The organism is Rhizobium leguminosarum bv. trifolii WSM2297 (genome assembly GCF_000271845.1).
Window position 1 is genome coordinate 3,836,920 of the sequence record NZ_JH719395.1, and the last position, 108,184, is coordinate 3,945,103.

The following is a 108,184-nucleotide window of genomic DNA, read 5'->3' on the forward strand; positions in this document are numbered from 1 at the left end:
ATCCGCGGAGGTCAACTCTATCGCCTTCGTGCCGTACGGCACCGGCTGACCCTTCGTGGCGATCAGTTCCTTGAGCGTCACCGGAATGCCGTCGAGGGGGCCGAGCGTTTGTCCCTTCGCCCGGCGCGCCGCTGACGCCTTCGCCTGTACGCGGGCCGCCTCCGGATCATAGAGGTAGAGTGCCGAAATCGAAGGCTCCCAGGCTGCGATGTGGTCTTCGAGAGCGAGCCAGTATTCGAGGGGCGACAGGCTTTTGTCAGTAAAGCGTCGCCTGAGTTCGCGGATGGTGAGGTCGGTTTCGGTCATGGCATGGTCTTTCGGGCTTTTCCTCTCGGGAGGACATCCGGCTCGCCTCGCGCGGGTCGAGAAGATCGCGCAACCCGTCGCCGAGCATATTGAAGCCGAAGACGGTGAGCGCGATGGCAAGGCCGGGCAGGATCGCCAGCCAGGGGGCCAGTGCCAGATAGGTTTGCGCATCGGAAAGCATCCGGCCCCAGCTTGGCGCCGGCGGCGCCATGCCGAGCCCGAGGAAGCTAAGGCCGGCCTCCGTCAGCATCGCCAGCCCGAGCTGGATCGCGGCGTGCACGATGATCTGGCTGATGATGTTCGGCAGCACATGGCGCAGTGAAATGGTCAGGCGCGTATTGCCGATCGCCCGTGCCGCCGTCACATAGTCGCGGCTCCAGGCCTGGAGCGAGGTCGCAAGCGTTACGCGGGCAAAGACCGGGATCATGAAGACGGCGATCGCGGTGATTGCGGTGAACCGCCCAGGCCCGAGAAAGGCCCCGAGCACCATGGCCGACAGGATCGGCGGCAAGGCGAAGATGACGTCGCAGACGCGCATCAGCAGCGTTTCGAAAGGACCGCGGATCGCCGCGGCCGCAATGCCTGATATCGAGCCGAGCATCCCGCCGATCGCAACCGCGGTAATGGCGATCGACAGCGAATTCCAGCATCCGGCCATCAGCATCGACAGCACGTCGCGGCCGAACTGGTCGGTGCCAAGCAGGCCGAAGGACAACGGTGGCTGCAGTTTGTGGATGATCTGCATCTTTCCCGGCGGCAGCGGCGTCCAGGCGAGCGACAGTAGTGCTATGGCGACCAGCAGGCTGACGATCACGGCGCCGGAAATCAAGTTCATTCGCCGGCTAAGTTTGAAGCCTCGCCGGCGGACGGCGAACGCGGCGGATACGATCGGTGCCATCCGTCAGGCCGCCTTTCTCATCCGCGGGTCGATCGCCAGATAGGAGAGGTCGACGATGAAATTCACCACAATGACGAGGGCTGCGAAGAACAATACGACATCCTGCATGACGATGATGTCGCGCTGGGAGAGCGCCTGCAGCGCCAGCCGTCCGAGGCCGGGCAGGTTGAAGACGTTTTCCACCAGCACCGCGCCGGCGACGAGAAAGGTGAATTGCAGCCCGATCATGGTGAGGATCGGGATCAGCGCATTCGGCACGACATGCCGCCACAGCACCGCATTGCGCGAAAGCCCTTTGGCGACGGCGGTGCGGGCAAAATCCTCATGCAATGTGTCAAGCACCGCCGACCGCGCCACGCGCGTCAACACCCCCGCCTGCGGCATCGCCAGCGCCACGGCCGGCATGACAAGCGCCTGCAATGCCGGCAGCAGGCCGGCGCTCCAGCCCGGGAAACCGCCGGCCGGCATCAGCCCGAGCATCGTCGAAAACAGGATGATCAATAGCAGTGCCACCCAGAAGGCGGGCACGGCGATGCCGATCTGTGAAAACAGCGTCGCGATGATGTCGAAGACACCGCCGCGGCGCGCAGCGGCCAGCACACCAAGCGGCAGGGCAATCGTTACCGAAAGCACGATCGCCATCAGCGCCAACGGCAGCGTCACCGCCAGCCGCTCGACGATCAATCCCGCGACCGGCACGCCATACGTCAGGGAATTGCCGAGATTGCCCGACAGCACGCCGGTCAGCCATTGCCCGTAACGCAGGATTAGCGGCTGGTCGAGCCCGAGATCATGGCGCAGCGCCGCTAAGGTCTCCGGGCTTGCGGAGGTGCCGAGCATGATCGAGGCGGGATCGCCGGGCAGGAGATCCATGACCGCGAAGATCAGCAGCGAGACGATGAGAAGGGTGAGGAGGAGACCGGCGAAGCGGCGGGCGAGGAGCGCGATCATGAGTGCCGCGCTTTCGGTGTGGCGTTTAGGGCATGGCTTCCCTGCAGGGCTTTCGAGACGATGCGACGGCCACCCCACTCTCCCTCATTCCTGTGCTTGTCACAGGAATCCAGCCACGGGGCGTCTGCGCCGTGAATGACTGTCACCCAGCCAAGAGAGCTTCCTGCGCCCAAGGACTTGGGCGCGCTGGATTCCTGTGACGAGCACAGGAATGAGGGATGGCGAGGGCTCCGATCTGCATTGAGCGTTTCGCTATTCGGTTTTCCCTCACTCATCCCGTGCCTCTCAATCCGCCCGAATCTGCCTCACTCCCCCCAAGAAACCCCAGACAACACATTCGACGGGATCGGCTCGTTCTCCCACAACCCCTTCAGCTTCTTGTCCCAGACGCCGAGTTTCGGCATGACGAAGAGGTAGAGCGCCGGCACGTCCTCGGCGAGGATCTTCTGCGCTTCGCCATAGATCGCGTTCTGCGCGGTGGGATCGGCAGTTTCCTGGACCTTCTTCATCAGCGCGTTGAAGGTCGGGTTCTTGTAATTGAAATAATAGGGATCCCTGGCATAGATGTCGATGTCGAGCGGCTCGGCATGGGCGACGATGGTCATGTCGAAGTTACGGTCCTTCATGATGTCCTGGACCCATTTCGCCGGGAATTCGGTCGGTTCGATATTCATCGTCACGCCGATCTCGGCAAACATCGCCTGCATCACCTGAGCGCTGCGCGGCGCATAAGCCATTTGCGGCGATTTGATCGTGAAGGTGAAGCCGTTGGGATAACCGGCTTCCGCAAGCAGCGCCTTGGCCTTCTCGACGTCATAGGGAAGCACGCCTGTCGTATCCTGATAGCCAGGATCGTTCGGCGTGTAGTGGCTGCCGATCGGCGTGCCGAGGCCGGACCATGCGCCGTCGATCACCGTCTTCCGGTCGATCGCCATCATCAGCGCCTGGCGGACCCGTTTGTCGTCGAAGGGCTTCTTGACATTGTTCATGCCGGCGATGACCTTGAGCTCGGTATTGCCGATCCTGGTGACGAGCCGCGCATCGCCGTCGAAAGAACTCATCAACTCGGGTGCGGCAAATTCCGGAAAGGCGTCGAGATCGCCGGATTTCAGCGCGGCCGCCTGCGCCTGCGGATCGGCGATGAAGCGGAACGTCACCTTGTCGAGCTTGGCCGCCACATCCTTGTTCCAGTAGTCGGCATTCTTTTCCAGCTCGACCTTGTCGCCCTTCGCCCAGCCGGCGAATTTGAAGGGACCGGTGCCGATCGGCGTCACCTTGTCGTCGGCAGCCGTCTTCGGTGCGACCATCACCGAGGCCGGCCAGCCGAGCCAGTAGATCAGGCTTCCCGTCGGCGCCGAGAGATGCAGCACCAGCGTTTCGGTATCGGGCGTATCGATCGAGGCGATCGAGGCGAAGAAGCGCTTCTGCGGATTGACCGAATCCGCGCCGCGGGCGCGGTCGAGCGAAAACTTGGCCGCCGTCGCATCGAAGGCTTCGCCGTCATGGAATTTGACGCCGGTCTGCAGCTTGAACGTATAGGTGAGGCCATCCGGCGAAATCTCCCAGCTTTTCGCCAGTTGCGGCTGGATCTTGCCGGACTGGTCGATCGTCACCAGCCCCTCGAACACGTTCTGCCAGGTCACCTGGCCGATTGCCACAGGTGCGGCGCTCGTCGGGTCGAGGCCGGTCGGCTCGACGCTCATGCCGATGTTGAGCGTCGTTTTTGCCGCTTCCGCCGGCGTCATCGCCGTCATCACGACGCCGGCTGAAAGTGCGGCGGCGAGGGAAAGTCGCCGGACGAAGCGCGACGGCGCAAAAGAAAGCTCGATCATCATGTTCCCTGTCTGGCCGCGCTCGCCGGCGAAGGCCCTTTTGCAAAGAGATTGACACTAGGCCGGTGCACACACAATGACAATTTTGTGTGCTCAGTGTAGCCGAAAAAGCTACACAGCAAATCCGACACCAATGCAAGCCGGGAGGCTCAGTCTTTCGTATCGGGGCGGCGGCTGGTGCGTTCGCGCATGAACCTCTCGATGAAGTCCAGCAGCTTCGTCGCCGCGAAGGAGAGCTGCCGGTCCGGCGCGACGCAGAGATCGACATGGGTGCGGATGCCGGTCTTGCCGGCGAGCGGAATGGCCAGCAGATGGCCCGCCTCGATCTCGCGGCGGACTGTCAGCGCCGGCAGCAGCGTGGCGGCAGCACCGCTGAGCACGAGTTCCTTCAGCATTTCGAGCGAACTGGTGACGAAGACAGGATCAAGGTTCAGCCCCTCTTTCTCGAACAGCGCGTCGAAGGCCTGGCGGAAGCCGAAGGATTGATCCGGCAGCGCCAATGCGTAGTCGGCGAGCTTCCTGATGGGGATTTCGGCATGCGCGGCAGCCGGATGCTGCGGCATGACGATGAGATCATAGGCGATCTCGGAGCGCAGCCGCACCTTGGTGCCTGAGATGACAGGCGCAAACAACGTTACCGCAATATCCGCCTCGGCACTGTTGACGGCGTCGACCGCCTGCCGCGCGCTGGTGATCGTCACGCTAAAACGCAGCTGCGGATATTTCAGGCTGAATTCGGCAAGCGCCGGAGCCAGGAGATTGGCGACGGTCGCACCGTTGGCATAGATGCTGACCCGGCCGCGCTGCAGGCCCTTCAGGTCTTCGATCAGCTGCTGCACGTGGTCGAGTTCGCGCAGCGTCCGCCCGGCGCGAGCGGCAAGCAACTCGCCGGCCGCCGTCAGCTTGACGCCGCGGGCGCTGCGTTCGACGAGCGGCGCGCCGAAATGATATTCGAGGTTCTCGATCTGCCGGCTGATTGCCGTCGGCGCGACGTTGAGGTTCTCGGCTGCCTGGCGCATCGAATTGGTCCTGACCAGTTCGTCGAAATACATCAGCGCCCGGATCTGCATTCACGTTTCTCCGCCATTCGGCATATTCGATCTCTCGGATTCCCACCCTATTCAATCAGTCGCCGGTAAGGTAGCGGTCGCGCCATGCCTTTTGCGCGCCCTCGACCGGAAGGGCACTCGCCATGTAGACGCCGCGGGCGATCGCCCGGGCCATGACGATGGTGGCAAGATGGCAAAGCTCCATCAGGCTCGCCATGTCGTCTCGGCGATGCCCGGCCGTCGAAGCGGCAAAGACGGTGTCGCCGTCGAGGGGCAGGTGCGCCGGCAGCAGCGCCCGGGCAAGACCGTCATGGCCGGCGAGCGAAAGCCGATGCGCCTCGGCCTTGGTCAGCTGCGCGTCGGTCACCACCGCGCCGATCGTCGTCGCCGGCCCGTCCATGCCCTTGAGCCGCATCCGGTGATCGGCGATCGCAGGCATGCCGAGGCCGCCGAATTCGGCGTCTTTTTCGAAGGGTGCCGCCCAGAAATGCGGCCCGTCACCGATCGTTGCGGAGCCGAGCGCATTGACGGCGACGATCGCCGCGACACGATGGCCGGCGCTGCTGACGGCGCTGGCCGAGCCGAGCCCGCCCTTGCAGGTGGATGTCGTCGCCCCGGTCCCGGCGCCGGCGGTGCCGAGCCCAAATGCGCCCTTTGCGGCAGCCTTCAACGCAGCATAACCCATGTCGCGATAGGGTGAGTGCAGCCCCCAATCCTTGTCGCCGCCGTTCAGCAGGTCCATCAGGATCGCCTGCGGCACGATCGGTATGCGCACTGGCCCGACGGTGAAGCCGCGGCCGAGTTCGCGCAATCCCGCCTGCACGCCGCCGGCGGCATCGAGCCCGAAGGCCGAGCCGCCGGAGAGCACGAAGGCATCGACGGCGTTGACGGTCATCGACGGGTCGAGCAGGCTCGTATCGCGCCCGCCCGGCGCACCGCCGAGCACCGTGCCGGATGCAACGGCCGGTTCGTCGAAGACGATGACCGTGACGCCGGAACCGAGCACGAGATCGGTCGCATGGCCGACGGAAACGCCGTCGATGTCGGTGAGCAGATTGAGAAGATCGGGCAAGGGCGGATCCTTATGCGGAAAGGCCGCCGATAGGACTGCAATTGCCCTCAAAAAACAAGACCGGCCCCTTGGCAGGACCGGTCACATCAGGAAGCCGCAAAATCGGGAGCGGCCGCATGCCGTCAGGCATGAAGCGGCTTCGGATGACGGCGGGTCATCAGATCGTGGATGGCCAGCCGCACCTCATCGGGCGAGCCGAAACGCTGCTCGTCGAGGTCGTGGACATGAAATTTCACAGCGATGAATTTCAGCCGATCTTCGTCGGGAATTACGATCCCGACGGGAACGCCTGCATATTCGATAACTTGCTTCTTCATAGATAGAACTCCTACCGCGCGACATGCGCAGCCATGGCGAATTGACTTGTCTGGTACCGTTGAAAGGAGGACGAACGTCACATTCGACAGTTCGGGCGGGAGAGGGCGCCCGGACGGTCATTGCCAAGCACAGATCGCCCAAGGAGATCGGCGAGAATATCGATGTTTATCATACTCGTTCCTTGCGTTGGCGTTGCACTTGAATGGTCCCGGAAGAACCCGGGGCCGGCGGTGGCTGCCTGAGATAATCTACTAATTTGGTAGAGATTACCCGGTAACCTGTCAGAAACATATTCCGAAACGTGTCAAAATATCGACGATCCGAAAAAATTCATTCCACCTTCAGTCAAACTTACGGAAAGAAACATATCAGCTCTTCGTAAAATTCGCATGACAGAATCTCAACTCTTTCGACCGTCGCGGCAGACATAGGAAGCCTCGCTGATTCAGGCAATGGGCCGTTTCGTTAAAAATCGAAATGCCTCGAAATGACCGATTTGGTTAATACGGGAAAGGCCCGCTCACCAGCCTTCGTCGAGCACCTTTTCCAGCATGTCTACGAAGAAATCGGCGCTTTCGATGCTGAGGCAGAGCGGCGGTTTGATCTTCAGCACATTTTGGTGATCGCCGGTCGGCTGCATGATCACGCCGAGATCGAGCAGCCGGTCGCAGATGGCGGCCGTCTCTTCCGTCGCCGGCTCCAGCGTCGTTCTGTCGCGGACGAATTCGAGGCCGAGATAAAGGCCCATGCCGTGCACGGCCCCGGCGATCGGGTAGCGGTCGATCAGTGCGGCAAGCCGCGCCTTCAGATGATCGCCGACCGTGCGGGCATTTTCCTGCAACGCCTCCTCGGCCATGATGTCGAGCACCGTCATGCCGGCGACGCAGCTGACCGGGCTGCCGCCCGTGGACGAAAAGAAGGTGCCCTCTTTCTCCAGCGACCCGGCGATCTCCCGTGTGGTGATGACGGCGCCGAGCGGATGGCCGTTGCCCATGCCCTTGGCGATGGTGATGATATCGGGCACGACGCCTTGCTGTTCGAAGCCCCAGAAATAATGGCCGAGCCTGGAATAACCGACCTGCACCTCATCGGCGATGCAGAGGCCGCCGCGGGCGCGCACTCCAGCATAGACCTGGCCGAGATACCCGTCCGGCAGTGGAATGCCGCCGGCATTACCGTAGACCGATTCGCAGATGAAGCCGGCAAGGCCCTCGCCGCCGGCATCGATCGCCTCCAGCACCGGCGTTATGGCGCCGAGATAGGCCGCCGCCGTATCGGGACCGCGGAATGCGCCGCGATAGGTATTCGGCGAAACGACGGCATGCACCCAGTCGGGCCTTGTGGTCGGCGCCTGCGGATTGTCGGCGATCGAGGTGGAGACGGCGTCGCTCGCCGCCGACCAGCCATGATAGGCTTCGAGCAGGCAGAGCATATTGCGGGCGCCGCTGTGAGCCTGCGCCAGCCGGATCGCCAGATCGTTCGCCTCCGAGCCGCTGTTGACGAGGAAGACCGTGTCGAGCCCATCCGGGGCCAGTGCGGCGAGGCGTTCCGAAAATTCCGTGATCGCGGCGTAGTGGAAGCGCGAATTGGTGTTTAGCCGCAGCCATTGGGCGCTGATCGCCGCTGCGAGCTTTGGATGGCCGTGGCCGAGAATGGAGACGTTGTTGACCATGTCGAGATAGGCGCGGCCCTCGACGTCGAACAAATGCTCCCGCCAGCCGCGCTCGATTTGCGGCGGCGCCGCGTAATAATTCTTCTGCGCCCCTGCGAGATGCGCCTGCCGCTTGGCGAGCAGCTCGGCGGTCTCAGGTTTCGGCGCATCGGCTCCGGGGTCGAGAAGCAGCGCGGGAGAAGGGCAGAGCACAGACCAGGCCGCTGCCTCGCGCGGTGTGGCAAAGAGCGGCGGCTCAAGCCCGGCGACGCTGCAAAGCTGCACGCGCAGCCCGCCGAGCGACGAAGCCTCTCCGACAACCGCGCCGAGTGGGTCGCCGCTGGCAACCTCGGCTTCATTCTCGACCGAGAGGTCGAGCCCGTCGAGGTGCAGGGTCATGCCGTCGCCGGTCAGCGTCAGATGCTGGTCCTTCCAGCCGATCCGGCCGGCAAAGGGCGCGGCGACCGCGCTGCCGGCGGCAAGGCATATGTCGACATGCAGGGCGCTGGTCGCCTGTCTTCCGGCGGTTCCGGCGCGGGAAAGCCGATATTCGCCGTAGCGCGTCGCTGCCGTACCGTTTTCGGTCGCAGCGCGGGCCAGCAGCCGCCAGTCCATGTCGGCATTCAGCCAGTTGCCGGCGGAAAGATGCGGGCTCCGCACCCCAAGATCGACATAGGCGATCGCGGCAGGATCGATGTCAGGTAGCAGCGGCAGCCATCCCGACGTTTCCGGGGTCGCAATATCCGCGCCGGCTGCCTTGAGGATCGCGGCTTCCATCAATTCGAAGGGAACGGACATTGCCGTATCGAAGATCGCCCACTCGCGGTCGAGATTGCCGCGGGCATAGTCATTATCCGGATCGACTGAAATCTGCTGTTCGCCGCTGGCGACGAGAATGACCGCGCGCGCGACGACCAATGGCCAGAGTGCCTTCAGCTCCTCCTCGGTCAGCGGATAGATCGCCTGATAGGCAGTGACGGCAGGCAGGATATGAAAAGGGTCGCCCTCTGCCTGGTGCAGCAGCGAAGCGCAGGTGACGGCGAGGTCGCCGACCAGCCAGCCGCGGATGATGTCGCCGAAATCGATTACCCCGTCGGGAATGGTGTGGCCATGGGCATTGCGGTGACCGACGACATTGTCGCCGGTGACGTCGTGATGCACCGCCTGCAGCCGAAGCGATGGCGCCAAGGGCTGGATGCGGCGAACGGCCATCACCATGGTCTTGGCGATCCGGTCGCGCGCGGCGCTGTCGGTGATGGCGGAAAGCAGCTGCACCGCGACCGGCCCGGCCCGCCGGAGATCCCATTGCAGGCTGCGGTCGAGGCCGGGATGGTTGAAATCGGCGAGCGCCTGCGCCAGCCTCGCGCAGAGCGCGCCGAGTGCGGCAACGGAGGCCGGCGCCAGGTAGGTCAGCTCCGCCAGCCCCCGGCCTTCCAGATATTCCAACAGCCGGACTTGGTAGCCCTGTCCGCGCAGGGTCAGGACGACGATCTCCCGCCCGTCATTGGTTGCGATCACATTGGGAACGCGTGGCGCATCCTGCTTGCTCTTGAGGTGGTGGATCGCGGCATTCTGCGCTTCGAGTTCGCGGGTCTCGTAGGCGGCATGGCAGACCTTCAGGACGTAGCGGCCGCGATCACTATCGACGCGGTAGTTCCGATCCTGCTGGCTGCCGAGTTCGGCAATGGTGCCGGACAGACTGTAATGGGCAAGAAGGATCTCTTCCGCGTCGGCAGCGGTCACGTCGGGACGCGGCAGCGCCATGCGATCAACAAGCGCCTCGTCGGTCATGACACCCCTCCCGCAGCATGATTCGATTACCTATTGAAAGAGATAATCAAGTACTTGCCGCTGGCAGGCAACGGGCGATTGTCGTTTGCCAGCAAAAGAGATGCCGCGCCGGACTCAACCCATGCGTTCGGACGCGTAGCTGCCGGGGCTGGCCGGGAAGACCACGGTGCGGTTGCCGTTGATGAAGGTGCGGTGGTGGATATGGGCGTGGATGGCGCGCGCCAGCACCTGGCTTTCGACATCGCGGCCGATCGAGACGTAATCGTCGGGCGACTGCGCGTGGGTGATGCGTGCCGTGTCCTGCTCGATGATCGGGCCTTCGTCGAGATCGGCGGTGACGTAATGGGCGGTTGCCCCGATCAGCTTGACGCCGCGGCCATAGGCCTGCTTGTAGGGATTGGCGCCCTTGAAGCTCGGCAGGAAGGAATGGTGGATGTTGATGATCTTGCCCGACATCTTCTGGCACATTTCGTCCGACAGGATCTGCATGTAGCGGGCAAGCACGATCAACTCGGTGCCGGTCTGCTCGGCCACATCCATGATACGGGCTTCGGCCTGAACCTTGTTGGCCTTGGTGACCGGAATATGGTGGAAGGGAATGTCGTGATTGACCACGACCTTCTGGTAGTCGAAATGGTTGGAAACGACGCCGACGATATCGATCGGCAGCGCGCCGATCTTCCATCGGTAGAGCAGGTCGTTGAGGCAATGGCCGAAGCGCGACACCATCAGCAGCACCTTCATGCGCTTCTCGCTGTCGTGAAACTCGTACTCCATCTCGAAGGGTGCTGCGACGGCTGAAAAATCGGCGCCGATCTCGCTGCCGGAAAGCCCCTCTTCCGAAATGAAGCTGACACGCATGAAGAACTTGCCAGTATCGAGATCGTCGAACTGCGAGCTGTCGATGATGTTGCAGCCCTTGTCGGCCAGATAGCTCGAAATCGCCGCAACGATGCCGCGCGTCGACTTGCAGGATACCGTCAATACATAGCTTCTCATGTCTTTCCCTCTTCCCTCTCCAAGACCGCCGCCGTGCTTAAATCAAAGCCCGGGCGGCGAATAGGTCGGCACGCTTTCATTCATGCGACAAATTGCAAGACAAACCATCACGTTCCTGCAAGTTCTCTCATCGCCGGTGTCAGCTTAGGAGAAGTTACTGGAAAAGTTGTGCCGCCAGCGCCGCCGGGATGTGTATTCTCGCCTTCAGTGGCTGAAACTAAAGCATGCCGCGCAAAGCTGTTGACCAGTTTGCGACATCGAGATGCGGGAAACCAAGGATCACGACATGTTTTAGGCCGGAGGACGGCTCGTCACCGCAACCTTCCGGCGCGGCGTGGTGATTTCATGGATGATCGCGCCGCCGATCGACGAGAGCACCAGCGCCAGGACCACGAAGAGCACCGGCTGCTTGAAGATGCCGATCGGCAGGCGGTCGGCGGCGACCCTCAGGAAAGCCAGCGTGAAGGCGTGGGTGATATAGATGCTGTAGGAGCAGTCGCCGAGATAGTTCAGCCATGCGAGGACCGGCAGCCTGGAAAAGTCGATGGAAACGGCGCCATAGACGATGAAGATCGCCGGAATCCCCCAGGCGTAGAACCGGCTTTCCGGCCGCATCAGCGCCTCGTTGATGAAGAGGAACGCAAAGCCCATGGCAAGTGCTGCCCATGCCCAGCGGTTCGGCAGAAGCATTTTCTGCCGGTAGAGCCAGCCGAGCACGACGCCGGCGAGAAACTCCAGGATGATCGGCTCGCCGTAGAACCGGGTCGCCGTCGTTTCCGACAGCAGCCGGCAGGCGATCAGGATGACGGCGAAGACGGCAAACATTGCCGGGATGCGACGGGTTTCCGAGAGCGGCAGCAGCAGCGCGAAAATGAGATAGAAGAACATCTCGTAATTCAGCGTCCAGCCTGGCACGACGACAGGGGTGATGGTGCTCGGATCGGCGGGATTGGCCCATGGCAGAAAGAGCAGCGAGGCAATCAAATGCGGCAGGTCGAACACTGTCGATTTCAGCAATGACGGGGCCACCAGCGCCACGACAGCCGAAAACAGCGTTGCCAGCCAATAGAGCGGGACGATGCGTTTGATGCGCCGGCGGGCGAAATCGATGGGGCTCATCGCCCGTCCGCTCGTCGTCAGCCACATCACGAGACCGCTGAGCACGAAGAAGATGTCGACGCCGGTCTCACCATAGACGAAGGCAGTGGCATCGAGCGCCGGATTGACCTTGGCAAGCTGCAATATCGCGTGGAAATAGACGACCATCAGCGCCGCGACGGCGCGCAGATATTGAAGCTGGACAAGCATCCGGTGTCTTGCTCCTCGGGCTCGCGCGGGCGCCGTGCCGCTGCGGTCAACTCTTTACATCCGCCGCACGATCCTGCCGGAGGCGCGGGCTGTCGTGGAAGCGCATAAATCCGACGACGAACCACAGGAGCCCGGCGATCTTCATCGAGAAAACCGCGGTGCCCCCGATCATCATATTCAGAAAAATGAAAAGAGAAAGTGAATGGGCGCAACGCCGCTGCGCCGCCGTGCGCCCGGCCGGAAAGAGGCAGACGAACAGCCATAGGGCGATGACGCCGAAGATCGTCGCCGCGTAGATCAAGTAGACATAGCCGCTGTCGGCGAATTCGGCGACCCGGTCGACCGAAAGCCCGAGAATGGCGAGCGGATCGAGCTCCATGATCTTCTTCATCGTCAGGTTGATGCGGCCGGTGAAATTGTCGCCGGTCGCATTGGGTTTCAAGGTGTAGACGATAAACCCCGCAACGACGATCAGCGGCATCAGCGCCAGATTGAAATTCCTCGGGATCTTCGGAAAGACGAAATAGCCGACGATGCAGGCAAAACAGAAGATCAGCATCGTGCGGGTGTCGTTCGTCACCAGGATCAGCACCGCCGTGCCGATGAACAGCAGCCGGTCCCAGCGGCCTATTCTTTCCCACATGGAAATCAGATAGATCGCGATCACGCCGCAGAAATTGGCGAGCGAGACCTGTTCGAGGAAGATCGACGACGAGCGGTGGTCGATGATGCCGAAGGAGAAACGCTCGGGAAAACCGAGTGCGTTCTGGAACAGGCCCGTCGTGTTGTAGCTCAGCGGCAGCAGCCCGCGCGTATTGGCGAAATAATCGGACGGATGCACGATGCTGACATAGAACGGCACGCTGACGATCTCGAAGATCAGGAAGATCATGACGGCAAGGCTTGCCCAGCGAAAGGCGAGCTTCATCGTCTTCTCGTTGCTCCAGCCGCCGAGCCCGGTAAAGCAGAAGATGATCAGCACGTTGCGGAAATGATCGACGAACAGCATGCGGTTGAGCACGCTGACATAGATCGTCACGACAAGCGTGAACAGCAGGAACAGGAAAGCCGGCAGATCGGTCTCGTAGATCCCCTTGTGCAGGATGTAGATGATGGCGCTCGCCATGATCAGCCCTTCGCTGGCGGCGACATGCGTCATCGAGAGCGGCGCGATGTTGTGGTTGACGAAGGCGAGAATGCCGTTGTAGAGCACCGACAGCAGGCCGAGCCAGAGCAGGGTATGATCGGTCCGCGCCGCTTCGCCGGCTACACTGCCGGCTGCGGGGAAAGCTGCCTTCTGGTCGAGGACCGCCACCATCAATGCCCCACCGGCTTGACAGCGCTGCAGGCGCCGGCTTTGGCTTTTGCCGAATTGGCGAGAAGCCGCATCTGCGGCCGTTCCGTGCCCTTTCGCGGCTGGACGTTGAACGGCTCATCGGGCGGCCACCATTCGCCCCCGGCCCAATAAGACCAGCCGAGCCAGGCGTCGCCATTATCGGACATGGTGGAATAGATCTCGGTCAGCCCGCTCATGCAGTCCTTGTCGGCAGAGACGCCGAATTCGCCGAGAAAGCCGCGCTTGTGGTTCTTCTTCAGCCAGGCGGTGACGCCGGCGATCGCTTCGACCGCGGCGTTGGCACCCTCGCAGGTCGGATGCGTTCCGGAGGAATCGACGTCGAGATACTGGTGAACCTCGTAAGCGTAGAAGTCGAGCGGATCGCGCACGCCGAGCATCACCGTGCCGTTGGCGCCGCCGATCACGTCCTGTTCCCAGCTGTGAGCGCCGCTCCAGGCGGTGCCTGGCACCAGGATGAGGTTGCGGGCGCCGACGGCGCGGATGCTGCGGATCGCCGCATTGGCGGCATCGAGCCAGTCCGTCGCCTTGATATCGTGCGGCTCGTTCATCAGGCCGAAGAGCACGCCGTCCTGATTGGCGAATTCGACCGCAAGCCTTGCCCAGAAATCACCAAAGGCGGCATCCGACGCCGGCGCCGTGCCGATCTGCGTCTTGTCGTAATAGCCGAAATTATGCGGGTCGAGCAGCACGGCCATGCCGTGCTTGCGGATCAGCCCGACGGTATCCTTGATCCGCTTGAGTTCGTCCTCGTCGAGCCGGCCGCCGAGCGCCGGCTGCAGCCGCTCCCAACGGAAGGGCAGCCGGACGATCGTCATGCCCTTTTGGGCGAAATATCCGATCGTGTCTTCGCTGGGGTAGGTGTAATTCGTCCCGTAAATGCCGTCGCGCTCGCCATATTCGCCGCCGGAAAGATTGACGCCGCGATAACAGGGCGGGTCGGCCGCAAGGGTCGGCGAGGGGACGAGAGCGGCCGCAAGCAGCAGCGCCGTCAGATGTCGTCTCGTCCTCATGGCACTCCTCGCAATCGCGGCAAATCGCAACATCGGCGTCGCTGAGATTATTTTAACGGTCCGTTAGCTAAGAATTTCTAAAGTCTGAGCACCTCGGCTTCAGTCTTTCACGCTGGGCAGGACACGAGTGCGCGTATGAACCAGTATGACAGGAACAGGGTAAGCCGGCTCCCTGGCTGGCGCAGTTATGAGTCGCCTCAGACTGCGCCGGAAGGCGTGCGCTTGCGCAGTCCTGTGGTCCGTCCGGATGATTTCGTCTCTCCGGCGCCAGAACCCACCCCGCCTGCCTTTGTGCCGCCGCCGGCAAGTGTTGCGCAAACCCGCCAAACCGAGCGCCAGGCGCCTCCGCCGCCGGCTGCGCCCACGAAACAGCCGGTCGTGGACACGCCATCGAGCGCAATGCCCGCGCCTGCCGCACCGCTTCTCGACCTGCGTTCCAGCGTCGCCGCGATCTGGAGCCGGCGGTTGGTCGTGCTTGGACTTGCCCTTCTCGGCGCCGCTGCCGGCGGGGTCGTAGCGCCCACCATCGGGCAGAAATTCACCGCCGTCAGCAGCCTCTATTTCGATCCGCGCCAGATCGGCCTTGCCGATGCGGGCGCGCAGTCTTCGGGGCCTTCGCCGGAAATGATCTCGACGCTGATCGACAGCCAGGTGCAGATCCTGACCTCGGGCAATGTGCTGCGCCGCGTCGTCGAGACCATGAAGCTCGACCAGGATCCGGAATTCACCGGCGGCCGCACCGATGGCGCCGCCGTGATCGGCGCCCTGCAGAAGGCGCTGGTCATTACCCGCCAGGCCAGCACCTATGTCGTCTCGCTTGCGGCGACGACCAACGATCCCGAGAAATCCGCAAGGCTTGCCAACCAGGTCGTCACCTCCTTCACCGCGGAAGAAAACAGCGCCTCGAACGGCATCTACGAAAACACCTCCTCGACGCTTGACGGACGTCTCGACGATCTGCGCCAGAAGGTGCTGGAGGCCGAGCAGGCTGTCGAAACCTTCCGCGCCGACAACGACATGGCCGCGACCGAAGGCAATCTGATTTCCGATCAGCGGCTTGTCTCGCTGAACACGATGCTGGTGACGGCGCAGGAAAAAACCATCCAGGCCAAGGCTCGCGCCGATGCCGTCGCCGATCTTCGCGTCGAGGACATCGTTGCCGGCAACCAGGCGGAGGGTGGCGTCACTTCGCCGCTGGTCAGCCTGCGTCAGCAATATGCCACCCAGGCCGCCGCCGTCGGCAGCCTCGAAAGCCAGATGGGCACGCGCCACCCGCGCCTACAGGCGGCCCGCTCCTCGCTGCAGAGCATATCAGGCGAAATCAAGGGCGAATTGCAGCGGCTCGCCACGTCGGCAAGAGGCGAATACGAGCAGGCGAAGGCTGCCGAGGACAGCATCGCCAAGGAGCTTGCCGTGCAGAAGGCGCTACAGGCGAGCACCTCGGACAAGCAGGTGGAACTGAACGAATTGCAGCGCAAGGCGACGGCGGCGCGCGATATCTACGAGACGGTGCTGAAACGCTCTAGCCAGACGAGCGAGGAGCAGAACCTCAACCAGAGTAACATTCGCGTCATCTCGCCGGCCGAGCCGCCGGTCAAGGCAGACGGCCCGGGAAAGAAAATCCTGCTGGTCGCCGGCATCATCGGCGGACTTCTCGCCGGTTTTGTCGTCGGCGCCGGCTTTGCGATCCTCGCCGGCCTCTTCAGCCACCCCGTCGTCAGAAGTTATTTCAGGAAATCGCCCGCAACCGCCGCTTGATGACCGCGATCGGTTTCCCTACATCCTGTGATGTGGCCTACTGAGGGCAGGAGAATTCCCATGCGGCTTGTAATGATGCTTCTGACGTCGCTAATTGCCGTGTCTAGCCTTGCGCCCGCGTCCGCCTTTGCCGTCGATTGGACAAAATCGCTCGATTCCGGCGTTCAGCCCCTCTACCCCTACAAGGGCCTGCCCGGCGTCAAGGCGCAGCCGGACAAGAAGGAGGAGGAATCCTATAAATGCCGCACTGAAACCGTTCAGATCCGCCGCCGCTACGACGAGATCTTCCGCTCCGGCGGCATGCCGACGCTGATGTATGTCTGCGAACGCGACGGTTTTGTCACCACGGGCGGCAAGGTGCCGTTGCGCGGTCATTACCAGCCGGTGCGGTAGGCGCTGGAGGCGTTGAGAAAGCTCCTGGATGCGCCTGCCGGAAATGTTCGACCGGAAGCTCCATCCTCAGATAGTCGAAGCCGGCATTCGCGTCCGATCGATCGACGATCGAATATTTGACGGCGCCCTGTTCCTCGGTGCGTCGCAGCGGCAGGCTTTCGGCTGCGGCAAAGCCCAGCCGCTTGTAAAGGCCGATCGCTTTTTCGTTGTGAGAGAAGACGTGCAGCTTGGCCGTTTCGGCGCCAAGCCCGGAAAACATCCACTCCAGCATTGTCATGCCGCAATGGAACATCAGATTGCGGATATCGCTCGCCCGGGCGCGGATGACGTTGTCGAATTCGGCGGCGCCAGGCCGGATGTTGCAGAGGCCGAAATTGCCGAATCGGTTTCCGCCGGGATCGCAAATGACGAACAGGATTCGGTCGGCGGCGGGCAGCGAGATGGTCTCGAGCCACTGCCGCGTGCGTTCCTCGGTGGCGCTGAACTGGGTGAGGAAAAACGGCATCGACTGGTTGCGCCACCTCGTCAGGTCGTCGATCAGGTCGGGCTCGTCGAGCATCGACCTGTCGATACATTGCAGGTCGCCCACGTGCCTGCCGCTATCGTCGCTGATCGGCAGGCGGAGCCGTCTGGCCGGATCCGCATTGTCCTTGAGGCTGACGATATCGACCTGCGCCATGAACGACGATCCCCGATTGTCCGCTCACGCCTTGCGGCAGACGCAGTAACCGCCCGGCGAGGAAGACAGCACCAGCTTGCCGTTCAGCACCGGATCGACTTCGAAACGGTCGGTTTCCGTCAGATAGTCGGTGACAGCCTTCAGCGGTTCATTGCCGCGCAGCCAGACCTTGGAGCGCTTTGTGAATGCTTGTTCCTCGGTCAGGTGGCCGATGAGCGTGTCGGCGACGACGAGGTAGCAGCCTTCCGTTACCAGCGGACCGTAGGAGCGGCATTCGGCCAGAACGTGCTCGTAGGAATGGTCGCTGTCGAGCACCACCATCACCCGGGCGCCCGGTGGAATCTCGGCCTTCACGGCGGCAAGCACGTCGTCGTCGACGGAACCGCCCTGGATCATCTTGATCCGGCTCGACATCGGATGGGATTCGATCGACTCGCGATTATGGGCGCGGATGTCGATGTCGACGCCGACAACTTTGGCCCTGTCGTTGCCCGTGGCGGCGAGGATCGACGCCATGAAGATCAGCGAGCCACCGCGCGCGATGCCGGTCTCGATGATGACGTCGGGCTTGGTCGCCCAGATGACTTCCTGGGTCGCCAGGATATCAACCGGAAGCTGGATAATTGGTACCCCCATCCATGACCACAAATAGAAGTAGTCGAATTTGTCGAGCCCGATCAGCGTGTTGAGCGATTGTTGGAAACTTGCCTCGTCCTTGCCGAGCGCAAGTGACATTTCCCGCTTGTGGGCTTCGAATTCGAGACGATCGTCCTTCGTGGTCATGACTGTTCTTTGTCCTTTGCTGTAGGGCTGTCTCAGATCGACTGCCGCAATGCCGTGCTGTTGTGGTAAATCCGCCCGGCCGCCACATCGAGCAGCGTTGCCGCCACCCGATCGATATCGGCCTCGCTCATGTCGTGATAGCTGGGCAGGTTGATCGCGCGGCCCGGAATGCTCCAGGCGTTCACGTTCTCTGGCCGATCCTCGAACATCTCGAGGCTGGACAGGGGATAGAAGAAGACGCGCGCGTCGATATTGGCGGTCTCGAAGGCCTGCTGCATCATCTCGCGGGTGGTACCCGTCGACGGATGAAAGACCGCGGTCGGCATCCAAGCGCCGTTGATCGTGCCGCTATATTCCGGGTTCATCGAGATGCCGGGCAAGGCGGAAAGCCGGACCATATAGGCCGCCAGGATCTCCCGCTTGCGGGCGACGAGTTCTTCGATGCGTTCGAGCTGTGCGCAGCCGATGGCCGCCTGGATGTTGGACATCTTGTACTTGAAGCCGATCTCGTCGGGCCAGAACTGCTTGGTTTGGCCGCGAGCCCGGCCGTGGTTGCTGAGCGTCAGCACCCGTTCGTAAAGCGCGGCGTCGTTAGTGACGAACATGCCGCCCTCGCCCGTCGTCAACGTCTTGGTGCCGTGGAAAGAGAAGGTACCGAAGGCACCCATCGAGCCGGCCCGGCGGCCATTCCAGACGGAGCCGACCGCTTCCGCCGCGTCCTCGATCACCGGGATGCCGGTGCGCTTGCCGATCTCGAGCAGCGCATCCATATTGCAAAGATTGCCGTAGATGTGGGTCGCGATAATCGCCTTGGTCTTCGGAGTGATGTGCCGCTCGACCTCGCTCGGATCGATGCACCAGGAATCCGGCAGCACGTCGGCGAAGACCGGCTTGGCGCCGAGATGGACGATCGGCGAGACGGTGGCGACCCAGTTGGTGTCAGCGAGGATGACTTCGTCACCTGCGCCGACACCGAGGGCGGCCAGGCCCATGTGCATGGCGCCGGTGCAGCTCGATGTCGCAATAGCGAAGTCACTGCCGAGATAGGTCTTGAAGTCGCGTTCGAAGCGATTGATGTAGTCGTAGCAGCGTGCGCCCCAGCCGGTCGCTGCCGCATCCGTGGCATAATCGGTTTCAAGCTGGGTGATGGAAGGCTTGGTGTAGAAGATCCTGTTTGTCATGCCGCTAATTTCTGTTGAATTGAAATCAAGACGCAGGCGCCCGCCACGACGCTAGTTTTTGAAACTGGCGCGAGGCTCACATGATGACGTGCCGGGCAAGATCGTGCTCGTGGAACACCAGATTGGGCAGGTAGCCCAGGGCTACGAAATATTCCCCGTCGCTGTTGGCGCTAACGAAGACTGCGGTGCTTTCCAGCGGGCTGTCTGCCAGTTTCTTTGTCACTTTCACCCTTTCGCTCAACCCGAGTTCCCGCATCAGATTGTCGAGGGCTGCGATTTCCGTGAAACCGGCGAGAAGCAGCGTATCGATGCCGATTGCCGAATTCACCTCGCTGACCAGCGTCTGAATTGCGACCATCAGCGGCAGCCCTTCGCGGAAGGGACGGATGTCCGGGTGGTCGAGCATCCCGCCCCACATGATGCGGGTACAGAGCTTATAGGCCTTGATAAAATTCTTGCGCACCGCCCAGAAGCGGAAGGCGGCCGCCATGCGATTAAGCGTGAAGATCCTGCACATCTCGTCATATTTGAGACGCGTCTCGGGCGTGAGGGTCAGCGCCCCGCGCTTGACGCCCGTATAATAGGAAATATTCAAGCCCGCCACGATAGCGATCCCAGCTCGTCATGACGTCATTGGTGCCTTCCTGCGGGCCGTCGCGGGCGATCGCCGAATTGGCGATCGAGCGGTAGAACGGCCGTTGCAGGAAAGTAACCGCGCCCCGTAGGTCGGGAGCAAATGCTGAGTTTGATGCCGCTCAAACGCGTGTTTCCTGGCGATAGCTTTCAAGCGCGGCGTCGCGCTCGCTAATGACGTTCGGCACGAACGGCCAGGCGATGGAAAAGGCGGGATCGTCCCAGCGGACGCCCCGGGCAAGTTCCGGCACGTAGGCTTCCGACATCTGGTAGAAGAGCTCGCAATCGTCCTCGAGCGTCAGAAAGCCGTGGGCGCATCCGGCCGGTATGTAGAAAGCGTTGCAACTGGCAGCATCGAGCTCGACGGAAGCCCATTGGAGATAGCTCGGCGAATCCGGCCTCAGATCGAGCGCCACGTCGAAGACTCTCCCGCGCGTGGCTCGCACCAGCTTGATCTCCGGCCGCGGCTCGGCTTGGTAATGCATGCCGCGCAGCGTCCCGCGCCTGTGGTTCTGTGAGGCGTTGCACTGCGGGTAGACCGGCACGAGACCGTGATCCGCAAAGGTCTGGGCGTCGAAAGTTCGCGCGAACATTCCTCGGTCGTCGAAGCGTGCGTCGACTTCCACCACAAAGGCTCCCGAAACCGCGGTCGGGAGAAATTTCATCCAAGCACCGTGAGTTCCGGCACGGCAACGGCGAAGCGTCCGCCCCAGGCGCCGACCCTGCCGTTGGCCGCGACGACTTCGTTCTTGATGTTCCAGGGCAGGATAAGCACGTAATCCGGCTGTGTCTCGTCCATCTTCTCTGGCGCGTAGATCGGCAGCTTGCTCCCCGGCAGGAAATGCCCCTGCTTATGCGGATTACGGTCGACGACATAGTCGATGAGGTCCGTGCCGACACCGCAGAAATTCAGCAGTGTATTGCCCTTGGCGGCGGCGCCATAGGCGGCGACCTTCTTGCCGCTGCGTTTGGCTTGTTTCAGGAAGGCAAGCAGGCCATCCCTGATCGGCGCCACGCGGTTCTGAAAGGCCTCGTAGATCTCGACTGTGTCGAAGCCGGCGGCCGCTTCGTCGGCGCGCACTTTGGCAACGCCGTGGCCGGTTGGGTGAGCCATGGATGTTGCTCGGCAGGCAAGCACGCGCAGACTGCCGCCATGGGTCGGCAGTTCTTCGACGTCGAATACTTTGAGGCCGTGCGCTGCGAAGACCTTTTCGACGGCCAGCAGCGACAGATAGTAAAAATGCTCATGGTAGACGGTGTCGAACTGGATGTTCTCCATCAGCCGCAGCAGGTGAGGGAATTCGACGCTGACGACACCATCCGGCTTCAGAACGGCAGAGAGCCCACCGACGAAGTCGTTGATATCCGGCACATGCGCCAGCACGTTGTTGCCGATGACAATGTCGGCGGCAAGGCCGCGCGAGACGAGATCGGCGGCCGTTTCCTTGCCGAAGAAGCGCGCTTCCGTGGGAACGCCGATCTGCCGCGCTACGTCAGCGACATTCTCAGCCGGCTCGATGCCAAGCACCGGCACGCCGGCCTCGACGAAATGCTTCAGCAGATAGCCGTCATTGCTCGCTACCTCGATCACCTGCGATGTCGGGCCGAGGCAGAAACGCTCGCGGGCCATGACGGTGAATTGGCGAGCATGCTCCACCCAGCTGTCGCTGTAGGAGGAGAAATAGGCGTAGTGGCTGAAGATATCCTCCGGCGGAACGAAGGCATCGGCCTGCACCAGCCAGCATTGCGAGCAGACGAAAGCGCGCAGCGGATAGGACGGTTCCGGCTGGTTGAGCTGCTCTTCGGTCAGATAGGCATTGGCAAGCGGCGTCGAGCCAAGGTCGACAAAGCGATGCGTCAGCGAAGCGTTGCAGAACCGGCAATTATGCGCTGTCATGATACTGTTTCCTCATAGGCCGCGATCTGGCCAAGCGAGAAGGTGCGCATGTCGGCTCCCTCGCGGTTGGCCTTGTACCAGGCGGCTGTCCAGTCGATTGTCTGCTGCAGGCTGAGGCGCGGACGCCAGCCGATCGTGTCGAATGCCAAGGCCGAGCTCAGCGTCAGTGCTGGCGCTTCCGGCAGATGTTCGCCCGGCGCCGGCCGCCATACATCTTCGACGCGGTGCGCGCGTCCGAGCGCCTCGGCAAGTTCGGAAACGGTGGCGAAGCTCTCGGGGTGCGGACCGAAATTCAAGGCGTCCGGCAGATCCCGGCCACGCTCCTCGCTCAGCACTCGGGCAAAACGGAGATAACCGCCGAGCGGTTCCAGAACATGCTGCCAGGGGCGAATTGCCTGGGGATAGCGCAGCATGATCGGCTCGCCGCCTTCGAAGGCGCGGATGAAATCCGGGATCAGCCGATCCCTGGACCAGTCGCCGCCGCCGATGACATTGCCGGCGCGCACCGTGGCGAGCCTGAGATCGCGGCCTTTGAAGAAACTGTCGCGGTAGCTCTGGCAGACAAGTTCGGTGCAGGCTTTGGAATTACTGTAAGGATCCTTGCCGCCGAGTGCGTCGGTCTCGACGAAGGGGATGCCGCTGCCATTGTTGGCGTAGACTTTGTCCGAGGTGATGACCAGCACCGTCTTGACGGAGGGCGTCTGCCTGACTGCGTCGAGGACATTTGCCGTTCCCAGGACGTTGGTCGAGAAGGTCTCCGCCGGGTTTTCATAGGAGCGCCGCACCAGCGCCTGTGCCGCCATGTGGATGACGATCTCCGGCTTGACACGCTGGGAGAGAGCAAGCAGCGTCTCGGCATCGCGGATATCGACGATGTGATGGCCGCGATCGTCCCAGGGAGCAAGCTTCTGGTAGAGCGACGGTTCGGTCTCGGGCGCCAGCGACACCGCGGTGACCTCTGCGCTGAGCCGCTCCAGCCACAGGGAAAGCCAGGAACCCTTGAAGCCGGTGTGCCCGGTGAGGAAAACCCGCCGCCCTTTCCAGAAGTCCGTCAGGCCCATAGCTTCCACGGCGCCTTTCCGGAATTCCAAAGTTCTTCCAGATGGGTGCGCTCGCGCAACGTATCCATCGGTTGCCAGAAGCCGTCATGCTTGAAGGCGGCAAGCTGGTTGTTGGCGGCAAGCCACTCCAGCGGCCCGGCTTCCCAAATCGTGTCGTCGCTAGGGATGAGATCGACCACGGAAGGGTCGAGCACGAAGAAGCCGCCATTGATACGCTGGCCGTCGCCTCTCGGCTTCTCCACGAAGGAGGTAATGTACTGGCCTTCAATATTCGTGGCGCCATAACGTCCGGGCGGGGTTACCGCGCACATCGTCGCCTTCAGGCCGTGATCGCGATGGAAGGCGACTTCAGCGGCAATGTCGATGTCGCCGACGCCGTCGCCATAAGTCATGCAGAAGGGTTCGCCCGGTGTCAGATGGTCGCGAATGCGCCCGAGGCGGCCGCCAGTCATCGAATGCATGCCGGTATCAACCACGGTCACGCGCCAGTTCGGTCGTTTGCCGCCGTGATAGTTGATGCTGTTGGCACCGAGGTCGACGGTGATGTCGCTGTGGTGAAGAACAAGGTTTACGAAATATTCCTTGATCATATACCCCTTGTAGCCGGCGCAGATGATGAAATCATCGAGCCCGTGATGGGCATAGATACTCATGATGTGCCAGAGGATCGGCATGCCGCCGACCTCGACCAGAGGCTTGGGCCGGATACTAGTTTCCTCGGCAAGACGAGAGCCAAGGCCACCGGCGAGAATTACGACTTTCATCCCAAGCGAACTCCAGAGTGCCTAGCCAAGCTTCCCGTCCATCTTGCGAGCCGCCCAGGCTCCCTTAAGGCGGAACGGCCATATGTTCATCCTTGTCCCGGTATCCGATTTCGTTCTTGTGCGAGGCTTGCAGCGCTGGAGCCGGCCTCTGGATTTTCATGGATGCCGGGTCGCGCCAGCGCAACGCCGTGACTAGCGCCTTGAACAGCGTCGACGCGATAGCCGCGGCCTAAGCTAACAGGGGTGTTGTGCAAGACTGCTTCGTGAGACCCTCCGGCGGATGCACCGGTAGGATGGATCGAGACCTTCGAAAGCGTCTCCACCGATTGACGGCACGCTTCTTGCATTGTTACTAATATTCTAACCCTTGGGGAGAAAGTGCCATGCAATGGAACACATCGGCCGATTTTGCACCTCTCGTCCTCTTTTTCGGCGGCCAGCAAAAGCGCAAGATCGTCAGGACGCTCCGCGACGCCGCCGAAGTTCTGATGGTGGACTGGCCGTTTGAAGACGGAGAAGAATATGTCGTCGCCGTCAAGGCTTGCGCCGATGCCATCACCGGGCAGGGCGGGATGAACGAACTGAGGGAATTGCTTCTCAGCGCCGCCAAGGAAGCCGGCATTGCGGTTTTGTCCGTTATACCAGACAGCAGGAGCACGACGCCCCATATGGCTGCGTGAAAGCCACGAACGACGCTGATACGCTCTGCCCAAAGCGGTGCTGATGCATATCCGCACGCAGAGGCAGCGAACGTCCGCTCGGGGAAATGCCTCCCCATCCCTGGTTTGTAGACTGCGCTCTCCCGGCTCAGGGCATCGAGAGAGGTTGGTCGGCACTTTTTAAATTGTCAGTTTCTTCGTGCCAACGCGTTTTATGGGATCGGAAGATCCGCATCACTGCCATGGGGCGCTCGAATGTGACAATGAGGAAGAGTCGACCCCTTGAAATGCTAAATGAATAACGATTTCAAGGGGGACAAAATGGAATGGTGCCCAGAAGAGGACTCGAACCTCCACACCCTTTCGGGTACCAGCACCTGAAGCTGGCGCGTCTACCAATTCCGCCATCTGGGCGACGGAGAGCGATGTAAGGGGGCAGCCCCTGACTGTCAACCGGGTTTTTGAAGTTTTTCTGACAGTTGGCAGAAAACAGCTGGTCACATCACGGAAGGCGACGGCAGGGCAGGCATAGCGCTTCCCTTGGTACGCCCTATATACAGGAAATATCGAAAGGAATGCTTCATGCCCTCTTCCCGCACGCTTCTGCTCGCCGGTCTTTTAGCTCTTCTTGCGCCAGCTATGGCCGGTGCTGATTCGCTGAAGCTGGGCAAGCCGGGGGTCGGGCCGCTCAACACCGGATCGACGCTCTGCGATTTTCGCGGCTGCTTCGGTTTCGGGCCGCAGCAATGGCATCGCCCGGCCTATGTCCAGCCGAATTATCACCCGCGCGGCGCGGGGCCGACCTATTACCTGCCGGGTGCTGCCGGGCCGCCGCAGCTGACCTACGATCGGGAGCCCGTGCGCGAGGTCCAGCCGGCGACGCGGAATATGAACAAGCATATCGCCTGGTGCACCAATGAATACCGCTCCTACAACCCGAGGACGGATCATTTCCTCACCTATGAGGGCGTCTACCGCGTCTGCCGCTCGCCCTATCGCTGAGATCTGTGCGGTCAGCTTTCGTGTGAGACACGATCGACATGGCCGAGATCGCGGCCGGGCTCGATGATGTCGCGAACCCGCTGTTTCAGCTCTTTCGGCCCGGGAAAACCGCCGTCACGCTTGCGCTCCCAGATGAGGTCTCCATTGACGCGGATCTCGAAATTGCCGCCGGTGCCGGGGATCAGCGCCACTTCGCCGAGACTGTCGGCAAAGGTGTGCAGCAGCTCCTGCGCCATCCAGGCGGCGCGTAGCAGCCAGTTGCACTGGGTGCAGTAGAGGATCGAGACACGGGCTTTTTCGGTCATGACGCTTCCTTTCGTTTGCGCCGATGTAAGCCCTTGCAGCCTGCCGACGCAATCGCGCTCGCGCAAGCATCTTGCGCGCCATTCTCCGGCATGGTCTCTTCCGCTCGTCGGCAAACGGGGAAAACCATGCGAGTCGCAGTCGTCGAAAACATGAGAAATACCGGCCTCGGCGCGCTGGCCACGGCGCTCAGCGAGGCGGGAGCTGAGATCGAATGGTTCCGGGTGTGGCAGGATGGCATCCTGCCGCAGGATATGGCGGGCCACGACGCGTTGGTCGTTCTCGGCGGCGAGCAGAGCGCGCTGGATGACGAGACCCATCCCTACCTGCCGGAGCTCGTCCGGCTGACGCGCCGCTTCGGCGACGCCGGCAAGGCGGTGCTCGGCATCTGCCTCGGCAGCCAGATCCTCGCCCGCGCCTATGGCGCCGACAATCTGTTGGGAGTCGCCCGCGAATTCGGCTGGCATAATATCGGCGTCACCGGTGAAGGCCGGGCTGATCCGCTGCTATCGGCGTTCGGCGGCGAATTCACCATCTTTGAATGGCATGCCGACACGTTTTCCCTTCCCGAAGGCGCGGTTCACCTTGCCACCAGCCCCGTTGCCGAAAACCAGGCGTTCCGCATCGGCCGCGCCGTGTACGGCACCCAGTTCCATTTCGAGGCCAATTCAGCCGTCGTCGAAGAATGGAAGGCCGACTTTCCCGAGACGATCGCGCGCATCGCCCCCGGCTGGCTGGAGAACCATGCCGAACTGGCGGCAAGACATGCCGCCGCCGCCGATGCTGCGGGCCTCGCCATCGCCCGCGCCTGGGTCCGCCTGTTCGAGCAGCAGGAGATCGTGATCCTGTCGCAGGCTTCGGCGTGAGAGGCGAAGCAATGCCGGCAAGCGAACGCCAGAAGATGGCGGCCGGCGAATGGTATTGCTGCCTCGATGATGAACTCGATCACTTGCGCCGGCAGGCGCGCATGGCCGTCCATGCGCACAACACACTGCCGCCGAACGAGCGCGGCGCCATAGCGCCGGCTCTGAGGGCGCTGTTTGCGCAAGTCGCGTCCAATGTCTTCATCGAGGCGCCGTTTCACTGCTCCTACGGCATCAACATCGTTCTCGGCGAGCGCGTCTATTTCAATGCCGGCTGCACCATCCTCGATTCCGGCCGGGTGACCATCGGCGACCGCAGCATGTTCGGCCCCGGCGTGCAGATCTATTGCGCCGAACATCATAGGGATGCAGCACTTCGCGGCCAGGGCATCGAAATCGCCCGGCCGGTCACGATCGGCAACGACGTCTGGATCGGCGGCGGCGCCATTATCCTCGGCGGAATCACGATCGGCGGCGGTGCGATCGTCGGCGCCGGCGCCGTGGTGACGCGGGACGTGCCGGCGGGCGCGACTGTCGTCGGCAACCCGGCCCGTATTCGATAGCGGCGGCAGGACTGCCCATTCCGCGATAGCCTTGGCACCTCGACAGCGGCGATCATTCCGCTAGATCATGGGCGAAACGGGAGGAAAATCATGAGCGAGCGGAATTTACCCATGCAAGGCGGCTGCCGTTGCGGTCAGGTGCGGTTGAAGGTCAGCGCGCCGCCGCTGCTCACCATGGCATGCCATTGCACTGGCTGCCAGAAGATGACGGCGAGCGCCTATTCACTGAGTGCCGCCATCCCCAGCGAAGGCTTCGAGGTCACCAAAGGCGAGCCGGTGATCGGCGGCCTGCACGGCGTCACCAAGCATTATTTCTGCCCGCATTGCATGAGCTGGATGTTCACCCGGCCGGAAGGCATGGACTGGTTCGTCAACCTGCGCGTGACCATGCTGGATGATGCGAGCTGGTTCACGCCCTTCATCGAGACATGGACAAGCGAGAAGCTGGCCTTTGCCGAGACTGGCGCGATGCACAGCTACGCGGCGCTGCCTGAGATGCAGGCCTATGAGGGGCTGGTGAAGGAGTATATGGGCAGGGAATGAGGCTCAGAAGCCCTGGAAGAGAAAGTCGACGGCGGCGACGATACGATCGCTGTCGGAGGTGAGGTCCGCAACAACACCTCCGATCTCCTTTATGGAAATTGCGCCGGTGAATTGGGTGGCCATGACATAGGGCATATCGTTGATCACGAATCGCGGATTGAGCTGGCGCATGATCTTGGGAAGAGCTTCCAACGGAAGCACTGGCGCCATGATCCGTGTTGTCAGCTCGCCATGCAGATCTGACTGCAGATCAAGCGCAAGCGCATTGGTATGCACGAGATTGTAGACATGAAACCGAGCCATCAGAACTGTCGATATTTCTGAAACGGCAGGCCGTGCTTTTCGACATAGGCGTTTGAAGCGGCAATAGCCTCGGCGTTCTCGATACGCCACAGCCGCTCGCGTTCCGCCTTTATCGCCTTGGCGATTCCATCTTCCGCCGCCCTGGATATGTTGATCTTGAGTTCACGCGCCTGGGAGACCAGACCCTCGTCAAGGGAAAGGTTTGCTGCTTTTCTTGCCTGCTGAGCCATGACGATCTCCTCGGTCTTATGCGCAAATCATATGCGCATAAGACGTTGTTGAGAAGGTCTTATTCGTCGCCCATCTTCAGCGCGGCGATGAAGGCTTCCTGCGGAATCTCCACCTTGCCGAACTGGCGCATGCGCTTCTTGCCGGCCTTCTGCTTGTCGAGCAGCTTGCGCTTGCGGGTGGCGTCGCCGCCGTAGCATTTCGCGGTCACGTCCTTGCGCAGCGCCGAGATCGTCTCGCGGGCAATGACGTTGCCGCCGATCGCCGCCTGGATCGGGATCTTGAACATGTGCTTCGGGATCAGCTCCTTGAGCTTCTCGCACATGTCGCGGCCACGCTTTTCGGCTGCGGTGCGGTGCACCATCATCGACAGCGCGTCGACCGGCTCGCCATTGACGAGGATCGACATCTTCACGAGGTTGCCCTCGCGGTGGTCGGTGAGCGTATAGTCGAAGGAGGCATAGCCCTTCGAGATCGACTTCAGCCGGTCGTAGAAATCGAAGACGACTTCGTTGAGCGGCAGGTCGTAGGTCAGCATCGCGCGCGTGCCGACATAGGTGAGTTCGATCTGGATGCCGCGGCGGTCCTGGCAGAGCTTCAGAATGCCGCCGAGGTAATCGTCGGGCGTCAGGATCGTCGCGCGGATCCACGGCTCGTGGATTTCGGAGATCTTGACGACATCGGGCATGTCGGCCGGGTTGTGCAGCTCGCGCTCCGTGCCGTCGGTCATGAACATCTTGTAGACGACCGAGGGGGCGGTGGCGATGAGGTCGAGGTCGAACTCGCGCTCCAGCCGTTCCTGGATGATTTCGAGATGTAAGAGGCCGAGGAAGCCGCAGCGGAAACCGAAGCCGAGGGCGGCAGACGATTCCATTTCGAAGGAGAAGGAGGCGTCGTTGAGGCGAAGCTTGCCCATGGCGGCGCGCAGATCCTCGAAATCGGCGGCATCGACCGGGAAGAGGCCGCAGAACACCACCGGCTGCGCCGGCTTGAAGCCCGGCAGCGCCTGGGCGGTCGGCCGCTTGTCCTCGGTGATCGTGTCGCCGACGCGGGTATCGGCCACTTCCTTGATCGAGGCGGTGATGAAGCCGATCTCGCCGGGGCCGAGGCTGTCGACATTGACCATCTTCGGCGTCAGCACGCCGACGCGCTCCACCTGGTATTTCGCATCCGTGCCCATCATGCGGATGGTCTGACCCCTGGTCAGCACGCCGTCGATGATGCGCACCAGAACCATGACGCCGAGATAGGTATCGTACCAGCTATCGACGAGCAGCGCCTTCAACGGCGCTTTCTCGCCGCCCGGGCTCTTCGGCGCCGGCAGCTTGTTGACGATCGCCTCCAGCACGTCGGGAATGCCGAGACCGGTCTTGGCCGAAATCAGCACGGCCTCCGAGGCGTCGATGCCGATCACTTCCTCGATCTGCTCCTTGATGCGGTCGGGTTCGGCGGCCGGCAGGTCGATCTTGTTGAGAACGGTGACGATCTCGTGATTGTTGTCGATCGCCTGATAGACGTTGGCAAGCGTCTGCGCTTCCACGCCCTGGCTGGCGTCGACGACGAGCAGCGAGCCCTCGCAGGCCGACAGCGACCGCGAGACTTCATAGGCGAAGTCGACATGGCCGGGCGTGTCGATCAGGTTGAGGATGTATTTCTCGCCGTTGTTTGCCTGGTAATGCAGGCGCACGGTCTGGGCCTTGATGGTGATGCCGCGCTCGCGCTCGATATCCATATTGTCGAGCACTTGCTCAGACATTTCGCGCTCGGCAAGGCCGCCCGTCGTCTGGATCAGCCGGTCGGCCAGCGTCGATTTGCCGTGGTCGATATGGGCCACGATCGAAAAGTTGCGGATATGGGACAGCGGAGTGGTGGAATTGGTGCTCATGCGCGCCATATAGCAGCGCCGCCCCCTGCCGCAAAGCGGTAATTATCCCGCTGTTTACGCTATTTTGCGGGCCGGTCGGGCGTGGCTCAGACCGGCCAGCTCTCCAGCCGCCAGGCCGAATCCCAGAACATCCATTCATATTGCGAGGCGCGCACGAAGACATCCATCATCTGAGTGCGCTCCGTCGGCGAGGCGGCGCGGGCGGCGATATCGGTCAGCGCGATCACTTCACGGGCGCCGGCGGCAAATTGCGGATCGCCATAGGTGTTGATCCAGGCCTGGAAGGCATTGCCGTCGATTGCCGGCCGGTTCTTGATCGCTTCGCCGACGTGCCAGTAGATCCAGAAGCAGGGAAGGATTGAAGAAAGCGCCACCGCGTAAGAGCTGTGATAGGCAGTGGCGAGCAGGAAGTTGGTATAGGCAAAGCAGGCAGGCGAGGGTTCGGCTGCTGTCACATCTGCCGACGTGATGCCGAACTGGGTGAGGAAACCGGCATGCAGGCCCTGTTCGACGGTGATCGCCTTCTGCGCCGAACCGAGGAAACGCAGCACTTGCGCATTATCAGGCGCCTTGGCCGCGACGATGGCCAGGCATCTCGCATAATGTTTTAGATAGAGCGCATCCTGCAGAATGTAGTGCCGGAAAACTTCCGGCGGCAGCGTGCCGTCGGAAAGCCGCGTCAGCAGCGGCAACACCTCGATCTCGGCCATCACCGGCGCAATCCTATCCCAGGCGGCGGCCGTGAAGCTTGCCGTCGTGTCCGTGCTCTGCGTGCTGGCGTCCATCATGCTCTCCTGGGATTTGGCTGCCATATATCGACGCCGTCGCGGCGAAAGCAAGGCGCAATCCGCCTCACCGGCAGCGCTTGATTCCATCATCAGATAATGTATTTCTCTTATAGTAGAATCTGGAGCGGAAGAGATGGAACACGAACTCGACCTGGCGATCGGCATCCGCATCCGCAAGCTGCGGCTGCAAAAGGGTCTGACGCTGAATGACCTTGCTGTGGCCTCCGGCGTCAGCCGGGCGATGATCTCGCGCATCGAGCGGGCGGAGGCGAGCCCGACCGCCTCGTTGCTGGCAAGGATCTGCGCCGCCCTCGGCCTGTCGCTGTCGGCCTTCTTCGCCGAAGAGGGCCAGCAGGCCTCGCCGCTTGCCCGCCGGCAGGAGCAGCAGGTCTGGCGCGATCCGGAAACCGGCTATCTCAGGCGTTCGGTGTCAGCTCCGGGCACCACCTCCGATGTCGATATCGTCGAAGTCGAATTTCCCCCAGGCGCCCGCGTCAGCTTTCCCCCGCATGCGGCGTCCCATGGCATGACGCAGCATATCTGGCTGTTCGACGGCGAGCTGGAGATGACGGCGGATGAGACCGTTTACCGGCTGCGCCCCGGCGATTGCCTCTTCATGCCGGTCGGCGAGGGCCACGTCTTCCACAATCCCGGCAATACGCCGGCGCACTACAGCGTCGTGCTCGATCGCGGCGGTTGATAAAAAATTCATTTCAGGAGAACAACATGCCGGACATTCGCATCCTTTCCGCCGAAGAGGCGCGCGCCGCCATTCCCGATCTTTCCTCGGTGCTGGCCGATTGCGTCGCCGGCGGCGCCTCCGTCGGCTTCATGCAGCCCTATCGGCCTGACGATGCCGAGCCCTACTGGCTTGAGGTCGCCGATGCCGTTGCGACAGGCGGCAACCTGCTTCTGGTCGCCGAACTGGAGGGCAGGATCGTCGGCACGGTGCAGGTGGGTGCCGCACAAATGCCGAACCAGCCGCATCGCGGCGATCTGAAGAAGCTGCTGGTGCATCGCTCTGCCCGCGGCCGCGGCCTCGCCCGGCTGCTGATGGAAGCGGCCGAACGCGAAGCGGCGAGGCGCGGCAAGACCCTGCTCGTGCTCGACACGGCGACCGGCAGCGATGCCGAGGCGATCTATCCGCGCCTGGGCTGGCAGCGCGTCGGCGTCATTCCCGATTATGCGCTGTGGCCGCAAGGCGGCTACTGCGACACCACCCTGTTCTACAAAAGGCTCGCCTGATTGCGGCGGCTTCGCTCATGCCAGCTTGGCGAATGGCGGAAACGCGCCGCCGAGTGTGGTGCCCGCCGTCCAATGCGCCGCATTCCAGCCGAATTGCCGCGCCGCTTCGATGTTTTCCGCCGTATCGTCGATGAAGGCGATCTCGCCGGGCAGCACGCCGGCGCGCTCGGTCGCCAGCCGGAAGAAATCAGGCGAAGGTTTTCGGTGTCCGAGTGCGGCGGAATAGAGGATGTCGTCGAAATGCGCGCCAAGGCCGACCTGCTCGATCAGGTAGCGCGCCCGCCTGTGCTCCTGGTTGGTCGCCAAAAACAAAGTGATACCGCTTTGCCTGAGCGCGGCCAGCTCTTCCAAGAGATTGCGGTCGAGGCGGGAATCGTTTTCGAACCCAGTAATCGATCAGCGTCGCGGCGCTGACATGCGGCGCGATCCTTTCCAGCACGCCGGCGAGTGTGGTTTCCAGCGCCGCACGGCCGACGATGATCTCGCCCCAGTGAGTCTGGAAGAATTCCCGCTGCAGCAGATCGGGCTTCAGCCCGAGATCGCGTTCCAGATAGGTGAAAAGCGGCAGGCCGTCGGCCGGGCGGCCATGAACGAGTACGCCGTCGACATCGACCATCAGCACTTTCATGCGGCAGATTCCCTCGTTCCGAAACGCGGCGAAGGTGACGTCATTTCCTTGGGCGATCAAGAGCGCCATGCCGCTTTTTTGTTGGCCTCGACCCATGTAAGTCTCGATCTCGCCGATCGATTTTCCTTAAAAGGACAGGATCCGAAATGCGCGTCATCTATTCCGAAGACCACAAGCTGCGCGATGCCAAAACGGAGCTGCACGCCGGCCAGCTGGTAACGCCCTTCGAGGCGCCGTTCCGCGCCGAATGGATCTTGGCGGCAGTTCGGGAGGCGGGCTTTGCCGATGTCGTGGCGCCCGATCCCCACGGGCTGGAAACGGCGCTGAAGGTGCATGATCCCGCCTATCTCGATTTTCTCGCCAGCGTCTGGGACCGCTGGGTGGCGGCCGGTTTTACCGGCGAGGCGATTGCCAATTCCTTCCCGGTCCGCCGCACCAGCCAGCGCGTGACCGACAATATTGTCGGCGCGATCGGCCATTACGCCAATGCCGCTGATACCTCGATTACCAAGGGCTCCTACCAGGCGGCAATCGCCTCCATGCGTTGCGCCGTCACCGGCGCCGACTGGCTGGCTAAGGGCAATCGTTTCGCCTTCGCGCTCTGCCGCCCGCCCGGCCATCACGCCGGCATCGATCTCTTCGGCGGCTATTGTTTCATCAACAATTCCGGCGTCGCTGCGCAGCGGCTTATCGATCGAGGCGCGGCCAAGGTCGCTGTGCTCGATGTCGATTTCCACCATGGCAACGGCACGCAGGATCTCTTCTATCACAGAGGCGATGTCTTCACCGCCTCCCTGCACGGCGATCCCATGCAGGCCTTCCCCTATTTCCTCGGCCACGCCGACGAGGAAGGCGTGGCGGAGGGCACCGGCGCCAACCGCAACTATCCGATGCCGCCCCACACGTCCTTTGCCGTCTGGTCTTCGGCCCTTGCCGATGCGCTCGCCCGCATCAAGGCCTTCGGCGCAGAGGCCGTCGTCATGGCGCTCGGCGTCGATACCTTCGAGCGCGATCCGATTTCCTTCTTCCAGCTGAAATCGGAAGATTTCATTCGCATGGGAGAGACGATCTCAGCCGCCGGCCTGCCGGTCGTCACCTGTATGGAGGGTGGCTATGGCGTGCCGGAGATCGGCCTCAACGTCGCCAATGTCCTCAAGGGTCTGGAAGCCTGATCACTTGATATGACCGACGAAACCGTTCCATCCGATATCCCGACATCACGCATGCTGAGCTGGGCGCGCAACTCCGCGATCTATCGTTTGGAGCGGCGGATGATGACGGAAAGGCAGCTCTTTGACGCCATCACCCGCAAGGCGAAGGAGAAGTTCGAACATATCAGTGCGGCGCAACTCAAGGCCGTTGCCGATTTCGCCGTCAAATTCGCCTATGACAACAAGGTGCTCGACGATGGCGCCTATGCCGGGATCAGCACGCGTTCTGCCATGCGCGGCGGCAAATCGAAGCGCGCTATCGCCCAGAAGCTTGCGGCCAAGGGGGTCTCCAGCGACAAGGTCGAGGCCGCGCTCGAAGAGGCTGACGATCTCTATGCTGCAGCGATATTCGCCCGCAAGCGCGCCTTCGGCCCTTTCCGCCGGGTCGAACTCGACGAAAAGCGAAAGGCCAAAGAGCTTTCGGCTTTCGCCCGCAACGGCTTCAGCTTCGACATCGGCAGGAAGGTTTTCGAGATGAGCGCCGAAGAGATCATCCTTGCCGGCCGTCTCTGATCTTGCATAAGGGCTTTTGCTGCCCGGATCAGAAGTTTGAATTTGTCGCTCGCAAGCCGTCTCCGTAAGAAGAGCACGCAATTGGGGGCGAACATGGAAGAAAAAATAGATGGCGGGGCCGGCGCGCTGACCGCAGGGGCGTCACCGGCATTCGGCGGCGTCGCGGCCGGCGGGCTGATGTGCCTGATGTCGATGTCGTCGATCCAGTTCGGCGCGGCGCTGTCCTCCTCGGCCATCGCAACCTATGGACCGGCCGGCGCTTCCTGGCTGCGCCTCGCCTTTGCCGCCATTATTCTGGCCGTTTTCGTGCGGCCGCGCATCTTAAGCTACAGCAAGGCGCAATGGACGAGCGCTCTGGTTCTCGGCACGACGACGGCTCTGATGACCATAAGTTTCTTCGCGGCGATCGAGCGTATTCCGCTCGGTCTTGCCGTGGCGATCGATTTTCTCGGGCCGCTTTCTGTGGCGACCATCGGCTACGGCCTCGGTCGGCGTCTGACCTGGCCCCTGCTTGCTGCGCTCGGCGTTCTGGCTCTCGCCCATGACGGTGAAGGCTGGGTCGGCAATATCGAGGGTGTTCTCTTTGCGCTCGGCGCAGGAACCGGTTGGGCGATCTATATCGTCCTGACGAAAAAGATCGGTGCGAGCTTCAAGGGGCTGGAAGGGCTCTCCATGTCGCTGATGGTTGCCGCCTTGGTCGCCACTCCCTTCGGTTTTGCCGGCGCCGTGCCGGCGCTCGATAGCTACGGTCTGATCGAAATGGCCGGTCTTGCCGTTCTTGTGCCGCTGCTGCCCTACACGCTGGAACTGATCGCTTTGCGGCGGATGCCGACAGCCTCCTTCGGCATTCTCATGAGCCTCGAGCCGGCGATCGCCGCACTCGCTGGCTTCGTCATCCTGGCCCAGCCGATGACCGCGCTGCAGATGCTGGGGACGGCGCTGGTGGTAGCGGCCAGCGCAGGCGCGACCGTCTCGGCAGCAAAGGCTTAGGCCACAACGCTCAGATGGACGCTCGGGCGCCCATTTCCTGTTTCACGCGCGGGGCCGATCCTCGGTCAGCGTCTGCAGCACGAATTTTCCAATCACCGTGCTCATGAAGGTCGATTGTGCGACAAGATAGTAGCCGCGTGGCGATGACAGCGGCTCCGAATCCAGGGCAACGAGCAGTTTGTTGTCGATCATCTCGTCGATAACGCCGCGCCACCCCAAGGCAATTCCATGGCCCATCAGGGTCTGATGGATGGCGATTCCATGATTGGTGACGGTTATGCCGCGATCGATTGTTTCGGTCTCCGGTGATCGCTGATTGCGCCAATCGCGCCAGGTAAACCACCGTTGGTCCTGGTCTTCCAAATGAATTAACGGCCCGTTCTTGAGAATTTCCGATCGCGAGCAATCTGCAAGACTGGCTGCCAGAGCTGGCGAAGCAACGGGTGTAACGATTTCTCCCATCAGCTTGTGGCTTTCGAAGCCCGGCCAATCGCCATCACCGAACAGGATGGCGCAGTCGACGTCTTCCAAGGGAATATCCTGATCACGCTCGGCCGTGGTCACTCTGATGGCGAGATCCGGGTTGGCCTGCCTCACCGTCGATAGTCGCGGCAACAACCAGAACATTGCAATGCCCGGATAGGTCGCCAGCGCCAGTCCGGGAGGACGTTTGCTCTTTCGAAGCGCAACGCTCGCCCGCGCCATATCCTCCAGCGCCCCGGCAATGCTGCGGTAATAGGTCAACGCATCGGCCGTCGGCACGGTGAGCGCCCCCTTTCGCTCGAACAGCCTGATGCCCAAATCGCGTTCCAGCGCATTAATTTGATGGCTGATCGCCGGCTGTCCGACGTTCAATTCCCGAGCAGCCTTGGTGAAGTTTCCGAGACGAATGCACGCTTCGAAAACCCGCAACGATTTCAATGGCGGCAGGTCGTGCATGAAGCGATTACCCCTTCTTCTGGGTGGCTGGAGACTATCCGGCGCCATACTACATTATTAGAAAAATCGATACCGAGATGAATCTTATCGGTGTGTTCAAACCGCGAATTTTGCCTGAAAAAGGAGGGGAGCCATTCGCTTGCAGAAGGGCGGAACACTGGGAGGAAATCGGTATGGCTACCAGTTCGGTGGCGCCTCATACGGGCGTCCACAGCTCGATTGCGCAAAACCGAGCAATTTGCGGGTGGGTTTTCATGCCGGTGACCTTTTCCAAGGGATTCCGGTGATGGACCAGGATCAGTTCGACTACATTATTGTCGGGGGCGGCAGCGCCGGCTGTGTGCTTGCCAACCGGCTGAGCCAAGATCCCGCAAAGCGTGTCCTTCTCCTTGAGGCCGGCAAGAAAGACAATTATCCGTGGATCCATATCCCGGTGGGATATTTATATTGCATCGGCAATCCGCGCACCGACTGGCTTTTCAAAACCGAGGCCGAGCCAGGACTGAATGGCCGGAGCCTGCGCTATCCGCGCGGCAAGACCTTGGGCGGATGTTCATCGATCAACGGCATGATCTACATGCGCGGACAGGCGAGGGACTATAACGGCTGGTGTGACCTGACAGGCGACGAGCGCTGGGCCTGGTCGAGTGTTCTTCCTGCCTTCAAGGCGCACGAGGACCATTACCGGCTCGACAAGGGAGCCGATCCGCAAACCGGCGATAACGCCCGGTTTTCCGACATGCACGGTCATGGGGGCGAATGGCGGATCGAAAAGCAGCGCCTGCGCTGGGATATTCTCGAAGCTTTCGCCGAAGCGGCCGTCGAGGCCGGCATACCGCGATCGACTGATTTCAACAGCGGTGACAACGAAGGTGTCGGCTATTTCGAGGTCAATCAGAAATCGGGCTGGCGCTGGAACACCTCCAAGGCCTTCCTGCGTCCGGCGCGAAACAGAGCCAACCTTGTCGTGTGGACAGAAGCCCATGTTCAGAGGCTTCTGATCGAGAAAGGACCGGCAGGAGACAAGCGCTGCGCCGGCGCTGTGATTTCGCGAAACGGCCGGGAAATAATTGCCCGCGCCAAACGCGAGACCATCGTTTCTGCCGGAGCCATCGGATCCCCGCAAATCCTGCAGCTCTCAGGCATCGGGCCGGCCGCGCTGTTGCAGCGGCACGGCATCGACGTCGAAGTGGATCTGCCTGGCGTCGGCGAGAACCTTCAAGACCATCTGCAGATCCGCGCAGTGTTCAAGGTCAAGGGTGCCAGGACCCTCAATACGCTGGCGAACAGCCTGTTCGGCAAGGCAAAGATTGGCCTCGAATACGCTCTCCGGCGAAGCGGGCCTATGAGCATGTCGCCGTCGCAGCTCGGCGTGTTCACGCGATCCGATAAAGACCGGGCTTATGCCAATCTCCAATACCATGTGCAGCCGCTCAGCCTGGAGGCCTTTGGTGAGCCTCTGCACCGCGTTCCGGCATTCACCGCAAGTGTGTGCAATCTCAATCCCACGAGCCGGGGAACCGTCAGGATTTCCTCCAACCGGAGCGCCGTCCCGCCGGCCATCGCACCGAACTATCTGAGCACGGACGAGGATCGCAAAATCGCCGCCGACAGCATTCGACAGATCCGCACGATCGTCTCGCAGCCGGCTCTCTCCCGTTACGAGCCCGTCGAATGGAAGCCGGGCTTGGAATTCCAGAGCGACGCCGAGCTGGCAAAGCTTGCCGGCGACATTGCCAACACGATTTTCCACCCTGTCGGCACCACGAAGATGGGCAGCGACAGCGACCCGATGGCCGTCGTCGACAGCCAGCTGCGGGTGAGGGGCGTGAAGGGCCTGCGGGTCGTCGATGCCGGCATCATGCCGACGATTACCAGTGGCAACACCAATTCGCCGACGCTGATGATCGCCGAAAAGGCGGCAGATTTGATAATTCGGGAGGCCCGCCGGCATGCTTAGTTCAGAGAAGAAAGAGGTGGCTTCGATGCGTGCACAGCTGCCGCTTGCGGGTGTCACGGTCGTCGATTTCGGCCAGTATATCGCAGGCCCGGCGGTGGCCATGGTCCTTGGCGATCTCGGGGCGACGGTTGTCCATATCGATCCTCCTGACGGCCCGCTCTGGGACAATCCGGCAAACGCCATCCTCAATCGAAACAAGCTGATCGTGTCGATCGATCTCAAAACGGAAGAGGGTCTGGCCGAGGCTCGGAAGCTGATCGAGCATGCGGATATTCTTGTCGAGAATTTCCGTCCCGGGGTGCTCGCCCGGCTCGGCATCGATTTCGCAGGGCTGCGGGCGGCCCGGCCCGAATTGATCACCCTGTCGATCCCCGGATTCGCATCCAACGATCAGTTGCGCCACGACTGGCGCGCCTTCGAGACGGTGATTGCCGCCTCGTCCGGCGTGTTCACCGATATGGGCCTCAACCGGGTTTTGATGGGCATCAACCCATCCTTCTCGCCGCTGCCGCTGGCTTCCGCCTATGGCACGATGCTGGCGGCCTCCGCCACGGTTCTGGCACTTCAGGCCCGAGAACGCACCGGGCATGGCGACCATATCGAGGTGCCATTGGCGAGCGCGGTGATGGAGGGTCTGTCCTATAATTCGATCAGGATCGACAATTATCCGCTTCGTTATCAGACCAAGCGCGAACTGGAGATCGAGCGGCGGCGGAGCGAAGGCCTGCCGATGGACATGTCCTATGACGACCTTCAGGAATTTCTTGATCCCTTCTATCGCAGCTACATGTGCAGCGACGGACGCATGTTCTACGTCGTCTGCCCGAGCCACAAGAACCATGCCAAACGTTGCCTGCAAACGCTCGGCCTCTACGAAGAGCTTGTAGCCGAAGGGCTTCGCGAGCAGGAAGACACCTATCTGCCGGTGTCGCAATGGTCGTCTGATGTTTCGCTCGGCGTTTATCCCCTCCCGAAATTCTGGGCCGACAAGATTGCGACCCGCATGAAGGACGTCTTTGTCACCAGGACATCGGCGGAATGGGAGCGGATTTTCGGTGAGGGATTGTTTCCGGGCGCGCCGCAGCGCTGGTTGAAGGAATGGATCGCCGACGACCATGCGAAGGCCGCGGGACTGATGATCGAGGTCGAGGATCCGATCTTTGGCCGCATGACCCAACCGGGGCCGGTGGCCTGGCTGGGGGAAAGCGGCGAAGCGATGCTCACGCCAAACCCGCGCCGATGGGCAACGTTCGATGACGCGCTGGCGGCGCTTTCGGCTATGAAGCGCCCGCAATTGCCTGCGCCGAGGGCGAACGCCTCCGGCGGCTGGCTTGACGGCATCAAGGTGCTTGATCTCTGCAACGTGATCGCCGGCCCGCACTCGGTTTCCTATCTGGCCCGCTTCGGCGCCGAGGTGATCAAGATCGACCCCGCCACGCCGCTTTACGACTGCTGGAATACCGTGATCTTCGGAATGTCGCACATGCGCGGCAAGCAATCGGTGCTGCTGAACATCGCTTCGCCCGATGGCCGGGTGGTATTCGAGAAACTGGTGCAGTCCGTCGATGTGGTGGTCTGGAATGCCACCGACCGCCAGGTCGGGATCATGGGGCTCGATGCCGAAGGGCTCAAGGCGCTCAATCCGAAGGCGATCTTCTGCCAGCTCGATTGCTTCGGCGGCATCCGCACCGGTCCGCGCACCGACTATCTCGGCTATGACGATCTGGTTCAGTCGGCGACGGGCATCATGCTGCGCTTCGGCGGATCGATGCAGACCCCGGAAGAACATGCCCATGTTGGCACCATCGATGTCATGTGCGGCTTCGGAGCAGCCCTCGGCGTGGCGGCCGCCCTCTACCAGAAGTCGAAAACGGGCATCGTCGGCCGGCCGCGGACATCGCTGTCGGCGCTGACCGGGCTTGCCCAGATTCCGTTCTGCTACGATTATCAGGGTCGCCGCCCGTTCGACGAGCCGTCCGGCCGCGAGACGAAGGGCTATGATGGCCTGTCGCGACTCTACGAAACGGCGTCCGGCGATTATCTGCTGCTCTGCGCATCGGAGGCCGACCTGCCGCGGTTTGATGGCGTCGAGGGCTTGAGAGGGCTTGCCTCGATGGCGCAATCCGAGCGCGAAGCCTTTCTCGCGTCGGCATTCATGACAGCGCCCGCGGAAAGCTGGCAACGGCGACTTGTAGAGGCCGACATCGGCGTGTCGCTCTGCGAAAACATCGAAACGATCAGAAGCCGGAGCGCACGCATTGCCGACGGCCGGCCGGGAACCGATCGCGGCAGCTATTCCTTCTCGATCTTTCCAGACCATCCGAGCGGGCACAGCGTGACCCAGCTCGATCCCTTCGCCGTCCGGCCGACGGTCGGCGCGATTACGGCGATTGCTCCGGCGGAAAAATACGGCACCTCCACGCGCTCCGTTCTGAAGTCCCTGGGTTATGGCGACGCGGAAGTCGACAGGCTGGTCGCCTCTGGATCGATCAGCGAGGCATGGAGCACGGAATATCTGCCGAGTTGAACGACGACGGTGGCTCCGGTTTTCTGAGGAGGACGCCGCAGCCGCCAGACAGTCCGCGGCACGAGCGGCGGACTGGAATTTCAATATCTACGGCGGCATGCAGCAGCGGGTCGGGCTGGCAAAGGGCGCTGGCAAACCACGCGCCGATCCGTTTGATGGACGAGGGCGGCAATTGACTTCCGCCCTGGTCAAATCGAATGACGCTGGGAAGCTGCCGCTATCGGCCTAGGATGGATCAGCGGGTCGTCCGCGCCGGGTCGTCGAGCGCCGGATTGTAGAACAGCGACAGCGTCAGGCTCTTGGCGATCCGCTCCGCCGTCGCCATGAACCAGGCCTTGGCCTCCGGTGACGGAGCGACATCGTCGAGCGTTGCGGCAAACAGCGACAGCCATTTCGGAAACAGATCGGGCGTCAGGTTCGAAACGCCGGTATGCGCCTGCACCGGCTTGCCGCCATAGGCGCCGCTGCGGAAGGCGACGGCCGACCAGAAGCTCTTCATCTTCGCCATATGCGCCGGCCAGCGGCCGGACAGCCTGGCGTCGAAGATGGGACCGAGATCCGGATGCGCCAGCACACGTGCGTAAAAGGTCTCGACCAGCCTGTCGATGAAGGCCGCGTCGACGCCCATTTCCCGCATCTCGGCCTCCGCCCTTTCGCGGATCGCCGCGACATGGGCAGGGCGGCCCTGAATCTCATTGTCCATTCCAAAACCCCGGCGCCGCGTGATGCGGCAGCCCCCATATAGGTGTTTACGATAGCAAGCCAAAGCCGTCCGTTCCCGCTTACGGCAATCTGTCACCGATCTCCACACGCCCTTGACCATCATTGCCTGCTTCTTTAGGTTTAGAATTATTCTAAAAATTGGAGAAAATCATGCTGGCCCGGTTTTTCGGATCCTCGAAACGGTCTTTCGAATCGCTGTCCGAGCAGGAGATTCTCGCCCTGGCGATCGCCTCGGAGGAGGACGATGCCCGCATCTATCGCGCCTATGCCGACAAGTTGCGAAATGAATTTCCTGCCTCCGCCAAGGTCTTCGATGACATGGCCGAGGTCGAGGACACCCATCGCAAGTCGTTGTTCGAAATCCATCGGCAGCGTTTCGGTGAGCGCATTCCGCTGATCCGACGCGAGCATGTGCAGGGTTTCTATGAGCGCAAGCCCGACTGGCTCCGGGCAAACCTGTCGCTCGATGCGATGCGCCAGGAAACCGAGGCGATGGAGGAGCAGGCCTATCGTTTCTATGTCGAGGCGGCAAAACGGACCTCGGACGCTTCGACTCGTGAGCTTCTCGGCGATCTCGCACTTGCCGAACAAGGGCATGAAGATATCGCCCGCATGCTGGGCGACAAACATACGCCCGAGGATGTCAAGCATGACGAGGACGAGACGGTGCGCCGGCAATTCGTGCTGACCTATGTGCAGCCGGGCCTTGCCGGGCTAATGGACGGTTCGGTTTCGACGCTGGCGCCGATTTTCGCCGCAGCCTTCGCCACGCAGGATACCTGGCAGACATTCCTCGTCGGCCTTTCGGCCTCCGTCGGCGCCGGCATTTCGATGGGCTTCACCGAAGCCGCCCATGATGACGGCAAGATCTCCGGCCGGGGCTCACCGGTCAAGCGCGGCCTTGCCTGCGGCATCATGACGGCGCTCGGCGGTCTCGGACACGCGCTGCCCTATCTGATCCCGCACTTCTGGACAGCGACGATCACCGCCGCCGTCATCGTCTTCTTCGAACTCTGGGCAATCGCCTTCATCCAGAACCGGTTCATGGAAACCCCGTTCCTGCGCGCCGCCTTCCAGGTCGTGCTCGGCGGCGGCCTGGTGCTCGGCGCCGGCATTTTGATCGGCAATGGGTGAGGCGCGGTCGGGGCGCAACGTCAGCCCTCATCCTGAGATGCTCCGCAAGGGGCAGCCCGCCCTGTGGGCTGCCCACCTCGGGATGAGGCTGGAGAGAGGAGCGACATTGCCCTTCGCCTACGCTCAGTGCATTCGCGGCCGTGCCGCTCACCCCTCATCTGCCTGCCGGCCGCTGGGGAGAAGGGATGTGCAGAAACGTCTCGCCCTCTTGAAAGCATCCTTTGGGGAAACGAGAGAATGCGCCTTGCTTATCTTCTCCCCAGCGGGGAGAAGATGCCCGTCAGGGCAGATGAGGGGGGTGAGGAGCGCTAGCGACGAACGCCTTGAGCGCAAGTGAAAGGCTGGAGAAGGCGCTGAAGCGGAAGAGTCCCCTCAAACAAAAAGGCCGGCAAATTGCCGGCCTCTTCCCCACATTCCCCCCGGAAATCCTTACCGCAGCGCGCCGACCAGAACGTCGCGGCCATTTTCGATGGTGACCCAGCGGCCGGCATTGTAGCTCGACTGGCGCTTGACGAAGGAATAGGGCGTCCCGAACCACGGCTTGACCTCGGAGGCGAGGTTGTCGAGCACGAAGTCGCCCTCGGCGGTGCGCAGCGTCAGCACGGCGTGGCCTTCGCCATCAGGCTTGCGCACCACGGTCATCAGCAGATCGGCGGCCGAAAAGCCGCGCTGGATCAGCATGCGGCGCTTGAGCAGCGCGAAATCCTCGCAATCGCCGGCGGTGGTCGGGTAGGCCCAGACTTCATCCCTGCCGTAGATTTCCTTGTCGGTCATCGGCGTGATCGTGCGGTTGACGGTGGCGTTGACCGAACGCACCAGCGACCACTTTGCCGGCGTCATCTCGACCGGGCCGGAATTGCGGTTTGCACCGCACTCGCTGCGGTGGATCTGACAGAAATCATAGTGGCCGATCGGCTGTGAGGTGGCATTGCCCGTCACCATGGAAGCATTTCTGCTGGGGGCCGGTATGGCGGCCGTCGCCATCGCAAACATGGCCATCATGGCCACAAAAATACCTTTGATCCGCACGCCCGCTCTTTCCTCGCATCGCCCCTTATTTATTAACAAAGTGTTAATGGAGAGGGCCGAGAAGAGTCAATCGTTACTTCTTGGGAGCGCCTTTCGACTCGCCGACATGGTTAAAATGCAACGGGTTGGCAGCTTACGTTAGGGGAGTTTCTACGTTGGTGCCGCTCAAATGGGCATCTGCATATTTGTTGATGAACGAATGATGCCTTTCACGGCGCTGAGGAGCAAGGCGATATCGCCGGGGCGGGAAAGGCGGTGGTCGCCGTCACGGATGAAGGTCAGCACCACGTCGTCGGCGGGAAGATGTTCGACCAGTTTCATTGCATGTGCATGCGGCACGTCGGCATCCTTCATGCCCTGGAGGATATGCACCGGGCAGCCCGTTTCGATGATGCCGTCGAGCACCCGGTTTTGCCGGCCGTCCTCGATCAGTGCCCTGGTATAGATGTTCGGCTCCGGGCTATATTGCGAACGCTCTTCGAAATAGCCGCGCTCGGCGAGCGATTTGCGCTCCTTGGCCTTGAGGTTCGGTTCGATCAGCTCGGAGGTGAAATCCGGCGCCGGTGCAATCAGCACCATCCCTGCGAGTTTCGGGCCTGCGAGCTCCGGGCGGGCAAGTTCCTGCGCCAGCCTGAGCGCGATCCAGCCGCCCATCGACGAGCCGACGAGGACCACCCGTTCGGGGGCGACATGACGGATGACGGCCAGCGCCTCCTCCAGCCAGCGCGAGATCGTGCCGTCGCTAAAGCTGCCGCTCGAAAGCCCGTGGCCGGAATAGTCGAGGCGGATGCAGGCGAGCCCAAGTTCGCCCGCCAGGCCGTCGAGCTCCACCGCCTTGGTGCCGCTCATGTCGGAGCGATAGCCGGATAACCAGACGAGCGCCGGTGCGCCGCAGCCAGCCTGCGCCGGACGGACGATCATGGCGATCTCCCGCGCAGCCTCTCCCTCGCCGACCGTCAGGAACTGCGGCTGGGCATCGGGCATCTGATCGGACATCGGCGAACCTCCTATTGTTTTGGCCTATAAACAGATTCTTGGCAGGCTGACAGCGGGTGATTTTTCCGCTAAAGGATGATATTGACTCCGTTGCAGCGATGACGCGACACGTTTGTGCACCCTGATTGGGAGCGCGAGGCTGCAACGTTCCGAAAACAACGCGAGGAGAATACGACCATTCGCAGACCTTTTAAAACCGACGCGCCCGTGAAGGACGGACCGCGCTCGAACCGTGAAATCCGCATTCCCAAAGTTCAGCTGATCGGGGCTGACGGCGAGAATATGGGCGTCGTGCCTACCGACCAGGCCTTGAGAATGGCTGAGGAAGCCGGCCTCGATCTCGTCGAAATTTCCCCCAATGTCGAACCGCCTGTGTGCAAGATCCTCGATCTGGGCAAGCTGAAATATGCCAACCAGAAGAAGGCTGCCGAAGCGCGCAAGAAGCAGAAGATCGTCGAAGTCAAAGAAATCAAGATGCGCCCGAACATCGACACCCATGATTATGAGGTGAAGATGAAGGCGATGGGTCGCTTCTTCGACGAAGGCGACAAGGTCAAGGTGACGCTGAAGTTCCGCGGCCGTGAAATGGCCCACCAGGAACTCGGCATGAAGCTCCTTCAGCAGGTCAAGGCCGATACGACCGAATTCGCCAAGGTCGAAGCCGAGCCCAAGCTCGAAGGCCGCCAAATGATGATGGTACTGGCGCCGAAGTAAGCGCCAGGCACTTTTTTGCCCCAAGGCCGTCCGCAAGGGCGGCTTTTGTGCTTTCGCCCCTTGTGCTTGCGGCCATGCAGAAGATTCCTCGGCAGCCCCGTTGCACTTTCAGGACGCTGCGGTTATAAGCGCGCGTCCGAACTGACCGGCAGGGCATGCCGTGGCAGTTTCGAATGCTTGCGGAACGGTTCATCGCCGATGCCGCAGATCAACAACAAACGCTCCCGCACCTTGTTGCGACGGCCGGAGAACCGGACTTCGCGAGAGGGCTTTTTTGATAAAGCGCGCAGGGAGGACAGAAGGAGTAGCAAAATGCCCAAGATGAAGACGAAGTCCTCTGCCAAGAAGCGGTTCAAGATCACCGCAACCGGCAAGGTCAAGGCTGCCGCTGCCGGCAAGCGCCATGGCATGATCAAGCGTACCAACAAGTTCATTCGCGATGCACGTGGCACCATGGTTCTCGCAGAACCGGATGGCCGCAAGGTTATCAAGAATTACCTGCCGAACGGTCTCTGAGACTCGTCCGCGAACGCTAGATTTAAGGAGATCATGATATGGCACGTGTAAAAAGGGGCGTCGCTGCCCATGCCAAGCATAAGAAGGTTCTGAAGGCCGCCAAGGGCTTTTACGGCCGCCGCAAGAACACCATCCGTACCGCCAAGGCCGCTGTCGATCGGTCGAAGCAGTACGCCTACCGCGACCGCAAGGTCAACAAGCGCAACTTCCGTGCGCTCTGGATCCAGCGCATCAACGCTGCTGTCCGCGAATTCGGCCTGACCTACGGCCGCTTCATTGACGGCCTGAACAAGGCCGGCATCGAAGTCGACCGCAAGGTTCTCTCCGACATGGCGATCCACGAGCCGGAAGCATTCGGCGCACTGGTCGGCGCTGCCAAGAAGGCTCTTGAGTACCTCAAGGAAGCCGGCACGGCGAACGAGTTTGAAGGCGCGGTCAAGTAACCAGCGCTTCCCAAGCTTTGAATTTATGATTTGGGAAACCCGCGCTGGTTTGGGCTAGCGCGGGTTTTTCTTTCTCTGTACCCCTTGCGCCGGCCTCTCCAGCCTGCCTTTCGAACCCCGCCTGATCTGGACGGAAAGAAGACAATGTCAGATATCGACCAGCTTAAATCGCCTTTGCTTGCCGAAATTGCCGCCGCTGGTGATGAGCCTGCGCTCGAAGCTGTGCGAGTCTCCGCCCTCGGCAAGAAAGGCTCGGTCTCCGAACTCCTGAAGACGCTGGGCGCCATGACGCCGGAGGAACGCCAGACCCGCGGGGCGGCGATCAACGCCCTGAAGAACGACGTGACGGACGCCATCGCTGAACGCAAGTCGGTGCTGAAAATGGCGGCGGTCAACGCCCGCCTGAAGGCCGAGACTGTCGATGTCAGCCTACCGGTGCGCTCCTCGCCCGCCGAGCGCGGCCGCATCCACCCGATCAGCCAGATCGTTGATGAAATCACCGCGATCTTCGCCGACATGGGCTTCTCGATCGCCGAAGGTCCCGATATCGAGAGCGATTATTACAATTTCACCGCGCTGAACTTCCCGGAAGGCCATCCGGCCCGCGAGATGCACGACACCTTCTTCTTCCATCCGGACGAGAAGGGTGAGCGCAAGGTGCTGCGCACCCATACCTCGCCGGTACAGGTGCGCACCATGGAGACGCAGAAGCCGCCGATCCGCATCATCATCCCCGGCAAGACCTACCGCCAGGATTCGGACGCCACGCATTCGCCGATGTTCCATCAGGTCGAAGGTCTGGTCATCGACAAGAAGGCCAATGTCGCAAACCTCCGTTGGGTTCTCGAGGAATTCTGCAAGACCTTCTTCGAGGTCGACGGCGTGATGATGCGTTTTCGCCCGTCCTTCTTCCCCTTCACCGAGCCCTCCTTCGAGGTCGATATCCAGTGCGACCGCTCAGGCCCGATCGTCAAGTTCGGCGAAGGCACCGATTGGATGGAGATCCTCGGCTGCGGCATGGTCCATCCGAACGTGCTGCGTTACGGCGGGCTCGATCCGGACGAATATCAGGGTTTTGCCTGGGGCATGGGCCTCGACCGCATCGCCATGCTGAAATACGGCATGCCCGACCTGCGCGACTTCTTCAATGCCGACGTCCGCTGGATGACGCATTACGGCTTCCGCCCGCTCGATATGCCGACGCTGTTCGGCGGCCTCAGCGCTTGAACGGAGAATTGGGACGATGAAATTCACGCTCTCCTGGCTGAAGGAACATCTGGAAACGGATGCCGGCCTCGATGAAATCTGCACGCGCCTCACCCAGATCGGGCTGGAGGTCGAGGATGTCGACGACAAGGCGGCGTTCAAGCCCTTCGTCATCGCCAGAGTCGTTTCCGCGGAAAAACATCCCCAGGCCGATCGCCTGAAGGTGCTGATGGTCGATACCGGTGCCGGCGCACCGGTCCAGGTGGTCTGCGGCGCGCCGAATGCGCGCGCCGGCCTCGTCGGCGCCTTTGCCGCACCCGGAACCTATGTTCCCGGCATCGATGTGACGCTTGCCGTCGGCAATATCCGCGGCGTCGAAAGCCATGGCATGATGTGCTCCGAAAAGGAGCTGGAGATCTCCGACAGTCACGACGGCATCATCGATCTGCCTGAGGATGCGCCGGTCGGAAAGAGTTATGCCGCCTATGCGCATCTCGACGACCCGGTCATCGAGATCAATCTGACGCCCAACCGGCCGGACTGCACCTCGATCCACGGCATCGCCCGCGATCTCGCTGCTTCCGGCCTCGGCACGCTGAAGGCCCGGCCCGCGCCGTCCTTCGCCGTCGACGGCGAGACGCCGGTAAAGCTGACGCTCGATCTCGACGACCCCAAGCTCTGCCCGGGCTTCAGCCTGCGCCTCGTGCGCGGCGTCAAGAACGGTCCGAGCCCGCGCTGGATGCAGCAGCGGCTTCTCGCCATCGGCCTGCGCCCGATTAACGCGCTGGTCGATATCACCAACTACATGACCTTCGATCAAGGCCGGCCGATGCACGTCTTCGACGCCGCCAAGGTCAAGGGGAACCTCACCGTCCGCCGCGCTGCCGAAGGCGAGACCGTGCTGGCGCTCGACCAGCGCGAATACAAGCTCAGTCCCAACAATGTCGTCATATCAGATGAAGACGGCATCGAATCGATCGGCGGCATCATGGGCGGCGAGCATTCCGGCTGCGACGAGAACACCGTCGACGTGCTGATTGAATCGGCCCTCTGGGATCCGATGAACATCGCCAAGTCAGGCCGCAGCCTCGGCATCATCACCGATGCCCGCTACCGCTTCGAACGCGGCGTCGATCCGGAATATATGGTTCCCGGCCTCGAACGCACGACGGAACTGGTGCTGGAACTCTGCGGCGGCACAGCCGCCAAGGCCGAGATCGTCGGCTACAAGGGTTATCAGCCGAAGATCGTCGAGTTTCCATTCTCCGAGGTCAGGCGCCTGACCGGTCTCGAAATTCCCGTCGAAGAGATGAAGCAGATCCTAAGCCGGCTAGGTTTCTCGATCGTCAAGGGCGGCGATGTCGGTTCTTGCTCCGTCGCCGTTCCTTCCTGGCGTCCCGATGTCGACGGCAAGCCCGATCTCGTCGAGGAGATCATGCGCATCCACGGCGTCGACAACATCAAGCCTGCGCCGCTCGAAAGCCATGCTGCCGTCAACGGCAAGATCCTGACGACGCTGCAGATCCGCACCCGCATCGCCAAGCGCGCGCTGGCTTCGCGCGGAATGCTCGAAGCCGTCACCTGGTCGTTCATTCCGGAGGATCAGGCAAAGCTTTTCGGCGGCGGTTCGCCGGCCCTCAAGCTTGCCAATCCGATCGCCGCCGAAATGTCGGATATGCGCCCCTCGCTTCTGCCGGGCCTGCTGACGGCTGCCCAGCGCAATGCCGACAAGGGCTATGGCGACGTCGCGATCTTCGAAGTCTCGGGCACCTACGAAAACGACAGGCCGGAAGGCCAGCGTCGCGTCGCCGGCGGCATCCGCCGCGGGACGGCCTCGCTTGCCGGCGCCGGCCGCATGTGGTCGAACGCCGCCAAGGGCGGTGGCAAGCCGGTCGACATCTTCGACGCCAAGGCCGATGCGCTCGCCGTCCTCGAAGCCTGCGGCCTGCCGATGGGCAATATCCAGATCGAGCAGGGTGGCCCGGAATGGTATCATCCCGGCCGCTCCGGCACGATCAAGATGGGGCCGAAGGTGGTGCTCGGCTATTTCGGCGAATTCCATCCGCTGACGCTCGAAGCGCTCGATGTCTCCGGCGCGCTCTGCGGTTTCGAAGTCTATGTCGACGCCATGCCGGAGGCCAAGCGCAAGGCGACGCGCACCAAGCCGGCGCTCGAACTGTCGCCCTTCCAGGTCGTGCGCCGCGACTTCGCCTTCGTCGTCGACAAGACGGTCGAAGCCGGCGCCATAGTCAAGGCTGCAACCGGCGCCGATCGCAAGTTGGTGACCGGCGTCAATGTCTTCGACATCTTCGAAGGCGCATCGGTCGGCGAGGGCAAGAAGTCGGTGGCGATCGAGGTGCAGATCCAGCCGGTCAAGCGCACGCTGACGGATGAGGATTTCGAAGCACTGACGCAGAAGATCGTCGCCAGCGTGACAAAATTCACCGGCGGCGTTCTCAGAAGCTGATTTTCCTCGGCCTTTGCCGAGAGAATGGACCGGTCGCCGCAGCGGCCGGTCTTTTCATGTGTGAAGATGGTAGAGCTTGCTGACGATCGTCCATCGGCCTTCGATCTTCAGCAGCGAGAGATAATCGGTAAAGCGCATTCCGGCGAAATCGTCGGTCACCTTGACGCTGGCCGCATCGCCCTCGACGTCGACGCTCTGGATGTCCATGAAGGGCTGCGTGCCGGGCGGAGCCGGCTCCTCCGCCAGAATGGCGGCAATGAATTCGTCCCGCGTCAGCCATTCGACGGCGTTCTGGTAATAGCCGATGATCGAGCTTTTCGGGTGAAAGGCCTTTTTCAAGGCCGCCTCATTGGCGAAGGCCATGCCTTCGACATAGAGGTGAACCGTCTGTTCGACTGCCTGCCTGTCCGACATGTTTTCATCCCGTTTTCCGAGATGGCCTTAGATAGTTTCGTCGGCCGCGAAGGCAAGCCCGGTCGGCTGCATCAGGCCGGGCTTTCGCTCTTTGCTTAGGTCGAGGCTCAGAGGTTAGTCATGGCAAGCGAGGCATCGGAATAGCGCTTGCCGGCCACCCCGCCGAGGGGGATCAACTCGCCGAGCTGCTTAAGCTCCGCCGCACTGAGCTTGATATCGGCCGCGGCGGCATTCTGTTCGAGATGGTGAAGCTTGCGAGCGCCGGGGATCGGCACGATGTCGTCGCCCTGGCCCAGCACCCAGGCCAGCGCAAGCTGTGCCGCTGTCACGGCTTTTTCGGCGGCAAGCCGCTCGAGCGTGGCGACGAGGGCGGCATTGGCGTCGAAATTTTCCGCCTGGAAACGCGGCACCTGCCGGCGGAAATCATCGGCTGCAAGATCCTCCGGCTTGCGGATCGCTCCCGTCAGGAAACCGCGGCCGAGCGGGCTGTAGGGCACGAAGCCGATGCCGAGTTCGCGGCAGGTGGCAAGCACATCCTCCTCGGGATCGCGCGTCCACAGCGAATATTCGCTCTGCAGCGCTGCGATCGGATGGACCGCATGCGCGCGGCGGATGGTGGCGCTGCCGGCTTCCGAAAGGCCGAGAGCGCGGACCTTGCCTTCCCTGACCAGCTCGGCCATGGCGCCGACCGTCTCTTCGATCGGCACGTTGGGATCGACGCGGTGCTGGTAGAAGAGGTCGATGGTGTCGATGCCGAGCCGCTTCAGCGAAGCTTCGGCGACCGCCCGCACATGTTCCGGGCGGCTGTCGACGCCGGCGATGGCGGCGGCACCGGCTTGGGCGGCGTCGATCTTGAAGCCGAACTTGGTGGCGATCACCACGCGGTCGCGGAACGGTTTCAGCACCTTTCCGATAAGGGCCTCGTTGGTAAAGGGGCCATAGACTTCGGCGGTATCGAAGAAGGTGACGCCGAGGTCGACGGCGCGATTGAGCGTCCTCACCGATTCCGCCTCGTCGCTGGCGCCATAGGCAAAGCTCATCCCCATGCAGCCAAGGCCGACGGCAGAGACGGTGAGATCGGTTCCGAGTTTCCGGGTTTTCATCAGGTGCTCCTTTTCTGAGCTGATTTTGAACCGCTTGAGCATGGTCATGCTCTCCGAGAGGTCGTTGCGGTACGGACAAACCATATCGCTGCGGCATCGGTCAGAAAATACATGTAGTTTCTAACAGGCTGTTCTATCATTTCGATCAATGAACAGGACACAGCTCTCACAACTCGCCGTTCTCGCCGCCGTCTCGGAGCATCGCAGCTTTCGCGCCGCGGCCAAGGAACTGCTCGTCGCACCTTCGGCCATCAGCCATGCCATCTCGAGCCTCGAGGAAAGCCTGGGTGTCAGGCTTCTGGCCCGCACCACCCGCAGCGTTGCGCCGACGGAAGAAGGACGCCAGCTTCTCGAAAGACTGCGCCCGGCGCTGGAGGAGATCGATATTGCCCTGGAGGCCGTTCGCGATACCCGCGCCAAACCGGCCGGAAACCTGCGCATCACCGCGCCGCGCTTCGCCTCCGATCTGCTGCTTGCCCCGCGCCTCGGCGATTTTCTCAATCTCTATCCCGATATCACCCTGGAGATCGCCAATGAGGACGGCTTCACCGATATCGTCAAGGAGGGGTTCGATGCCGGCATAAGGCTGGAGGAGAGCCTGGAGGCCGATATGATCGCGGTCAGGTTTTCACCTAATCTGACGACGGTGATTGCCGCGTCGCCCGAATATTTCGAGCGCTATCCGAAACCGCAGCACCCCCGCGATCTCGTCCATCACCGTTGCATCAAGCGGCGCTTCACCAATGGTTCGATCTATCGCTGGGAATTCGAAAAGGACGGACGGGAACTCGTCGTTGCGGTTGACGGGCCACTTGTTGTCAGCGAAGACCGGCTGGCGCTGCTGGCGGCGGTGAACGGCGCCGGCCTTGCCTATCTCTTCGATATGCGGGTGCATGCGGAACTGGCGGCCGGCAGCTTGGTCCGGGTGCTGGAAGATTGGTGCGCGCCCTATCCGGGGCCGTTTCTCTATTATCCCACCCGGCGACAGATGCGCCCGGCACTGCGCGCCTTCATCGATTTTTTCCGATATGTCGAGAAGGAGACGGGCGGCCGATAGGGGAATAGGCGGCCGCCCGTTAGCACATGCCATTAGGCAGCTTTGGCCTTCTGGTTTGCCGCGGTGGTGGCAAGCTGGGAAAGCGTCTTGTCGGTGGCCGTTTCTTCCTGCAGCGTTTGGTCGAGCAGGCGAACGGCATCCTTGAGGCCGAGCGTCGCAGCCCAGGTCTTCAGCGTGCCATAACGGGCGATTTCATAATGCTCGACCGCCTGGGCTGCCGAAATCAGGCCTGCATCGAGCGCCGCTGTGCCCTTGAACTCCTCCATGATTTCCTCGCCCTCGGCGATAATACCCTGGATCGCCTCGCAGGTCTTGCCCTGGGCGCGTTTGCCCATCAGTTCGAAAACCTGCTGCAGTCGCTCGACCTGGCCTTCGGTTTCCTCGCGGTGCTTTTCGAAACCTGCCTTCAGTTCGGGAGATTGGGCGGCGCGCGCCATTTTCGGCAGGGCACGCAAGATCTGCCGTTCGGCAAAATAGATGTCCTTCAGCGTATCGTAGAAGAGATCTTCCAACGTTTTTTCCTTGGCCATGTTCTCGATCCTTGTTCCGGGGAAGGCCGCGAATGCGGCGACACATTAAGAAGCGAGGATCGCGCAAATTGTTCCCGATCGATTTCGGGTGGACTGGAAATCTGCGCCGGGCGATGATTTCTGCCGTCATGCGAAGGAGGAGAGGCATGCGAAAGCCGGGTTCGATGAAGGGACTGGAGGATCTTGGCCGGGTGCGGCTGTCGCAAAATTTCTTTCTTCGCGATTTCCTGCATTCCGAAATTGCTGATTTCTATCGCATCCCCAATATCCCTGAGGATCCCGATCTGGCGATCGAGGCGGGCAGGAGGCTTTGCCAGGAATTGCTGGAGCCGCTGGAGGCGACCTTCGGGCGTCTGCATATCCGCTCCGGCTATCGCTCGCCTGATGTCAACAGGTTCGGCAACGAGAATAATCTGAACTGTTCGACCAATGCCGCCACCGCTGCGCATCACATTTGGGATATGCGGGACTTCGACGGCTGCATGGGCGCGGCCGTCTGCATTGCCGTGCCATGGATGGTCGACCGCTACAGCGAGGAAAGCGACTGGCAGCGGCTCGCCTGGTGGATCCACGACCACCTGCCCTATGCCTCGCTCTGCTTCTTCCCCAAGCTCTGGGCCTTCAATATCCAATGGCACGAACGGCCGAAGCGAGTGATCCAGAGTTATATCAGCCCGCGCGGAATCCTCACAAAACCGGGCATGGCGAATTGGGAGGGGCAGCATTCCGAGTGGTACGAGAGTTTTCCCGCCCTCAAAAACTGATGCGGTAGCGGATGTGCCCGTCGCTTTCGACATAGCTGTCGTAGAGCGCCCGCGCCGTCTTGTTCTGCTCGCTTGTATGCCAATAGAGCCGCGACCATCCATTTGTCTTGCCGAGGGCGATGAGATCATCCATTAGCGCCCGTCCGACACCCTGGCCGCGTGCGTCTCGATCGACGAACAGGTCTTCGAGATAGCAGTCCCTGCCGCGGATCCACGTGCCCTCATGGGTGAGATAGAGTGCAAATCCCATGAGCCCTCCATCGACCTCGGCGACGCGCATGGCGATCGAGGACGCCGGATCGAAGACCCGGCGCCATGTCTGATCGGTGATATCGGCATCGACCGTGACCTCGTAAAAGGCGAGATAATCAGCCCAGAGTTCGCGCCAGCGGACTTCGTCCTCGGGGCGGGCATCGCGGATCGTGACGGTCATTGGCTCTCTTCTTTTTAAGCGCCGGCTTCGTCGAGCAGCGCCATCGCCTCTCGGGAAAGCTGAAGTGTCGCCGATTTCGCCAGGCTTTCAAGCTGCGAAAGGCTGGTTGCGCTGGCAATCGGCGCCGTCACGCCCTTCTTGCGCAAGAGCCAGGCGAGCGATATTTCCGCGGGCTTGGCGCCGGTCTCGGCCGAAACCGTGTCGAGTGCCGCCAGGATCCGCAAGCCCTTGCCATCGAGATACTTCGAAACCCGGCCCTCGCGGGCGCGGCCCTGCGTATCGGCCTTGCTGCGGTATTTGCCGGTGAGGAAACCGGCAGCGAGGCTGAAATAGGTGATGACGCCGATATCCTGCCGGACGCAGAGATCGGCCAGCGGCCCCTCGAAGCTCGCGCGCTCATAGAGATTATATTCCGGCTGCAGCACATCGTAACGCGGCAGGCCGGCCTTTTCGGCGGCGTCGAAGGAAGCCTGCAGCAGCGTCGCATCATAATTCGAGCAACCGATGGCGCGAATCTTGCCTTGCTGTTTCAGCTTGGCGAAGGCGCCGAGCGTTTCCTCGTGCGGCGTATCGGCATCCGGCCAGTGCGAGAGATAGAGATCGATATAATCAGTCTGCAGCCGGCCGAGCGAATCCTCGACCGCCTTAAGGATATAGCGCTCCTTGAGCGTCTTCCCCTGTCCCATGTCGGAGCCGACCTTGGTGACGATGACGGCTCTGTCGCGGGAAATCCTCGCCTGCTTCAGCCAACGCCCGATGATCTCTTCGGAATCGCCGCCCTTGTTGCCGGGAACCCACGCCGAATAGACATCTGCCGTATCGATCGTATTCAGGCCGGCATCGAAGAAGGCGTCGAGAATGGCGAAGGATGTTTTTTCGTCGGCCGTCCAGCCGAAGACATTGCCGCCGATAACGATCGGCGCGACCGAAAGCCCTGTTTTTCCAAGCCGGCGCATTTCCATGACGCTCTCCAATAAGGTGATCTGATTGAAATCGTGGGACCGGCAGAACACCGTCCCGGAGCATGATGCCGAAAAGTGTCAGCGGTTTTCGGACGACATCATGCTCTCCCTATCGAAACCTAGCGCGATCCCGGCATCAGGGAAACCAAACTTCCGTGATTTCAGGTCGCGCCATTGCGCCGCAGCGGCGGCCTGAATATGGTTCGCGGACATCAGTTTGGGGAGGCAATCATGCTGCGTTTCGGTATCATTTCTACGGCGAAGATCGGCCGCGACAATGTCGTTCCGGCGATCCAGGATGCGGAGAACTGCGTCGTCACGGCGATTGCCAGCCGTGATCTCGCGCGGGCCAGGGAGATGGCCGACCGCTTCTCGGTGCCGCATGCCTTCGGCTCCTACGAGGAGATGCTGGCCTCCGACGTCATCGATGCCGTCTATATCCCGCTGCCGACCTCGCAGCATATCGAATGGTCGATCAAAGCGGCCGACGCCGGCAAACACGTGCTCTGCGAAAAACCGCTCGCGCTGAAATCAGGGGATATCGACGATGTGATTGCTGCCCGCGACCGCAACGGCGTGGTGGTCACCGAAGCCTATATGATCGCCTATGCCCCGGTCTGGCAGAAGGTACGCGCGCTGATCGGCGAGGGTGCGATCGGTTCGCTGCGGCATGTGCAGGGTGCCTTCACCTATTTCAACCGCGACGCCGCCAACATGCGCAACATTCCCGAACTCGGCGGCGGCGGCCTTCCCGATATCGGCGTCTATCCTGTGATGAGCACCCGATTTTCCACCGGCAAGGAGCCGCTCCGGATCCAGGCGATCACCGAACGCGATCCGGATTTCGGCACGGATGTCTATTCGAGCGTCAAGGCCGATTTCGGCAATTTCGAACTGAGCTTCTATATCTCGACGCAGATGGCCAACCGCCAGGTCATGGTTTTCCACGGCACAGACGGCTATATCGAGGTCAAGTCGCCGTTCAACGCCAATCGCTGGGGGCCGGAGGAGATCGAGCTCGCCGATCGCAGCCACAATGAATCGCGCATCTTCCGCTTCCAGGACAGCCGTCAGTACAAGCGTGAGGTCGAAGCCTTCGCCCGGGCGGTGAAGGACGGCAAGCAAGAGATCGTCACGCTCGAAAATTCGAAGCTGAACCAGAAGGTGATCGACGCGATCTACCGGGCCAGCGAGAAGGACGGCTGGGAAGCAGTCAGCGCATAACCCCGAAAATCGGAATCGATTTTCGGAAAGGATTATCCGCCAATTCAAAGTGTTAGAGCGTCCTTAGCGCGTCCTTTTGGACACGCGGCGCTCTAGTCATTCGGCGCGGAAGACGAAGCGCGAATAGCCGAAGAAGCTGAACACCATCGAGGCGATGCTGGCGATCACCATGGCCGCAAGCGGCTGTAGTGCCGGCAGCGACAGCAAAAGCGCGGAATAAAGTCCGTAATTGACCAGCGCTGCCGTCACCCCGACCGAGCCGTAGCGAAAGCCTTCGGCGGCAAGCGAACGACTGCTGCGCTCGAAGGTGAAGCTCCGGTTGAAAGCCCAGGTCGCCGCCATCGCGCAGGCGATCGCGATGAGCCGTGCCAGAAATGGCCCGAGCGGCGTCAGATGGAGCAAGGCCGACAGGACGCCGGCATCGACGAGGAAGCCGATGCCGCCGGCAATAGCGAAGCGGATGAGCTTTCTCATGCCGCATCCGCCTTGCCGGGACGCGCGCGCGATACCGGCGCTGTTTGGCCGAGCGGCGCCTTGACCGCGCTCGGCGTCTCCAGGCTCATATAATGGATTCGAAGCTGTTCGGCGCGGGCGCGGGCCACCGAATCCAGGATGACGCCAGCGGTAAACAGCATGAAGGAGATCATCATCAGCGCCATCGACAGCACCCAGGTCGGCATGCGGCTGACGAGGCCCGTCGCAAAATATTCCGCCAGCACCGGCGCCATGAAACCGAGGCTGGCCAGCATGAAGATGGCGCTGATCGTGCTGAAGAAGGCGAAGGGCCGGGTTTCCTTCATCAGCATGGCGAACATCCAGAGGATCTTGCCGCCGTCGCGGAATGTCGAAAGCTTGGAATGCGAGCCTTCCGGCCGGCGGCCGTAATCGAGCTCCAGCTCGCTGACCGGCAGCTTCAGCCGGGAGGCGTGCACGGACATTTCGGTTTCGATCTCAAAGCCGCCCGATACTGCCGGGAAGCTCTTGACGAAGCGGCGCGAGAAAGCGCGGTAGCCGGAAAAGATATCGGTGAAGTCGGGGCCGAAGATCGTCCGATAAAGCAGGTTGAAGAGCCGGTTGCCGAGCGCATGGCCTTGACGGCCGGCATCGTCATGAACACCGCGCCGGGTTCCCACCACCATGTCGGCGCGCTCGGTCAGCAGTGTCCGCACCAGCTCTTCGGCATCGCCAGGCGCGTAAGTGCCGTCGCCGTCGGCGATGATATAAATGTCGGCGTCGATATCGGCGAACATACGGCGCACGACGTGGCCCTTGCCCTGCCGCCGCTCGCGCACGACTTGCGCGCCGGCAAGCATCGCCTGCAGCGCGGTGCCGTCGGTGGAATTATTGTCATAGACGTGGATCGCTGCATCCGGCAGCGTCGCGCGGAAACCTCGCACCACAGGACCGATTGTCGCTGCCTCGTTATAGCAGGGAAGCAGCACGGCAATGTTCGGGTGGGTATGCGATCGGGCCATGACTCTACTCGTTACACAAAAGCCGTGGCGAGCCTAAACCACCTGGCGTTAATAAGACCCTATGACGCAGCCAAAATCGGGGCGGCGGCAAAGAGTTTTACACTTTCTTGATCGGCGGCGGCTAAGGTTTGCTCATCTGGAAACGGACCGCTAACCACGATGAACGCTGTGCAGCCGATCGCCAATGCATCATTCGCGACCGAAATCCCCAAGGGAAGGGCGTCCGACCTGCTGACGCGCCTGTGGCCAACCGTCACTGCCTATAGCGTCATTCTCGCCACCATCCTCCTCGTCGCCAGGCTTTCCACCGCAACCGATTATGTCGGTCCCGACAATGACGACGGAATGCGTCTCATCGAGGTCCGCGATTTTCTCGCCGGGCAGGGCTGGTTCGATCTGATGCAATATCGCCTCGGCCTCAGTGGCGGCACGCTGATGCACTGGTCGCGGCTGATCGATCTGCCGATCGCTTCGCTGATCTGGTTCTTCGGCCTATTTGCGCCCCACGAGACGGCTGAGGCCGTGGCGCTCGCTATCTGGCCGGTTTCGCTCGTCCTTCCCGCCATGCTCGCCATGGCGGTTGCCGGGCGGCGTATCGGCGGTATTGCCGGTATGCATATCTGCCTCGGCATGACCGGTCTTGCGATCTTCACCGGCAACCGTTTCGCGCCGGGCGCCATCGATCATCACAATGCGCAGCTGGCGCTGGTTGCGACGATGGTGGCGATGCTGTTGGATCCACAGCGGCGCGGCTGGAGTTATGCGGTTGCCGGAATGGCGGCAGCGGTCGCCATCGCCATTGGCGCCGAGACGACGCCGTTCGTCGCTGCCGTCTGTCTGACCATCGCTTTGCTCTGGGCGTGGGAAGGGGAAAAATTAGCCGTTGCCGCAATGGCCTTCGGGTTGGCGCTGGCAATTGCGATCAGCATTCTCTTTGTCGCAACGGTGCCGCCCCGGCTCTATTCGGCGGTCACCTGCGACAATCTCTCGCTCGGCTATTACAGCCTGGCGGCGATCGGCGGCGGGCTGCTGCTGTTTTCTGCAGTGTTTGCGAGCCGCCTGAGCCGGCCGTTGCGCTTTGCGGCGCTTGGCCTCGTCGGTGCCGGCGTTTTCGGCTCGGCGATCGTGATCGCGCCGCAGTGCCTGAGCGATCCGCTCGCCAGTCTTGATCCGATGCTGGTCGAACTCTGGCTGAGGAATGTATCGGAAGCGCAGTCGGCCTTCGTTCTAGCTCGCACCGATCCCTTTTCCATCGGTGGCTTCTATGCGGCCGGCCTGTTCGGTATCGCGGTCTGCATCTTCCGGATCGTTCGGCGCGACCGCATGCAGATCCATCTGGTCCTGCTCTTCCTGCTCGTCACGAGTTGGGCGATCGCGCTGGTCCAGGTGCGCGGCTCGACTTTCTCGAACCTGCTCTCCATTCTGCCACTTGCCTTACTGATCATCGATATCAGGCGGATTTCCAACAGCGACAGCGAGAACGTTGCCGCCGCCTTCGTTTATATCGTCACTGTTCTCGCCAGCGTGCCGGCCGCCTGGGCTCTCGGCGGCGGACTTGCCTCGCTGCAGATGGGCAATGGCGCGCAGAAGCAGGCGGCGGAAAAGGTGCTTTCCTGCACATCGAGGGAGGCGCTGGCGCCGCTTGCGGGGCTTCCGGCCGGGCTGGTCTCCGCACCCTCGGAAATGGGCGTGCCGATCCTGCGTTTCACGCAGAACCGGGTTCTCTCCGCGCCCTATCACCGCAATCAGGGCGGCATGCTGACGGAACTGCACATCGGGCTGGCAGAGCCGCAGGAGGCGGAAGCCTTCCTCAAGGGGGCCGGGGTGACAGTGCTTGGCTTCTGTCACGGTGATCTGCAGACGCGAGAGATTGCCAAGCTGAAACCGGATGGGCTTTATGCCGAACTCGGCAAGGGCAAAATACCGCCCTATCTGGAGCCGCTTCCGAAGACGGCGAACGTGGGCGTTCAGTTCTTTCGCTATCGGCCGGCGGCGAATTGACGCCGGCAGTTTTCGGGCAATCCTTTAGTGAGAAACGCGCGTCGCGCGGCGAAGGCGCGAATTGGCATAGAGCCCGAGTACAAAGAGCATGAGGCCGGCATTGTAGCCGAGGACGGCGTAGCCGAAGGCCAGGATCGAGACCGGGCCGGGCGAGGTTATCGCCGCCAACGCGAAGGTTATTCCAATGAGCGCGGCGATCAACGCGATCGCGGCAGCCGAGCGCGTTTGCCCGGCGCTGACGCCCAATGCTGCTGCTGTGAGAGTAATCATTTCAGCACCTTCCCAGAGATAACGAGGGGAAGCATAGGAAGCGCCAACTAACAAAGATTTACCGGCAGGCTTCACCGAAAAGCCTTTGTATTGCGGTGGTTAGCAATCCCTTTCGTCTATAACGCGTATTATAACTATGTGTTCCGCAACCAAACGGATTTGCCCGATTTAGCTGTTCATCCGCCAAGCTCCGCGACCGCATGTCGACGACGCGTGGCGCAGAGTACGGCCGCCGCCAACGATCTCGATAACCGGGAAAACAGGCTTCGGCGGCGGCCGCGACCTTCCAGTTTCCTGCCGATCGACATAGAAAGAAGGGATGAGCAACGTCTTCGACAGCGATTCGCCGACCAACCTTGCAGAATATTCGGTTTCGGAGCTATCCGGCTCGATCAAGCGCACCGTCGAAACGGCCTTCGATCAGGTTCGCGTGCGCGGCGAAATATCCGGCTATCGCGGGCCGCACTCCTCCGGCCATGCCTATTTCGCGCTGAAGGACGATCGCGCCCGCATCGACGCGGTCATCTGGAAGGGTACCTTCTCGCGGCTGAAATTTCGCCCGGAAGAGGGCATGGAAGTGATTGCCACCGGCAAGGTCACCACCTTTCCGGGCTCCTCGAAATATCAGATCGTCATCGAGACGCTGGAGCCGGCCGGCGCCGGCGCGCTGATGGCGCTGATCGAGGAGCGCAAGCGCAAGCTCGGCGCCGAAGGCCTGTTCGATGCCGCCCGCAAGAAGCGGCTGCCGTTCATGCCTCATGTGATCGGCGTCGTCACCTCGCCGACCGGCGCCGTGATCCGCGACATCCTCCACCGCATCTCCGATCGTTTTCCCGTGCATGTCCTGGTCTGGCCGGTGAAGGTGCAGGGCGAGGGGTCCGGCGAGGAGGTGGCGAACGCCATCCGCGGTTTCAACGCGCTGGAACCTTCAGGTGCCACCCCGCGCCCGGACGTGCTGATTGTCGCGCGCGGCGGCGGCAGCCTGGAAGATCTCTGGAGTTTCAACGACGAAATCGTCGTGCGTGCTGCCGCTGAAAGCCGGATACCGCTGATCTCTGCCGTCGGCCACGAAACCGACTGGACGCTGATTGACCATGCCGCCGATGTCCGAGCGCCCACACCGACCGGGGCTGCGGAAATGGCCGTGCCGGTCAAGGCGGAGCTTGAAGCGCAGCTTGCGGCTCATGCCGCGCGGCTGCAGGGCTGCATGAACCGGCAGATGGATCAGCGCCGCCAGTCCGTCCGCGCCCTGATGCGGGCCTTGCCATCGCTCGATCAGCTTCTCGCCTTGCCGCGCCGGCGTTTCGATGAGGCGGCGGCCGGCCTTGGCCGCGGTCTGCAGCTCAACACCATCAACAAGCGCCGCGGCTTCGAGCGCGTCGCCGCGCATTTGCGCCCTGATGTGCTCTCCAACCGCATCGCCGAGCGCCGCCAAACGCTGAACGAGCGCATGGTGCGGGCCGAGCGCATGGTCGAGCGGCTGATCGACCGTTCGAAATCCCGCGTCGGCCGCGCCGAGGCGGTCTTCGCCTCGTTGCCCGCCCGCCTGCAGGCCCAGACCGGCCGCACCCGCGACCATCTTGCCAATCTCATCCGGCACGCCGATACCGCGACATCGCATCAGCTAATCCGGGCAAAAGCCGCGCTTGCGGCGCAGGATCGCGTGCTGCAGTCGCTCTCCTACAAGAATGTGCTGAAGCGCGGTTACGCGGTGATCCGAGACGATGAGGACAGGCCGGTGTCGCAAGCCGCAGCTCTTTCGGCAGGTGCCGCGGTCTCGATCGAATTTTCCGACGGCCGCATCGGCGCCGTGACCACGGAAGGCGGAATAGCGCCGAAGAAGCGGCCGACAAAACCGGAGCTTGGCGGTCCGCCGAAGCAGGGAAGCCTTTTCTAGGGCGATTCCGTGACGGCGCAGAAATCAACAAAAATGCTCCAAGCGTCCCGCCTCTTGCCAATCGTAGCCCCACCCTCCGTCCTGCTCGGGCTTGACCCGAGAGGCGATGAATCCCGAGTGGAACGATCTTTATTTGACGCTGTGGTGACGCGAACGCAGTGCTTGCGGCCTGGGTCCTCGGGTCAAGCCCGAGGACGACGGAGGGTAGGGAGACTATGTGGCAAATAGCGAAGTGCGCGGCGGCTTGTTGGAGTTGCCATCGTTGTTTGCGTAACTTCGGGTCAAAACCGCTTGCGCATTTTTGCTTGAAATTGCTTCGGACGTCTCGATTGCTGCCAACCGTACCCCCACTCTCCGTCATACTCGGGCTTGACCCGAGTATCCATGCCGCAAGCATTTCACTGCATGGCAGAAATGCCCAAACTATTCGAAATCCGAAAGAAACTTCCGCAGCAACCTGTCGAGTTCCGCCTTGTCGGCCGCGCTCAGATTTGCGGTCAGCCGTTGCTGGTTGGCGGCATGGGCGTTGACCGCCTCTTCGACAGTGGCAAGCCCCTTGTCGGTCAGCGCAATCAGCACGCTGCGCCGGTCTTCCGGATTGAGGATGCGCTGGACGAAGCCCGCCTTCTCCAGCTGGTCGATCCGGTTCGTCATCGTCCCGGAACTGACCATCGTCATCTCCAGAAGCTCGCCCGGCGAAAGCCGGTGAGGCGCGCCGGAGCGGCGAAGGGTGGCAAGCACATCGAAGGCGGGGGAGGAAAGGCCGTGTTTCAGCAGCACGGTTTCCACTTCGCGGCCGAGATGGGTGCCGAGGCGCTTCAGGCGCCCGAGGATGCCCATCGGTTCAACGTCGAGGTCCGGCCGCTCGCGGCGCCATTGCGCCAGGATCCTGTCGACGTGGTCTTTCTTCTCTTCATCCATGCTTCATCGATAGCAGTCGATATCTTGGCGTCAAGATAAAACGCGTTATGCTGAATTTATCTTGAAATAGAGATTCTTGATATGAAGACAAATCCGCGATACCTCGCCGACGTCCTGACGACCGCCGTGGCGCCGGCCATCTGGGGCAGCACCTATTTCGTCACCACATCCTTCCTGCCCCAGGGCTATCCGCTGACGGTCGCCCTGTTGCGCGCGCTGCCGGCGGGCCTGCTTCTGCTGCTGATCGTTCGGAAGTTGCCGAGGGGAATCTGGTGGGGAAGAGCTTTCATTCTCGGCGCCCTGAACTTCTCGTTCTTCTGGGCGATGCTCTTCGTCTCGGCCTACCGGCTGCCAGGCGGCGTTGCCGCAACGGTCGGCGCCGTGCAGCCGCTGATCGTGATCGCCCTATCGCGGCTTTTCCTCGGCAAGCCGATCCGGCTGCCGGCCGTGCTGGCCGGTCTTACCGGCATGGCCGGCGTTGGATTGCTGGTGTTGACGCCGAAGGCGGGGCTCGATCCAGTCGGGGTGGCCGCCGGGCTCGCCGGCGCCGTCGCGATGGCTTTCGGGACGGTACTGACGCGGCGCTGGGCGCCGCCAGTGTCAAACCTGACATTTACCGCCTGGCAATTGACGGCAGGCGGCCTCCTGTTGCTGCCTTTTGCGCTTTTTCTCGAACCGGCGTTGCCGGCACCGAGCGTCGCAAACATTGCCGGCATCGCCTATCTCGGCCTGATCGGCGCGGCCTTCACCTATCTGCTCTGGTTTCGCGGCCTGTCGCGCATCGAGCCTTCGGCGGTCGCCTCGCTCGGCTTTCTGAGCCCTGTTGTCGCGACCCTACTCGGCTGGGTGGCGCTCGGCCAGAGCCTGGCGCCGGCACAGATCGCCGGTTTCGCCATGGTGCTTGCCGGCGTTTGGCTCAGTCAGCACGCGACGATGCCGGTCAGGCCCATTCGCCCTGGCGCATCACCGGAACCCGCGAACCATCCGACGTGATGCCGTCGATATCGATCTTGTTTGAACCGATCATCCAGTCGATATGGATCAGGCTGGAATTGCCGCCCTGCGCCTTGATCTCTTCCTGGCTCAGTGTCGCGCCGTCAAGGAAGCACTTGGAATAGCACTGGCCGAGCGCGATATGGCAGGAGGCGTTTTCGTCGAACAGCGTGTTGTAGAACAGAATGCCGCTGGCCGAGATCGGCGAGGAATGCGGCACCAGCGCCACTTCGCCGAGCCGGCGCGCGCCGTCGTCGGTATCGAGCACCTTGTTCAACACCTCTTCGCCGCGCGACGCCTTGGCCTCGACGATGCGCCCGCCCTCGAAACGCACCTGGATATTGTCGATCAGCGTGCCCTGGTGCGAAAGCGGCTTGGTACTCGACACATGGCCTTCGACGCGCAGCGCATGCGGCGTGGTGAATACTTCCTCGGTCGGGATGTTCGGATTGCAGGTCACGCCGTTCTTTGCAGTGGAAGCGCCACCATGCCATTCGTGTCCGTCGGCAAGGCCGACCGTCAGGTCGGTGCCGGGTCCCCTGAAATGCAACGCTGCGAAGCGCTCGCCGTTCAGCCAGGCGGAGCGCTTGGCAAGATTGGCATTGTGCTCGGCCCAGGCGGCGATCGGATCGCTGACATCGACGCGCGAGGCGGCAAAGATCGCCTTGGCGAGCTTGGCGATCGCGATCGGCTCCGGGTCGTCGGGGAAAACCACCTTGGCCCAGGACGGATTGGGGTAGGAGACGATGTTCCAGTTGATGTCGAAATTCGAGATCTTTTCCAACGCCGGCTTATAGGCGGTGGAGTTGGCGCGATTGGCGCGGCCGACCTTGCCGGCATCCTGCCCGGACAGCAGCAGCGGATTGTCGCCGGCGACCGCCAGCCGGGCCGCGCCGTTGGCATAGGCCTTGGCCATGCCCTCATAGAGCCAATCGGAGGCGCGATCGAAGCTCTCGTCGCTGCCATGCTGATAGCGCGAAAGCGTCGTTTCCTCGTCGGAATAGAAGGCGGTCACCAGCCCGGCGCCGGCCTGATAGGCGTGTTTGGTGATCAGGCGGACGAGCGGCAGCGCCACGACAGGCGCGGTGACCACCAGATCCTGACCCTCCTGCAACTGCAGCCCGACCTTGACGGCAACTTCGGCAAGCTTCTCCAGCTTGTCGGGATCAATGGTATTCTGGCTCTGGGGCATGAAAGTCATGGTTCAACCTGCCTTCTGTGATCGACGGTGGAAGGCTGGCAGACTTAGACCCGTTTGCGGCGAAAATGAAGCGCGCCGCTGCCGAATTGAAGCGGCCGGATGTCGGTCCGGCCGCTTGGGCGGGCCTCAAGCGGCGGCCGGCTGCCTGAGCAGGATCGAGCTGTGCTTCTCGAGAAACTCCATCAGCCGCAGCGGGTAATCCTCGCCGACGGCGTCCTTGACGCTCGCCCGCGCCGACAGCGCTTGGCGCCAGCGTTTGACCCGCTCGAGCCCGTCGAAAATGCCGCTATCACCAAGCGTGTCGAAAAGATCGAAATAACGGAAGACCGGCGCGAAGACGGCATCGACGAGGCTGAAGCTGCTGCCGGCGAAATAGGGTCCGTCGGTCAGCGCGCCCTCGATCGTCGCGAATTTGGAGATGAGCGCCTGGCGCTTGGCATCCAACTGCGCCGTATCCTGCGCCGTTTCATAACCCCAGAGGTCGGAGAGCACGGAGGAGCCGAATTCCATCCAGCCGCGATGACGGGCGCGGATCAGCGGATCGGCCGGGTGCAGGGCCGCACCCGCTTGGGTTTCCTCCAGATATTCGCAGATGACGCTGCTTTCGAACAGCACGGCTTCGCTGCCATCCGCCTCTTCGATCCGCAGCAGCGGCACCTTGCCGAGCGGCGAGATTTTCAGGAACCAGTCCGGCTTGTTGGCAAGATCGATGTTGATGCGCTCGAAGGCCACGCCTTTTTCGAGAAGCGCGATCGCGGCGCGCTGCACATAGGGGCAGAGATGATGGCTGATGAGGGTAAGCCTGCTCATGGAAATCTCCCGGTGACAATCTATGCAAATGCATCTAATATCGCTTGCCGCGGATTTCAAGATAGATGTAATTGCATTTATGTCGGAAAAAACAGTAGAGCCGAGCGACGCTGCCACCCGTGCGTGGGCGAGCATCATGCGCGCCCGCGAGCGCCTGCTCGGCGCGATCGAAGCCGATCTGAAAGCGGCCGGCATGCCGCCGCTTGCCTGGTATGATGTGCTGTGGGAATTGGCACGGGCGCAGGATGGCAGGCTGCGTCCCTATGAGATCGAAGAGCGGACATTGCTTGCGCAGTATAATCTTTCCCGCCTGATCGACCGGCTGGAAAGGGAAGGGCTGGTCCGCCGTGAAATCTTCACCGAGGACGCACGCGGTCGCTGGGCTGTCATCACCGAGGCCGGCCGGCAGCTGCGCGAGCGCATGTGGGCCGTCTATGCCGGATCGATTAAGACCCATATCGGCTGCAAGCTTGCCGAAAACGAAGCGAAGACGCTTGCCGGTCTGCTCGACCGTTTTCTCTGATCAGGCAATCAGCGGCGCGGCAACTGCCTTCAGGACCTTCAACGCATCCTTCGGATCGAGCCGCACCTGCAGCCCGCGCTGCCCGCCATTGATATAGACCAGCGGTTCGGCAAGGGCCGATGCCTCGATCGCCGTCGGCACGCTCTTCTTCTGGCCGAAGGGGCTGATGCCGCCGACATGATAGCCCGTCAGCCGCTCGGCATCGGCAGGCTTCATCATATTGGCCGACTTGCCGCCAAAGGCGCTCGCGAGCCTCTTCATGCTGACCTCGCGATCCGACGGCACGACGACGCAGACCGGCCTGCCGTCCACCTCCGCCATCAGTGTCTTCAGCACCCGATGCGGCGCCTCGCCGAGCGCTTCCGCCGCCTGCAGCCCGACGCGCTCGGCGTTGGGATCGTAATCATAGGCATGAACGGTGAAGGCGACGCCTGCTTGCGAAAGAAGCTGTGTCGCGCGGGTGGTTTTGGACATTGCTCAGCCCTTGAACATATCCGCGTAGATCTCCGGCTTGAAGCCGACCAGCAGTTTGCCCTTCGTCTCCAGCACCGGCCGCTTGATCATCGACGGCTGGTCGAGCATCAGCGCGATCGCCTTCTCCCGAGTGAGGTTCTCACGCTCGGCATCGGGCAGCTTGCGGAAGGTGGTGCCGGCGCGATTGAGCACGGTATCGAGGCCGGCCTGGTCGATCCAGGCCTCGAGATGGGCACGGTCGATGCCGAGCGCCTTGTAATCGTGAAATTCATGGGCGACGCCGTGCTCTTCCAGCCAGTTGCGGGCCTTCTTCATCGTGTCGCAATTCTTGATGCCATAGATGGTGACGGCCATGCCCGATCGATCTCCCTGTGATGGCGGCGAGATAGCATGCACGAAGGCCGGCGCAAATGCCGTGCGGCGTTTTATCCCCGAACGCGCCGATCTCGGCTCCGCTCAATTCTCCAGCGTGCCGGCCTTGCGCGACGCCTTGCTGGGATTGTCGCAGGCGATCTTCATTAGGTCGCCGCGCCGCCGCACCAGCCGGTCGGACGTTCGGGTCAGGATCAGCCCGTCCTGCGGCGCACGGAGGTCGATGCCGCCGCCCGGCTGGCCTGGCCGCGTGACGATCGTCGCCAGAAGATCACCTTCCGCAATCCTCTCGCCGATGTTGCGATGAAAGAGCACGGCGCCGCCTTCGGGGGCGCGAACAATCTCGATATTGTCGAGCGGCACGGCAGGGCCGGAAAACGCGGCCGGCGGCACCTTCTCCTCGCCGACGATTCCCCGAGCGGCCAGGAAACGCCAGAGCCCGTCCGCATCCTTCTTTGCCAGCAGCGGATCGACGTCGCGCTTGCCACGCAGCTCGACGGTGGCGGAAAGCTTGCCCGGCAACCGGGATCGGCGCTCGCCGGGAACCGCGTATTTCCAGGCAAAGCCGACGGCCTCCTCGAAGGCCGAGCTTTCGCCATCCGAAAGCAGCACGGCCTCCATGGCAAGCGCTGTGGCGAGATCGGCCGCCTCCGGCCAGAAGGTCTCGTCGATATAGGCATATTGCAGCGATTCGTCGTCGCAATGCAGGTCGAGAACGAGATCTGCCCCAAGCGCCATATGCAGCAGCTGACGCTTCAATCTATCGGTAGCCGGATAATCATCGAGGTCGTCAAGCAGCGTGGCGCGGTCGGCAACGGAGATCAGCGGAAAATCCCGGTTGAAATTGGTGCGCGAACCGAGGTCGAAACGGCCCTGCAACTCGCCGAAATGCGATTGCGCCGCACCGATCGGATTGGCCTGCGGCACGATGGTGATATCGCCTGCCACCCGGCCTTCGCTTTCCGCCTGCCGCAGCCGCTCGCAGAGGAAATGCAAGGCTACCGTTCCCGGTAGCTCGCCGGCATGCAGTGCCGCCTGGATATAGACCTTGGGCGCGGGATCACGGCCGGCAAAGCACAGCACCGGCAGCCGCCAAGCCGTTCCCGGCGTATCGCCTGGGATGATGATCTCGGACACGTCCATGTTTTCGTTCTCGCTTGCAATCGACAGGTTTTCCGAGTCTTACGCGCGAAAATCGGGTCAGCGCAAGCCGTAGTCGAGGGACATTGTGCGGTCAGCCGAGCAGTGGCCAGCGATCGATGATGTGGTGTTCGGTTTTTCGAGAACGCTGTGAATGAGCAGGAATTCCTGGGCTGTCCAGGAAGCCGGCCTATCGAGTACCGTCGGCGGAACCGCCTTGCGGTCGTAGAGCAGCGTCATATGCGGGGTGAAATTTGGTTTGATATTGTGCGGCAATCCGGCATTGTGCATGCCGACCCCGAGTTGGACATGAAGTCGGGTGAGCGGTTTCCGCCCGCCTTCGCCGCAGAGCACCAGAGGTCGCGCCGTGCCTTCCCGCCGGAAGCTCATGATCCTGTCGAAGCTGATTGCGATCGGCGCGCCCTCCACCGTGGCGCCGGCCTGGGGCGCCGCAAAGACCACGTCCTCCGGAAGCTCCTCATAGTCGCCGACGCCGATAACGCTCACATGCAGCGTCGTCAGGCGCGGTTGAGCGGAAAGGGAGAAAGCTTTGCCATAGTCATCGGCGATCGAAGCCGCTTGCCGCTCGACGATCGCGGGAGGGCGCAGCGCGAAGAAAAGCCTATGTCCGTCGCCGTTGTTTTCGCCCGGCTGCCCGCGCCGAGTTCGGTCATGGCCGAAATCGAAGGATATCTGGTTCATAGGCTGTCAGGTCGTCATGACCCGCCTCGTCGTTCCAAAAGAGCAATGAAAATACTCCGGCAAGATAGAATATCAAGAACAGAAAAAGAACATCGCGCGCAAGAAACGGGTTGAAACAGCGGCCGCTCCGTACGATTTTGGTGGTAATCGAAAACGCGGAGGCTGTGTCATGGCCGAGACGATCCACCACTATCTCATCTTCGAAACCGCAGGCGGGTTTTGCGGCATCGCCTGGAGCGACGCCGGCATTGCCCGTTTCCAGCTGCCGACGAAAACTGCGGAGGCGACGGAACGGCTCTTGCTGCGTCGCCTGCCGGATGCCGAAGCCGGCGCGCCGACGTCTGATGTGCTGGAGACGGTCGCCGCCGTGAAGCGATACTTCCGGGGCGAGGAAACCGATTTTTCCGGCGTCGAACTCGATCTTGCCGGCCAGGATGATTTCTTCCGAAAAATCTATGCAGCAGCCAGACGCGTCGGCTGGGGCCGCACGACCACTTACGGCGCGCTGGCCAAGGAGCTCGGCGCCGGGCCGGAAGCCGCTCGCGACGTCGGTCAGGCAATGGCGAAGAACCCTGTCGCGCTGATCATCCCCTGCCACCGGGTGTTGGCCGCCGGCGGCAAGATCGGCGGCTTCTCCGCGCCCGGCGGTTCGTCGTCAAAGACCCGGATGCTGGAACTCGAAGGCATCCAACTCGGCCCGCCGCCGCCCGCCCAGCACTCGCTGGGTTTTTAGGCGGCGGCAGGCAGTTCATGAACCGAATGTCAGCGGCTCAATGAGGGCTGGCTGTCGGGCGGATGACGATCTCGCTGACGTCGACGTCATCGGGCTGGCTGATGGCATAGAGGATCGAATTGGCGACGGCCTCGGGGCCGATCGTGACCGCCCTGAAAGCCTTCATCGCGTCCCGCGCTGTGGGATCGGTGATCGTCTCGGCCAGTTCCGACGTCGTGGTGCCGGGAGAAATGACGGTCACCCGGATGCGATCGGTTTCCTGCCGCAGCCCGTCAGAGATCGCCCGGACCGCGTATTTCGTCGCGCAATAGACGGCAGCCGTCGGCGAGACGCTGTGGCCGCCGATCGACGACAGGTTGATGATCTGTCCCGACCCCTGCGCCTTCATGATCGGAAGGGCGGCCGCAATGCCGTAGAGAACGCCCTTGATGTTGACGTCGACCATCCGGTCCCACTCCTCGACCTTGAGGGCCTCGAGCGGCGACAGCGGCATGACGCCGGCATTGTTGACGATGACGTCAAGTCGGCCGAATTCCGACCTGGCAAAGCCTGCGAAAGCTTCCACGTCGGCATGGTCGGTGACGTCGAGCTTTCGCATGCGCACCGTCCCGCCCTTGGCTTCGATTTCACCGACGAGTTTTTCGAGGCGCTCGGTGCGGCGCGCACCGATCACGACATGAGCGCCTGCCGCAGCCAATACCTTTGCCGCGGCCTCTCCGATGCCGCTGCTGGCGCCGGTAATGGCGACGACTTTTCCTTTGATATCAGACATTTCAAGCTCCATTTGCAGGTTGGGGAATTTCGGGGATTGGGTCAGTTCGGGAAATCGGCGCTGAGCGTCGTTTCCGCCCAGGCGTCGAAATTTGCGCGCAGCGCATCGAGCCGTTCGCGGGCGATCTTCAATGCGGGGGCGCCGAGCAGCAGGCGCAGCGGCGGTTCCTCCGCCTCGAAGGCCGATATGATCGCCGTTGCGGCGCGCGCGGGATCGCCCGGCTGCTTGCCCGAGACCGAGCGGGTGGCCTGGCGTCGTTTGCCCGATGTCTCGGCATAATCGTCGATAACAGTCTTCGATTCGACCATCGACCGGCCGGCCCAATCGGTGCGGAAGGCGCCGGGTTCGAGAATGGTCACCTGGATGCCGAGCGGCTTGACCTCATGGGACAGCGATTCCGACAGGGCTTCGACCGCGACTTGGTGGCGTGGTAGTAGCCGGTCGCGGCGAAGGCGACGAGCCCGCCAAGCGAAGAGACGTTGAAGATATGCCCCCGCCGGCGCGAGCGCATGCCGGGCAGAATCTGTTTGGTGACATCGATCAATCCGAACACATTGGTCTCGAACTGGGCGCGTATATTCGCATCCTCGCCCTCTTCGATCGCCGAGAGGTAGCCGTAGCCGGCATTGTTGACCAGCACATCGATCGCGCCGAAATGCGTTTCGACGGCATGAATCGCGGCGGCGATGGAGCGGCTGTCCGTCACATCGAGGGCGAGGGCAAGCGCGCGGTCGCCATGCTTTGCCGTGAGATCGCTTACGGCCTCGGGTCGGCGCGCCGTAATGGCGGCGCGCCAGCCACGGGCGAGAACCGCCTCGGCCAGTGCCCGGCCGAGGCCGGACGATGCGCCTGTTATGAACCAGATGGGTGTGATGGAAGACATGGTCGTCATCCTTTCCGGCCGCGCGACGCGGCCTGTCCTGTGTGAGTTTGCCTTTCGGGCGGGCGCCCTCTCACTTGCGGCGAAACACCATGCCGCCATGGTGGAGGGTATTGCCGTCGACGAAATCGCCGTCGGCGGTGAAGCCGGTGTCGTCCCAATAGTCGATGTGATTTCCGGTGACCTCGTAACGGCCTCGATAGGCGCTTTCCCGGTTGCCGCGAGCTTCGTCATAGCGGCCATTGGGCAGAAGTTCGTGGCGGATGCGGCCGTCATCCGTTACCCACATGCCGATATAGGGATGTTGCTGCATTCTGTTCTCACTTGGCTGTTGACGCATGGGTTTCCGGTCGTTCGGGGCATAGGCTGATGAGGCCGGGATCGCCGCGCCGACCAAGGTGGCCGCGGCGAGAAAATGCAGAACGCCGCTGTTCGAAATGTCTCGCATCGCTCTTCCTTTCGAAGCAGGTCTGCATAAAGCCGTCGGCCGTGCTTGACCTCGATAGGAAGATAGCGTTGCCAATCGGCGCGATTAAGTTGTCAATCAGCGATGCCTTGGTTAGAAATGTTAACCAATGGTCGACGATCTCGAAGGTATCTCTGTCTTTCTTGCGGTGGCGGAGGCGCGCAATTTCCGCCTCGCCGGCGAGCGGCTCGGCGTCACCCGCTCAGCCGTCAGCCAGGCGCTGCAGCGCCTGGAGGATCGGGTCGGTGTCGCCCTGGTTCAGCGCACGACGCGCAGCGTCAGCCTGACCGAAGCCGGCGAAGTGTTCCTTGATGCGGTTCGTCCATCGGTGCGGCAGGTGAGGGATGCGATGCAAACCGTGCGGGAAATGCAGGCACGCCCGAGCGGCTTGCTGAGGATCACCGTTTCCTCGATCGCCGAGAGCTTCCTGTCCGGCACGCTGCTGGCCGGGTTCATGCAGGCCTGCCCTGAGATCAAACTCGATATCACCATCAGCGATGACGAATTCGATATCGTCGAGGCTGGCTTCGATGCGGGTGTGCGGCTCGGCGAGGTGATCGAGCAGGATATGATCGCGATCTCGGTCTCCGGAGAGCAGCGGCAATACGCCGTGGCTTCCCCCGGCTACCTCGAGCGCCGCGGCCAACCCCGCCATCCCCGCGACCTGCAGCACCACGCCTGCATCGGCTGGCGGCCACGCCCCGATACGGCGCCCTATCGCTGGGAATTCATCGAAAACGATCGCGACTTCGACGTCGCCGTCGATCCCGCCGTCACGACCAACGACATGGGAATGATGATCCGCATGGCCTGCGCCGGCGCCGGGATCACCTTCGGCATGGTGGAAACCTTTGCGCCCTATATCGAACGCGGCGAACTCGTGCCGCTGCTGGAAGACTTTTGCCCGCCCTTTCCGGGCTTCTATCTCTATTACCCCAGACGCCAGCGGCAACCGCTGAAGCTGCGGGCGCTGGTGGACTATATCCGCAAGTCCGGCAGGCGGTAGATATGGTCTGCCACAGGCCGATCATGTGTCTCTGAGAGCTGCAACCCGGCTCGACGTTGCCCTTGGCCCGAGGTTTTGCTATCCCCGAGGATCGGTGGCGAGGCCTCTCTTATCGTGCTCGCCTCCATCCGTTGCCGGAGAACCCATGCTGGACGACGTCTTTCCCGTTCCGACCAGGGCCTTGATCCGCCAGGGCGGGCGCGCCTGTTTTTATCGTCTCGTCAATACCAGCCCTCTGTTGTTCCAGGTGCAATCGGGAACCAAGATCGTCATGGCGGATGACAAGCCTTTGCGCTTCGAGACCGGCGCCTTTGGCTTGCTGCCGGACCATCAGCCGTTGACGATGGAGAATATCCCGAAGGCTCCGCAGAAGTATCAGACCCTGGCGCTTCCAATTCCCCGGCAATTGTTCGAGGATGCCTATGTCAGAATGGGATCGGTTGCCGTTCCATCCCGGCCGATCCCCGCAAGTGCCTTAAGCCTGCCGAACGAGGCTGGGGCATTGTTCGAATATTGCTGCCAGCCCGGCAACTTGAGAAACCTTCCCGGCGCCATTGCCAGGGCCCGTTTGATGGAGTTGATCACCTGGTTTGCGCTCTGCGGCGCGGTGCTGGGTGAGAGCCAGAGTGCTAGGCTCGAGGATCGGTTAAGGCAGATGATCGAAAGTGATCCAGCCTTTGATTGGACACTGGCGCATGCGGCAGGCGCGTTCAACATGAGCGAAGCGACGCTGAGGCGCAAGCTGGCGGCCGAGAAGACCGGTTTCACCGAGATCCTGAGCGATACCAGAATGAACCGGGCCCTCGGGCTCATTCACACGACAACCCTGCCCATGGCGCAGGTTGCGCTTGAGGTTGGCTACGATTCACCCTCTCAGTTTTCGGCGCGGTTCAAGGAGCGGTTTGGCGTCAGTCCACGCCATGTGCGCAACGGACCTGAGCGTTTTGAGCGGATCGGGGCAGAAGTTGAGCATAGCGGGGCAGATGCGCTGCCGCAGTGACGATAGTTTTCCGGCGTCATCAACCGCAGGAAAACAGCATGCGTCTCATAACAGCAGCACTTCTCGCCGCATCCGTCTTTAGCGCCACGGCGGCCCACGCCGAAATGAAGCTCACCTCGAAAGATCTGACTTCAGGCAAGTCCATGGCCGATGCACAGGTCTTCAACAGCTTCGGCTGCTCGGGCAAGAACATCTCGCCGGAACTGGCCTGGTCGGGTGCGCCGCAGGCGACCAAGAGCTTCGCCATCATGGCTTACGATCCGGATGCCCCGACCGGCTCCGGCTGGTGGCATTGGTCGGTGTTCAACATCCCGGCAGACGCCGGCAAGATTGTCACTGGCGCAAGCGGTGACAAGAAGCTTCCCGCGGGCGCCGTCGAGGGGCACACCGACTTTGGTACGTCAGGATATGGCGGCGCCTGCCCGCCGGCCGGCGATGCGCCGCACCACTACCAGTTCACCGTCTACGCGCTCTCTGTGGACAAGCTGCCGCTTCCAGATACCGCGCCGGGCGCCATGGTCGGCTTCTATGTCAGGGCAAATACGCTCGACAAGGCCTCCCTCGAAGTCACTTACGGCCGCTGAAAACCGGCTGATCTCCGGTGGCGGGTTCAGGCCGGCCGATAGATCTGCGCCACCGCGCCGCCCGGAAAGGCCTTCGAGCTTATGAGCTTGAGAGGCTGTGGCGCGGTGAGTTCGGAGAATAACGGCAGGCCTTTGCCGAGCGCCACGGGGATCACAAGCAGGGCGAACTGGTCGACCAGTCCCTCAGCGATCAGGCTACGGGCGAAACTCACGCCGCCATGGGCGATAATCGGCTTACCCTCCCGGGCTTTCAACGCCGCGATTTCCTCCGCAAGGTCACCACCTGCCACATAGGCCTCGGCCCAGCTCTCCGCCCCGGGCTGCAGCTCCGCTGCCTGTCCGGTCCCCGCTTTGGCGCTGATGTCGTCGAGCGCCGCCGTCACATTCGCAAGGATCGCCGACCCCTGCCGCGAGAAGACGGCCTTGGGGATCTGGTTCATCGGCGGCGCAAATTCCAGGGTGGAGGTCGGCCAGAAGGGCGCCATGGCAAGGAAGCTGCGGCTCCCCATAATGTGCAGCCCCGCATTCCCTATATACTCAACGCTCCAGGCCTTCGCCTCTTGATCGGCGCCGAACATCCAGCTGTTTCGGCCGTCGAGGTCGCTGACGAAGCCGTCGACCGATATGGACATCTTCAGGATCAGCTCTCTCACGACGTTCTCCTCATTGGGTCCTGGCCCAAGGACGGATCGGATCGACAAATCCCGACAGCTGGCGATCACTTTTAGTCGCATGCCTCCGCCGTCGCCACCGCTCTCTGACGACGGCTTGTCCGACCATCACCGGAGCTGACAGACTGTCACCGTCATCGCTGAATTTTCTCAACCCCGTCAGCGACAGGGAAACTTGTGAGGTCGCGGTTCGCTGGCTATATTACCGGGAAGATATGGAGGCGACCATCAGCAAGGCTCAACAACGCGCAATTCAGAACTATCGCTCCCGGCTCGGAGAGCGCGGTCTTGCGCGCTTCGAGGTCGTTGGGCGCGACGCCGATCGCGACCTCATCAGGTCGATTGCTCGTCGGCTCGCCGAGGATACACCGGAGGCATCCGAATTGCGTTCGGTCGTTAGCAAATCCATCTCCGGAGATGGCCCGCGTAAGGGGGGCATCCTCGCCGCTCTTCGACGCTCTCCCCTTGTGGGCGCCGATCTCGACCTGACGCGACCTCAAACCGAGGGGCGCGAGGTCAAGTTTTGATGCGGTTCCTGCTCGACACCAATATCCTCAGCAATGTGACCAAGCCCGCGCCATCTGAGGCGCTGTTGGCGTGGATGGCGGACCAATCGGACGACGATCTTTTCATCTCCTCTCTTACTGTCGCTGAAATTCAGCGCGGCGTCCTTGAAAAGCCCGCCGGCAACCGCAAGCGTGAACTTGAGGCGTGGTTCTCAGGCCCGGAGGGACCGCAAGCGCTCTTTGCCGGCCGCGTTCTTTCATTCGATGAAAAGGCAGCCTTGGCTTGGGCAAAGCTCATGGCGGAGGGTAAGTCGAGCGGCCGACCGCGTAGTGCCCTCGACACGATCATCGCCGCCATCGCAGAAGCCAACGGCTGCGTTGTCGTTACCGACAACGAGAAGGACTTCCAGGGCGTTCAGATGATCAACCCTCTAAGGGCAACAGAATGAACGGGTTGCGATATCCTCGCCAAAGCCACCGTTTCCCCTGCCACCCTCACTCCCACTCGATCGTGCCTGGCGGCTTCGACGTCACGTCGTAGACCACGCGGTTGATGCCGCGCACCTCGTTGATGATGCGGGTCGCGGCGCGGCCGAGGAATTCCATGTCGTAGTGGTAGAAATCGGCGGTCATGCCGTCGACGGAGGTGACGGCGCGGAGTGCGCAGACGAATTCGTAAGTGCGACCGTCGCCCATGACGCCGACGGTCTGGACGGGGAGCAGCACGGCGAAGGCCTGCCAGATGGCGTCGTAGAGGCCGGCCTTGCGGATTTCGTCGAGATAGATCGCATCGGCTTCGCGCAGGATCTCCAGCTTTTCGCGGCTGATGCCGCCCGGGCAGCGGATTGCAAGACCGGGGCCGGGGAAGGGATGGCGCCCGATGAAGCTGTCGGGAAGGCCGAGTTCGCGGCCGAGCGCGCGCACCTCGTCCTTGAACAGTTCGCGCAGCGGCTCGACGAGCTGCATCTTCATGCGCTCCGGCAGGCCGCCGACATTGTGGTGCGACTTGATCGTCACCGACGGGCCGCCGGTGAAGGAAACGCTTTCGATCACGTCGGGATAGAGTGTGCCCTGGCCGAGGAAATCGGCGCCGCCGAGTTTCTTTGCCTCATCCTCGAAAGTCTCGATGAACAGCCGGCCGATGATCTTGCGCTTGGTTTCCGGGTCGGAGACGCCTTCGAGCTCGCCAATGAAGCGATCGGCTGCATCGACATGGATCAGGTGCAGATTGTAGTGCTCGCGGAACATGGCGACGACACCGGCCGCTTCGTCCTTGCGCATCAGGCCGTGGTCGACGAGGATGCAGGTCAGCTGATCGCCGACCGCCTCGTGGATCAGCAGCGCGGCAACCGAGCTGTCGACGCCGCCCGAAAGGGCGCAGATGACGCGTTTGTCGCCCACCTGCTTGCGGATTTCATCGACCGCCTTCTGGCGATAGGCCGACATCGACCAGTCGCCCTTGATGCCGGCGACGTTGTGAATGAAGTTGCCGATCAGCTTGGCGCCGTCGGGCGTATGCACGACCTCGGGGTGGAACTGCACACCGTAATATTTGCGCTTCTCGTCGGCGATGAAGGCGTAGGGCGCGTTGGAGGAGGTGGCGACCACCTCGAAACCATCGGGCAGCGCCGTGACGCGGTCGCCATGGCTCATCCAGACCTGGTGGCGCGAGCCGGAGGACCAGAGGCCCTCGAACAGCTGGCAGTCCTTGTCGACGTCCAGGAAGGCGCGGCCGAATTCGCGGTGATGGCCGCTCTCGACCTTGCCGCCGAGCTGCATGCACATCGTCTGCTGGCCATAGCAGATGCCGAAGACCGGCAGGCCGCTGTCGAAGATGATCTGCGGCGCCCGCGGCGATCCCTCGTCCACCGTCGAAGCCGGGCTGCCCGAGAGGATCACGGCTTTCGGCTGCAGGCGCTTGAAGCCCTCTTCGGCCGATTGGAAGGGAACGATTTCGCAATAGACACCGGCCTCGCGCACACGCCGTGCGATGAGCTGGGTCACCTGGCTGCCGAAATCGACGATGAGAACGGAGTCGGGATGTGCTGTCTGGGTCATGGCGAGGCTTTAATGAAAAGCGCTTCGCCTTGCAATCCGGGAAATCGGCGGCATCGGGTTTTTATTGTTCCGATTGTCCCAGAGTCCGAAAGACGCGTGGCGTTTTTTGCGCTTAGAACCAGAAAACCCCGTCCTCCAGCGCCGTGAACAGGCTGTCGACGCCATAGGAGAGCTTGCGGTCGACGATATGCAAATATTCGGTCCAGCCGGAAATATGCTGCAGCTCGACCGCGCCGTCGGAAATACCGCGAAGGCCGATCAGCGGCAGCTTGTAACCCTGGCAGGCGCGCAGCACCGCAAAGGTCTCCATATCGACCATGTCGGCGTCGATGCCGCCATAGGCGGGGCCCGAGATGACGTTGCCGCCGGTGGAAAGGCTGGCTTCCGGAATGCCCGGAATGCGCAGCGGCAGCTCGAGTGTCGCCGGCAGGTCGAGGAAAGGTGTCCTGCCCTTTTCGAAGCCGAGCGGCGAGGCGTCCATGTCGCGGTAGGAAACCGAGCTTACCTGGTAAATCTCGGTCTGCTCCAGTTTTGCCGAGCCGGCCGAACCGAGGGAAACCACGAGATCGGGCAGGTCGTCGGCCGCATCGAGCCGCGCCAGCGTCTTGGTCAACGCGACCGCTGCTTCGACCGGGCCGACGCCGGTCATCAACGGTTCGATGCGCGAGCGCAGGAAGGGGCCGTATTCGGCCTCCGCCGCCATGACGAACAGCATGGACTTCCCAGCGACCGACTTCAGTTCGAACTTCATCCCGTAATTCCTTCTCTGCCGCGGATCACCATCATCGTTCCGGTCATGGAGGCGATGAGTTTCGCCGGTCCGTCGCTGATCGCGTAGCCTCGCCCGTCGGCGACGATGATGGTGGAGCCCGGTTTGGTGATTTCGCCGCGAAACAGGAAACGATCGCCACGCCCCGGCGACATAAGATTGACCTTGAACTCGATCGTCAGGATCGAAGCTTCGGGGTCGATGACGCTGTAGGCGGCGAAGCCGCAGGCCGAATCCAGCGCTGCGGAAATGATGCCTGCGTGCAGGATGCCGTGCTGCTGCGTTAGTTTGACGTCGAAGGGAAGCTCGATCTCGACGACGCCGTGCTCGACGCGCGTCAGCTCCGCGCCGATCGTCTGCATCGCCGCCTGGCGCGCAAAATTGCGGCGGATTCGCGCGCGGAAATCGCCCCTGTCAGTCTCGCTCATGGCTACCCCTCTCGAAGCCGCGAAAGTGGCATGGCGCGCTGGATTCGACAAGCTGGACATCGCCGAAATCGATCCGGACGGCGATGGAAACAGCAAGCCGTGTCGCCAGCGCAACCTTTCGCCGTGCTGCCGTTGTGCAAGCCGGTGCGACGGCGATTGCAGCTTCGCGCTCAGCGCGTATTCTCCGGCACCATGTCTCGAAATGAGGGAGCGCCGGCGCATGACGACGATATCGCAATCGGTTCAAAATTTCGAGACCTGGCTGGCTGGCCAACTCGGGGCCGATCTCGTCAAGGACGATCTCCGCGAGAAACACGAGAAGATGCGCAGCGACGATTTTGTCTTCCTGCGCGCCACCTATTGGCGCTGGTGCGAAATCATCTTCGATATCTGCCCGGAACTCGCAAGCGCGCCCGAGGTGCTGGCGATCGGCGATACGCATCTGGAGAATTTCGGCACCTGGCGCGATGCCGAGGGCCGGCTCGTCTGGGGCGTCAACGATTTCGACGATGCGGCTGTCATGCCTTATGCGCTGGATCTCGTTCGCCTTGCGGCAAGCGCCATCCTGGCACGTAATGGCGACGGCCCCACGGTTCGGATGATCGGTGAACTGATCCTCGGCGGCTATCGCCGGGGCCTTGAAAATCCGCTGCCCGTCATCCTTGAGCGCGATCACAAATGGCTGCGCAAGGCGCTGATGCTGCCGAATTCCGAGCGCCGGGAATTCTGGGAGAAATACGAAATGCTGCCTGCCGGCACCGAGCCACCGCCATCGGCCTATATCAAGGCGCTTACCGACGCCATGCCATCAGGCTCCGGACCTTTCGTGGCCAGGCCGCGCAGCGCCGGCACCGGCAGCCTCGGCCGCCCGCGCTTCGTCGCCTATGCCGAATGGCTGGGCGGGCCGGTCCTGCGCGAGGCGAAGGCGCTGCTGCCGTCTGCCTGGTCGCTTTGCCACAGGCCGAAAGACGTAGCGATCCATGCGGGCGAGATCGCCGGCGGGCGGCTGCGCTCGGCCGATCCCCATTATAGCGTCTCCGGCCGTATTCTCGTGCGCCGGCTATCGCCGAACAGCCGCAAGATCGAGATCGACAAACACCCGGAGGTGCTGCTTTCGTCGACAATGCTCGAACTGATGGGCTTCGAAATCGCCAATTGCCATTCCGACGATGCGGCCGCCGCCGCCGCGATCCAGCGGGACTTGCAGGCCAGGGGCCCCGAATGGCTGCATGAGGCGGCGAGGGCCGCGGCATCGAGCATCAGCGCCGAGCAACAGGCCTATGCGCGCGCCCGCTAGAGCAATTTCAGCAAAAGTGCGTAGCGGTTTTGCGTCCTTAAAGCGTGGCAAGCGAATCTGAAGGATCGCGACACGCTTTAAGAGACCCTGACGATGTGCTGGTCCCAGGCGACCTCGCTGCGGGTCGAGAGGAAATCGCCGTCATAGGAGGAGACGGCAAAGCCGCTTCTTGCCGGCGCGATGCCCGCGGCATCCGGGATGGCCGTTTCGGCAAGCACCTTGCCGGTCTTTGCGTCGATGGTCACAGACGCTCCGCCCTTCGGCGACGTCACGCCGACGAGGCCCTCGCTGCGATTGACGGCGATCGCGCCGACATAATTGGCAAGCCTGCGCGTCGTCTGCTCCGGCAGGTCGATGAAGTACAGATCCTCCCCCTTGGCGAAATGGCCGACAAGCGGCGGCAGGTCCTTGCGATGGCCTTCGTACTGGCAGGCGAACCAGATGCGGCCCTTATCGTCGAGATCGACGTGGCGAGTGGAAAGTTCCGCCCATTGCGCCGGCAGCAGATGTTTTTCAACGAGCGCCCCGGTCGCCGCATCGATCAGTACCAGCGAAGGCTGCATCTCCCCGAGATTGAGCTTGGTGCGGCCGAAATCCGGATGTGTCTCGATGCCGCCATTGGCGACGATCAGAAGGCGTCCGTCATCGGAAACCGTCATGTCGTGCGGACCGATGCCGTAGGTTTCGAACTCGCCGATGCGGGTGAAGCGGTTGGTGGCGTCGTAGAGGCCGATCATGCCGCGATTGCCGTCGAAGTCGTTCTCGCTGGCGTAGAGCACACGACCATCGGGGGAGAAGGCGCCATGGCCGTAGAAATGCCGGCCCTCGATAGAATTGATGACGATCGGTTCGCGCTTATTCCGCGGATCGAAAATCATCGCATAGGTGCCGGGCCGGCGGGCGAAGGCGACGGTCATGCCGGTGGCGGCGCTGAAGGCCATGCCGTGGGCGCGCGCGGGAAGCGCCACCTGATCGATGAGTTCGCCGCGCTCCGTCACGGTCGCGACGGCAAAGGAACCGCTCGCTGTACGAATGCCCGAGGCATAGACCGCATCGGTCCGCTCTAGCGCCATCAGCGATTTTGGCGTCAGGGCCGCAAGGAAGCCGAGCCCGGCCGCCTTGACAAAGCTGCGTCGGTCGATTGCGGCGGTTCGCATCATCGCTTCAGTCTCCATCCGAAAAGGAAAAGCCGGCCGAAAGGCCGATGGCGGCGCCATATTCGTCGCTGATCCTGGTGATCAGGTCGCGGCTCTCGGCAAGCAGCGTATCGAGCTTGGCCTTCTCCGCATCGCTGACGGCAACGTCGATGTCGGGATTGAGCTTCGGCACGCTGTCGAGCAGCGATTTGAAGTCCTCGTCGATCGAGGCGGCAACGGCCTGTTTGTCCGGCGGCAGAAGCTCGGCCATGCCGGCCTTCTGCCAGAGCGTGCGCAGGCCGTCGATATTGGCGGCCATCGATTTCCACGTATTCTTGGAGCGCCAGTAGATCGCCATGCGCGGGCGCGGCGCGGTGTCCTTGCCCTTGTAGAATTGTTCCAGCCGCTGGTCGCGGACATTTTCGGCGCCGTGGACGAGAATGCCGAGCAGCGCGGTCACGGCTTCCTTGTTGTCCATGAAATCATTGCTCTGCGGGCCCGGATGTTTCCAGCTCGCCTGCACCCCGTCCGGCTTTTCCCAGGCGGCGACGACCTCGCCGGCCTCTCGCTGGATATTGCCGGCGACCGCCTGGCCGTAAAGGCAGCGGAAGCCGCCCTTCTGGCCGACGAGATTTTCGGAGCCATTGCCGTAAAGCACGTATTCCAGCGCCGTCAGGCCCTGCAGCGCCACGCTCTTGCCGGCGATCGCATCGACCGTCGCATCCTTCGGGTCGGCCTTGGCGATCAGCGCCTGCACCTGCTTCAGGCCGACGCCCTTGCGGTCGGGATAAAACAGGATGTGCTCGAAGAGATTGTCCTGGATGACCGGTCCGGTCTGGACGATCTCGATGATCGACCAGTAGCGGATCGTATCGTCGAAGGCGGATTTCGCCTTGTCGAGCGTCTGCTGCGTGCCGTCGCTGCAAAGATCCTTCATCGCCGTCGTCAGCCGGGCGGCCGATTGCTGCATATTGCGGTAGCCCGGGCGGATCGCCTCGTCGACGGCGCGCTGCATGACGGCGGGAACGGCATCCTCGTTCAGCCCTGCCGGAGGAGCGGCGGTCTGGGCGGCCGCCGATGTGGCGAGGCCGATCAGAGTGAGGCAGAGCAGGGGGTGCCATAGGCGCATCAAAGTGACTCCAGGAATGTAATCAGGGCCTCCCTGTCGTCTCTCGACAGGGAGGAGAAAGCGTTGCGGGCCTTTTCAGCTTCGCCGCCGTGCCAGAGGATCGCCTCGGTGAGATTCCGCGCACGGCCGTCATGCAGGAAAAAGCTGTGTCCGCTGACAGTCCGGGTCAGTCCTATACCCCATAGCGGTGGCGTGCGCCATTCACGTCCGCTTGCAAGGCCGACCTGCTGCCCGTCGGCAAGTCCGTCGCCCATATCGTGCAGAAGAAAATCGGAATATGGCCAGATCAGCTGGAAGGACTGCGCCTTGTCTGGCGCATCCCGGCGGGTGACGAACTTCGGCACATGGCAGGAAATGCAGCCGGTTTCGTAGAAAAACTTCTTGCCCTTCAGCGTCTCGGGGAAACTCGCCTTGCGGCGTGAGGGAACGGCAAGGTTTTCGGAGTAGAAGGTCACGAGGTCGAGAATAGGCCCCGGCGCTTCCTCCGCGCCCAGCCGTTTCTGCACGCCGGTCGGCATATTGAGGCATTTTACTTCCGCCTTGGTGCAATCGCCGTGCGCGTCCGGGTGGTCGGGCGTGGAGATGCCGATATCATTGGCGAAGGCATTGGCATTCTGGTCGCGCACCGTGGCGTTCTGCGCCTTCCAGCCAAAGCGGCCAAGCACGATCGCGCCGCTGCGGTGATCGCGTACGATCGCCGCCTTGCCGGAAATGCCGTCGCCATCGGCATCGTCAGGATCGGCATGGGCCAGGATATCGGCTTGAGGAATGGCCTCGATCAGCCCGAGGCCGATCATCGCAGGAGCGACACGCGCCGATATCGTCGTCGCCGGATCGAGCGGTCCGTAGGCAAGGTCGGTCACCGCGTAATGCGGCCGGCGCAGCGACACCGTCTCGCCGTCGCCAAGCGTCGCCGCCTCCTCATCATAGTCGATCGTCATCCGTCCTTCGGCGGCAAGTCCGGGAACGGCAAGATCCTGCAACTGATGGCCATAGACCGGATCGGGGAAATTGAGGATATCGGCGCTTGCGATCGTCTTTTCTTCCTCCGGCGTTCCGGCCGCGCGAGAAAGCCGCAGGAACATCGAGACGGCACTTGGGCCGCCCTCCGGCGGTTTGCCGCGGCCGTCATTGACATGACAGCTCATGCAGGAGCGGGCGTTAAACAGCGGCCCGAGGCCATCGGAGGCCTGCGTCGAGGAGGGTGAGGAAACCCAGAGCCTGCGGAACAGCGCATTGCCGAGCTTGAAATTCTGCTCTTCCTCGAAGGGGATGTTGGCCGAAATATGCGAGAAGCTATCTTCGGTGACCGGATCGATCGAGGTCGTTCCACCTGCCTGCATGGCTTCGTATTGTTCGGCCTTCGAAAAATCCGTAGTCGGCCGCGTCACGTCGGCGACGCGCTTCAGATCGGCCTCGGAAAGGTCGGTGCGTTTCGCCGGCAGATCGAAACCGGCGGCAAGAGCGACGGGCGCTCCTGCAAGGGCGGCGAAAGCGGCGATGCGGATGGATAGGCGGAATTTTGAGAAGAGGCGAATATTCCGAGCGGCAGACTCGCCGGTGCTGGTTCGCGCTTCCCTTGATGCTCCCTCATTCCTGTGCTCGTCACAGGAATCCAGTGCGCCCAAGTCCTTGGGCGCGGAAGACTTCCCTTTGACCGAGTCGTTCACGGCGCCGACGCGCCGTGGCTGGATTCCTGTGACATCCCTCGGGCAAAGCCCTGAGGACACAGGAATGAGGGAAGTAATAGATGGCATTTCAAGAGTCCGGGCCGCTCCGGCTGTCGAAGCGGCCCGCCTTTTGCTTATTTGAAGACGGCGTTAGGATTATCCAAGCTGTCGGAACCTTCAAGCTGAACCGTACCGAGATCGAGTGCGGCAATAACGCGCTGTACCGATTTCGTCTGGTCGATCAGTCCGTCGATGGCGGCCTGGACGACGGCGTTGCCGTCCTTGTTGCCCTCGGCGATCATCTGGTCGTACTTCTCGACCGTCTCGCCGCGCTTGGCCATGGCATTCATCGCATCGAGCGTCTTGTTGAGCTTGCCTTCCATCTCGGCGTCGACCGCCTTGTCCTTGGCAGCGACGAGATCGTGCAGCGACGGGCCGCTGAGCTTGGTGCCGTCGACGCGGGTATAGTTGCCAGTATAGGCGGCGGCGATGCCGATCGCGTCGTTGAGGTGCGAATTGTAGGTATTGTCCGAGAAGCAATCATGCTCTTCCTCAGGATCGTGCAGCAGCAGGCCGAGCTTCATGCGCTCGCCGGCAAGCTCGCCGTAGGAGAGCGAACCCATGCCCGTCAGGATCGCCACGAGGCCGGCCTTCGGGTCGGCTTCGACGTGCTTCGTCGCAGCGCCGTCCGCCTTCCAATTGTCGGTCATTTCCTGCAGGTCGGACACCAAGAGGGTCGAGGCGGATTTCAGATATTCGGCGCGGCGGTCGCAATTGCCGTGCGTGCAATTCTTCAGGTCGTAATCGGTTGCCGGGCGGTCGCCGGCGCCGGGGCCGGTGCCGTTCAGATCCTGGCCCCAGAGCAGGAATTCGATGGCGTGGTAGCCGGTGGCAACATTGGCTTCGATGCCGCCGGCCTCGGCGAGCGTGCCGGAGAGGAATTCCGGGGTCAGCTTGGAAGCATCGACATCCTTGCCGTCGATCTTGATCGTCTTGTTGGCAATGACATTGGCCACATAGAGAGAGTTTTCGTCGCTCTCGGTGCCATAGGAGGTATCGACATAGTCGATCAGGCCTTCATCGAGCGGCCATGCGTTGACCTTGCCTTCCCAGCCGTCGACGATCGGGTTGCCGAAACGATAGACTTCCGTCTGCTGATACGGAACGCGCGCCTTGATCCAGGCGTCCCGGGCCGCCTTCAGCGTCGCATCGGTCGGCGCCTTCAAAAAGGCGTCGATCGCGGCGTCGAGCGCCTTGGCCGTCGTCAGCGAGTCTTCGTATTTCGCATGCGCGACGTCGGCATAATGTTTCACCACGGCGGCGGCATCGGTCTCGGCCTGCGCGGGAAGGGCGAGCAGGGCGGCGGGGGCAATCGCCAGCACGGCTGCGCGGAATGTATTGAGCTTCATGATCCTCTCCTGTGACGGGATTTTCCGTCTAATCGGGCTCCGTCTCTTCGCGCAAAAGCAAACTGGTGTCAAACACTCTAGTTTGGAATAGTTTTAAGATGAGCGCTTGCTGGAAGAGCGGCTCTATTGCCGCGCATTTGCCTGAAAAATCGGCGTGTCCGCGGCGCTCAGCCCTTCCGCTGCATGCGACAGAAGAAGAAGCCGTCCGTATCGGTGGAGGCCGGCGTCAGCGTCACCGTCAGGCCGTCGGAAGAGTGCGGGCGCGGAGCGTCCTTGCCGAACAGGCCGTCCCAGGCGGGCAGGGCGCTGACGATCTGAAAGTCGGGATTGGCAGCCGTGAAGCGGCGCACCTGTTCTTCGTTCTCCTGAGGCAATACCGAGCAGGTGACGTAGATCAACTCGCCGCCTGGTTTGACGAAGCCGCTTGCCTGCGCCAGCGCGTCCTGCTGCTGGGTCGTGCGTTCGTCGAGGTTCTTTGCCGTCAGCCGCCATTTGGTGTCGGGGCGCCGGCGCCATGTGCCGGTGCCGGTGCAGGGTGCGTCGACCAGCACCTTGTCGCAGCGTCCGGCAAGGCTGGAAAGCCCCCTTGCGTCGTCATGCACCTGAACATTGCGCGTGCCCGCCCGCTTCAGCCGCTCGATGATCGGGGCCAGCCGCTTGCGGTCGGCGTCATAGGCGTGAACCTGTCCCTTGTTGTGCATGGCGGCCGCCATGGCGAGCGTCTTGCCGCCACCGCCGGCGCAATAGTCGAGAACCTGTTCGCCGTCCTTGGCGAGCACCAGATCGGCGACGATCTGCGAACCCTCGTCCTGAACTTCGAACCAGCCTTTTTGGAACGAAAGCTCGGCTGTCACGTTGGGAAGACGCGAGGCGCCTTCGCCGGCGGCAATCCGGATGCCGTAGCGGGCGATCTTCGCAGCCTGTGCGCCTGATCTTTCGAGCGCCCTGACGGCCTTGTCCTGGGAGGCCTTCAGGATGTTGGCGCGCAGATCGAGCGTCGGGCGGGCGGCGAGCGCCTGTGCCTCGCCGAGCCAGTGGTCGCCGAAGGCTTGTTCGAAGGAGGGCTGGACCCATTCGGGAATATCGCCGCGGATATGCGGCGGCGCATCGTCGAGCGAGCGGCTTTCGAAGGCCGCGGCGGCATCGGCGGAAAGCGGCGCCGGCGCAAACTTGTCGTCCGCCAGTTCGGCGGCAAGGCTGTCGGGTGTGAAACCCCATTGGCGGAACATGACGGCATGGGCAATGGCCGCAGCACTATCGTCGTCCATCAGCCAGGCATGGGAAAGCCGCATGCGCAGGGCGTCATAGACGATGTTGCCGATCGCAGCACGATCGCCGGAGCCGGCGAAACGATGCGCAAGGCCCCAGTCCTTTAGCGCGTCGGCGACGGGCCGCTTGCGGGCATCGATGTCCGCGAGCACAGAAATCGCCCCTTCGAGGCGGCCGCCCAGACGCATTCACAAGTCTCCTGTTGCCATGGCTTGCGATCGATCCCGTCAGCCGCGAGCGTCGCGGGGCGGATTGTCACAAGTCTCAACCGCGTGGTACCCGCGATTGACGGCAAGAGCAAGCGCCGCTGACGGCGCAGCTGGTCGTAAGCCCTGGGCTTAGCTGATCACCTGGTAGCAGACCTTCGCCGTGCCGGAGCTCACCATGCCGATGTTCTGCGCGGCGGCGCGCGACAGATCGAGCACCCGGCCGCGGATGAACGGACCGCGATCGTTGATGCGGACGACGACGGTGCGGCCATTGTTGCGGTTGGTGACCTTCACCTTGGTGCCGAATGCGAGCGAACGATGTGCGGCAGTCAAGACGGCAGGGTTCATACGTTCCCCGGAAGCAGTTTTGGAGTGAAGTGCGTACCATGAAGCACCGCCACAGCCATTTCCAGCAAAACTCTCTGCCGGAAGCAGGCAAGAGCAGGCTGCAATAGTTGCGGCAGCGATAATAGAACGACGTATTTTCTTCAAAACAGAGTATCCCTCAACTATTGAACTCAACGCCCTTGCAGGCGGCGGGGCTTAAATCTGTTAAAAAGTGGCGAAAAAGTGCCGCATAAGATCACGGAATATTACAGTATGTAATATTTGTGATGTCATTGATTAAATATGAGAATTGGCCGCATGTGCTAGAATGTGGAAAAAACGCAATGAAATCAGCTAAAATTCAAATGATTTTTCCGGTATGATTTTAAACTCGCGGGCCTTCACAAAAATCACGAAATATTTTTTCTGCTTTCGCCATATTTGCTGCCACATTTGCGCAAATTTAAAGGCCGTTAACCACAATATGCGGCGAGAATTGTTCTGCCAAATGTCGAAAGTAGGAATTTCCTACTCATTTTGGGTGATGACTGAGGTCACAAACGCTGGCCCTGGTCTAACCGCGCCACCGTCCGTCTTGCCACAATTGCGCAAGCGACATCGGATAGTCAGGGAAGGAGAATTCGAAGCCGACAGCCCTGAGCTTCGCATTCGAAACGCGTTTGTTCTCGCCGTAGAAGGAGCGCGCCATCGGCGTCAGCTCGGCGGTTTCGAAGGCCTGCTCCGGCGGCGGTTCGACCCCCATCAGCCGCGCCGCCTCGACGATCACATCCTGCGGCGGGCCGGGCCTGTTGTCGGTGACATTATAGATGCCGCCGAGGCCGCGCTCCGACAGGAAGCGCGTCGCCGCACCGATATCCTCGACGCGGATGCGGTTGAACACCTGGTCCTTCTTGATCAAGCGCCGCGCCGTGCCCTTTTCCAGATTGCAGAAGGCGTTGCGCCCCGGCCCATAGATACCGGAAAGGCGAAGCACCGCCGCCGGCACGCCGCGCTCTCGGCCGATGGCCAGCCAGCCCGCTTCCGCTTCGAGCCGCTCCTTTGAGCGCCCCGACACCGGCACGCAAGGTGTTTCCTCGTCGATCCATGCGCCCTTATGATCGCCATAGACGCCGACGGTCGAGAGATAACCGATCCATTCGAGGCTGGACGGCAGGCTTGCGCGGTCTTCGTCCAGCAGCCGCAGCAGCGGATCGCCTTTTCCAGGCGCGATCGACTGAACGAGGTGGGTGACGCTCCCCAAAGCCCGGCGCAAGTCGTCGCCCAAGGTCTCGCCGTCGAAAAGGAAAGCTTCGATACCGTTTTGCAGGAGCGCTTCCATCTTGTCGGCCGAGCGCGTCGTGCCGGAAATGCGCACGCCGTCGCCAGCGAAGGCCTTGGCGATCGCCGTGCCGGAAAAACCGCAGCCAAAAATCATCACATGCATCAGCCCACTCCCGCCAACCGCCATTCGTTCAGGACGTCGTCATCGCTCTCATCAGCCCTTTGTGCGGCAAAGGCGGAGAATTCGCCAGCCGCCATCAGCCGCGAAAGCGCCCACACCGCCATCCCCCGCAACACCGGCGAGGCATCGCCGGCGAGAATGCGACATTGGGGGATGAGCGCCGTCTCGCCGGAATTGCCGGCCGCGATCAGCACATTGCGGACGAAGCGGTCGCGGCCGATCCGCTTTACCGGCGAGCCGCTGAAAAAGGCACGGAAGGCGCCATCGTCGAGCGTCAGCAGAAAGGCGATCGACGGCTCCTTCAGCTCTTCCCGCGCCTGCAATTTCATCTCGGAGGCCGCACTCGCGAATTTGTTCCAGGGACAGGCGGCAAGACAGTCGTCGCAGCCATAGATGCGATTGCCGATCAGTGGCCGCAACTCGGGCTCGATCGGCCCCTTATGTTCGATGGTGAGATAGGAGATGCAACGCCGCGCATCGATCTGGTAGGGCGCCGGGAAGGCGGCCGTCGGGCAGACGTCGAGGCAGGCGCGGCAGGAGCCGCAGTGATCGGTCTCCTCAGCGTCGATGGCAAGATCGGCGGTGGTGAACATCGTGCCGAGAAACAGCCAGGAACCATGGGTGCGGCTGACGAGGTTGGTGTGTTTGCCTTGCCAGCCGAGGCCGGCTGCCGCCGCTAAGGGCTTTTCCATGACAGGCGCGGTATCGACGAACACCTTCACATCGGCGCCGGCCCGCGCCGCAAAACGCGTGGCGATTTCCTTTAGCCGGCCCTTGATGACGTCGTGATAATCGCGATTGCGGGCATAGACGGAGATGGCCGCCTTGTCCGGCTTGTCGAGAATGCCGCGCGGATCCTCATCCGGGGCGTAGTTGAGACCGAAGACGACAACGGATTTCACCTCGCTCCAGAGTGCGCGCGGATCGCCGCGCCGGTCGCGCGTCTCCGCCATCCACTCCATCGTCCCGTGGCGCCCGGCATCGATGAACTCGCCGAGACGCGCCTTCGCCTCCGGGATCGTATCCGGACGGGTGATGCGGCAGAGATCGAAGCCCTTGGCGGCAGATTCCGCCCGCACGAACTCGGTCAAATTGTCGCGGCGGCGGCGGTCTTTGTCATCAGCTTCGGGCATGAAGAGCCCTCGTCAGAAATCCAGATCGGCATAATGGGAAACCGGTGTCAGGCCGCGCACCCGCTCGGTCAGCATCGGCCGGAAGGAGGGACGCGATTTCAGCCGCTGGTACCAGTCCTTGACGACGGGCGCATCCGCCCACTCGATTTCGCCGAGATAATCGAGGATCGAGATCGAGGCCGCGGCGGCAAGGTCGGCATAGCTCATCCGCTCGCCCGCCAGCCATTGCCGCGACCCGGCAAGCCAGGTGAGATAGCGCATATGCTGGCGGATATTCGCGCGGGCCGTGCGCAAAATCTTCGAATCCGGCGCTCCGCCGCCCTGATCGGCGGTCATCTGCAACTTGTAGACACGCTCGCGAGCGAGCGGCTTGGTGACGTCGTTTTCCATCTTCTGCATGAACCATTCGCTCAGTCGACGGATTTCCGCCCGCTGGAAAGGGTCTTCGGCGAGCAGCCGCCGGTCGCGCTTCAACACGCCGTGCGTCTCATCCAGATATTCGGAAATGACGGTGGCGCCGCAGAGCGCCCGCATGCTGTCGTCGACATAGACCGGCAGCGTGCCGGCCGGGTTGAGCGCCAGGAAATCCCGGCGCTTCTCCCATGTCTGCTCCTCGATGAGATCCGCCTGATAGCCGTATTCGGCCAGGATCAGCCGGACGAAGCGAGATGCGGATGACATGGGATGATGATAAAGCGTGGGCATTGAGACTCGAGCTTTGTGATTGCTGTTACAGGACCGTGTGGCAGCTCAGTTATAGCGCCCTAGTCATGACTCATTGGTTGAAGCTATAGGAGCTTGGCCCCGCCAATACAAGCGAATCGGATTTCACACCCTCTGACGAGGACAAAACACGCTTCTTGCGTACAAGGATGCGGCCGCGGCCGATCGGCTCGAGCGCGGCCCGGAGCATTTCCAGCAGGAAAATGCTTGGTCCGACCGACCTTTAAACCGGAGACAATTTATGGACTATATCAATGCTGTACTTCTCGGTGTCATCGAGGGGATCACCGAATTTCTGCCGATCTCGAGCACCGGCCATCTGATCATTGCGGAGCAATGGCTCGGCCACCGGTCGGACATGTTCAACATCGTCATCCAGGCCGGCGCCATCCTCGCCGTCACCATCATCTATTGGCGCCGCCTGCTGGATCTGGTGCTTGGTTGGCGGGAGCCGGCGAATCGCGATTATGCCGCCAAGCTGATCGTTGCCTTTCTCATCACCGCCATCCTCGGGCTCGTCGTCAAGAAGCTCGGCTTTGAGCTGCCGGAGACGGCGACGCCGATCGCCTGGGCGCTGATCATCGGCGGTATCTGGATGATCTTTGCCGAATGGGCCGCGGCGCGCAAAGCCCCCCATAAGGAGATCACCTGGCTGGTCGCCATTCTGGTCGGCATCGCCCAGATCGTTGCCGGCATCTTCCCGGGAACCTCGCGCTCCGGCGCCACGATCTTCGTCGCCATGCTGGCCGGCACCGGCAACCGGGCTGCCGCGACGGAATTCGCCTTTCTCGTCGGCATCCCGACAATGTATGCGGCGAGCGGCTATGAATTGCTGAAGACCTTCAAGGATGGCGGCGCGGCAAACGAAGATTGGACCGCGCTCGGCATCGCCTTCGTCGTCTCCACGATCGTCGCCTTCATCGCCGTCAAATGGCTGCTGGCCTATATCAGAAGCAACCGGTTTACGCTGTTTGCCATCTACCGCATCATTCTCGGCGTCTTGCTGCTCGGCATGGCCGCAACCGGCTTGATCGGCTGAGACATTCCCACGGCATTGCATTCGCGCAGCTCGCGCGGATGCAAATGCTCTGCCGGGTTTGGCGAACAAAGCACCCTCCCGGCAGCGCCGATTTTTCAGATAGGTAATATTGAGAGATGAAGCGCCCGCTGTTTAAAGCCGGCAAGACCAAGCGTTCATTTGGGAACGTCCTGTTTCAGCCGCTCCGCCCGCCGCTTGTCTTTCTAAGGCCAGCACTGAAGCCGGCCTTTCGTCAATGGCTGATCGAAGCCGTCGAGCAAGGATCGACGCCGTAAGCCGGCGAGCATCCGCCCTTCACCGCCGCGACCGAACCGGACGCAACGAAGGAGCCTGCAAGGATAACCAGCGCCGCACACGCAAACAGGAGCGCGATTGACTTGCCCATTGAGAATTGCCTTTCACAGTGATTGCCGCATGCGATCCCAAGCGTTGAGTCCGTTGGAAGACGCGCGGGTTTGGTAGTCAGTGGAATGGCAAATAGCAATAAATGTTCCTGCTAAATTTGGCGTTAATTCCACAAATTTTCCGCTGCGTCTTTTATGCAACTGCACTTCATGTGAGCGGCACAACAACATTTCAAACTTGCGCCGGCTTTGCTTGAGGCGACAAAGGAAAACGCCGTCCGCGGCATGCGCGAACGGCGTCCTCCAGACGGTCTGAAATTGTTAAGCGGCCTTGCCGGTGCCCGTGTACTGGCCGTGCGGGCGATAGTGCACGAGGTAGGAGCCGAGCACCGATGCCGGCATGGTGGGCGCGATACCGAGGCCCTTCAGCGTGCGGCCTTCCGCCTCGGCTTCTGCAGAGACGACGTTGTCATGCTTCAGCATGCGCACCTGATCCGGGGTGATCGGCGCCGTGATGAACGGGATCATCGAGGCGATGCTGCCGATCATCGACGCAATGCCGAAGGGCAGGGAGACCAGCGGGTTCTTGCGGCTCGTCACCTTCAGCATCATCTCGAGACATTCGCGGAAGCTTAGCACCTCGGGCCCGCCAAGCTCATAGATCTTGCCGCCGGCGACCTTGCCGTCGACGGCGCGGGCGACGGCCTCGGCGACATCCTCGACATAGACGGGCTGGAATTTCGTCTTGCCGCCGCCGATCAAAGGCAGGACCGGCGACATGCGGGCCATGTCGGCAAACTTGTTGAAGAAGCTATCCTCCGGGCCGAACACGATCGACGGGCGGAAGATCACCGCGTCGGGCTTGACGGAGAGGATGGCGGTTTCGGCACGGCCCTTGGTGCGGCCATAGCCGGAGTCGGAATTGGCATTGGCGCCGATCGCCGAAATATGGGCGAGGCTGGCGCCTGCGCCGCGCGCCGCTTCGGCGACCGCGCGGCCGCCGAATTCCTGCACCGCGTCGAAGGTGTTGCGGCCGGTCTCGTGCAGAATGCCGACGCAGTTGACAACGTGGTCCGCGCCATCGACGGCGCGGTCGATCGAGTTGCGATAACGCAGGTTCGCCTGGACGAAAGAGATCTGGCCGACATTGCCGAGCGGCTGCAGGAAGCCGGCGAGATCGGGACGGCGCACGCCGACGCGGATGCGATAACCGCGCTTGGCCAGCGCCCGGACCACGTGCCTGCCCACGAAGCCGGACCCTCCGAACACGGTGACGAGCGGCGGCAGGTTGGCAAGGGTCATGGCAGGCTCCTCGAAAGGCTTGGCGGGATGCTGTAACGGCACCCGTCTTAGCCCAATCCCGGCGCGACGGGAAGGCCTATCGCACCGTCAGTTTTTGGCGATGCCAGGTCGCTTCAGACGCCCTCGACGACGACCATTTCCGCATCCGCCGCTTCCTGGCGGATTTTCGCGGCGATCTGGTATTCCGGCGAATTATAACAGTCGACGGCATGCTGCATCGAGGGGAATTCGATCACCACGTTGCGGGCGCGCGCCTTGCCCTCGAGTTCGGTCATGGCGCCGCCGCGTGCCAGGAAATTCGCGCCGTATTTTTCAAAGGCGGGCTTCGCCGCCGCCACGTAATCCTTGTAGCGCTCGGCATCGCGAACGTCGACGCGGGCGATCCAATATCCCTTGGCCATGATCTTCTCCCTTTTGCGTTGGTTTCTGTCAGCGGTTTGCCGGCCAGAGCGCGCCGACCATTTCGTTCAGCACCGCGCGGGCGGCATGCCGGGGATCGGGGGCCTTGACGATCGGCCGGGCAACAACGAGATGGGTGGCCCCCGCCTTCAGCGCGTCGAAAGGTGTCATCACCCGTTTCTGGTCGCCGTGGTCGCTGCCCGTCGGGCGAATGCCGGGGGTGACGATCGCCATGTCGGGCCCGACGATCTCTCGCACCTCGGCCGCCTCCGCCGCCGAGCAGACGATGCCGCCCATGCCGGCCGCGCGCGCCTGTCCGGCCCGGCGCAGCACCAGGCTGTGCGGATCCTGGCTGTAGCCGGCGTCGGCAAGGTCTTCGGCATCCATCGAGGTGAGCACGGTGACGCCGAGCAGGCAGAGACCGGAGCCGGCCGCCGCTTCGACCGCCGCCTTCATCGCCTTCGGATAGGCGTGCAACGTCAGCATCGACATACCCATCTTGGCGATGTTCTCGACGCCCGAGGCAACCGTGTTGTCGATGTCGAGCAGCTTCATGTCGAGAAAGATCTTCTTGCCGCTGGCGGCAAGATCGCGGGCGAATTCGAGGCCGCCGGCAAAGACCAGCTGATAGCCGATCTTGTAGAAGAGGATGTCGTCGCCGAGCGTGGAAACCAGTTTTTCCGCCTCGCCGATCGTTGGAACATCCAGGCCGACGATCAGCCGCTCGCGTGCGTCCATTTCAAGTCACCCCCGCCAGTCTTCGATGGGTGTCCAGTCGCATGTCAGGGCCAGATCCGCAAGGCCGAAAGCATAGAGATTGCCGCCGCCCGGCGGCTGGTCGCGGTCGCGGCCGATCGGCCTGCCGGCCAGATGGCATTTGAGCAGCGTGCCGACGCCGCCATGGCCGACGAAGGCGATCGGGGCTGTCGCATCATGTGTGGCAAGAACGGTCTTCACCGCTTCGACGATGCGGGCCTGCGCGTCGACGGCGCGCTCCCAGCCTTTGAAGCTCTCTTCCGGATGGGCGAAGAACCAGTTGGCCGCTTCTTCGAATTGCGGCGGCGGCAGGAAGCCGGTGGCCGAACGGTCGTTCTCGTGCATGCCGTGGACGATCTCGATCGTCACGCCGGACGCTGCCGCCAGAATTTCTGCCGTCTCGATCGCCTTCGTCTCGTCGCTGGAGACGATGCGCCGCAACTCCCTGGCCCAGCCGCTCTCGGCCGCCTTGCGCGCCCGCGCTGCGCCGACATCGGAAAGCCCCCATTTCGGCACCGGCACGTTGGCATCGATCTTGACTTGCGGATGGGTGATGTAGAGCCCGAACATTTCAGCCGCGCCTGTAGATCCAGAGCTGCGCCGGCGGAATGTTGCGCATGACGAAGTCGAAATGCTGAATATGGTAGCGGTCGGGATTGGCGGCGATCGGCGAGATCGCGCCGTAGGAGATCTGCACCACCGGCCGGCCGGGCGGCAGACGGTCGAGCAGGCTTTCGAGCAGCGAGACGCGCATCGCCATCGGGAAGTTCAGGAGCGGAATGCAGGAGATGACGCAATCGAAGGTCCGGTCGCCGAATTCACCCAGCGTGGCCTGGAGATCGAAGGCATCGCCGTTGATGAAGTGCACGCCGGGATAGGCCCGCTGCAGATGCTGGTGGAAATCCGTCGAATATTCGATCGCGACCAGATTGTCCGGCTTCACGCCGCGGCCGAGGATCGCCTTGGTGATCGCACCGGTGCCCGGCCCGAGCTCGAGCACCGGCAGCCCCGAATGCATATCGATGACGCTTGCCATGCGCTTGGCGGTAATCGAGGAGGTCGGCACGATCGAACCCACCGTCTTCGGCCCCTGCATCATGCCCCGGAAGAAACGGATTTCCTCATCGAATCGCTTCCCGAAGTGTTCCTTGACCTTGACCCTTAAGCGCATTCTCCACCCATCCGCATGTTGATCGTCTGTCTTAATATGCTGCTTGTCGCTCTCGGGACAAGGATTTTCGCAACAAGGATATCGGCGTCAACAACTCATGCGGCTCTCGGCGCGGAACGCGGCATGAGATCGGCAAGCCTTCGGCTGAGGTGATCGGCGTCGACCGGGGCGCGCAGCTTCTTGTCGCTATTGTCGAAGTAGAGATAGACGTCGCGGCCCTTGTTGGCCGCGGCGAGCGGCGCCAGCACCCGCGTCGCATTCTTCGGTTCCCCGCCGGTTGCCCAGGCGCGGATGCGCTCGGCCCAGAGGTCGAGTGCCTCGTCCTCATAGCCGCTGACATAGAGTTGTTCGGAACCATGCAGGCGGCAATAGATGAAATCGGCGGTGATATCCATCAGCAATGGCCATTCGACTGTGTCGGCGCAGACGAGAGCGACATTATGCCGCCGGAGCAACTCGATGAAGGCGGGAGAGCGAAAGCTGTCGTGGCGGATTTCGAGCGCGTGGCGGATCGGCTGATCGCCGTCGCTCTGAAGCCAGGCCCGTCCCTTCACATGCCCGTCATGCCGCTTGGCGAGTGCTGTCGCCGCATCGCGGTCCCGCGGCAGCAGCGCCAGGAAATTCTCGAAAAGATCGGGATCGAAGGCCATATTCGGCGGGAATTGCCAGAGGATCGGCCCAAGCTTGGGGCCAAGCCGCAGCAGGCCGGAGGCGAGAAAATTGGCGAGCGCCGTCTCGATCTGGCGCAGTCGCAGCATATGGGTGATGAAGCGCGGGCCCTTGACCGCAAAGACGAAATCATCGGGCGTTTCGTCGCGCCAGCGGCCGAAGCTTTCGGATCGCTGCAGACTGTAGAACGTGCCGTTGATCTCGATCGATGGGAAGTGCCGGGCGGCGTAGGAAAGCTCCTGTTTCTGCGGCAGGTCTTCCGGATAGAACTGGCCGCGCCAGGGCGCATAGGTCCAGCCGGATATGCCGATGCGCACCGTTCCCGTTTTCTTCATCGGGGGATCCTCCGCTTTTCACAGAATGAAAACGGAGGCAGGCGGGCTTCGTTCCGGTCAGACGCGCATCGGCATCAGCACGTAAAGCGCGTCGTCGCCCGCCGTGTCGCGGATCAGCGTCGGCGAGCCGGCATCGGCAAGCAGGAAGATCGCTTCCTCGCCGGAAAGCTGCGCGGTGATGTCGAGCAGATATTTGGCATTGAAGCCGATTTCCATCGCATCCGTGTCGTAGCCGACGGCGACTTCTTCCGTGGCGCTGCCGGAATCCGGATTGTTGACCGTCAGCATCAGCTGACCGTCCGACAGCGCCAGCTTCACGGCGCGGCCGCGTTCGGAGGATATGGTGGAGACGCGGTCGACGGCCTGGGCGAAGCTCGTGCAGTCGACGCGCATTTCCTTGTCGTTGCCGGTCGGGATGACCCGCTGGTAATCCGGGAAGGTGCCGTCGATCAGTTTCGAGGTCATGACGATCGAGCCGATCGTCAGCCGGATCTTGGCGTCGGAGACCTCAACGGTCACCGTTACCTCCGGATTGTCGACCAGCTTCTGCAACTCGCCGACCGTCTTGCGCGGAATGATGATGCCGGGCATGCCTTCGGAGCCGGACGGCGCATCGACATCGGCGCGCGCCAGCCGGTGGCCGTCGGTGGCGACCGCCCTGAGCTTCAGCTCGCCCTTGCTCTCGATCGTGTGGAAGAAGATGCCGTTCAGATAATACCGCGTCTCCTCGGTCGAGATCGCAAACTGCGTGCGGTCGATCAGCATTTTCAGATCGGTCGCCTTCAGCTTGAAGGAATGCGTGAAGGTGCCGGCGGTCAGATCGGGAAAATCGGATTCCGGCAGGCATTGCAGCGAGAATTTCGACCGGCCCGACTGCACGGTCATCGAGCCGCCATCGCTGCTGGTGGCCAGCAGCACTTCCGAGCCGTCGGGAAGCTTGCGCACGATATCGTAGAGAAGGTGGGCCGGAACGGTGGTGGCGCCTGCTTGTTCGACGCTTGCCGGCGTCGCCTCGGTGATTTCGAGGTCGAGGTCGGTCGCCTTCATATCGAGGTTCTGGCCGTCCGCCTTCAGCAATACGTTGGACAGGATCGGGATCGTGTTGCGACGTTCGACCACGCGGTGCACGTGGTTCAGCGATTTCAACAGGTTTGACCGCTCAATAGTAATACGCATGGAATGCTACCGCTTTCGACCGTGACTGTCCGGGCGCATCGAGCACCCGAAGAATGCTTTCCCGGCCTGAGACCGGGGGAGTGGACGGGCAAAATGGCAGACTTCAGCATCGGATTGCAAGAGGCATGCAGGGCTGAACGCCTGCATTTGCGGTTTTCCGGAGCAATTCTCACAGAAATCCGAACCCTTGCCGAACCCTTGCCGCTCGCCCATAAAGGCGCGATGACGGCGGGACGAAAGCAAATGGCATGAATGAGGAAACGACAGAGCAGGCCGCCAACCGGCGAAGCTTCCGCCTGCACAATATGGCGGTGCCGGCACGGCCGCTGGAACCGGCGCTTTATCTGGTTGCCACCCCGATCGGCAATCTTGGCGATATCACGCTGCGCGCGCTGGAAACGCTGGCCGGCGCCGATGTGCTCGCCTGCGAGGATACGCGCGTCACCCGTGTGCTGCTCGACCGCTACGGCATCCAGAATCGCCCCTTCGCCTATCACGAATACAATGCCGACGAGGCCGGGCCGCGATTGCTGCAGGCGCTGGAGGCCGGCCGCTCGGTGGCGCTGGTCTCCGATGCCGGCACGCCGCTGGTTTCCGATCCCGGTTATCGGCTGGCGTTGCAGGCAATCGCCGCGGGTTACCGCGTCATTCCCATTCCCGGCGCCTCGGCGCCGCTCGCAGCCCTTGTCGGTTCCGGCCTGCCGAATGATGCCTTTCTTTTCGCCGGTTTCCTGCCGGTCAAGGACAAGGCCCGCCGCGATCGTCTCGGTGAACTTGCCGCAGCGCCGGCGACGCTGATCTTCTTTGAATCGCCGCATCGCATCGGCGCCACGCTTGTTGCGGCCGCCGATGTGCTGGGCAGCGCGCGGGCGGCCTCCGTCTGCCGCGAACTGACCAAGACTTACGAGGAATTCCGCCGCGGCACGCTGGGTGAGCTTGCCGCGCATTACGAGCAAGTGGACAACGTCAAGGGTGAGATCGTTCTTGTCGTCGGCCCGCCGGAACCTGTGGAAACTGATGAGGCCGATGTCGAGGCCGTGCTTGCCGATCTCTCAAAGACCATGCCGACGGCCAAGGCCGCGACCGAGGCGGCCCGCCTCACCGGCCTGCCGCGCAAGGTGCTCTACCAGCGCCTGCTGGAGCTGAAGGGCGCCGATGGGCGATAGGGATCTCACTGCTATAAAAAGAAAGGCGCTGCGCCGCGGCCTGATGTCGGAATATGTCGCCGCCATCTTCCTGATGTTGAAGGGTTACCGCATCCTGGCGCTGCGCCACCGCACCCGGCTCGGCGAGATCGACATCATTGCCCGCAAAGGCGATCTCGCCGTCTTCGTCGAGGTCAAGGCCCGCCATGGCGAGGCCGCGGCTGTTGACGCCGTCTCCGCCGCGGCGCAGAAGCGCATTCGGGCGGCAAGCGATCTCTGGCTGGCCCGCCAAGCGGATCAAGCCCGGCTTTCCCAGCGTTACGATATCGTGGCGGTCATGCCGGCCCGGCTGCCGCGCCACTTTCCGGACGCTTTCTGATCTCTTTTCAGTCGTCGCCTTCCCGATCGTTAAAATTTTAGTCCCGGCGTGAACCAGGTTCTTACGACTGTCTGCTACCCCCTCGGTAGGGATAAAGATTGGGGGTTGTTTCATGGCCTGGAAGCTGATGCTTGCAAGTGCGGTCGCCATGGCCGCGCGCTCGGTGCCTTATGCCGTGGTGAAGCCGGCGGGCAAATCCTTCGTCGCGCATGCGAGCGATCTCTTGCCGCTGAAATCGACGCCGATCAATCCGGACTGGATCGTCAGCGGCAATCCTGAAGCCCGTACCGCCGAACATTCGCGCGGTCATGACGAGGCCTCGCTGACGGCGATCTGGGATTGCACGGCCGGTGAATTCCGCTGGTATTTCGGCTGGGACGAGACGGTGATGATCCTCGAAGGCGAGGTCCATATCACCGCCGAGGACGGCACCGAACGCACGCTCTGCGCCGGCGACGTCGCCTTTTTCGCCGGCGGAACCTGGGCGAGCTGGCGGGTCGACACCTATGTCCGCAAGGTCGCCTTCCTGCGCAAGCCTTTCCCCAAGCCCTTGGCGATTGCCTATCGCCTCCGCAATATGCTGCGCAACAGCGGCAATCAGGGCATCGCTGCCTGACAGCGCTGCCGCTTAGGCGTCAATCCGGCTGGGGCGGAGCGGTCGTTTCCCCCTCTAAAACCTCGCAGGCAAACAGGATCGGATTGTCGAGCTCGGGCGCGGTCTGCTTGTTCAACAGAACGGCGACCGCGGCGGCGGCGACGTCTTGGATCGGCTGCTTCACCGTCGTCAGGCGCGGCGTCGTCATGCTGGCGAGCGGAATACCGTCGAAGCCGACGATGGAAAGGGCGGCAGGGATCGGAATTCCCAGATCATGCGCCGCCCGCATGCAGCCGATCGCCTGCTGGTCCGAGCTGGCAAAGATCGCCGTCGGCCGCTCGTTGCGCGCCCGGGCCAGAAGATAATTCCCAGCCGAACGGCCGCTTTCATAGTCGAAAGCCGCCTCGGCAATCAGCGGCGTTCCGGCCATTTTCGTGCCGCCGTCCGCCTGCTCCATGGCGTCGAGATAACCTCTGAGGCGGTCATTGGCGGGCACGGAGTGTCCGGGCCCGGAAATGAAGCCGATGCGGCGATGGCCGAGCTTGAGAAGATGCTCGACACCCAGACGAACGCCAGAGCGGTGATCGGCGGCAATGCCGGAATATCCCGGCATCAGGCGGTCGACAACGACGATCGGCAATCCTTTCGGCAGCTTGAGCGTATGGAAATCATTGCTGGGAACCAGAATGATGCCGTCGACCTTCCGGCTCGTCAGCTGCTTGATCCGATCGGCTTCCTTGGCCGCATGATCAAGCGAGGTCATGACGATGATATTATAGCCGTGATTGGCTGCTGCCTGCTCCGCCGATTGCACAAGTTCGGAGAAGAATGGATTGGTCAGATCCGGAATGACGATGCCGATCAGGCGGCTGACCTTGCTGCGCATGCTTCTTGCCGAGGGGTCGGGCAGATAACCCAAGTCCTTGATGATCTCTCCGACCCGCGCCCGCACGTCCTTGGTCACCGAGGGATGATCGTTCAAAACCCTGGAAACGGTGCCGGTGGAAACACCCGCAAGCTTGGCAACGTCTCTGATCCCGACCTTTGACATGACAGAAATAGTTGCCCTTCATCTCGCCTGCGCATGACGCCCGCGGGCGCCCGATCCAGGTTTCCAGCTAATGGTCTTCGGCTCCCCAGTCAAAGGGTGGCGTCTCGATTTCGACGGCCGAAGCTGCAGAGCGAAGCTTGTAGAGTATGCATGGAAACGGTTCATCACGCATATGTCAATATCAATCGAACTTGGCGGTAAAGACAGCTCTCAGCCTTGCTTTCGGCCGCTTGACAATTCTTCAGAGCGTGTTACCCATTTGTCGTTGGAAACGGTTCATTGCCGCGGGCAACTCAGATGGAGCTGAGCCCAGAGCCGTACGGGAGGAAAAAATGTCCAATTCTACGCGTAAATCCGTCATGATCAGTGCGCCGCGCCGTGCAGCGTTGAAGCTCGGCCTTGCCGGCACCTTGGTGCTTGCGCTGTCCTGCAGCGTGTCATCAGCCTTTGCGGCTGAGAAGCCGAAGGTCGGTCTGATCATGAAGTCCTTGTCGAATGAGTTCTTCAAGCAGATGAAGGCCGGCGCCGACAAATATGCGGCTGAAAACAAGGACAAGTTCGAATTCAAGGCTGTCGGCATGAAGGACGAGCGTGATTTCGCCTCGCAGGTCGACGCCGTCGAAAACTTCGTCACCCAGAAATACGATATCATCGTTGTAGCACCTGCCGATTCAAAGGCGATGGCGACCCCGTTGGCAAAGGCCGTCAAGGCGGGCGTCAAGGTGATCAACATCGACGTGCCGCTTGATGCCGATGCCAAGAAGAAGGCCGGTATCGATCTGGCTTTCTTCGGGCCTGACAACAAGGAAGGGGCAAAGCTTGCGGGCGATGCGCTTGCCAAGGATCTGGGACCCGGCGCCAAGGTCGTCATCCTCGAGGGCAACCCTGAGGCCGACAATGCCAAGGAGCGCAAGGAAGGCTTCATGGACTCGGTCAAGACTGGCAAGCTCGAGCTTCTCGACAGCAAGACCGCCCATTGGGAGACGGAAGAAGCCAACACCGTCATGACCAACTTCCTGACGAAGTATAAGGATGTTCAAGGTGTCATGGCCGCCAACGACTCCATGGCCCTCGGCGTCGTCAAGGCACTCGATGCGGCCGGCCAGGCCGGCAAGATCAAGGTTGTCGGCTTCGACAATATTCCGCCGGTTCAGCCGCTGATCAAGGACGGCAAGATGCTTGCCACTGTCGAGCAGTATGGCGCGCAGATGGCGGTCATGGGTATCGACTATGGCATGCGGGAACTTGCCGGCGAAAAATTCACCGGCTGGGTCAAGACCGATGTCAAGCTCGTCACGGCAGCCGATCTGAAATAATCGGGATTGCCGGCCGCAAGGCAAACATGGCGCCGGCTATCGACCGGCGCCAACCGCTCCAGCATCGATCGTTCCGGGTGAGGCTTGCTTCGAGCCACGGGGATGCGTCGCGCTCTTTTCAGGCGCGTAGAGGGCGATGTAACATTTCGAATTGAAAAGACCATGCATGAGGTCGACGTGTCAGAGACAGCAGAAGACGACATCCTGAGGCTGGAGGGGATCGGCAAGCGCTTCCCCGGCGTCGTGGCGCTCAAGGATGTCTCCATGCGGATCGGCCGCGGCAAGGGGCACGTTCTCCTGGGTGAAAACGGTGCCGGAAAGTCGACCCTGATCAATCTGCTCGGCGGCGTCTTCAGGCCCGATGACGGCCACATCCTGTTTGACGGCAAGCCTTATCATCCGGCCTCGCCGCTGGAGGCCTTCAGGGCCGGCATCCGGGTCATTCACCAGGAGCTGCACCCTCTTTCCAACCTGACGGTGGCCGAAAATCTGCTCTTCGAACATCTGCCGCGCCGATATGGTCTGGTGAACTACAAGGCGATGAACGCCAGAGCGGCGGAACTGCTGGAAGAGGTCGGCCTCGACGTGGCGCCGACGACACTGGCAAGCCGCCTCAGCGTTGCGCAGCTGCAGCTGGTCGAGATCGCCAAGGCGCTTTGTTACGAAAGCAAGCTTCTTGTCCTCGACGAACCGACGGCAACCCTGACCTCCAAGGAGGTCGATCGCCTCTTCGAAATTCTGAAGCGCCTGAAGCAGCGCGGCGTCACCACGCTCTATATTTCTCACCGGTTGGAGGAGATCTTCGAAGTCGGTGACGATGTGACTGTGCTGCGCGACGGCCAACACGTGACCACCCGGCCGCTCTCCGGACTTGTTATCCCTGAGATCGTCGAGCTGATGGTCGGGCGCAAGCTTGCCGATCACGGCATCTTCAAAGGCGACAGCACGCTATCCGGCGAGGCGCTCGGCGTTTCCGGCCTGAAGGTGACGCGCCATAGCCCGGAACTGTCCTTTTCCGTGGCCAAGGGCGAAATCGTCGGCATTGCCGGCCTCGTTGGCAGCGGCCGCACCGAGGCGGTTCGCGCCCTGTTCGGCGCCGACCTCAAGGCATCAGGCGAGATCCGCCTGAACGGTCAGCCGGTCGAGATCAATTCGCCCAAGGATGCGGTCGCGGCCGGGCTGTGCCTGGCAACCGAAGACCGCAAGATGCAGGGCCTGATGCTCGACATGAGCTGCGCTGAAAATGCCACCATCACGGCGCTCGACAAGATCTCCCGCAACGGCCTGATCATGGGCAAGGCGGAGAATGATCACGCCCAGCGCCTCGTGCGTGAGCTCAGGATCAAGACCCCGTCCATCCACCAGGCCGTCAGGACGTTTTCCGGCGGCAATCAGCAGAAGGTCGTCATTGCCAAATGGCTGTTCCGCGGCCCCAAGGTGCTGATTTTCGATGAGCCGACCCGCGGTATCGACGTCGGCGCCAAGGCCGAAATCTATGAGCTTCTGTGGAAATTTGCGGCCGAAGGCAAAGGTGTGCTGGTCGTCTCTTCGGATCTGCCGGAACTGATGGGGATCTGCCATCGCATCGTCGTCTTCTCCGACGGCAAGATAGCAGGTGAAATAGCCCGGGAACAATTTGACGAAAGCAGGATCCTTTCGCTCGCCTACAAGGAGTACAGCCGTGTCCGCCAACATTGAAAAACAGACCGAGGCGAAAGAGGTAAGCGTCTGGGACAAGCTGATCCGGCTCTCGATGAAGGAGGCGGGCGTTGCCATTGCCCTCATCCTGATCCTGGCGTTTTTCTCGGCGACGGCGCCCTATTTCGCCACGCCGGAGAACTTCCTGAAGATCTTCGTGCAGATCGCCATCAACACCGTGCTTGCCGCAGGCATGACCTTCGTCATCCTCATTGGCGGCATCGATCTCTCGGTGGGATCGCTGCTTGCCCTTTGCACGGTGATCGGCGCGACGATCATGATCGATCCGCAATTTACCCCGTGGCAGGCGATTGTTCTGGCCTGCCTGGCCTCGATGGGCACGGGTGCAGCCCTTGGCGCCGTCAACGGTTGGATCTGCGAGAAGTGGAAGCTTCCGTCCTTTATCGTCACCCTCGGCATGCTGAACGTCGCCAGCGGCCTCGCCCGCGTCGTCAGTGACAATTCGACGATCACCGGCCTGCCGCAGCCTTTCGTCGATTTCGGCAACCTGATCTTCTGGGGCGTCTTTCCCTCGATCTTTCTGATCGCGATCGTCGTCGTCCTGATCGGCTGGTTCGTGCTGCGCTATACCGTTTTCGGCCGCTTCGTCTTCGCGATCGGCACCAATGAAGAGGCGGTCCGGCTCTCCGGACATCAGCCGAAGCGATACAAGATCGCCGTCTTCACCATCTCCGGGCTGACGGCCGGCATTGCCGCCATGGTCTATCTGCTCCGCCTCAATGTCGGCAGCCCGGTGGCCGGCATCGGCTATGAGCTGAATGCCATCGCCGCCGTCATCATCGGCGGCACCAGCCTCTCGGGTGGCAAGGGCTCGATCATCGGCACGCTGGTAGGTGCCTGCATTCTGCAGGTGTTGTCGACCGGATTGCAGCTCCTCGGCGCCGACGACAATATCAAGCCGATCGTCATCGGCGCCGTCATCGTGCTCGCCGTCATTCTCGACAGCTATCGCGGCCGGTTGATGCGCATCCTCGAAACGCGTTGATCATCGGATGCGAGCTTAAACAACGGCCGATCGGAAGCCCCGATTGGCCGTTGCGTTTGATATCTCTCCGACCTACATCTGTCCGGCATTCAGCGAGGGACGGAAATGGCCAAGATCACCAATGTAGCGGTCCAGATGGACCATGTCGCCGGTATCAGCATTGCGGGTGATTCCACCTTCGCCATGAGCCTGGAAGCACAGGCGCGCGGCTACCGGCTGTTCCATTACACGCCCGAGCGCCTGAGCTTCCGTGACGGCAAGCTCTTTGCCAGCGTCGAGCCGATGCTGCTGCGCGACCTCAAGGGCGATCACTTTGAGCTTGGCGCGCCGGAGCGCGTCGATCTGTCGACCATGGATGTCGTGCTGCTGCGCCAGGATCCGCCCTTCGACATGGCCTATATCACCTCGACGCATCTGCTCGAGCGCATCCATCCGAAAACGCTCGTCGTCAACGATCCGGCCTGGGTGCGCAATTCGCCGGAAAAAATCTTCGTCACCGAATTTTCCGACCTGATGCCGAAAACGCTGATCACCAAGGATGCTGCCGAAATCCGCCGGTTCCGCGACGAGATGGGCGACATCATCCTGAAGCCGCTCTATGGTAATGGCGGCGCCGGCGTCTTCCATTCGACCCGCGACGACCGCAACCTATCCTCGCTGCTCGAAATGTTCGGCCAGCTTTTCCGCGAGCCCTTCATCGCCCAGCAATATCTGCCTGACGTGCGCAAGGGCGACAAACGCATCATCCTGGTCGACGGCGAATTCGCCGGCGCCATCAACCGCGTTCCGGCCGAACACGACAGCCGCTCCAACATGCATGTCGGAGGCCGCGCCGAGGCGACCGAACTGACGCCGCGCGAACAGGAAATCTGCGCCCGCATCGGCCCGGCACTGAGGGAACGCGGCTTCCTGCTGGTCGGCATCGATGTGATCGGCGATTATATGACCGAGATCAACGTCACCTCACCCACAGGCATCCGCGAGGTCAAAAAGTTCGGCGGCGCCGATATTGCCAGCCTGCTTTGGGATGCGATCGAGCGCAAGCGCGGCTGAGCCTGCCGCCACGCCCGCTCGTTTCCCAAGTGAACAACCTCGGTCACATCGAGCATCCAACTACGTTCCTTGATTGTTCTTGTTTTATTCCCGCTTCCATGCCAGATTGCAACCGCTGGCCCTGAAGGGTTGTGGGCGGTATAAGAGTTTGCGGGCAAGGGGACGGATTCATGGTCGCGCGTGTCAGTACGGTGGCATTTCAGGGCATCGAAGGTGTGCCGGTCGAGGTCCAGGTCATGGTCGCGCCCGGCAAGATCGGCATGCAGATCGTCGGCCTGCCCGATAAGGCGGTGGCCGAAAGCCGCGAGCGTGTGCAGGCGGCCCTTCACGCCTCCGGTCTGACCCTGCCGGCAAAACGGGTGACCGTCAATCTGGCGCCGGCCGATCTGCCGAAAGAGGGCTCGCATTTCGATCTCCCCATCGCGCTCGCGCTGATGGCCGCCCTCGGCGCCATTCCCGCCGATGCGCTGTCGGATTTTGTCGTTGTCGGCGAACTCAACCTCGACGGCACGATCGCCGCCATATCAGGCGCGCTGCCGGCCGCAATCGGCGCCAATGCGCTCGGCAAGGGGCTGATCTGCCCGGCCGAAAGCGGCTCCGAAGCCGCCTGGGCAGGCGCCGACGTCGATATCCTCGCACCCCGCAGCCTGATTGCCCTTGCCAATCACTTCCGCGGCACCCAGGTGCTCTCCCGGCCGGAAGCGTCGATCCGCGCCAATGCCGCCAATCTGCCGGATCTGACCGAGATCAAGGGCCAGGAAAGCGCCAAGCGCGCGCTTGAGGTGGCGGCGGCCGGCGGCCACAATCTGCTGATGGTCGGACCTCCCGGCTCCGGCAAGTCGATGCTGGCCTCAAGGCTGCCGTCGATCCTGCCGCCGCTTTCGGCAGCCGAGCTGCTCGAGGTTTCGATGGTCCATTCGATTGCCGGCCAGCTCACCGGCGGCAAACTCTCCGATCGCCGGCCGTTTCGCACCCCGCATCATTCCGCCACCATGGCAGCACTTGTCGGTGGCGGGTTGCGGGCCCGGCCGGGCGAAGCCTCGCTTGCCCATCACGGCGTGCTCTTCCTCGACGAGTTTCCGGAATTCACCCCGCAGGCGCTGGATGCGCTGCGCCAGCCGCTCGAAGGCGGCGAATGCGTCATTGCCCGCGCCAATCACCGCGTCTCCTATCCCGCCAAATTCCAGCTGATCGCGGCGATGAACCCCTGCCGCTGCGGCATGGCCGGCGAACCCGGCCATAGCTGCGCCCGCGGCCCGCGCTGCATGAGCGATTACCAAGCCCGCATCTCCGGACCGCTAATGGACCGCATCGATATCCGCATCGACGTGCCGGCCGTCTCCGCCGCCGATCTGATCCGGCCGATGGCCGCCGAGACCAGCGCCGACGTCGCCCGCCGCGTCGCCCGCGCCCGTGAAATCCAGCAGCAGCGCTTCGAAGCTGCCGGCGCCAAGGGCATCGGCACCAACGCCCGCTGCTCCACCGCAATGATCGAGAAACTCGCCGAACCCGACGCCGGCGGCCTGCAGCTCTTGCGCGACGCCGCCGAAAAAATGAAATTCTCCGCCCGCGGCTACCACCGCGTCCTCAAGGTCGCCCGCACGCTGGCCGATCTCGACGGCAAACCGACGGTGGGTCGTTTGCATCTGGCCGAAGCGATTTCTTACAGGATCGCCGGCGAAAGGCTGACGGCAGCGGCGTAAGCGGAAGGGCAATTGCTGACTCGAATCTGACTGCGCCCCTTGGAAACCCCGCCGATTCAAGACAAAATCATCCCG

At 62.1% G+C, this 108,184-nt stretch carries 111 protein-coding genes, 1 tRNA gene and 3 pseudogenes (1 of these 115 cut by a window edge); 44 read left to right on the forward strand and 71 right to left on the reverse strand.

Annotated elements, in window-relative coordinates:
• The 12 genes from RLEG4DRAFT_RS33695 to RLEG4DRAFT_RS33750 all read right to left on the reverse strand — a co-directional run.
• A protein-coding gene (locus tag RLEG4DRAFT_RS33695; RefSeq protein WP_003583556.1) for an amidase crosses the window boundary here: on the reverse strand, window positions 1–306 show its beginning. The gene continues 1,086 nt to the left of window position 1, outside the view; 306 of the gene's 1,392 nt are visible here — the first part of the coding sequence; its start codon is at window positions 304–306; its stop codon lies beyond the left edge, outside the window.
• Window positions 257–1,204, reverse strand: coding sequence for an ABC transporter permease (locus RLEG4DRAFT_RS33700; protein ID WP_003583557.1), 948 nt, complete (start codon window positions 1,202–1,204; stop codon window positions 257–259). The genes RLEG4DRAFT_RS33695 and RLEG4DRAFT_RS33700 overlap by 50 nt, the downstream gene beginning before the upstream one ends.
• A 3-nt stretch (window positions 1,205–1,207) precedes the next feature.
• Window positions 1,208–2,155 carry an ABC transporter permease gene (locus RLEG4DRAFT_RS33705; RefSeq protein ID WP_003583558.1) on the reverse strand — a complete coding sequence of 316 codons (948 nt, stop codon included), beginning with the start codon at window positions 2,153–2,155 and terminating at the stop codon, window positions 1,208–1,210.
• Between the two features lie 305 nt (window positions 2,156–2,460).
• On the reverse strand, window positions 2,461–3,987 hold the full coding sequence (locus RLEG4DRAFT_RS33710) for an ABC transporter substrate-binding protein (RefSeq protein WP_003583559.1): 1,527 nt from the start codon (window positions 3,985–3,987) through the stop codon (window positions 2,461–2,463).
• A gap of 149 nt (window positions 3,988–4,136) precedes the next feature.
• Window positions 4,137–5,057, reverse strand: a complete 921-nt coding sequence (locus RLEG4DRAFT_RS33715) for a LysR family transcriptional regulator (RefSeq protein ID WP_003583560.1) — start codon at window positions 5,055–5,057, stop codon at window positions 4,137–4,139.
• Window positions 5,058–5,112: 55 nt separating this feature from the next.
• Entirely contained in the window at window positions 5,113–6,108 is a 996-nt protein-coding gene (locus RLEG4DRAFT_RS33720) for a P1 family peptidase (protein ID WP_003583561.1), read from the reverse strand.
• Between the two features lie 122 nt (window positions 6,109–6,230).
• The gene (locus RLEG4DRAFT_RS33725; protein ID WP_003544544.1) at window positions 6,231–6,425 is read right to left on the reverse strand and encodes a hypothetical protein; all 195 of its coding nucleotides are present in this window, start codon (window positions 6,423–6,425) and stop codon (window positions 6,231–6,233) included.
• Between the two features lie 521 nt (window positions 6,426–6,946).
• Entirely contained in the window at window positions 6,947–9,868 is a 2,922-nt protein-coding gene (locus RLEG4DRAFT_RS33730) for an aminotransferase (protein ID WP_003583562.1), read from the reverse strand.
• Between the two features lie 114 nt (window positions 9,869–9,982).
• On the reverse strand, window positions 9,983–10,867 hold the full coding sequence (gene purU / locus RLEG4DRAFT_RS33735; RefSeq protein ID WP_003583563.1) for a formyltetrahydrofolate deformylase: 885 nt from the start codon (window positions 10,865–10,867) through the stop codon (window positions 9,983–9,985).
• Between the two features lie 291 nt (window positions 10,868–11,158).
• Window positions 11,159–12,175: an acyltransferase family protein gene (locus tag RLEG4DRAFT_RS33740; protein ID WP_003583565.1), complete on the reverse strand. Its 1,017-nt coding sequence runs from the start codon at window positions 12,173–12,175 to the stop codon at window positions 11,159–11,161.
• A gap of 46 nt (window positions 12,176–12,221) precedes the next feature.
• A complete protein-coding gene (locus RLEG4DRAFT_RS33745; protein WP_037094995.1) occupies window positions 12,222–13,490 on the reverse strand; it encodes a hypothetical protein in 1,269 nt (422 codons plus the stop codon).
• A gap of 2 nt (window positions 13,491–13,492) precedes the next feature.
• Window positions 13,493–14,542 carry a glycoside hydrolase family 5 protein gene (locus tag RLEG4DRAFT_RS33750; RefSeq protein WP_003583569.1) on the reverse strand — a complete coding sequence of 350 codons (1,050 nt, stop codon included), beginning with the start codon at window positions 14,540–14,542 and terminating at the stop codon, window positions 13,493–13,495.
• Window positions 14,543–14,677: 135 nt separating this feature from the next.
• Here RLEG4DRAFT_RS33750 and RLEG4DRAFT_RS33755 point away from each other — a divergent pair, with 135 nt between their 5' ends.
• Both RLEG4DRAFT_RS33755 and RLEG4DRAFT_RS33760 read left to right on the forward strand, forming a co-directional pair.
• On the forward strand, window positions 14,678–16,300 hold the full coding sequence (locus RLEG4DRAFT_RS33755; RefSeq protein ID WP_003583571.1) for a GumC family protein: 1,623 nt from the start codon (window positions 14,678–14,680) through the stop codon (window positions 16,298–16,300).
• A gap of 60 nt (window positions 16,301–16,360) precedes the next feature.
• Window positions 16,361–16,693 (forward strand): hypothetical protein, encoded by a 333-nt coding sequence (locus RLEG4DRAFT_RS33760; RefSeq protein WP_003583572.1) that lies wholly within the window; start codon window positions 16,361–16,363, stop codon window positions 16,691–16,693.
• Here the strand turns inward: RLEG4DRAFT_RS33760 and RLEG4DRAFT_RS33765 are convergent.
• The 8 genes from RLEG4DRAFT_RS33765 to rfbF all read right to left on the reverse strand — a co-directional run bounded on the left by RLEG4DRAFT_RS33765 (window position 16,641) and on the right by rfbF (window position 23,691).
• Window positions 16,641–17,372 carry a GNAT family N-acetyltransferase gene (locus tag RLEG4DRAFT_RS33765; protein WP_003583573.1) on the reverse strand — a complete coding sequence of 244 codons (732 nt, stop codon included), beginning with the start codon at window positions 17,370–17,372 and terminating at the stop codon, window positions 16,641–16,643. The two genes, RLEG4DRAFT_RS33760 and RLEG4DRAFT_RS33765, sit on opposite strands and share 53 nt — an antisense overlap.
• 24 nt (window positions 17,373–17,396) lie before the next feature.
• On the reverse strand, window positions 17,397–18,155 hold the full coding sequence (locus tag RLEG4DRAFT_RS33770; RefSeq protein WP_003583574.1) for a cephalosporin hydroxylase family protein: 759 nt from the start codon (window positions 18,153–18,155) through the stop codon (window positions 17,397–17,399).
• A gap of 32 nt (window positions 18,156–18,187) precedes the next feature.
• Window positions 18,188–19,336 carry a DegT/DnrJ/EryC1/StrS family aminotransferase gene (locus tag RLEG4DRAFT_RS33775; RefSeq protein ID WP_003583575.1) on the reverse strand — a complete coding sequence of 383 codons (1,149 nt, stop codon included), beginning with the start codon at window positions 19,334–19,336 and terminating at the stop codon, window positions 18,188–18,190.
• Between the two features lie 76 nt (window positions 19,337–19,412).
• Window positions 19,413–19,940, reverse strand: a complete 528-nt coding sequence (locus tag RLEG4DRAFT_RS33780) for a hypothetical protein (RefSeq protein WP_245277999.1) — start codon at window positions 19,938–19,940, stop codon at window positions 19,413–19,415.
• 151 nt (window positions 19,941–20,091) lie between these two features.
• Window positions 20,092–20,634 (reverse strand): dTDP-4-dehydrorhamnose 3,5-epimerase, encoded by a 543-nt coding sequence (gene rfbC, locus RLEG4DRAFT_RS33785; protein WP_003583576.1) that lies wholly within the window; start codon window positions 20,632–20,634, stop codon window positions 20,092–20,094.
• Window positions 20,631–21,866: a class I SAM-dependent methyltransferase gene (locus tag RLEG4DRAFT_RS33790; RefSeq protein WP_003583577.1), complete on the reverse strand. Its 1,236-nt coding sequence runs from the start codon at window positions 21,864–21,866 to the stop codon at window positions 20,631–20,633. The genes rfbC and RLEG4DRAFT_RS33790 overlap by 4 nt, the downstream gene beginning before the upstream one ends.
• Entirely contained in the window at window positions 21,863–22,927 is a 1,065-nt protein-coding gene (rfbG, locus tag RLEG4DRAFT_RS33795; protein WP_003583578.1) for a CDP-glucose 4,6-dehydratase, read from the reverse strand. Before rfbG ends, RLEG4DRAFT_RS33790 begins: the two co-directional genes overlap by 4 nt.
• Entirely contained in the window at window positions 22,918–23,691 is a 774-nt protein-coding gene (gene rfbF / locus RLEG4DRAFT_RS33800; protein WP_003583579.1) for a glucose-1-phosphate cytidylyltransferase, read from the reverse strand. The genes rfbG and rfbF overlap by 10 nt, the downstream gene beginning before the upstream one ends.
• 383 nt (window positions 23,692–24,074) lie before the next feature.
• On the opposite strand from rfbF, the gene RLEG4DRAFT_RS33805 reads away from it, so the two are divergent.
• The gene (locus RLEG4DRAFT_RS33805; protein WP_003583580.1) at window positions 24,075–24,371 is read left to right on the forward strand and encodes a DUF982 domain-containing protein; all 297 of its coding nucleotides are present in this window, start codon (window positions 24,075–24,077) and stop codon (window positions 24,369–24,371) included.
• A 306-nt stretch (window positions 24,372–24,677) separates the two neighbouring features.
• On the opposite strand, the gene RLEG4DRAFT_RS33810 is transcribed toward RLEG4DRAFT_RS33805, so the two are convergent.
• Window positions 24,678–24,764: transfer RNA gene (locus RLEG4DRAFT_RS33810), tRNA-Leu, on the reverse strand.
• A gap of 168 nt (window positions 24,765–24,932) precedes the next feature.
• Between RLEG4DRAFT_RS33810 and RLEG4DRAFT_RS33815 the strand changes: the two genes are divergently transcribed.
• On the forward strand, window positions 24,933–25,352 hold the full coding sequence (locus RLEG4DRAFT_RS33815; RefSeq protein ID WP_003583582.1) for a BA14K family protein: 420 nt from the start codon (window positions 24,933–24,935) through the stop codon (window positions 25,350–25,352).
• Between the two features lie 11 nt (window positions 25,353–25,363).
• Here RLEG4DRAFT_RS33815 and RLEG4DRAFT_RS33820 read toward each other — a convergent pair whose 3' ends face one another.
• Window positions 25,364–25,657, reverse strand: a complete 294-nt coding sequence (locus tag RLEG4DRAFT_RS33820; protein ID WP_003583583.1) for a SelT/SelW/SelH family protein — start codon at window positions 25,655–25,657, stop codon at window positions 25,364–25,366.
• Between the two features lie 126 nt (window positions 25,658–25,783).
• Here RLEG4DRAFT_RS33820 and RLEG4DRAFT_RS33825 point away from each other — a divergent pair, with 126 nt between their 5' ends.
• From RLEG4DRAFT_RS33825 to RLEG4DRAFT_RS33835, 3 genes are all read left to right on the forward strand, one after another.
• Window positions 25,784–26,521 carry a type 1 glutamine amidotransferase gene (locus RLEG4DRAFT_RS33825; protein WP_003583585.1) on the forward strand — a complete coding sequence of 246 codons (738 nt, stop codon included), beginning with the start codon at window positions 25,784–25,786 and terminating at the stop codon, window positions 26,519–26,521.
• Between the two features lie 11 nt (window positions 26,522–26,532).
• Window positions 26,533–27,081: a sugar O-acetyltransferase gene (locus RLEG4DRAFT_RS33830; protein ID WP_003583587.1), complete on the forward strand. Its 549-nt coding sequence runs from the start codon at window positions 26,533–26,535 to the stop codon at window positions 27,079–27,081.
• Between the two features lie 90 nt (window positions 27,082–27,171).
• Window positions 27,172–27,624, forward strand: a complete 453-nt coding sequence (locus tag RLEG4DRAFT_RS33835) for a GFA family protein (protein WP_003583589.1) — start codon at window positions 27,172–27,174, stop codon at window positions 27,622–27,624.
• A gap of 3 nt (window positions 27,625–27,627) precedes the next feature.
• On the opposite strand, the gene RLEG4DRAFT_RS33840 is transcribed toward RLEG4DRAFT_RS33835, so the two are convergent.
• The 4 genes from RLEG4DRAFT_RS33840 to tenA form a co-directional block, all read right to left on the reverse strand.
• Complete coding sequence (locus tag RLEG4DRAFT_RS33840; protein ID WP_003583592.1) at window positions 27,628–27,927, reverse strand: CcdB family protein; 300 nt, start codon at window positions 27,925–27,927, stop codon at window positions 27,628–27,630.
• On the reverse strand, window positions 27,927–28,157 hold the full coding sequence (locus tag RLEG4DRAFT_RS33845) for a type II toxin-antitoxin system CcdA family antitoxin (RefSeq protein WP_003583594.1): 231 nt from the start codon (window positions 28,155–28,157) through the stop codon (window positions 27,927–27,929). The genes RLEG4DRAFT_RS33840 and RLEG4DRAFT_RS33845 overlap by 1 nt, the downstream gene beginning before the upstream one ends.
• A 59-nt stretch (window positions 28,158–28,216) precedes the next feature.
• A complete protein-coding gene (gene lepA / locus RLEG4DRAFT_RS33850; protein ID WP_003583595.1) occupies window positions 28,217–30,049 on the reverse strand; it encodes a translation elongation factor 4 in 1,833 nt (610 codons plus the stop codon).
• A 77-nt stretch (window positions 30,050–30,126) separates the two neighbouring features.
• A complete protein-coding gene (gene tenA / locus RLEG4DRAFT_RS33855) occupies window positions 30,127–30,825 on the reverse strand; it encodes a thiaminase II (protein WP_003583597.1) in 699 nt (232 codons plus the stop codon).
• 136 nt (window positions 30,826–30,961) lie between these two features.
• Between tenA and RLEG4DRAFT_RS33860 the strand changes: the two genes are divergently transcribed.
• A complete protein-coding gene (locus RLEG4DRAFT_RS33860; RefSeq protein WP_003583599.1) occupies window positions 30,962–31,528 on the forward strand; it encodes a helix-turn-helix domain-containing protein in 567 nt (188 codons plus the stop codon).
• Window positions 31,529–31,554: 26 nt separating this feature from the next.
• Complete coding sequence (locus RLEG4DRAFT_RS33865) at window positions 31,555–32,073, forward strand: GNAT family N-acetyltransferase (RefSeq protein ID WP_003583600.1); 519 nt, start codon at window positions 31,555–31,557, stop codon at window positions 32,071–32,073.
• A gap of 15 nt (window positions 32,074–32,088) precedes the next feature.
• Here the strand turns inward: RLEG4DRAFT_RS33865 and RLEG4DRAFT_RS33870 are convergent.
• Window positions 32,089–32,701: pseudogene (locus RLEG4DRAFT_RS33870) on the reverse strand (HAD family hydrolase).
• Between the two features lie 146 nt (window positions 32,702–32,847).
• Between RLEG4DRAFT_RS33870 and RLEG4DRAFT_RS33875 the strand changes: the two are divergent.
• The 3 genes from RLEG4DRAFT_RS33875 to RLEG4DRAFT_RS33885 all read left to right on the forward strand — a co-directional run bounded on the left by RLEG4DRAFT_RS33875 (window position 32,848) and on the right by RLEG4DRAFT_RS33885 (window position 35,415).
• Window positions 32,848–33,873 carry a histone deacetylase family protein gene (locus RLEG4DRAFT_RS33875; RefSeq protein ID WP_003583605.1) on the forward strand — a complete coding sequence of 342 codons (1,026 nt, stop codon included), beginning with the start codon at window positions 32,848–32,850 and terminating at the stop codon, window positions 33,871–33,873.
• A 9-nt stretch (window positions 33,874–33,882) separates the two neighbouring features.
• On the forward strand, window positions 33,883–34,425 hold the full coding sequence (gene recX, locus RLEG4DRAFT_RS33880) for a recombination regulator RecX (RefSeq protein WP_003583607.1): 543 nt from the start codon (window positions 33,883–33,885) through the stop codon (window positions 34,423–34,425).
• 93 nt (window positions 34,426–34,518) lie between these two features.
• Window positions 34,519–35,415, forward strand: coding sequence for an EamA family transporter (locus RLEG4DRAFT_RS33885; protein ID WP_003583609.1), 897 nt, complete (start codon window positions 34,519–34,521; stop codon window positions 35,413–35,415).
• Between the two features lie 42 nt (window positions 35,416–35,457).
• On the opposite strand, the gene RLEG4DRAFT_RS33890 is transcribed toward RLEG4DRAFT_RS33885, so the two are convergent.
• Window positions 35,458–36,354 (reverse strand): LysR substrate-binding domain-containing protein, encoded by an 897-nt coding sequence (locus RLEG4DRAFT_RS33890; protein ID WP_003583611.1) that lies wholly within the window; start codon window positions 36,352–36,354, stop codon window positions 35,458–35,460.
• A 286-nt stretch (window positions 36,355–36,640) separates the two neighbouring features.
• Between RLEG4DRAFT_RS33890 and RLEG4DRAFT_RS33895 the strand changes: the two genes are divergently transcribed.
• Together RLEG4DRAFT_RS33895 and RLEG4DRAFT_RS33900 are read left to right on the forward strand one after the other, a co-directional pair.
• On the forward strand, window positions 36,641–38,314 hold the full coding sequence (locus RLEG4DRAFT_RS33895) for a GMC family oxidoreductase (protein WP_003583613.1): 1,674 nt from the start codon (window positions 36,641–36,643) through the stop codon (window positions 38,312–38,314).
• The gene (locus RLEG4DRAFT_RS33900; RefSeq protein ID WP_003583615.1) at window positions 38,307–40,841 is read left to right on the forward strand and encodes a CoA transferase; all 2,535 of its coding nucleotides are present in this window, start codon (window positions 38,307–38,309) and stop codon (window positions 40,839–40,841) included. Before RLEG4DRAFT_RS33895 ends, RLEG4DRAFT_RS33900 begins: the two co-directional genes overlap by 8 nt.
• A gap of 235 nt (window positions 40,842–41,076) precedes the next feature.
• Here the strand turns inward: RLEG4DRAFT_RS33900 and RLEG4DRAFT_RS33905 are convergent, their stop codons facing one another.
• Window positions 41,077–41,544, reverse strand: coding sequence for a group III truncated hemoglobin (locus tag RLEG4DRAFT_RS33905; protein WP_037094500.1), 468 nt, complete (start codon window positions 41,542–41,544; stop codon window positions 41,077–41,079).
• Between the two features lie 170 nt (window positions 41,545–41,714).
• Here RLEG4DRAFT_RS33905 and mbfA point away from each other — a divergent pair, with 170 nt between their 5' ends.
• Window positions 41,715–42,698 carry an iron exporter MbfA gene (mbfA, locus tag RLEG4DRAFT_RS33910; protein WP_003583619.1) on the forward strand — a complete coding sequence of 328 codons (984 nt, stop codon included), beginning with the start codon at window positions 41,715–41,717 and terminating at the stop codon, window positions 42,696–42,698.
• A 429-nt stretch (window positions 42,699–43,127) separates the two neighbouring features.
• On the opposite strand, the gene RLEG4DRAFT_RS33915 is transcribed toward mbfA, so the two are convergent.
• Window positions 43,128–43,727, reverse strand: coding sequence for a transglutaminase-like cysteine peptidase (locus RLEG4DRAFT_RS33915; protein ID WP_003583621.1), 600 nt, complete (start codon window positions 43,725–43,727; stop codon window positions 43,128–43,130).
• Window positions 43,728–43,892: 165 nt separating this feature from the next.
• Window positions 43,893–44,723 carry an alpha/beta hydrolase gene (locus RLEG4DRAFT_RS33920; RefSeq protein ID WP_003583622.1) on the reverse strand — a complete coding sequence of 277 codons (831 nt, stop codon included), beginning with the start codon at window positions 44,721–44,723 and terminating at the stop codon, window positions 43,893–43,895.
• A gap of 177 nt (window positions 44,724–44,900) precedes the next feature.
• Here RLEG4DRAFT_RS33920 and infC point away from each other — a divergent pair, with 177 nt between their 5' ends.
• The 5 genes from infC to pheT all read left to right on the forward strand — a co-directional run bounded on the left by infC (window position 44,901) and on the right by pheT (window position 50,069).
• A complete protein-coding gene (gene infC / locus RLEG4DRAFT_RS33925; RefSeq protein ID WP_012559640.1) occupies window positions 44,901–45,437 on the forward strand; it encodes a translation initiation factor IF-3 in 537 nt (178 codons plus the stop codon).
• Between the two features lie 312 nt (window positions 45,438–45,749).
• Entirely contained in the window at window positions 45,750–45,953 is a 204-nt protein-coding gene (rpmI, locus tag RLEG4DRAFT_RS33930) for a 50S ribosomal protein L35 (RefSeq protein ID WP_003570998.1), read from the forward strand.
• Window positions 45,954–45,991: 38 nt separating this feature from the next.
• Window positions 45,992–46,396, forward strand: a complete 405-nt coding sequence (gene rplT / locus RLEG4DRAFT_RS33935) for a 50S ribosomal protein L20 (RefSeq protein ID WP_003583625.1) — start codon at window positions 45,992–45,994, stop codon at window positions 46,394–46,396.
• A gap of 144 nt (window positions 46,397–46,540) precedes the next feature.
• Complete coding sequence (pheS, locus tag RLEG4DRAFT_RS33940) at window positions 46,541–47,623, forward strand: phenylalanine--tRNA ligase subunit alpha (RefSeq protein ID WP_003583627.1); 1,083 nt, start codon at window positions 46,541–46,543, stop codon at window positions 47,621–47,623.
• Between the two features lie 16 nt (window positions 47,624–47,639).
• Window positions 47,640–50,069 (forward strand): phenylalanine--tRNA ligase subunit beta, encoded by a 2,430-nt coding sequence (pheT, locus tag RLEG4DRAFT_RS33945; RefSeq protein WP_003583629.1) that lies wholly within the window; start codon window positions 47,640–47,642, stop codon window positions 50,067–50,069.
• Between the two features lie 54 nt (window positions 50,070–50,123).
• Here pheT and RLEG4DRAFT_RS33950 read toward each other — a convergent pair whose 3' ends face one another.
• Window positions 50,124–50,483: a nuclear transport factor 2 family protein gene (locus RLEG4DRAFT_RS33950; protein ID WP_003583630.1), complete on the reverse strand. Its 360-nt coding sequence runs from the start codon at window positions 50,481–50,483 to the stop codon at window positions 50,124–50,126.
• A gap of 107 nt (window positions 50,484–50,590) precedes the next feature.
• Window positions 50,591–51,586: an aldo/keto reductase gene (locus tag RLEG4DRAFT_RS33955; protein WP_037095000.1), complete on the reverse strand. Its 996-nt coding sequence runs from the start codon at window positions 51,584–51,586 to the stop codon at window positions 50,591–50,593.
• Between the two features lie 148 nt (window positions 51,587–51,734).
• Here RLEG4DRAFT_RS33955 and RLEG4DRAFT_RS33960 point away from each other — a divergent pair, with 148 nt between their 5' ends.
• Window positions 51,735–52,643 (forward strand): LysR family transcriptional regulator, encoded by a 909-nt coding sequence (locus RLEG4DRAFT_RS33960; RefSeq protein WP_003583634.1) that lies wholly within the window; start codon window positions 51,735–51,737, stop codon window positions 52,641–52,643.
• Window positions 52,644–52,675: 32 nt separating this feature from the next.
• Here RLEG4DRAFT_RS33960 and RLEG4DRAFT_RS33965 read toward each other — a convergent pair whose 3' ends face one another.
• Window positions 52,676–53,173: a ferritin-like domain-containing protein gene (locus RLEG4DRAFT_RS33965; protein ID WP_003570984.1), complete on the reverse strand. Its 498-nt coding sequence runs from the start codon at window positions 53,171–53,173 to the stop codon at window positions 52,676–52,678.
• 146 nt (window positions 53,174–53,319) lie between these two features.
• On the opposite strand from RLEG4DRAFT_RS33965, the gene RLEG4DRAFT_RS33970 reads away from it, so the two are divergent.
• Window positions 53,320–53,937, forward strand: coding sequence for a hypothetical protein (locus RLEG4DRAFT_RS33970; protein ID WP_003583636.1), 618 nt, complete (start codon window positions 53,320–53,322; stop codon window positions 53,935–53,937).
• Here RLEG4DRAFT_RS33970 and RLEG4DRAFT_RS33975 read toward each other — a convergent pair.
• Both RLEG4DRAFT_RS33975 and RLEG4DRAFT_RS33980 read right to left on the reverse strand, forming a co-directional pair.
• Window positions 53,927–54,370, reverse strand: a complete 444-nt coding sequence (locus tag RLEG4DRAFT_RS33975) for a GNAT family N-acetyltransferase (protein ID WP_003583638.1) — start codon at window positions 54,368–54,370, stop codon at window positions 53,927–53,929. The genes RLEG4DRAFT_RS33970 and RLEG4DRAFT_RS33975 overlap by 11 nt on opposite strands.
• 14 nt (window positions 54,371–54,384) lie before the next feature.
• The gene (locus tag RLEG4DRAFT_RS33980; protein ID WP_003583639.1) at window positions 54,385–55,332 is read right to left on the reverse strand and encodes an aldo/keto reductase; all 948 of its coding nucleotides are present in this window, start codon (window positions 55,330–55,332) and stop codon (window positions 54,385–54,387) included.
• 231 nt (window positions 55,333–55,563) lie between these two features.
• On the opposite strand from RLEG4DRAFT_RS33980, the gene RLEG4DRAFT_RS33985 reads away from it, so the two are divergent.
• Window positions 55,564–56,556, forward strand: coding sequence for a Gfo/Idh/MocA family protein (locus tag RLEG4DRAFT_RS33985; protein ID WP_003583641.1), 993 nt, complete (start codon window positions 55,564–55,566; stop codon window positions 56,554–56,556).
• Window positions 56,557–56,652: 96 nt separating this feature from the next.
• On the opposite strand, the gene RLEG4DRAFT_RS33990 is transcribed toward RLEG4DRAFT_RS33985, so the two are convergent.
• Together RLEG4DRAFT_RS33990 and RLEG4DRAFT_RS33995 are read right to left on the reverse strand one after the other, a co-directional pair.
• Window positions 56,653–57,030 (reverse strand): GtrA family protein, encoded by a 378-nt coding sequence (locus tag RLEG4DRAFT_RS33990; protein WP_003583643.1) that lies wholly within the window; start codon window positions 57,028–57,030, stop codon window positions 56,653–56,655.
• Window positions 57,027–58,031, reverse strand: a complete 1,005-nt coding sequence (locus RLEG4DRAFT_RS33995; RefSeq protein ID WP_003583644.1) for a glycosyltransferase — start codon at window positions 58,029–58,031, stop codon at window positions 57,027–57,029. Before RLEG4DRAFT_RS33995 ends, RLEG4DRAFT_RS33990 begins: the two co-directional genes overlap by 4 nt.
• A gap of 159 nt (window positions 58,032–58,190) precedes the next feature.
• Between RLEG4DRAFT_RS33995 and RLEG4DRAFT_RS34000 the strand changes: the two genes are divergently transcribed.
• Window positions 58,191–60,032, forward strand: coding sequence for a hypothetical protein (locus RLEG4DRAFT_RS34000; RefSeq protein ID WP_003583646.1), 1,842 nt, complete (start codon window positions 58,191–58,193; stop codon window positions 60,030–60,032).
• A gap of 24 nt (window positions 60,033–60,056) precedes the next feature.
• Here the strand turns inward: RLEG4DRAFT_RS34000 and RLEG4DRAFT_RS34005 are convergent, their stop codons facing one another.
• Complete coding sequence (locus RLEG4DRAFT_RS34005) at window positions 60,057–60,302, reverse strand: hypothetical protein (RefSeq protein WP_003583648.1); 246 nt, start codon at window positions 60,300–60,302, stop codon at window positions 60,057–60,059.
• 319 nt (window positions 60,303–60,621) lie between these two features.
• Here RLEG4DRAFT_RS34005 and xseA point away from each other — a divergent pair, with 319 nt between their 5' ends.
• Window positions 60,622–62,199, forward strand: coding sequence for an exodeoxyribonuclease VII large subunit (gene xseA / locus RLEG4DRAFT_RS34010; protein ID WP_003583650.1), 1,578 nt, complete (start codon window positions 60,622–60,624; stop codon window positions 62,197–62,199).
• Window positions 62,200–62,622: 423 nt separating this feature from the next.
• On the opposite strand, the gene RLEG4DRAFT_RS34015 is transcribed toward xseA, so the two are convergent.
• Window positions 62,623–63,120 (reverse strand): MarR family winged helix-turn-helix transcriptional regulator, encoded by a 498-nt coding sequence (locus RLEG4DRAFT_RS34015; protein WP_003583653.1) that lies wholly within the window; start codon window positions 63,118–63,120, stop codon window positions 62,623–62,625.
• Window positions 63,121–63,201: 81 nt separating this feature from the next.
• On the opposite strand from RLEG4DRAFT_RS34015, the gene RLEG4DRAFT_RS34020 reads away from it, so the two are divergent.
• On the forward strand, window positions 63,202–64,113 hold the full coding sequence (locus RLEG4DRAFT_RS34020) for an EamA family transporter (protein WP_003583654.1): 912 nt from the start codon (window positions 63,202–63,204) through the stop codon (window positions 64,111–64,113).
• Here RLEG4DRAFT_RS34020 and RLEG4DRAFT_RS34025 read toward each other — a convergent pair.
• On the reverse strand, window positions 64,061–65,314 hold the full coding sequence (locus tag RLEG4DRAFT_RS34025; RefSeq protein WP_003583656.1) for an aminopeptidase: 1,254 nt from the start codon (window positions 65,312–65,314) through the stop codon (window positions 64,061–64,063). The genes RLEG4DRAFT_RS34020 and RLEG4DRAFT_RS34025 overlap by 53 nt on opposite strands.
• A 126-nt stretch (window positions 65,315–65,440) precedes the next feature.
• The gene (locus tag RLEG4DRAFT_RS34030) at window positions 65,441–66,124 is read right to left on the reverse strand and encodes a glutathione S-transferase family protein (RefSeq protein WP_003583658.1); all 684 of its coding nucleotides are present in this window, start codon (window positions 66,122–66,124) and stop codon (window positions 65,441–65,443) included.
• 79 nt (window positions 66,125–66,203) lie between these two features.
• Between RLEG4DRAFT_RS34030 and RLEG4DRAFT_RS34035 the strand changes: the two genes are divergently transcribed.
• Window positions 66,204–66,647: a MarR family winged helix-turn-helix transcriptional regulator gene (locus RLEG4DRAFT_RS34035; RefSeq protein ID WP_003583659.1), complete on the forward strand. Its 444-nt coding sequence runs from the start codon at window positions 66,204–66,206 to the stop codon at window positions 66,645–66,647.
• On the opposite strand, the gene ybaK is transcribed toward RLEG4DRAFT_RS34035, so the two are convergent.
• From ybaK to RLEG4DRAFT_RS34055, 4 genes and pseudogenes are all read right to left on the reverse strand, one after another.
• Window positions 66,648–67,121 carry a Cys-tRNA(Pro) deacylase gene (gene ybaK / locus RLEG4DRAFT_RS34040; RefSeq protein WP_003583661.1) on the reverse strand — a complete coding sequence of 158 codons (474 nt, stop codon included), beginning with the start codon at window positions 67,119–67,121 and terminating at the stop codon, window positions 66,648–66,650.
• A gap of 3 nt (window positions 67,122–67,124) precedes the next feature.
• Window positions 67,125–67,475, reverse strand: coding sequence for an ArsC family reductase (locus tag RLEG4DRAFT_RS34045; protein ID WP_003583663.1), 351 nt, complete (start codon window positions 67,473–67,475; stop codon window positions 67,125–67,127).
• A gap of 102 nt (window positions 67,476–67,577) precedes the next feature.
• Window positions 67,578–68,636: a succinylglutamate desuccinylase/aspartoacylase family protein gene (locus RLEG4DRAFT_RS34050; RefSeq protein ID WP_003583666.1), complete on the reverse strand. Its 1,059-nt coding sequence runs from the start codon at window positions 68,634–68,636 to the stop codon at window positions 67,578–67,580.
• Window positions 68,637–68,727: 91 nt separating this feature from the next.
• A pseudogene (locus tag RLEG4DRAFT_RS34055) lies at window positions 68,728–69,335 on the reverse strand (2'-5' RNA ligase family protein).
• A 169-nt stretch (window positions 69,336–69,504) separates the two neighbouring features.
• Here RLEG4DRAFT_RS34055 and RLEG4DRAFT_RS34060 point away from each other — a divergent pair.
• Complete coding sequence (locus RLEG4DRAFT_RS34060; RefSeq protein WP_003583670.1) at window positions 69,505–70,068, forward strand: methylated-DNA--[protein]-cysteine S-methyltransferase; 564 nt, start codon at window positions 69,505–69,507, stop codon at window positions 70,066–70,068.
• Between the two features lie 37 nt (window positions 70,069–70,105).
• Here the strand turns inward: RLEG4DRAFT_RS34060 and RLEG4DRAFT_RS34065 are convergent, their stop codons facing one another.
• The 3 genes and pseudogenes from RLEG4DRAFT_RS34065 to RLEG4DRAFT_RS39540 all read right to left on the reverse strand — a co-directional run bounded on the left by RLEG4DRAFT_RS34065 (window position 70,106) and on the right by RLEG4DRAFT_RS39540 (window position 72,168).
• Window positions 70,106–70,840 carry an SDR family oxidoreductase gene (locus tag RLEG4DRAFT_RS34065; protein ID WP_003583671.1) on the reverse strand — a complete coding sequence of 245 codons (735 nt, stop codon included), beginning with the start codon at window positions 70,838–70,840 and terminating at the stop codon, window positions 70,106–70,108.
• A 41-nt stretch (window positions 70,841–70,881) separates the two neighbouring features.
• Window positions 70,882–71,732, reverse strand: a pseudogene (locus tag RLEG4DRAFT_RS34070) (oxidoreductase).
• Between the two features lie 61 nt (window positions 71,733–71,793).
• Entirely contained in the window at window positions 71,794–72,168 is a 375-nt protein-coding gene (locus RLEG4DRAFT_RS39540) for an Atu4866 domain-containing protein (RefSeq protein WP_003583675.1), read from the reverse strand.
• A gap of 127 nt (window positions 72,169–72,295) precedes the next feature.
• On the opposite strand from RLEG4DRAFT_RS39540, the gene RLEG4DRAFT_RS34080 reads away from it, so the two are divergent.
• The 3 genes from RLEG4DRAFT_RS34080 (at window position 72,296) to RLEG4DRAFT_RS34090 (ending at window position 74,776) form a co-directional block, all read left to right on the forward strand.
• Window positions 72,296–73,192 carry a LysR family transcriptional regulator gene (locus tag RLEG4DRAFT_RS34080; protein WP_003583677.1) on the forward strand — a complete coding sequence of 299 codons (897 nt, stop codon included), beginning with the start codon at window positions 72,296–72,298 and terminating at the stop codon, window positions 73,190–73,192.
• Window positions 73,193–73,337: 145 nt separating this feature from the next.
• The gene (locus tag RLEG4DRAFT_RS34085; protein WP_003583679.1) at window positions 73,338–74,192 is read left to right on the forward strand and encodes an AraC family transcriptional regulator; all 855 of its coding nucleotides are present in this window, start codon (window positions 73,338–73,340) and stop codon (window positions 74,190–74,192) included.
• 38 nt (window positions 74,193–74,230) lie between these two features.
• Window positions 74,231–74,776, forward strand: a complete 546-nt coding sequence (locus tag RLEG4DRAFT_RS34090; RefSeq protein WP_003583681.1) for a YbhB/YbcL family Raf kinase inhibitor-like protein — start codon at window positions 74,231–74,233, stop codon at window positions 74,774–74,776.
• A gap of 26 nt (window positions 74,777–74,802) precedes the next feature.
• Here RLEG4DRAFT_RS34090 and RLEG4DRAFT_RS34095 read toward each other — a convergent pair whose 3' ends face one another.
• Entirely contained in the window at window positions 74,803–75,429 is a 627-nt protein-coding gene (locus RLEG4DRAFT_RS34095) for a dihydrofolate reductase family protein (protein WP_003583682.1), read from the reverse strand.
• A gap of 233 nt (window positions 75,430–75,662) precedes the next feature.
• Between RLEG4DRAFT_RS34095 and RLEG4DRAFT_RS34100 the strand changes: the two genes are divergently transcribed.
• Together RLEG4DRAFT_RS34100 and RLEG4DRAFT_RS34105 are read left to right on the forward strand one after the other, a co-directional pair.
• Entirely contained in the window at window positions 75,663–75,974 is a 312-nt protein-coding gene (locus tag RLEG4DRAFT_RS34100; RefSeq protein WP_003583683.1) for a hypothetical protein, read from the forward strand.
• Window positions 75,974–76,402, forward strand: a complete 429-nt coding sequence (locus RLEG4DRAFT_RS34105; RefSeq protein ID WP_003583685.1) for a type II toxin-antitoxin system VapC family toxin — start codon at window positions 75,974–75,976, stop codon at window positions 76,400–76,402. Before RLEG4DRAFT_RS34100 ends, RLEG4DRAFT_RS34105 begins: the two co-directional genes overlap by 1 nt.
• A gap of 46 nt (window positions 76,403–76,448) precedes the next feature.
• On the opposite strand, the gene guaA is transcribed toward RLEG4DRAFT_RS34105, so the two are convergent.
• From guaA to RLEG4DRAFT_RS34120, 3 genes are all read right to left on the reverse strand, one after another.
• On the reverse strand, window positions 76,449–78,011 hold the full coding sequence (gene guaA / locus RLEG4DRAFT_RS34110; RefSeq protein ID WP_003583686.1) for a glutamine-hydrolyzing GMP synthase: 1,563 nt from the start codon (window positions 78,009–78,011) through the stop codon (window positions 76,449–76,451).
• Window positions 78,012–78,123: 112 nt separating this feature from the next.
• Complete coding sequence (locus tag RLEG4DRAFT_RS34115) at window positions 78,124–78,762, reverse strand: 5'-methylthioadenosine/S-adenosylhomocysteine nucleosidase (RefSeq protein WP_003583688.1); 639 nt, start codon at window positions 78,760–78,762, stop codon at window positions 78,124–78,126.
• Window positions 78,759–79,208, reverse strand: a complete 450-nt coding sequence (locus RLEG4DRAFT_RS34120) for a PaaI family thioesterase (protein ID WP_003583690.1) — start codon at window positions 79,206–79,208, stop codon at window positions 78,759–78,761. The genes RLEG4DRAFT_RS34115 and RLEG4DRAFT_RS34120 overlap by 4 nt, the downstream gene beginning before the upstream one ends.
• Before the next feature lie 220 nt (window positions 79,209–79,428).
• Here RLEG4DRAFT_RS34120 and RLEG4DRAFT_RS34125 point away from each other — a divergent pair, with 220 nt between their 5' ends.
• On the forward strand, window positions 79,429–80,505 hold the full coding sequence (locus RLEG4DRAFT_RS34125; RefSeq protein WP_003583691.1) for a DUF2252 family protein: 1,077 nt from the start codon (window positions 79,429–79,431) through the stop codon (window positions 80,503–80,505).
• 77 nt (window positions 80,506–80,582) lie between these two features.
• Here RLEG4DRAFT_RS34125 and RLEG4DRAFT_RS34130 read toward each other — a convergent pair whose 3' ends face one another.
• From RLEG4DRAFT_RS34130 to RLEG4DRAFT_RS34170, 9 genes are all read right to left on the reverse strand, one after another.
• Window positions 80,583–81,665 carry a DUF1513 domain-containing protein gene (locus RLEG4DRAFT_RS34130; protein WP_003583693.1) on the reverse strand — a complete coding sequence of 361 codons (1,083 nt, stop codon included), beginning with the start codon at window positions 81,663–81,665 and terminating at the stop codon, window positions 80,583–80,585.
• A gap of 4 nt (window positions 81,666–81,669) precedes the next feature.
• On the reverse strand, window positions 81,670–82,770 hold the full coding sequence (locus RLEG4DRAFT_RS34135; RefSeq protein WP_003583695.1) for an imelysin family protein: 1,101 nt from the start codon (window positions 82,768–82,770) through the stop codon (window positions 81,670–81,672).
• Complete coding sequence (locus tag RLEG4DRAFT_RS34140; protein ID WP_003583697.1) at window positions 82,770–84,527, reverse strand: di-heme oxidoredictase family protein; 1,758 nt, start codon at window positions 84,525–84,527, stop codon at window positions 82,770–82,772. The genes RLEG4DRAFT_RS34135 and RLEG4DRAFT_RS34140 overlap by 1 nt, the downstream gene beginning before the upstream one ends.
• 47 nt (window positions 84,528–84,574) lie before the next feature.
• The gene (locus RLEG4DRAFT_RS34145) at window positions 84,575–85,849 is read right to left on the reverse strand and encodes an imelysin family protein (protein WP_003583699.1); all 1,275 of its coding nucleotides are present in this window, start codon (window positions 85,847–85,849) and stop codon (window positions 84,575–84,577) included.
• A gap of 167 nt (window positions 85,850–86,016) precedes the next feature.
• Window positions 86,017–87,306, reverse strand: a complete 1,290-nt coding sequence (locus RLEG4DRAFT_RS34150) for an RsmB/NOP family class I SAM-dependent RNA methyltransferase (RefSeq protein ID WP_003583701.1) — start codon at window positions 87,304–87,306, stop codon at window positions 86,017–86,019.
• 150 nt (window positions 87,307–87,456) lie between these two features.
• Window positions 87,457–87,819, reverse strand: coding sequence for a septal ring lytic transglycosylase RlpA family protein (locus RLEG4DRAFT_RS34155; RefSeq protein WP_003583703.1), 363 nt, complete (start codon window positions 87,817–87,819; stop codon window positions 87,457–87,459).
• 409 nt (window positions 87,820–88,228) lie between these two features.
• Window positions 88,229–89,098, reverse strand: coding sequence for an SDR family oxidoreductase (locus tag RLEG4DRAFT_RS34160; protein WP_003583704.1), 870 nt, complete (start codon window positions 89,096–89,098; stop codon window positions 88,229–88,231).
• Window positions 89,098–90,249 carry a tRNA epoxyqueuosine(34) reductase QueG gene (gene queG, locus RLEG4DRAFT_RS34165; protein ID WP_003583706.1) on the reverse strand — a complete coding sequence of 384 codons (1,152 nt, stop codon included), beginning with the start codon at window positions 90,247–90,249 and terminating at the stop codon, window positions 89,098–89,100. Before queG ends, RLEG4DRAFT_RS34160 begins: the two co-directional genes overlap by 1 nt.
• A 12-nt stretch (window positions 90,250–90,261) precedes the next feature.
• A complete protein-coding gene (locus RLEG4DRAFT_RS34170) occupies window positions 90,262–90,954 on the reverse strand; it encodes a glutathione S-transferase family protein (protein ID WP_003570914.1) in 693 nt (230 codons plus the stop codon).
• Between the two features lie 259 nt (window positions 90,955–91,213).
• Between RLEG4DRAFT_RS34170 and RLEG4DRAFT_RS34175 the strand changes: the two genes are divergently transcribed.
• Window positions 91,214–92,011 carry an undecaprenyl-diphosphate phosphatase gene (locus tag RLEG4DRAFT_RS34175; RefSeq protein WP_003583708.1) on the forward strand — a complete coding sequence of 266 codons (798 nt, stop codon included), beginning with the start codon at window positions 91,214–91,216 and terminating at the stop codon, window positions 92,009–92,011.
• Window positions 92,012–92,243: 232 nt separating this feature from the next.
• Here the strand turns inward: RLEG4DRAFT_RS34175 and RLEG4DRAFT_RS41065 are convergent, their stop codons facing one another.
• The 8 genes from RLEG4DRAFT_RS41065 to dnaN form a co-directional block, all read right to left on the reverse strand.
• On the reverse strand, window positions 92,244–92,396 hold the full coding sequence (locus RLEG4DRAFT_RS41065; protein WP_003570911.1) for a hypothetical protein: 153 nt from the start codon (window positions 92,394–92,396) through the stop codon (window positions 92,244–92,246).
• A 280-nt stretch (window positions 92,397–92,676) separates the two neighbouring features.
• Window positions 92,677–93,657: a complex I NDUFA9 subunit family protein gene (locus RLEG4DRAFT_RS34180; RefSeq protein WP_003583713.1), complete on the reverse strand. Its 981-nt coding sequence runs from the start codon at window positions 93,655–93,657 to the stop codon at window positions 92,677–92,679.
• A 113-nt stretch (window positions 93,658–93,770) separates the two neighbouring features.
• Window positions 93,771–94,058 carry a DUF1330 domain-containing protein gene (locus RLEG4DRAFT_RS34185; RefSeq protein WP_003583715.1) on the reverse strand — a complete coding sequence of 96 codons (288 nt, stop codon included), beginning with the start codon at window positions 94,056–94,058 and terminating at the stop codon, window positions 93,771–93,773.
• A 28-nt stretch (window positions 94,059–94,086) separates the two neighbouring features.
• Window positions 94,087–94,794 (reverse strand): orotidine-5'-phosphate decarboxylase, encoded by a 708-nt coding sequence (pyrF, locus tag RLEG4DRAFT_RS34190; protein ID WP_003583717.1) that lies wholly within the window; start codon window positions 94,792–94,794, stop codon window positions 94,087–94,089.
• A 6-nt stretch (window positions 94,795–94,800) separates the two neighbouring features.
• Window positions 94,801–95,382, reverse strand: a complete 582-nt coding sequence (locus RLEG4DRAFT_RS34195; RefSeq protein WP_003583719.1) for a histidine phosphatase family protein — start codon at window positions 95,380–95,382, stop codon at window positions 94,801–94,803.
• Between the two features lies 1 nt (window position 95,383).
• The gene (gene pmtA / locus RLEG4DRAFT_RS34200; RefSeq protein WP_003583721.1) at window positions 95,384–95,983 is read right to left on the reverse strand and encodes a phospholipid N-methyltransferase PmtA; all 600 of its coding nucleotides are present in this window, start codon (window positions 95,981–95,983) and stop codon (window positions 95,384–95,386) included.
• 95 nt (window positions 95,984–96,078) lie between these two features.
• Window positions 96,079–96,987 carry a DUF72 domain-containing protein gene (locus RLEG4DRAFT_RS34205; RefSeq protein ID WP_003583723.1) on the reverse strand — a complete coding sequence of 303 codons (909 nt, stop codon included), beginning with the start codon at window positions 96,985–96,987 and terminating at the stop codon, window positions 96,079–96,081.
• A gap of 57 nt (window positions 96,988–97,044) precedes the next feature.
• A complete protein-coding gene (dnaN, locus tag RLEG4DRAFT_RS34210; protein ID WP_003583725.1) occupies window positions 97,045–98,163 on the reverse strand; it encodes a DNA polymerase III subunit beta in 1,119 nt (372 codons plus the stop codon).
• A 93-nt stretch (window positions 98,164–98,256) separates the two neighbouring features.
• On the opposite strand from dnaN, the gene RLEG4DRAFT_RS39545 reads away from it, so the two are divergent.
• The 4 genes from RLEG4DRAFT_RS39545 (at window position 98,257) to RLEG4DRAFT_RS34225 (ending at window position 100,303) form a co-directional block, all read left to right on the forward strand.
• Window positions 98,257–98,415, forward strand: a complete 159-nt coding sequence (locus tag RLEG4DRAFT_RS39545) for a methyltransferase (protein ID WP_080589051.1) — start codon at window positions 98,257–98,259, stop codon at window positions 98,413–98,415.
• The gene (gene rsmI, locus RLEG4DRAFT_RS34215; RefSeq protein ID WP_003583726.1) at window positions 98,412–99,329 is read left to right on the forward strand and encodes a 16S rRNA (cytidine(1402)-2'-O)-methyltransferase; all 918 of its coding nucleotides are present in this window, start codon (window positions 98,412–98,414) and stop codon (window positions 99,327–99,329) included. The genes RLEG4DRAFT_RS39545 and rsmI overlap by 4 nt, the downstream gene beginning before the upstream one ends.
• Entirely contained in the window at window positions 99,319–99,687 is a 369-nt protein-coding gene (locus RLEG4DRAFT_RS34220) for a YraN family protein (protein WP_003583728.1), read from the forward strand. Before rsmI ends, RLEG4DRAFT_RS34220 begins: the two co-directional genes overlap by 11 nt.
• A gap of 112 nt (window positions 99,688–99,799) precedes the next feature.
• A complete protein-coding gene (locus tag RLEG4DRAFT_RS34225) occupies window positions 99,800–100,303 on the forward strand; it encodes a cupin domain-containing protein (protein ID WP_037094505.1) in 504 nt (167 codons plus the stop codon).
• A 19-nt stretch (window positions 100,304–100,322) separates the two neighbouring features.
• Here the strand turns inward: RLEG4DRAFT_RS34225 and RLEG4DRAFT_RS34230 are convergent, their stop codons facing one another.
• On the reverse strand, window positions 100,323–101,333 hold the full coding sequence (locus tag RLEG4DRAFT_RS34230) for a LacI family DNA-binding transcriptional regulator (protein WP_003583734.1): 1,011 nt from the start codon (window positions 101,331–101,333) through the stop codon (window positions 100,323–100,325).
• A 332-nt stretch (window positions 101,334–101,665) separates the two neighbouring features.
• Between RLEG4DRAFT_RS34230 and RLEG4DRAFT_RS34235 the strand changes: the two genes are divergently transcribed.
• The 5 genes from RLEG4DRAFT_RS34235 (at window position 101,666) to RLEG4DRAFT_RS34255 (ending at window position 108,109) form a co-directional block, all read left to right on the forward strand.
• Window positions 101,666–102,649, forward strand: coding sequence for a sugar ABC transporter substrate-binding protein (locus tag RLEG4DRAFT_RS34235; RefSeq protein ID WP_003583735.1), 984 nt, complete (start codon window positions 101,666–101,668; stop codon window positions 102,647–102,649).
• 162 nt (window positions 102,650–102,811) lie between these two features.
• On the forward strand, window positions 102,812–104,347 hold the full coding sequence (locus tag RLEG4DRAFT_RS34240; protein ID WP_037094508.1) for a sugar ABC transporter ATP-binding protein: 1,536 nt from the start codon (window positions 102,812–102,814) through the stop codon (window positions 104,345–104,347).
• Complete coding sequence (locus RLEG4DRAFT_RS34245; protein ID WP_003583738.1) at window positions 104,331–105,353, forward strand: ABC transporter permease; 1,023 nt, start codon at window positions 104,331–104,333, stop codon at window positions 105,351–105,353. The genes RLEG4DRAFT_RS34240 and RLEG4DRAFT_RS34245 overlap by 17 nt, the downstream gene beginning before the upstream one ends.
• 105 nt (window positions 105,354–105,458) lie before the next feature.
• Complete coding sequence (gene gshB, locus RLEG4DRAFT_RS34250; RefSeq protein WP_003583740.1) at window positions 105,459–106,406, forward strand: glutathione synthase; 948 nt, start codon at window positions 105,459–105,461, stop codon at window positions 106,404–106,406.
• A gap of 170 nt (window positions 106,407–106,576) precedes the next feature.
• Window positions 106,577–108,109 carry a YifB family Mg chelatase-like AAA ATPase gene (locus RLEG4DRAFT_RS34255; protein WP_003583742.1) on the forward strand — a complete coding sequence of 511 codons (1,533 nt, stop codon included), beginning with the start codon at window positions 106,577–106,579 and terminating at the stop codon, window positions 108,107–108,109.
• Window positions 108,110–108,184 lie beyond the last annotated feature (75 nt).

Coding starts and splice junctions, on each gene's coding strand:
- RLEG4DRAFT_RS33985 (WP_003583641.1), top strand. CDS start 55,564: ATGCTGCGTTTCGGTATCATTTCTACGGCGAAGATCGGCCGCGACAAT.
- RLEG4DRAFT_RS34005 (WP_003583648.1), bottom strand. CDS start 60,302: ATGATTACTCTCACAGCAGCAGCATTGGGCGTCAGCGCCGGGCAAACG.
- RLEG4DRAFT_RS33725 (WP_003544544.1), bottom strand. CDS start 6,425: ATGAAGAAGCAAGTTATCGAATATGCAGGCGTTCCCGTCGGGATCGTA.
- RLEG4DRAFT_RS34145 (WP_003583699.1), bottom strand. CDS start 85,849: ATGAAGCTCAATACATTCCGCGCAGCCGTGCTGGCGATTGCCCCCGCC.
- rfbF (WP_003583579.1), bottom strand. CDS start 23,691: ATGAAAGTCGTAATTCTCGCCGGTGGCCTTGGCTCTCGTCTTGCCGAG.
- RLEG4DRAFT_RS34065 (WP_003583671.1), bottom strand. CDS start 70,840: ATGTCTGATATCAAAGGAAAAGTCGTCGCCATTACCGGCGCCAGCAGC.
- RLEG4DRAFT_RS33860 (WP_003583599.1), top strand. CDS start 30,962: ATGGAACACGAACTCGACCTGGCGATCGGCATCCGCATCCGCAAGCTG.
- RLEG4DRAFT_RS34240 (WP_037094508.1), top strand. CDS start 102,812: ATGCATGAGGTCGACGTGTCAGAGACAGCAGAAGACGACATCCTGAGG.
- RLEG4DRAFT_RS34140 (WP_003583697.1), bottom strand. CDS start 84,527: ATGCCATCTATTACTTCCCTCATTCCTGTGTCCTCAGGGCTTTGCCCG.
- lepA (WP_003583595.1), bottom strand. CDS start 30,049: ATGGCGCGCATGAGCACCAATTCCACCACTCCGCTGTCCCATATCCGC.
- RLEG4DRAFT_RS34105 (WP_003583685.1), top strand. CDS start 75,974: ATGCGGTTCCTGCTCGACACCAATATCCTCAGCAATGTGACCAAGCCC.
- RLEG4DRAFT_RS33835 (WP_003583589.1), top strand. CDS start 27,172: ATGAGCGAGCGGAATTTACCCATGCAAGGCGGCTGCCGTTGCGGTCAG.
- RLEG4DRAFT_RS34230 (WP_003583734.1), bottom strand. CDS start 101,333: ATGTCAAAGGTCGGGATCAGAGACGTTGCCAAGCTTGCGGGTGTTTCC.
- RLEG4DRAFT_RS34090 (WP_003583681.1), top strand. CDS start 74,231: ATGCGTCTCATAACAGCAGCACTTCTCGCCGCATCCGTCTTTAGCGCC.
- RLEG4DRAFT_RS33775 (WP_003583575.1), bottom strand. CDS start 19,336: ATGACAAACAGGATCTTCTACACCAAGCCTTCCATCACCCAGCTTGAA.
- RLEG4DRAFT_RS34205 (WP_003583723.1), bottom strand. CDS start 96,987: ATGAAGAAAACGGGAACGGTGCGCATCGGCATATCCGGCTGGACCTAT.
- RLEG4DRAFT_RS33715 (WP_003583560.1), bottom strand. CDS start 5,057: ATGCAGATCCGGGCGCTGATGTATTTCGACGAACTGGTCAGGACCAAT.
- RLEG4DRAFT_RS34160 (WP_003583704.1), bottom strand. CDS start 89,098: ATGCATGTGATGATTTTTGGCTGCGGTTTTTCCGGCACGGCGATCGCC.
- purU (WP_003583563.1), bottom strand. CDS start 10,867: ATGAGAAGCTATGTATTGACGGTATCCTGCAAGTCGACGCGCGGCATC.
- RLEG4DRAFT_RS34100 (WP_003583683.1), top strand. CDS start 75,663: ATGGAGGCGACCATCAGCAAGGCTCAACAACGCGCAATTCAGAACTAT.
- RLEG4DRAFT_RS33965 (WP_003570984.1), bottom strand. CDS start 53,173: ATGGCCAAGGAAAAAACGTTGGAAGATCTCTTCTACGATACGCTGAAG.
- RLEG4DRAFT_RS34180 (WP_003583713.1), bottom strand. CDS start 93,657: ATGACCCTTGCCAACCTGCCGCCGCTCGTCACCGTGTTCGGAGGGTCC.
- RLEG4DRAFT_RS33970 (WP_003583636.1), top strand. CDS start 53,320: ATGCGAAAGCCGGGTTCGATGAAGGGACTGGAGGATCTTGGCCGGGTG.
- RLEG4DRAFT_RS33730 (WP_003583562.1), bottom strand. CDS start 9,868: ATGACCGACGAGGCGCTTGTTGATCGCATGGCGCTGCCGCGTCCCGAC.
- RLEG4DRAFT_RS34185 (WP_003583715.1), bottom strand. CDS start 94,058: ATGGCCAAGGGATATTGGATCGCCCGCGTCGACGTTCGCGATGCCGAG.
- RLEG4DRAFT_RS33920 (WP_003583622.1), bottom strand. CDS start 44,723: ATGTCCGATCAGATGCCCGATGCCCAGCCGCAGTTCCTGACGGTCGGC.
- RLEG4DRAFT_RS33885 (WP_003583609.1), top strand. CDS start 34,519: ATGGAAGAAAAAATAGATGGCGGGGCCGGCGCGCTGACCGCAGGGGCG.
- RLEG4DRAFT_RS34135 (WP_003583695.1), bottom strand. CDS start 82,770: ATGCGCCTATGGCACCCCCTGCTCTGCCTCACTCTGATCGGCCTCGCC.
- RLEG4DRAFT_RS34225 (WP_037094505.1), top strand. CDS start 99,800: ATGGCCTGGAAGCTGATGCTTGCAAGTGCGGTCGCCATGGCCGCGCGC.
- pyrF (WP_003583717.1), bottom strand. CDS start 94,794: ATGGACGCACGCGAGCGGCTGATCGTCGGCCTGGATGTTCCAACGATC.
- RLEG4DRAFT_RS34125 (WP_003583691.1), top strand. CDS start 79,429: ATGACGACGATATCGCAATCGGTTCAAAATTTCGAGACCTGGCTGGCT.
- RLEG4DRAFT_RS33865 (WP_003583600.1), top strand. CDS start 31,555: ATGCCGGACATTCGCATCCTTTCCGCCGAAGAGGCGCGCGCCGCCATT.
- RLEG4DRAFT_RS34195 (WP_003583719.1), bottom strand. CDS start 95,382: ATGTTCGGGCTCTACATCACCCATCCGCAAGTCAAGATCGATGCCAAC.
- RLEG4DRAFT_RS33980 (WP_003583639.1), bottom strand. CDS start 55,332: ATGGAAATGCGCCGGCTTGGAAAAACAGGGCTTTCGGTCGCGCCGATC.
- RLEG4DRAFT_RS34130 (WP_003583693.1), bottom strand. CDS start 81,665: ATGATGCGAACCGCCGCAATCGACCGACGCAGCTTTGTCAAGGCGGCC.
- RLEG4DRAFT_RS34080 (WP_003583677.1), top strand. CDS start 72,296: ATGGTCGACGATCTCGAAGGTATCTCTGTCTTTCTTGCGGTGGCGGAG.
- RLEG4DRAFT_RS33760 (WP_003583572.1), top strand. CDS start 16,361: ATGCGGCTTGTAATGATGCTTCTGACGTCGCTAATTGCCGTGTCTAGC.
- RLEG4DRAFT_RS33770 (WP_003583574.1), bottom strand. CDS start 18,155: ATGACCACGAAGGACGATCGTCTCGAATTCGAAGCCCACAAGCGGGAA.
- RLEG4DRAFT_RS33905 (WP_037094500.1), bottom strand. CDS start 41,544: ATGGACAATGAGATTCAGGGCCGCCCTGCCCATGTCGCGGCGATCCGC.
- RLEG4DRAFT_RS34220 (WP_003583728.1), top strand. CDS start 99,319: ATGGGCGATAGGGATCTCACTGCTATAAAAAGAAAGGCGCTGCGCCGC.
- dnaN (WP_003583725.1), bottom strand. CDS start 98,163: ATGCGTATTACTATTGAGCGGTCAAACCTGTTGAAATCGCTGAACCAC.
- RLEG4DRAFT_RS33750 (WP_003583569.1), bottom strand. CDS start 14,542: ATGAGGACGAGACGACATCTGACGGCGCTGCTGCTTGCGGCCGCTCTC.
- queG (WP_003583706.1), bottom strand. CDS start 90,249: ATGCCCGAAGCTGATGACAAAGACCGCCGCCGCCGCGACAATTTGACC.
- tenA (WP_003583597.1), bottom strand. CDS start 30,825: ATGGACGCCAGCACGCAGAGCACGGACACGACGGCAAGCTTCACGGCC.
- RLEG4DRAFT_RS33755 (WP_003583571.1), top strand. CDS start 14,678: ATGAACCAGTATGACAGGAACAGGGTAAGCCGGCTCCCTGGCTGGCGC.
- rpmI (WP_003570998.1), top strand. CDS start 45,750: ATGCCCAAGATGAAGACGAAGTCCTCTGCCAAGAAGCGGTTCAAGATC.
- RLEG4DRAFT_RS33975 (WP_003583638.1), bottom strand. CDS start 54,370: ATGACCGTCACGATCCGCGATGCCCGCCCCGAGGACGAAGTCCGCTGG.
- RLEG4DRAFT_RS33765 (WP_003583573.1), bottom strand. CDS start 17,372: ATGGCGCAGGTCGATATCGTCAGCCTCAAGGACAATGCGGATCCGGCC.
- rfbG (WP_003583578.1), bottom strand. CDS start 22,927: ATGGGCCTGACGGACTTCTGGAAAGGGCGGCGGGTTTTCCTCACCGGG.
- RLEG4DRAFT_RS39540 (WP_003583675.1), bottom strand. CDS start 72,168: ATGCGAGACATTTCGAACAGCGGCGTTCTGCATTTTCTCGCCGCGGCC.
- RLEG4DRAFT_RS34000 (WP_003583646.1), top strand. CDS start 58,191: ATGAACGCTGTGCAGCCGATCGCCAATGCATCATTCGCGACCGAAATC.
- xseA (WP_003583650.1), top strand. CDS start 60,622: ATGAGCAACGTCTTCGACAGCGATTCGCCGACCAACCTTGCAGAATAT.
- RLEG4DRAFT_RS34120 (WP_003583690.1), bottom strand. CDS start 79,208: ATGAGCGAGACTGACAGGGGCGATTTCCGCGCGCGAATCCGCCGCAAT.
- RLEG4DRAFT_RS34255 (WP_003583742.1), top strand. CDS start 106,577: ATGGTCGCGCGTGTCAGTACGGTGGCATTTCAGGGCATCGAAGGTGTG.
- RLEG4DRAFT_RS33960 (WP_003583634.1), top strand. CDS start 51,735: ATGAACAGGACACAGCTCTCACAACTCGCCGTTCTCGCCGCCGTCTCG.
- RLEG4DRAFT_RS33890 (WP_003583611.1), bottom strand. CDS start 36,354: ATGCACGACCTGCCGCCATTGAAATCGTTGCGGGTTTTCGAAGCGTGC.
- RLEG4DRAFT_RS33875 (WP_003583605.1), top strand. CDS start 32,848: ATGCGCGTCATCTATTCCGAAGACCACAAGCTGCGCGATGCCAAAACG.
- RLEG4DRAFT_RS34115 (WP_003583688.1), bottom strand. CDS start 78,762: ATGAAGTTCGAACTGAAGTCGGTCGCTGGGAAGTCCATGCTGTTCGTC.
- RLEG4DRAFT_RS33995 (WP_003583644.1), bottom strand. CDS start 58,031: ATGGCCCGATCGCATACCCACCCGAACATTGCCGTGCTGCTTCCCTGC.
- guaA (WP_003583686.1), bottom strand. CDS start 78,011: ATGACCCAGACAGCACATCCCGACTCCGTTCTCATCGTCGATTTCGGC.
- RLEG4DRAFT_RS34085 (WP_003583679.1), top strand. CDS start 73,338: ATGCTGGACGACGTCTTTCCCGTTCCGACCAGGGCCTTGATCCGCCAG.
- RLEG4DRAFT_RS39545 (WP_080589051.1), top strand. CDS start 98,257: ATGGCAGACTTCAGCATCGGATTGCAAGAGGCATGCAGGGCTGAACGC.
- RLEG4DRAFT_RS34060 (WP_003583670.1), top strand. CDS start 69,505: ATGGCCGAGACGATCCACCACTATCTCATCTTCGAAACCGCAGGCGGG.
- RLEG4DRAFT_RS33990 (WP_003583643.1), bottom strand. CDS start 57,030: ATGAGAAAGCTCATCCGCTTCGCTATTGCCGGCGGCATCGGCTTCCTC.
- RLEG4DRAFT_RS33895 (WP_003583613.1), top strand. CDS start 36,641: ATGGACCAGGATCAGTTCGACTACATTATTGTCGGGGGCGGCAGCGCC.
- RLEG4DRAFT_RS33815 (WP_003583582.1), top strand. CDS start 24,933: ATGCCCTCTTCCCGCACGCTTCTGCTCGCCGGTCTTTTAGCTCTTCTT.
- RLEG4DRAFT_RS33790 (WP_003583577.1), bottom strand. CDS start 21,866: ATGACAGCGCATAATTGCCGGTTCTGCAACGCTTCGCTGACGCATCGC.
- RLEG4DRAFT_RS34175 (WP_003583708.1), top strand. CDS start 91,214: ATGGACTATATCAATGCTGTACTTCTCGGTGTCATCGAGGGGATCACC.
- RLEG4DRAFT_RS33705 (WP_003583558.1), bottom strand. CDS start 2,155: ATGATCGCGCTCCTCGCCCGCCGCTTCGCCGGTCTCCTCCTCACCCTT.
- rplT (WP_003583625.1), top strand. CDS start 45,992: ATGGCACGTGTAAAAAGGGGCGTCGCTGCCCATGCCAAGCATAAGAAG.
- RLEG4DRAFT_RS33710 (WP_003583559.1), bottom strand. CDS start 3,987: ATGATCGAGCTTTCTTTTGCGCCGTCGCGCTTCGTCCGGCGACTTTCC.
- mbfA (WP_003583619.1), top strand. CDS start 41,715: ATGCTGGCCCGGTTTTTCGGATCCTCGAAACGGTCTTTCGAATCGCTG.
- RLEG4DRAFT_RS34045 (WP_003583663.1), bottom strand. CDS start 67,475: ATGGCCGTCACCATCTATGGCATCAAGAATTGCGACACGATGAAGAAG.
- RLEG4DRAFT_RS33950 (WP_003583630.1), bottom strand. CDS start 50,483: ATGTCGGACAGGCAGGCAGTCGAACAGACGGTTCACCTCTATGTCGAA.
- rfbC (WP_003583576.1), bottom strand. CDS start 20,634: ATGAAATTTCTCCCGACCGCGGTTTCGGGAGCCTTTGTGGTGGAAGTC.
- RLEG4DRAFT_RS33700 (WP_003583557.1), bottom strand. CDS start 1,204: ATGGCACCGATCGTATCCGCCGCGTTCGCCGTCCGCCGGCGAGGCTTC.
- pheT (WP_003583629.1), top strand. CDS start 47,640: ATGAAATTCACGCTCTCCTGGCTGAAGGAACATCTGGAAACGGATGCC.
- RLEG4DRAFT_RS33845 (WP_003583594.1), bottom strand. CDS start 28,157: ATGGCTCAGCAGGCAAGAAAAGCAGCAAACCTTTCCCTTGACGAGGGT.
- RLEG4DRAFT_RS33840 (WP_003583592.1), bottom strand. CDS start 27,927: ATGGCTCGGTTTCATGTCTACAATCTCGTGCATACCAATGCGCTTGCG.
- RLEG4DRAFT_RS33830 (WP_003583587.1), top strand. CDS start 26,533: ATGCCGGCAAGCGAACGCCAGAAGATGGCGGCCGGCGAATGGTATTGC.
- RLEG4DRAFT_RS34025 (WP_003583656.1), bottom strand. CDS start 65,314: ATGACTTTCATGCCCCAGAGCCAGAATACCATTGATCCCGACAAGCTG.
- RLEG4DRAFT_RS34030 (WP_003583658.1), bottom strand. CDS start 66,124: ATGAGCAGGCTTACCCTCATCAGCCATCATCTCTGCCCCTATGTGCAG.
- RLEG4DRAFT_RS33820 (WP_003583583.1), bottom strand. CDS start 25,657: ATGACCGAAAAAGCCCGTGTCTCGATCCTCTACTGCACCCAGTGCAAC.
- RLEG4DRAFT_RS41065 (WP_003570911.1), bottom strand. CDS start 92,396: ATGGGCAAGTCAATCGCGCTCCTGTTTGCGTGTGCGGCGCTGGTTATC.
- RLEG4DRAFT_RS34170 (WP_003570914.1), bottom strand. CDS start 90,954: ATGCCCACGCTTTATCATCATCCCATGTCATCCGCATCTCGCTTCGTC.
- RLEG4DRAFT_RS34020 (WP_003583654.1), top strand. CDS start 63,202: ATGAAGACAAATCCGCGATACCTCGCCGACGTCCTGACGACCGCCGTG.
- RLEG4DRAFT_RS34015 (WP_003583653.1), bottom strand. CDS start 63,120: ATGGATGAAGAGAAGAAAGACCACGTCGACAGGATCCTGGCGCAATGG.
- RLEG4DRAFT_RS34150 (WP_003583701.1), bottom strand. CDS start 87,306: ATGCGTCTGGGCGGCCGCCTCGAAGGGGCGATTTCTGTGCTCGCGGAC.
- RLEG4DRAFT_RS33805 (WP_003583580.1), top strand. CDS start 24,075: ATGCAATGGAACACATCGGCCGATTTTGCACCTCTCGTCCTCTTTTTC.
- RLEG4DRAFT_RS34035 (WP_003583659.1), top strand. CDS start 66,204: ATGTCGGAAAAAACAGTAGAGCCGAGCGACGCTGCCACCCGTGCGTGG.
- pmtA (WP_003583721.1), bottom strand. CDS start 95,983: ATGCGCTTAAGGGTCAAGGTCAAGGAACACTTCGGGAAGCGATTCGAT.
- pheS (WP_003583627.1), top strand. CDS start 46,541: ATGTCAGATATCGACCAGCTTAAATCGCCTTTGCTTGCCGAAATTGCC.
- rsmI (WP_003583726.1), top strand. CDS start 98,412: ATGAATGAGGAAACGACAGAGCAGGCCGCCAACCGGCGAAGCTTCCGC.
- recX (WP_003583607.1), top strand. CDS start 33,883: ATGACCGACGAAACCGTTCCATCCGATATCCCGACATCACGCATGCTG.
- RLEG4DRAFT_RS33825 (WP_003583585.1), top strand. CDS start 25,784: ATGCGAGTCGCAGTCGTCGAAAACATGAGAAATACCGGCCTCGGCGCG.
- RLEG4DRAFT_RS33740 (WP_003583565.1), bottom strand. CDS start 12,175: ATGCTTGTCCAGCTTCAATATCTGCGCGCCGTCGCGGCGCTGATGGTC.
- RLEG4DRAFT_RS33900 (WP_003583615.1), top strand. CDS start 38,307: ATGCTTAGTTCAGAGAAGAAAGAGGTGGCTTCGATGCGTGCACAGCTG.
- RLEG4DRAFT_RS34235 (WP_003583735.1), top strand. CDS start 101,666: ATGTCCAATTCTACGCGTAAATCCGTCATGATCAGTGCGCCGCGCCGT.
- gshB (WP_003583740.1), top strand. CDS start 105,459: ATGGCCAAGATCACCAATGTAGCGGTCCAGATGGACCATGTCGCCGGT.
- RLEG4DRAFT_RS33955 (WP_037095000.1), bottom strand. CDS start 51,586: ATGAAAACCCGGAAACTCGGAACCGATCTCACCGTCTCTGCCGTCGGC.
- ybaK (WP_003583661.1), bottom strand. CDS start 67,121: ATGTCCAAAACCACCCGCGCGACACAGCTTCTTTCGCAAGCAGGCGTC.
- RLEG4DRAFT_RS34050 (WP_003583666.1), bottom strand. CDS start 68,636: ATGGACGTGTCCGAGATCATCATCCCAGGCGATACGCCGGGAACGGCT.